A 110,087-nucleotide genomic window follows, 5' to 3' on the forward strand; every position below is an offset into this window, starting at 1 on the left:
CGCCGTCCTCGTCCTCCAGAAAGCAGGCACACGATGACCGAAGCCCGGTCCGTCTTCGTCACCGGGGCCAACCGCGGCATCGGTCTCGCCATCGCGCGCGCCTTCGCCGCACAGGGCGACCGGGTCGCCGTCGGGCACCGGTCGGGCGAGCCTCCCGAGGGCTTCTTCGGCGTGCGCTGCGACGTCACCGATGCCGAGTCGCTGGACACCGCGTACGAGAAGATCGAGGCCGAGCACGGTCCCGTGCAGGTCCTGGTGGCGAACGCCGGGATCATGCGGGACAAGCTCGCCCTGCAGACCAGCGACCAGGATTTCCTGGAACTCCTCGACACCAACCTGGTGGGCGCCTTCCGGTCGGCGCGGCGCGCCGTCCCCGGGATGCTGGAAGGCCGATGGGGCCGGCTCGTCTTCATCTCGTCCTTCTCCGGAATGCTCGGCTCTCCGGGGCAGGCGAACTACGCGGCTTCCAAGACGGGCCTCACCGGCCTGGCCCGCTCGCTCGCCCGGGAGCTGGGGCGGCGCGGCATCACGGCCAATGTGGTGGCGCCCGGGTTCATCGACACCGACATGGTGGCGGCCGTCAGCCCGAAGAGGCGGGCCGAGTACCTCTCCATGACGGCGCTCGGCCGGCCCGGCACTCCCGAGGAGGTGGCGAACGTGGTGCGCTTCCTCGCCGGTGCGGACGCGTCGTACATCACGGGAGCGTTCATCCCCGTCAGCGGCGGTCTCGGGATGGGCGTATGAGCACGGCGGCGCAGGACACCCGGGCCGAGGACAGCGCCGACCCGTCGGCCGGGGCCGCCCGGCCGGCGGGCGGGCTGCTCGCCGGGAAGCGGCTGCTGATCACCGGGGTGCTCTCCGACACCTCGATCGCCTTCCACGTGGCGCGGATCGCTCAGGAGGAGGGGGCCCAGGTGGTCCTGACCTCCTTCGGGCGGGCCCTGCCCATCACGGAGGCGATGGCGCAGCGGCTGCCGCTGCCCGCGCCCGTACTCCGTCTCGACGTCACCGAGCGCGGAGATCTCGACGCACTGCAGGACGCGGTCGCCGGTCACCTGGGCGGTCTCGACGGCGTCGTGCACTCGATCGCGTTCGCCCCCCGCTCCGCGCTCGGCGGCGCCTTCCTCGACACCTCCTGGCCGGACGCGGCGACGGCGCTGGAAGTGTCGGCGTACTCCCTCAAGGCCCTGGTCACGGCGTGCCTTCCGCTGATGGAAGAGGGCTCGTCGGTGGTGGGCCTCGACTTCGACGCGGCGCTGGCCTGGCCCGGCTACGACTGGATGGGCGTCTCCAAGGCCGCGCTCGAGTCCGTCACCCGCTACCTGGCCCTGTACCTCGGCGAACGCCGCATCCGCGTCAACCTCGTCGCCGCGGGCATGGTCCGCACCCTGGCCGCGCGCTCGATCCCCGGCGTGGATCGCATGGAGCAGATCTGGCGGACCCGCCCGCCGCTCGCCTGGGACGTCCATGACCCGGAGCCGACGGCGAAGGCCTGCGCGGTGCTCCTGTCGGACTGGCTGCCGGCCACCACCGGCGAGATCCTCCATGTCGACGGAGGGCTGCACGCGGTCATGGCATGAGACGCCGGCCCACGACGGAGGCGGTACGACATACCCGTGTCGTACCGCCTCCGCTGTGCATGACCACCATCCGTCATCACAACCAGCCCATACCGCCTCGTTCTTCACGAATCCCCGGGCCATTCGGCGACGCAGGGTGATGACGGATTTCGCTACAAGTTCCGAAATTATCGAGGCCGGTTCCGGCCATGCGACCGAAACACCCCCTTCCTACCGTCACTGCCAGCCGCACCGACCGCCTCCAGGTCGGGCGAGCCCCTCAGCACCTTCGTGAGGCAGGAGCCAAGAGTGTCCAACATGTCCAGACGCAGCGCCCTACAGCTGACCAGCGGCATGGCCGTCCTCGGCACCCTCGCCCTGGCCGGCTGCGGCCGCGGCGACGACACCGCTGCGACCGCCTCCGCCAAGCCCGTCGACAGCTCCCCCGCCACGGGCACCGTCAGGGTCTGGGCCCCCCAGGGCGACGCCGACGTGCTCGCGAAGGTCATCAAGCCGTTCCAGGCCGCGAACCCCGATCTCGACGTGAAGTTCACGCTGATCCCGAACGCCGAGTACTACACCAAGCTCCAGTCGGCGATCGCCGCGGGCAAGGGACCCGACCTGGCCCAGTTCTTCCCCGAGGCGCAGGCGCAGTTCCTCGATCCGTCGATCCTCCGGCCCGTTCCGGACGGCCTCGTCGCCCCGGACAGCTTCTTCAAGAGCCTCTGGGATGCCGGCGTCGTCAAGGACGTCGCCTACACCGTGCCCTGGTACGCGTACACCTACGCGCTCGTCTACCGCTCCGACCTCGCCCACAAGGCGGGCGTCAAGGCGCCGACCACCTGGGCTGCGACGGTGCCGTTCCTGAAGGCGCTCCAGGACGCGGGCGCGGCGCGCGGCCTCGGGGCCGACATCGGCTGGGACATCTTCAACGGCCAGGACGTCGCGATGTACGCCTGGCAGGCCGGCGGCTCCCTGCGTTCCGCCGGCGGCAAGTGGACGCTCGACACCCCGGCGACGGTCGACGCGCTCAAGTTCAACGCGTCGTTCTTCACCTCCGGCACCGCCGATCCGAGCGGGCCCACGTTCCTCGACGCACAGCCGTACTTCGTCTCCGGCAAGACCGCCTGCATGATCACGGGCCCGTGGGTCGTCGGCCAGCTCGACACCGCCGCGAAGAAGACCGGCTGGACGGCGTCCCATGTCGCCACGGCACCGCTGCCCGCCGGGTCGTCGGGCAGCACGTCCTTCGCCGGCGGAGGCACCTGGGGTGTCCTCGCGGGCAGCGGCAACGCGGACGCTTCGTGGAAGCTCGTCCGGCACCTCGCGAAGCCGAGCACCCAGGTCGCGCAGTACAAGGCGTACAGCTCGCTTCCGGCCGTCGTGTCCGCCTGGGACGACCCGGCCATCGCCGGCCAGCCGCTGCTGGACGCCTTCCTCACACAGATGAAGAGCACCCGGACCTTCCCGCAGGTGAGCACCTGGCAGCAGGTCGCGACCCGGCTGGGCAAGGAGATGGAAGGCGTGGCCAAGGGCACCCAGAGCGCCGAGAAGGCGGCCGCGAAGGTTCAGGCGTACGCCGAGAGCCTCGGCCCGGGTACGGAGTGACTCCCCGATGACCACCGTTGTTCCGGCGTCGCCCCGCAAGGACCGGCGCTCCCGGGGTGCCCGTCGTACGGCTGTGGCGTGGCTGTTCCTCGCCCCGTTCACCCTCGTGTTCCTGCTGTACACGGCGGTTCCCGCCGTCGCCGCGTTCGGGTTCAGCCTGACCGACCTGCGGGGCATGGATCTGCGGCATCCGTTCGCCGTCGACCTCGTCGGGTTCGACAACTACCTCCGTCTGTTCCGGGACGACAGCTTCCTGCGGGACCTCCTCAACACGGGCCTGTTCGTGGTCGTCGGAGTGCCGCTGACCATGGGGATCGGGCTGGCCCTGGCGCTCGCGGTGAACTCCGGTATCCGGCGGCTGCGCGGCGTGTTCCGTACGGTCTTCTTCGCGCCGGTCGTCACGAACATCGTGGCGGTCGCCCTGATCTGGCAGTACGCCTTCCACGCGAACGGCACCGTCAACGAGGTGTTCGGCGCCGTCGGCCTCGCCGGACCCAACTGGCTGGACGACCCCGACCTGGCCATGCCCGTGGTCATCCTGCTCGGCATCTGGCGCAACTTCGGCACCGCGATGGTGTTGTTCCTCGCCGGCCTGCAGGCGTTGCCACGGGAGGTGTACGAGGCGGCCGCCATCGACGGGGCCGGCCGCTGGCGGCAGTTGAGGCACATCACGCTGCCCCTGCTGCTGCCCACCACCCTGGTGGTGACGGTGCTGCTGACCGTCTTCTACCTCCAGGTGTTCGACGAGCCGTATCTGCTCACGAACGGCGGCCCGCTGGGCTCGACCGAATCGGTGGCGCTGTACACCTACCGCCAGTTCGGGGCCGGTGAGTTCGGGGTCTCCTCGGCCGCTTCCTTCGTGACGCTCCTGCTCATCGGCCTGGTGAGCGTCGTCCAGTTCCGACTGCTGAGGCCCCGCACATGACCGACACAGCGACGCTGAAGAAGTACGAGTCGAAGAGCGCCGGCACGACCGTCGCCGACCGGCTCGCCGTGCGCCCCCGGTCCGTCGCCCGACCTTTGCTGTACGGCGCCCTGGTGCTGTGCGCCCTGCTCACCCTGCTGCCGTTCCTGTGGGTGCTCAGCGGATCGCTGCGCAGCCTCGACGAGATCCGCTCCGATCCCGGGGCCTGGCTTCCGCACGACGTCACCCTCGACAACTTCACCCGGCTGTTCGCCACCGAGGGTTTCGGCCGGTTCCTGGTCAACAGCATCGTGGTCGCCGCGATCGTGGTGCTCGGGAACATCGTGGCGGCCTCGGCGGCCGGTTACGCGCTCGCGAAGCTCGACTTCGCGGGCAGGCGGATCGCGTTCGGCGCGGTCATGGCCGCGCTGATGGTGCCGTTCACCGCGGTGTTCGTCCCCCAGTTCGTGATCACCGTGGACCTGGGTCTTGCGGACACCCTCACCGGTATCGCCCTGCCCGCCATGGCGTTGCCGCTGTCGGTCTTCATCGTGCGGCAGTACGCGCTGTCGATCCCCGACGAACTGCTGGAGGCGGCCCGGATCGACGGCGCGGGCGAGTTCCGGATCTTCTTCCGGATCTTCCTTCCACTGGCCGGTCCCGCGGTCGCGACGGTCACGATCATGTCGTTCCTGTTCTCGTGGAACAACTTCATCTGGCCGCTCATCGTCGCCCAGAGCACTTCCAGTTACACGCTGCCGGTGGGTCTTGCCGCCACCAGTCAGGCCGCGGCGCACGTCACCGACTACGGGCTGATGCTCGCCGGCGCGATCGTGGTGATGCTGCCCGTCCTGGTGCTCTTCCTCTTCCTGCAACGCCACTTCGTGCGGGGCATCGCCGGAACGGGCATGCGGTGACGGCCGTGTCCGAGCGGCCGGAGGTCCGCTGATGTCCCGAACCAACGCCACCTCCCGCATGAACGGCATGAACCAGAGCGCCGTCCGACGCGTCAACACCTCGGTCATCCTGCGCGCCCTGGCCGTGTCGGCCGGGCCGACCACCCTGACGGCGCTCGCCGAGCACGTCGGCCTCTCCCGCCGCACCATCGAACTCGTCCTGGACTCGCTCGTCGCGGCAGGCTGGGTGACCGAGCTGGAGCGCGTGCCGACCAGCGGCTGCGCAGGGCGCCCCGCCCGCCGCTACGAACTACGGGCCGAAAACGCCCTGTTAGCCGCGGTGTTCATCACCACCTCGGACGTCTCCGCGGTCGTCGCCGACGTCCGCGGCCGCATCCTCGGCCGGGCGCACCGGCGGCTGCGCGCCTACCAGGATCCGCACGCCACCCTCGACGACGCCGCAGCACTGGTCCTCGACGCGCTCGACGACGCGGGCGGGTCGACGGACCGGCTGCGCGCCGGGGCGGTCGCGAGCGGCGGCGCGATCGACGACGACGGAGTCGTACGGCGCCTGGTCCACACGACGCGCTGGGAGGGTGTGCACCTGCCCGAACAGCTCGCGCGGCGGATCCGGATGCCCTGGTTCGCGGACAACGACGCCAACCTCGGCGCGCTCGCGGAGCATTGGCGGGGCGTCGGCGGTGACCACGACAACCTCGTGTGGGCGGTGCTCGGGAACCGGACGGGCCTCGGCATCCTCATCCGCGGAACCGTGCACCGCGGCCTCATGGGCGCCGCGGGTGAGATCGTCGAGGCCCGGTCGATAGCGACCGGCCCGATCGAGGACCGCCCCGTGGCGTGGCTGACGTCCCCGGAACCGGACCGGCGGCGCGTCGCGCTCGACCGCTTCGACGCGGCCCGGGCCGGCGACACGGCCGCGCTCGCGGAGGTCGACGAGTTCGTCGAGAACATCGCGTCGATCCTCACCACGTTGTCGTGGACCGTCGCCCCCTCGCTCATCGTCCTCGGCGGCGGCCTGGAGGACGCGGCCGACGTGCTGCTGCCCCGGGTGCGCGAGGCACTGCGCGACGCCCGCACGCCCGCGGTCGAGGTGCGTGCCACCGGCCTGGGACACGACGCCGCGCTCATCGGCGCCGTGAAGCTGGCCCTCGACCGCATGGACACCGAACTGTTCGGCCCGCTGGTCCCCCGCGCGTGACCCCCGCACACATCCGCCCCAGTGGCATCCCCCATGGAGTTTCCTCGTGACCGACACCCCCCGCACCGACGTCCTCATCGTGGGCAGCGGCATCATGGGAGCCCTCGTGGCCCGACTGCTGCGCGAGGCCGATCCCACGCTCGGCCTCACCATGGTCGACGGCGGATCGTCGATCGGCGAGACCCCCGGACTGCACCTGCACGACCTCGACGACCCGGTCCTGTGGTCCCGCTACAACGAACAGGTCGCCACCGGCGTCCAAGGCATGTACACGGGCGCCGAGGTGGTCCGTGACATACCCGAGAACCTGGCCGATCTGACACCCGGCATGTTCCACGCCCTCGCCTTCGGCCATAGCGCCGAGGCGATGCCCGCGACGGCGCTCGCGTGGAACGCGGGCGGCATGGGCGTGCACTGGACCGCCGCGACACCCTGGCCCGCCGGCGACGAGGTGTTCGACTTCGGCGACCCGGACCGCTGGGCGGCGGACCTGGACACCGCCCGTCGACTGCTCGCGGTCACACCCCGCGCGATCGGCCCCACCGAGGTCGGCCGGACGGTCCTCGACGTCCTGCGCCGCCGCTTCGCCGGGGTTGGGCCCGACGACCGGCGCCCGCAGCCGATGCCGATGGCGGTCACCACGACGGCGTCGGGGCCCATGCCTCGCACGGCCCCAGGGACGATCTTCACCGCCATCGCGAGCGGAGGGGACCCGGCGTTCACCCTCGTGACCGGCACACTCGCGACGTCGCTCATCGTGCGCGACGACGACCGGGTCGCCGGTGTCCGCCTGCGCCGCACAGCCGACGGGGCCGAGTCGGAACTCCTCGCGGACACCGTGGTGGTGTGCGCCGACGCGCTGCGCACCCCACAGCTGCTGTTCGCCTCCGGCATCCGGCCCGAGGCACTGGGCCGGTATCTCAACGAGCACGCCTTCGTCACCGCCCGCGTCCTGCTCGATCTCGACCGGTTCGGCATCGACCGCACGGCCCTGCCCCTGCCGCGCCCCGGCGAGTTCAGCACGGACTCGCTGTGGCTGCCCCGGAACGGCACGGCCCAGCCGTTCCACGGGCAGATCATGAACCGCACCTACGTCGACAGGGACGGCCACCCCCTGGCGCACTCGGTGGGCCTGTCGCTGTACGTCCCCGTCGCGTCGCGCCCGGAGAACCGGCTCGTGTTCTCGCCGACGGAGACAGACCTCACCGGGATGCCACGTATCAGCATCGAGTTCGACTACTCGGCCACCGACCGGGCACTCATCCGGCGGGCACTCGACGAAGTCGCGTCACTCGCCGAGGCGTTCGGCCCGTTCGATCCCGCCACCGAACGTGCCGTGCTGCCACCCGGCTCGTCCCTGCACCACACGGGCACCGTCCGGGCAGGCACCGCCGCCGACGGCACCAGCGTGTGCGGCCCGGACGGCCGGGTGTGGGGTTACGACAACCTGTACCTCGCCGGCAACGGTGTCATCCCCACCGCGATGGCGGCCAATGTCACCCTGACCGGTGCGGTGACGGCCGTACGCGCCGCCCGCGCCGTCATCGAACGATCCCGCGCACTCGCCGCTCATGGACCCACCGCTCGCTGAAAGGAACCCCACCCCGTGCTGGACATCCCCAAGGAATACCGCGTGGCCCTGCCCGCGTGGATCGACGACGAACTCGCCGACGTGCCCGCCGTCATACCCGGCCGCGACGACCGGATGAGCCTCGTCCACCGACTCGCCGACCGCAACTGGCGCGAGGGCAACGGCGGCCCGTTCGCGGCGCTCGTCGCCGAGCGGGACACCGGCCGGATCGTCTCGGCGGGAGTGAACGTCGTCCTCGCCTCCGGCGTCTCCAGCGCGCACGCCGAGGTCGTCGCGCTCTCACTGGCCCAGACGGCGGCCGGTGGCTGGGACCTCGGCGCCGAGGGAATGCCGGCCCACGAGCTGGTCGTGAACTGGCGTCCGTGCGTCCAGTGCTACGGCGCGACGTTGTGGTCCGGGGTGCGCGGCCTCGTGGTCGCCGGCGAGGGCCCGGAACTCGAGCAGATCACCACGTTCGACGAGGGACCGCTCGGCGCGGACTGGGCCGAGCAGTCCCAGGCGCGCGGCATCGAGGTCACCGGGGACGTGCTCCGCGACGAGGCACTCGCCGTGTTCCGCGCCTACCGGAAAGCCGTCGACGCCGATGGCACGGTCGTCTACAACGCCCGCGCAGGTGCCGCATGACACGACCGAGCCTGACGCCTCACGCCGCGGCACCACGCTTCGCAACCGACATCATCACCTTCTACCACCCCGAGTTCTGGGGTCTGGCCTCCGCCGACGCCTTCCGCGACTGGGCCTCCGAGCACCCCGAGCGTTTCTGGGAACGGGTGCTGGACGCGCTGACCGAGGCGGGGGTCACCGGCCTCGAACTGACCTTCGCGCCCGGTGACATCGACTCGGTCCTTCGGACCTTCGGTGACGCCCCGTCGTTCCGCCGCGACCTCGCGTCCCGCGGCCTGTCCGTCGTGAGCGCGTTCATCGCGGCGAGCGAAAGCCCCGACTGGCGCCAGGGCTCGAACCTGTCCGCGATCGTCGCCGACGCCGAGCGTCACGCGGCCTTCCTCGCCGAAGTCGGGGCGGACATCCTCGTCGCCGGACTGCCCATGCGGGCGACGTTCGGCACGCGTCCCCCCTTCTTCGTCGACGCCGCCTACATGACCCGCATGGCGGATATCGCACACGCGGTGGGCGAGGCCGTCGCCCAGCACGGAGTGCGCCTGGCCTTCCACACCGAGTCCAACAGCACCCTCTGGTACGAGCGGGACATCGACCTGTTCATGGCCCTGACCGACCCGCGGTACGTCTGGCTGTGCCCTGACTCCTGCCACATCGCGCTCGGTGGTGGCGACCCCGTCGCCGTCGCGCGCCGCCATTCCCAGCGCATCGCACTGGCGCATTGGAAGGACGCGGTCAAGCCGATCGACGTCGAACTCACCATCGACGAGACGGTCTTCGCTCAGCAACAGCCGTACATGACGGAACTGGGCACGGGCATCGTGGACTTCGGCGCATGGGCCGCCGAGATGTCACGAACTCCTGGCGCCGACACCGTACTCATCGAACTCGACGAGGCATCCGATCCGGTCGCCGCGCTCCGGGCGGGGATGGCCGTGGCGCGCAACGCACAAGTCTGACGCGGCAAAGCCGCCCGCCGGTATCCCCCGTGGCGGGCGGCTTGCGCCGTGGTGTTCAGAGATCGAGATCGGTGGCGGCGACGTAGCGTCCTGGGCCGCTGGACGACACCGGCCGGAAGCCGGCGACGGGATTCGAACCCGCGTTGCTCTCTTTGCAGGAGAAGTATCCGCAACCTGCGCACCTGAACGAGGTTCACCGTAATACGGCAGTCCTGGACGAGCACCTGAATTACGCGTTACGTCAGTGGCATGGCGCTGAAACAGTCCTGACGGAGGCTCATGGGACGCACCTCCGGTCCCGTCGGCAACTCCCCCCACGGAGGCATTGATGGCTGCAGAGCAATCCCCCGCGTCCCGCCGTGACTTCCTGAGATCCGTCGGCGCCGCGGGGGGCGCCGGAGTCCTGTACTCGGCGATGGGCGCACTCGGGCTGGCCCCGGTGCCCGACGTACGGGCGGACGAGTACCGGGCGCCCCTGCAAAGCGACTTCGCGCTCACCGGACGGAGCCGCAAGAAGGTGCTCGTGCTCGGCGGCGGCATAGCCGGCCTGGCGACGGCGTACGAGCTGGGCAAGGCCGGTTACGACTGCCGGATCCTGGAGGCGGGCGAACGTCCCGGGGGCCGCAACTGGACGGTCCGCGGCGGCACGCAACTGACCGACCTCGACGGGCGCACCCAGACGGCGTCGTTCACTCAGGGCCAGTACATGAACGCGGGCCCGGCCCGACTGCCGCAGTCCCACGTCACCCTGGAGTACTGCCGCGAACTCGGCGTCGAACTGCAGGTGTTCACCAACCAGAACGCCAACGCGTACATCTACCACGAGAACAGCGCCGCCCTCGCCAGCAAGCCCATGCGCTGGCGCACGGCGAAGGCCGACGTGTACGGCTACCTCTCCGAACTGCTCGCCAAGGCCACCGACCAGGGTGCCCTTGACGCACGTCTCACCGCGCAGGACAAGGAACGGCTGATCGCGTTCCTGCAGGGCTTCGGCGCCATCAAAGGCAAGGCCGACGGCTACGCCTACACCGGCTCCGACCGCCGAGGCTACTCCGTCGAACCCGGCGCGGCCTTCGAGGAGGGCACCGTCCTCGGTCCGGTGCCGACGTTGTCGGACGTCGTCGCCAGCGGCGTGGGGCAGCGCTTCGCCTTCGAATTCGGCTACGACCAGGCCATGTTGATGTTCCAGCCGGTGGGCGGCATGGACGCGATCCCCTACGCCCTGGCCAAGGCGATCGGCCGGCACCGCATCACCTACGGCGCCACGGTCCAGGAGGTCAAGGACCTGCCGGACGGTGCCGAGGTCACGTACCAGGACGCCGGCGGCCGCGACCGCACCCAGCGCGCCGACTTCGTCGTCGCGGCCATGCCGCCCATGGTCATGGCCCGCCTCAAGCACAACCTGGGGACGAACGTCACCGCCGCGCTGAAGTACGCCGTCCCGACCCCCGTCGGCAAGGTCGGGCTCGAGTACCGCAGCCGCTGGTGGGAGACGGACGAGCACATCTACGGTGGCATCACGCCGACCGACACCGACCTGGCGACCATCTGGTACCCCTCGTACGGCTACCAGGGCCGCCGCGGCACACTCATCGGCTACTACAACTTCGGTGCCAACGCCGTCGCGTACAGCGATCTGCCGCACGCCGAGCGCGTCGCCCGGGCGGTGAGCCGGGGTGTGAGGATCCACGGTGACAAGTACCGCACCGAACTCGAGCACTCCTTCAGCGTGGCCTGGCACCGCACGCCGCACATCGAGGCGGGCTGGGTGGGCTGGCCGTCGCAGACCGGTCCCGAGTACAAGCTGCTCAACCAGCCCGCCGGGCACGTCTACTTCGCCGGCGACTGGCTCAGCCATGTCATCGCCTGGCAGCACGGCGCGTTCACCTCGGCCCGCAAGGTCGTGACCGACATCCACACAAGGGTCATGGCCGCATGACGTGACGTCCGAAGACCGTGATCTCTCAGCCCTCCGGGTGCGGAGTCCGGATGCCGTCAATGATGCGGGTCCAGTTGTCACCGCCGTGCCCGTCGTTGATCGCGCGGGCGTAATGGCGCTGCACCGCGCGAGGCAGAGCGAGATCGATCCCCGCCTGCTCACTCGCCGCGACGATGTGGTCGGCGGTGGCCCCCATCATGGTCGCGGTACTCAGGTTGCCCGGGTGTTCGCCGGCGTCGATCTGGGCGGCCGGGTTCTCGCCCGCCTCCAGCATCGCCGGGATACCGGCCAGGGTCGGCATCAGCTCCGGGAAGACGTCGCTCGCCTTGAGCCCTTCCGACTGCAGCAGGGCGATGGCGTGCGTGAGCGACGACAGGGTGGTGAGGAAGACGTCGAGATGCGCCAGGTACATCAACTGGGCCAGCCCGGGGTCCTCGCCGAGATAGCGTGGTGTCCCGATCCGGGCGAGGGTTTCCCGATGCCGGTCCATCGCCTCGCGCGGTCCGCTGTAGTACGCGTACGCCGCCTCGGTGCCGACATTGCGCCCGCTCGGCGAATGGGGACGGGAGCGACTGCGCCAGAACAACCTCGCCGTCGCGGGTCCCCCGCCGTCGAAGGACCCGACGACGGCCTGACCCGCACCCCGCCCCAGCCCGGCATGAGGTGCGGGGCCGCTCGCCCGATGCTGCAATGGGCTGACAGGCGTCACCCTTGCGGTCGCCGACGTGCCGCCCCAGGTGCGCTTGTTCCGGACGCCGCGATGGACCGAATCCGCTTTTGGGGAGTGGTCGTGAACACAGAGCTGGAAGACATGGGACCTGTCGACTACCTGGTCCTCGAATTCCCCGGCAACCGCATGACGGGAGAGGGATTTCCGCTGCTCGTCGACCTCGTCGACCGCGGCATCATCCGCGTCCTCGACCTGGTGTTCGTCCGCAAGGAGGCGGACGGCACGGTGGCCGGGCTGGAACTTCAGGACATCGGCGAGGGGGTCGACCTGACCGTGTTCGAAGGAGCCTCCTCAGGGCTGCTCGACCACAGCGACCTGCAGGACGCAGCCACGGCACTGGAGGCGGACACCTCAGCCGCGATCCTCGTGTACGAGAACACCTGGGCCGCACCGCTGGCCCGCGAGCTGCGCCGCGGCGGCGCCCAGATGGTGGCCGGCGGCAGAATCCCGGTGCAGGCCCTGCTCGCGTCGCTGGACGCCCTCGAGCAGGAGCCCGGAGCCTCAGTTTCCTGACCCCGTACCACACTAAGGACACAGCCATGCCAGGACTACTTCGAGGCATCGCACGGACCGCCGTGATCTCAGGGACCGCCACAGCGGTGTCCAACCGTGTCTCCAGGCGTCAGGCCGGACGCTGGGCGCAGCAGCAGCCCGCTTACGAACAGCCGGCCGCCGCCCCACCTCCCGCTCCGCCCCGGACGGCGGCGCCGTCCTCCGCGGATGACGAGATGACCAACAAGATCGACCAGCTCAAGCAGCTCGCCGACCTCAAGGCCCAGGGAATCCTGACCGACGAGGAGATGCAGGCCCAGAAGCGAAAGATCCTCGGCTGACATCGGGCACCGGCCGGCGGGCCGCACCACCCCTTCGCGGATCGCCGCCGGCCCGGTCCGCTCAGCCCTCGTCCGCGGGGCGGGCCGCCTGTGGTCAGGCGTCGCCCGCCGCGCGGTCCGCCTCCGGTCAGTCGTCGTCCGCGGGGCGGGCCGCCTGCGGGGTCCGCCAGGACAGTTCGATCTCCAGGTCTATCTCGCCGTCCTCCAGCTCGACCTCGAGCTCGGTGTGCAGCTCGTCCGGGATCCGCACCGTCAGCCGGCCCGGGCCGATGTCCAGCTCCGCCTGGCCACCGCGTCTGAGCGCGGCTGCCACGGCCTCGAGCTGGTCGGCCGCCTCGACACGCGACAGCGTCCGCTTCTGTTCGAACTCGAGATCACTCACGGTGCCTCCCAGATCCTGAACAGCCGCCGTCTCTCATTGTCACGCCGCCACGCGGCATCGGCCCGGCGAGACAGCTGTCACCCGAGGTGGCGGCACGCTCACCCACTCTCATCGCTTCACGGCACGGCCGATGAGTTCGCGGCTCCCGGACAGTCCAAGCTCGTGACACCCAGGAAAGGACGCTGTCATGCCGGAGCTTCTCGTCGACTTCATCACCTCCCTCGACGGCTACGCCTCGGGCGAGGGCTGGCCCGGCTTCTGGGGCCTGGAGGGCCCGGAGTACCTCGCGTGGCTCGGTGAGCAGCCCGAGGTCACCTACCTGATGGGAGCGAAAACCTACCGCCTGATGTCGGGCTTCGCCGCAGGCGAGATCCCCGCCGGCCAGGACGAGTTCAGGCCCGAGGAAGAAGCCTCCGTCGACCAACTCACGCGAGCAGCCAAGGTGGTGTTCTCCTCCACCCTCGAAGAGCCACTGACGTGGGCCAACTCCACGCTCATCCGCGACGACGCCGTCGAGGCGGTCCGAGCCATGAAGTCGACCGGCTCCGGGCTCCTCAGCACGATCGGCAGCCTCAGCCTGTCCCGCTCCCTACTCCGAGCCGGACTCGTCGACCGCTTCCGCGTCGTCATGTTCCCCGTGATCACCGGCGCCACGGGCGACGAACGCATCTACGACGGCTATCCGGACGTGGCCCTCGAGATGACCGACCACCGCACCTTCGACGGCCGCACCCAGCTGGTCGAGTACAAACCCCGTGTACTCGACCACCCCCCGCTCGCAGCCCCGCATGACACCCCCGGTACGTGACGCACCGGCGCCTCCTGGGACACCCGCATGCCAGCGCCGACCAGCAGGAGGAAGTCGTGTCCCCGCCCCGTCACACGTATGAGGTTCTGCCCACCCGACGGACGCAGGGGACCGACGCGCCCTGGCCGCATGATGTGCACATCGCGCTGCCCCCGTCGTACGAGCACGATGAACGCGGCTACCCCGTCCTGTGGGTGACCGACGCCTCCCTCAGCTTCCCGCTGATCGTCGGCCTGTTGAACTGGCTCCACACCGTGCAGGAGGTCGCCGAGCTCATCGTGATCGGCATCGGCGCTCCTGACGAGAGTGATCCCGCCGAGTTCGGCGCCCGTCGGACACACGACTTCTATCCGAGGCCGAGATGGGTCAACGCGGGACCCGGCGGCGCGCACATGGAGGCACAGACCGGCGAGATACCGACGGGGGGCGGCGCCGAGGCATTTCTGTCGTTCCTGGTGGACGAGTTGCGCCCGCGGTTGGCGCGCGAGTTCCGGTTCGACGACGACCACGGTCTCGTGGGATTCTCCGGCGGCGGACACTTCGTCGGCTTCGCCCTGCTGTCCCGTCCAGCGGCCTTCGGCCGCTGTCTGGCCTGCAGCCCTGCCCTCAGCGGATGTGAGGATCTGCTGTTCACGCTGGAGGCCGAGTACGCCGCGACCCACGACGACCTGGCGGCGAAGCTGTTCCTGGGCGCGGGTGAGGCGGAGCTGACCGATCCCTATCTGGCCGCCGCCGACATCGTCGGGTCGACGACCCGCATGGCGCAGGTGCTGCGACTGCGCAACTACCCGTCCCTGGAGCTCACCTGCCGCCTGTACCCCCGGCAGACCCACGGCTCGGCGTTGCCGTACGCCTTGAACGAGGGCCTGCGCACGCTGTACCCCCGCACCACCCCTGGTACCGGTTGACGAAGAGCGCTGCCACCAAGGCGGCGGGAGCCGGTCTGGCGACCGGCAGGGGGTGAGAACTCAGGGCGCCGGGCTGAGCGGGGCGTCGGCACTGGCGATGAGGCGCTCCGCTTCGGGGAGGAAGTCCTTGAGGTCGGCCCGGTCCTGCCCTTCGATCCCGGCGGCGAGCAGATGATTCCTTCCTCCGTACGCGACGTCGGACAGATAGAGCCGCAGCACTGCGGGCTCCGCGATGCCATAGACGTTGTCGCCGGCATTCGGCCAGGTCAAGAAGTCCGCACAGGCCCGCGTCGGGCAGTCGGCGGCCTCGTTGACCGCCGTGCCGGAGATCGCGATGTCGACGACCTTCGCCGGCAGAGCGGCCGTGCCGATCCTGCCGCTCCGGGGTGTGGAGACCTGGAGGTTCGGCCGGGTTCCGAGCCAGGCCACCAGGTCCGATGCGGTACTGGCCACTCCTGCGGCACGTTTGCGATCCTTGTCCACCGGGATCAGGTCGGACCAGAACAGGACCCGGTGCAGATCCCAACTGCCCTCCGGCGCCACGGAGAACTCGACGGGCTGGTCCTCATGGCTCTCCCACCGACCTGTGAGGGCCACCGTCAGCTGCCCGTTGAGAAAGTGGGACGTCCGGTGCGAACCCGCAGGCAGAGTCCCGGGATCCGAACCGCCTGAGAGGCACTGCGGTACGCAGCCCGGGATCCCCGCCGATACGGTGCTCGTCGGAGTCCTGGACGAACCACCGGCGTCACCGGAGCCGTTGGAGCTGCCGCACCCGGCGAGGAGGACTGCGGACAGCGGGACCGCGAAGAGCCGGAGTGAGGCTTGCATGACGGACTCCCCGTTGCGACGGAACACCTGATTCGACCGAAATCCTCCCAGAACCTGTCGCACCGGCATAGCCGTCCCCGAACTCCCGGGGCTGAGGCACCGCGTGCGAGACTGACCAGATGTCAGAAGTGGCCTTCACCGGCGTCGCGCCGGTGATCGCCGTCCTGGACCTTGACGCCGCTGTGGACCGATACCGTCGCCGTGGCTTCACCACGCGCAAGCTGACGCGTTCGTGATCACCAGGGGACGACGCCGTCGTCCTCGAAGAACGAACCCGTCGGGCCGCCGTCGGGCAGTGTGGCGAGCCGGATCGCCGTGGCCGCGCCCTGTTCGGGGGTGCGGGGGCCGTGGAATCCGTTGAAGTCGGTGGCGACCAGGCCCGGACAGGCGGCGTTGATCAGGATGTTCGTCCCGGTGAACTGGCGGGCGTACTGGACGGTGAGGGCGTTGAGGAAGGACTTCGACGGCGCGTAGGCCGCCATGATCGGGCCGATCTCGGTGGCGGGGTCCGCCTGCCGGGTCAGGGAGCCGACGCTGCTGGAGATGTTGACGATGCGCGGCGAGGCCGAGCGCCGCAGCAGCGGCAGCATCGCGTTGGTCACCCGGACGACACCCATGACGTTGGTGTCCACGACCGTGCGGAGCACTTCCAGATCGAGCGTGGTCGGGTCCTGATCCCACCCCGGGCCCATCTCGCCCGCGACACCGGCATTGTTGACCAGGGCGTCCAGGCGCCCGGCCAGCCGTTCGACCAGTGCCGCGGCGTCGGTCACGCTCCGGTCGTCGGTCACGTCCAGCGGCACCCCGAACGCGTCCACTCCCTGGGCACGCAGCTTCCCGACAGCGGTTTCGCGCCGGCTCTCGTCGCGGGCTCCCACGCCCACGCGGTACCCGAGGCCGCCCAGCCCGGCCGCGATCTCGTACCCGATGCCCTTGTTCGCGCCGGTCACCAGCGCGGTCTTCGTTTCGCTCATGCTGATCAGGGTGGCCCTCGGGCGGCCGGAGCGGCCAACACCGATACGGTGACCTGTCATACCCACCAGGTATCACCGCGTATGCTGCGGCCGTGGACACCCTGGAAACCCGCGAGTTGAGATACTTCGTGGCCGTCGCCGAGGAACTGCACTTCGGGCGCGCCGCCGAGCGCCTCGGCATGGCCCAGCCGCCGCTGTCGCGGGCGATCCAGCAGCTCGAACGGCGCCTCGGGGTCTGCCTGCTGGAGCGCAACCGTCGCGGTGTCCGCCTGACCGATGCCGGAGAGGTGCTGCTGCAGGAGGGCCGTGCGGCCCTCGACGCGACCGCGGCCGCCGCCCGCCGCACCCGGCGCGCCGGCGGTGCCGACAGTCCCCGCAACCGACTGGTCCTCGCGGTGAAGGCCGCCGCGTCCCACGAACTGCTGCAGAAACTCCTCGACGCCTACGCGGCCGAGCCGGACAGCGCCGAGGTCGAAGTGGTGCCGTGCAGCATCAACGAGCAGGAAGAACTGCTGCGCGACGGACGCGCCGATGCCGCGCTCATGCACACGCCGTGGAACTCCCTCGCCGGGTTCGACAGCGAGCCCCTCGCGACCGAGGGGCAGGTCGCCGTCCTGCCTGCCGGGCACCCCCTCGCCGCCCACGCGACCTTGTCCCTGGCCGATGTCGGGGACATCCCCGGGCTGCCGCTCGCCCGCTGGCCCACCCGCGGCGCCTACGCACCCGGCCCTGGCCCCGAGATCCACAACCAGACACAGCTGGCCCAGCTCATCGCCCTCGGACGCACCGTGGCGATCGTCCCCGACTCCGCCCGCTCCTGGCTGTGGGCCGAGCACACGGCGGTGCCGCTGACCGACGCGCCACCCGTGGTGACCCACATCGCCTGGCCCGCCCACAGCCGCTCGCTCACCCTGGCCGGCCTGGTCCGCACGGCCGTACGACTCTGACCAGGCCCTGCAGGTCCGGGTCAGGGCACGGCGGGGCTGCGGCGCTCGACGAGGACGACGTCGCGCCAGCGACCGTGGTGCCGGCCGAGGCGTTCGCGGGTGCCGACGACGCGGAAGCCGGCCTTCCTGTGCAGGGCGAGGCTGGCGGCGTTCTCCGGGAAGATGCCGGACTGGACGGTCCAGATCCCGGCCGCGTCCGTGGACGCCAGCAGTGCCTGGAGCAGGGCGAGGCCGACGCCGCGCCCTCGGGCGCCGGGATCGACGTAGACGGAGTGCTCGACCACCCCGGCGTACGCGCAGCGGTCGGAGACCGGGACCGCGGCGGCCCAGCCGAGCACCCGGCCGTCGCCGTCGAGGGCGGCGAGACGGTGCTCGGCGAGCCGGGTGGCGTCGAAGACCTCCCAGGTGGGGGCGGTTTCCTCGAAGGTGGCGTCGCCGTCGTCGATCCCGGCCTGGTAGATCGCCAGGACCTGGTCGGCGTGCTCGGGGAGCATCGCGGTGACGGTCACCGCGGCGCCGGTCACGATGCGGCCTCGATGTCGAGCTCGGCGAGCAGGCCGCGGATCCGCTGCTCGATCTGGTCGCGGATGGGGCGGACGGCGCCCGTGCCCTGGCCGGCCGGGTCGTCCAGCTGCCAGTCCAGGTACCGCTTGCCGGGGAAGTAGGGGCAGGCGTCGCCGCAGCCCATGGTGATGACGACGTCGGAGGACCGGACCGCCTCGGTGGTGAGGACCTTGGGGACCTCGGCGGAGATGTCGATGCCGACCTCGGCCATGGCCTCGACGACGGCCGGGTTCACGGTGTCGGCCGGGGCGGAGCCCGCGGAGCGCACCTGCACGCGGTCGCCGGCTAGGTGGGTGAGGAAGGCGGCGGCCATCTGGGAGCGGCCGGCGTTGTGTACGCAGACGAACAGCACGGAGGGCTGCGCGGGAGTGGTCACGGGGATGGTGTCCTTCGGGGGCGGGCGGGATGGTTGGCGGTGAAGGCCCGCCCGACCGTCACGCCAGGACGGCGAAGGCCGTCCTTGAGGTGAACCGGTAGGCGGCACCCATGCGGGGCGGCGGCCGGGGCGGGCAGTGCGATGAGCGCGCCGAGGCCGGACTCCGTGGCCGCTGCCGGGGTCATCCCGTCGCTCCCGCACTCGCGTCGGCCGGGGCCTGCAGCAGGGCGGAGAGTCGGGCCAGGGCGGCGGGCAGGACCCAGTAGTAGACCCAGGTACCGCGCCGTTCGCAGCCGACCAGTCCGGCCTCGCGCAGCACCTTGAGGTGGTGGGAGATGGTCGGCTGGGAGACATCGAACGGGCCGGTCAGGTCGCAGACGCACGCCTCGCCGCCGTCATGGGAGGCGATCAGCGACAGCAGTCGCAGCCGCACCGGGTCCGCCAGCGCCTTGAACATCTTCGCCAGTTCGACGGCGGCTTCCCCGTCGAGCGCCTCACGGACCATCGGCGAGCAGCACGCGCCCGCCTCCGCGTCCTGGCCGAGCACCGTCAGCTCCATATTCGACATGCGTCTATGTTGACAGCTGTCTAATCAAGGAGCAAGCTCCCTGTATCGATGAACGTCAAAACAAGACCCGGAAGGGAGACCGCCATGTCCCGTGTCCAGCTGGCCCTGCGCGTCGCCGACCTCGAAGCCTCGATCGCCTTCTACGCCAAGCTGTTCGGCGCCGAGCCGGCCAAGCTCCGCCCCGGCTACGCGAACTTCGCCATCGCCGAGCCCCCGCTCAAGCTCGTCCTGATCGAGGGCGAGGCCGGCGAGGACACCCGCCTGGACCACCTCGGCGTCGAGGTCGACAGCACCGACCAGGTCACCGCCGCCACCACCCGACTCCAGCAGGCGGGCCTGGCCACCCTCGAGGAGAACGACACCTCCTGCTGCTACGCCGTCCAGGACAAGACGTGGGTGACCGGCCCGGGCCAGGAACCCTGGGAGGTCTACGTCGTCAAGGCCGACGCCGACACACTCGGCAAGAGCGCGGGGGCCGGAGCGGACACCTGCTGCGGCACCACCGCGGGCTGCGCCTGCAACGGCTGACCGTGGGCCCGCGCCTGTTCGACTCGGCGATTTCCGGCAGCCGGGCCTTACACGGCGTGCCCCTGTACGGGCCCCACGGACGGCGGCTTCCGCCGGGGACGGGGCGACTTGCCCGCTGATCCCGCGACCAGCTTCTGCAGCAGGCTGTAGGAGAGGATCGGGAGCAGCACCTCGGGGCGGTGGGAGAACCAGCCGGCGGCCAGCACGGCGGCGGCACTGCTGTTGTTCATGCCGGTGGCGAAGGTGAGGGACAGCCGGTCCGGCTGGTCGTCGCCCGTCCAACGGGACATCCATCGACCGCAGGCGAAGGCCAGGCAGCACACCGCACCGGACAGACCGAGCGCGAGCACCAGCAGGTCCGGGTCCGGGTGGGCGAGGGCCTGCCCGAGGGCGCCCGCGGCGTTCAGGTAACAGAGCAGCAGAACGTTCAGCACGTTGACCGCCTTGACCGTGGGCAGGAGTCGGCGCGTACGCGTCTCGCCGAACGCCGCCCGCACGGCGATTCCGGCGAGACACGGCGCCACCACCGACACCAGCGCGAACGCTCCGGCACCCGTCCGGGCGATGAGGTCGACCGTGCTCGTGTCGTCCAGGACACCCGCGCCGTCAGGGCCGACCAGGACTCCGGTCAGCTGCATCCCCAGCGGGATGGTGAGCGGGCTGAGCAGCGTGGAGCCCATCACCATGGCCACGACCAAAGGGACGTTGGCGCCCGCGTTCTGCCCCCAGGAGGCGGCACCGCCCGCGATCGGCATCGCCAGCACCAACATCAGCCCGACCACCAACCCCTCCGCCTCGGCCGTATCGGGCCACGCACGCAGACCGAGAGCGACGGCGGGCAGCACGAGCAGCGGAAGCACGGCGTTGGCGGCGATGCCGAGCACCAGCCGCACCGGCCGGGCGACGACACCACGCAGGTCCGCGACCCGCACCCCCAGACCGGCGCTGAACAGCATCACCGCCAACAGCACCATGGACACCGTCACGGCTCTGCCACCCGCTGAGATCGGCAGCGTCAGCCCCCGCAGCTTCTCGCCGGGAGCCGGGAACACGCCGGCCAGCACGTAGCAGACCAGCATCAGCCAGAGCAGCCACCGCTGCACGATCTTCACGCAGCGGAGTTTATTGGTCACTCACCGCTATGCGCGGTCGGCGCTTCGCGGTCGGTCCTCTGGCCGGGAGCGACCGCCGGCCAGCCCGGGGCGTTACCACGGTGGTTATGACCGCATCTCGTCACCAGTGGGTCACAGGCCCGACTGCGGCAGAACTGACCGGCTTCAGGGTTCTGTCTGGTTCGACGGAAGCGGCGAAGAGCCGGCTCCGGACAACTGGGATGCGGGGGGACAGCATGCGGTACGTGAACGCGGTGCGCGGTTCGGCGATGGCGGTCATCGTGACGTCGGCGGCGCTGGCGATGTCGGGATGCCAGCCTGACGGGGCCGTTGCGGACAACGGAGACGGCGGCGCCACCCCGTCCGCGACGGTCAGCTCGGCGGCCCCCTCCGCACCCGCCACCCCGAAGCCCGCCGGCTCCGTTTCCGGTTCCCCCGCGCCTTCCGGTTCGGCGGCGACCTGTTCCGCGGACAGTCTCGAGGCGACCGCGCGTCAGGCCGCCGTGCGGCCGGCCGGTACGGGGACCGGGGCAGCCGTCGTCGAGTTCACCAACGTGTCCGGACAGACGTGCGTGCTCACGGGACACCCCACGGTGGCCGGCGCCGGAAACGGCTCTCCCGAGATGAACGTGCCGCTCACCGTCAAGCCGACCGGGGCCGCGGCGTCGGTGAAGGTGGCCCCCGGCGGCAGGGCGTGGGTGAAGCTGACGTTCGTGCAGGTGCAGGGAGAGGCCGACGGATACTGCGTGTCCGGTTCGGCGCCCGTGGTGTACCCCACGATGGTCGTCGGTCTGCCGGGATCCGGGGCGCACCAGGTGGCCCTGGACGACGGGCAGTTCGCCGAGTGCGACGACACGGTGACCGTCACGGCCGTATCGGCGGTCGAGCCTGCTTGACCGCGTCGGCAGGGCCACGCGCACGCTCAACCCCCACGCCAACAGCCGTGCGATCGAAGTGACGTTCGGACCATTACGATGTCATCTTCGCCTGGGGGGATGATGCCGATGTCCGACGTGCGTGAACGCGCGATGCCCGCACCACTGCGAGCCGTCCAGATCCTGCTGCTGACGCTCGCCCTCGCCGGCCTCGTGTCGATGCTCGCGCTCTCCGACCGGCTCACCGCTTACGGTCAGGGCGAGATGATGGCGCCCTGGCTGCTGGTGTGGGTCAGCGCGGCGCTCTGCCTCACCTACGACGGAAGCGCACGCGGTGGGGTACGGACGACGACCCTCGCGCTGATGACGCTCATGGTGCTGCCGACCGTCACACGCCTGGGCGAGGCAGCGTCGCCCGGGTTGTTCCTCGACGCGGCGGTGCGGCTCCTGCTCGGGGTGCCCGTGGTCGTGCTGCTGTTCCTGCCCGAGTCGACGGCCTGGTTCGACCGCGAGCGGTGACCCGCCAGACGCGACCGTCAGCGCGAAACACACGGCTGCGGCATCGAAGTCGTCGATTCGCTGAACGCGCGCGCGGGCTGGGTTAGCCTCCTCTTCCACCACATACGAACTGGCGTACGCCGAAAGCAACTTCGGGGGATTGTGTGTCGGGACAACGGCCGGAGGCTACGGACGACGCGGGTGCCGCGCTGCGGCAGAGCGGTGCCTCGCCCCTGCGGCCCGGCGACCCGCGACGGGTCGGCCCCTGGGTGCCCGTGGCACTGCTCGGCAGCGGCGGTATGGGACGGGTCTATCTGGCGCGCCCCGCGGACGACGGCCCCGGCCTGGTCGCCGTCAAAGTGATCAGGCCGGAGTACGCGGAGGACCCCAGATTCCGGCGTCGCTTCGAACGGGAAGCTGCGGTGCACGCCCGGCTGCGCATGCCGTACGCGCCCCGGTTGTGCGGTACGGGCTTCGACGACGACCTGCTGTGGATGGCGACCGACTACATCCCCGGCTTCGACCTGGCCGAGACCGTGCGCGAGGACGCGCCCCTGACGACGGACTCCGTCTGGCGCCTGGTGGCCGACCTCGGGCAGGCCCTGGCAGGGCTCAGCGCCGAGGACATCGTCCACCGGGACCTCAAGCCGTCCAACGTCCTGCTGTCCGTCCACGGCGCCCATGTGATCGACTTCGGGGTCTCCAAGGCCGCCGACGCCAGTGCCATCACCGGTACGGGCAACCGCGTCGGCACTCCCGCGTACATGTCGCCCGAGCACCTCAAGGAGGGCCGCTCCGACATCCGCTCCGATGTGTTCTCGCTGGCCGGGACCCTGATCTACGCGGCCACCGGGCGCGCGCCGTTCGGCGACGGCACGGGCGTCGACGTCATGCACCGGGTGGTGTACGAGAACGCGAATCCCGAGGTGCTCGGCGAGATCACGGCGGCGGACCCGGACCTCGGCCGCCTGCTGACCGCCTGCCTGGCCAAGGAGCCCGCCGAGCGGCCCACCCCGCAGGAACTGATCGACGCCGCCGCGGCACGCACGGTGCCCGCCGCCTGGCCCGAGCCGCTGGGCGTCAACCTGCTGGCCCGGCAACAGGCGTACGAGACACTGCGCCGCCTGCCCGTGGCGACCCTGACCCGCCCGTCCTCGCCGGCCTCCCCCGCCTGGTCCCTTTCCGCGCGGGCCACCAGCCCCGTTCCGTCCCCCGTCGCGCGACCGGTGCCGGTCGAACCCGGTCCGCGGCCGGCACCGTCGGCGCCACCGGACCAGGACGGGGCTGCCTCCCCGCGCGGCAGAAGGGCGTTATGGATCGCCGCCGCCTCCCTCTCGGCCTGTGTCCTGGCTGCGGCGACCTACTGGAGCCTCCCCGGGGAACCGCCCGCGACCGCCGACGCTCCGGAAACCGGCACCCGCTCCGGCACCACCGTCTCCACCCTCCCCGGCGGCCGCACGCCCGCCCCCGCCCCCTCGGGCACCAGCCGCCTGACCCACCCGGACGTCGACGGCGCCGCGGAAAAGGACGTCGACGGCGGGGCGGCGACGGCCACTTCACAGACGGAGGCCCAGCCCTCCGCCGGCGCCGACACCGAACCGGGCGACGGCGCTCCCTCTTCCACGGCGTCCCCCACCCCGTCGCCCTCCCCCACCGCGTCCACCGGCACCGCCCCGTGGCTCTCCGACTGCACCTACTACGGCGGCAACGGACGCACCCGCCTCGGTGACAGCGGCAAACGCGTACAACAGGTGCAGTGCATGCTGACCAAGCGTGGGTACAGCGTCGGGAGCACAGGCGTCGACGGGGAGTTCGGAACCGGCACCGAGGCCGCGGTGGAGGCGTTCCAGAGCGACCAAGGCCTGGATGCCGACGGAGTGGTGGCCCACGACACCTGGGGCGCCCTGCGCGACACCGACTGACACCCGCGCAGGCCCACGGCCACAACTCGGCGCCCGGCACGGGCGCTAGGCTTCGCCCGCACGGACATGACGGGGGGATGGGTGCATGAAGTCCGAAGGGGTGCCGCGGTGGGCGTCGGCTCTGGACGCGGTGGTGGTCTACGCACAGGGGGCGCTGTGCAGCCGACTGGCGCGGGGAACGGTTCCGCCCGGCGGCCGGGTGCTGGTGACGGGGCTGCCCCGCACGGTGGACCCGGGTTCCGTGCGGGCCCGGGTCACGGGTGACTCCGGTGCACGGGTCACCTCGGTACGCGTCGAGGTGGAGGCCGAGCCCGCCGACGAGGACTCCGCCGACGAGCTGCGACAGGAGAGGGAACGGCTGGAGGACGCCTGCGCCGCGGCCCGCGAGCGACACGAGCGGCTCCTGCACCGGATCAGGGAGATCACCGAGCTCCGTCCGGTTCCGCCGCCGCGCAAGCGCGATGATCCCGATCACCACCGCCGTACTCCTGCCGAGGCATGGTTGACGCTCGCGGACTTCGTCGACGAGCGGCTCACCCGCCTGCACGAGCGCCTCGCCGAGTCCGAGGAGGAGCTGCGCCGCCTCGAGCACGACCTCGCAGTCGCCGTGGACCGCTGCCAACGCGCTTCCACCGCCGCACCGTCCGGGCCGGTTCGCACCACGGTCTGCGCGGCCGTGACCCTCGACGGCGGAGCCGGTGAGGTGGACCTGGAGATCGAGTACGGCGTCCCGGGCGCCGTGTGGGTGCCGGCCTACCGCCTGACCTGCCGTCAGGCCGACGACAGCGGCACCCTCGTCCTGCGGGCCGCCGTGGCCCAGCGCACCGGTGAGGACTGGTCCGGCGTACGGATCGCGCTGGCCACCGCCGACCTCGGGCGCGGTACGGAGCTGCCGCGCCTGCGCTCGCTGCGGATCGGCCGCCGCCAGCCCGCCCCCGAGCCGTCCGGCTGGCGGGAACCGCCCGCGGGGCTCGCCGATCTCTTCACTGCGTACGACGCCGCGGGGCCCCGTCCGGCTCCGCCCTCCGCCCCGGTCTCCGTCGCCGCCGACGCGTACGGCGCCGCCGTCCCGCCCGTACCCCCGTCCGCTGCTCCCGTCCCACCCGGCCGTCCGGCGTACGGCGGCAGGCCCCCGGCCCCGGCCCCGGCAGCGCCTGGCGGTCTGCCGGCACCGGTCGCGGCCGCACCCGCGGCGCAGCCGCGGAGGGTGGCCCTCCACAGCGCGCCCCAGGCAGCCCTCGCGACCGCACCGGCGGCCCCCCAGTCAGTGATGGCCCCGCCGCCGGCACCACCCGCCCCACCCGTCGGCCCGCCGCAGCCCAGCAGCGCCGAACTCGACTACACCGCGCTCGTCCTCAACGGCCCCGACGAGCCCGCGGCCCGCCGGGGAAGACTGTTCCCCGCCCCGTCCTTCGACCCGGTGGCCGTGGAGCACCGCCGGCGCGCCGAGGCGGTGGCCGCGCTGCCGCTGCCCGCACACGCCGTGCGGCCCCGCACGTCGGCAGGCTCCTTCGACCACCGCTACGACGCCGTCGCCCGCGTCGACGTTCCCTCGGACGGCACCTGGCACACCGTCACCGTCGGCCGGATCCCGGTCGGTCTGCGGACCGAGTACGTCTGTGTGCCGGCGGTGGAGCAGCGGGTGTACGCGGCGCTGGTGCTGTCGAACGCCACCGATCAGGCGCTCCTGGCCGGTCCCGTCGAAGTCAGGGTGGACGATGACTTCGTGGTGAGTGCCGCGCTGCCCACGCTCGCCCCGGGCGGCGCCCGCCGGATGGGCCTCGGGCCGGCCGAGAGCATCCGCGTCACCCGTCGTACGAGCCTCAAGGAGTCGACGGCCGGGCTGCGCAACAACGTCACCGTGCTCGCCCACGGCGTCCATGTGGAACTGGCCAACACTCTCGGCCAGCCCGTCACCGTCGAAGTCCGTGAACAGGTCCCGACCACGACGGAGGCGGACATCCGCATCGAGGAACAGGCCGACTGGACCGTCCCCGAGGACACCGCATCCGCTGACCACCCCGACCCCGGCACCCGCGTCTGGCGCGTCGACCTGCCCGCCGGAGGCACCGCCACCCGGAGCGGCGGCTACGAGATCCGCATCCCGGCCGCGAAGGCCCTGGTCGGCGGCAACCGCAGGAGCTGACACACCATGTCCACCGACCTCGACCCGATCCCGCTGCCCGTCACCGCCGTCACCTGCCTGGAGGACCGGGCCCAGATCGAACGGTCCGTCACCCTCGACCTCCAGGCCGGCGTGCAGCGGCTGCGCCTCGGGCCGATCAGCGCTCTCGCGGTCGACCCGACCCTCCACGCCGAAGTGACCGCCGCCGAAGGCGAGGCGACCGTCCTCGACGCCCGGATCGTCCGCGCCTGGACACCGCGCGGACCGCTGCCCGGCGCCGACGACTCCGCTCTGCGGCTGCGCGTCCACGCCCTCAAGGAAGAACGCTCAGCGCTCGAACGGCAGCGCGACCGGCTGCGCGCCCGCCTCGACCTGCTCTCCCGTCTCGCCGCCGACCTGCTGCGGGAGATCGGCGAAGGCGCCGGTCACGGTGAGACCGACACCGCACGGTGGACAGCTGAACTGGACCGGGTGGACGACGAGCGTGACGCGCACGGTGAGCACGTGCGGACCGTCGAGGCCCGTCTCACGGCCCTCGTCTCCGAGCTGCATCAGGCGGAGCACGCCATCGAGCTGGCGGAACAGCGGCAGGCCGAACTGGTCGGCCACGTCGAACTCACCGTGACGGCCACCGCCGCGGGACCCGCGCGGATGCGGCTGAGTCACCTCACCGCCTGCGCTCTGTGGCGCCCCGCCTATCGTGCCGTGCTGGACGGGGACCGCCTCACTCTGGAGACCGACGCCGTGGTCTGGCAGCGCACCGGCGAGGACTGGACCGACGTACGCCTGACGTTGTCCACGGCCCGCTCGGCGCTGGCCACCGAACCGCCGCGCCTCACCCCGGACCGGCTGACGCTCACCGACCGCTCCCCCGCGGAGCGCCGCACGGTCGCCGTCGAACTGCGCGAGGAGGAGATCGCCGAGCTGGGGCCCGCCCCCGTGCTCGGCCTGCCAGGGGTGGACGACGGCGGCCGCACCCAGGTCCTGCGCTCCCCCGCCCCCGTCTCCGTCCCCGCCGACGGCCGCGCCCACCGCGTCCCGCTCTCCGCGGCCGACGCGGTCGCACGCAGCGAATACGTCTGCTCCCCCGAACTGTCCCCACTCGTCACGCACGTCGTCCGCTGCGACAACCCCGCGGGGCACGCGCTGCTGGCAGGCCCGGTGGACCTGGTCGGGGCGGGCGGCTTCGGCGGCCGTGGGACGTTGGCCTTCACCGCCCCCGGCGCGCCCCTGGAACTGTCCTTCGGCAGCCACGACGACTACCGGGTGCTGCGCGAGACGGAGGAGTCCCGTGACTCGTCCGCGCTCTCCCAGCGCACCACCGTCACCCGCACGGTCCGGGTGCACCTCTCCCGCTTCTCCGCCCCGGGTGAGGTGGGCGAGCAGACGGTGACCGTACGGGAACGCATCCCGGTCTCCGAGGTGTCGGCGGTGGAGGTACGGATCCGCAAGGCCGCCTGCTCCCCGGCTCCGGACACGGTCGACGCCGAGGGCATCGCCCGCTGGGACATCACCCTCCCCCCGAACGGCCGCCGCACGCTCACCCTCGTCTACGACATCTCGGCGAGCGGGAAGGTGACCGGGCTCTGAGCTGTTGGCCCTACCGGTCGGCGGGGGCGGGCGGGGTACAGGGCGTCCCCGCCCTCGTAGGGCACGTCGGCAGCGGGGGCGGATGGGCACGCTCGGACTCGTGGCGCCAGACCGTCATCGTGAAGAGCAACGCTACGGCCGCGATGACCAGTTGGACGGCTGCCGCGTAGGGGTGTGCGAAGCGGAGGAAGGCGACGGCGACCGCGAGCACACCCACGGTGAACCCACCGAGCCAGAGCACCGGTACCCAGTCCATCTGGGGTGCACCGACCTGCTCGTCGTCGCCCCAGCCACGAAGGCTCAACATCAGCACCAGCAAAATGGCGACCGGAACCTCGGTGAGCAGCACGATCAAACTGATGCAGCCACCGGCGAACCCGTCGCCCCGCCGTGGTGAGCCCGGTAACCGCGGACTCGGTTCGAAGGCCATGGTCACACCCTGAGAGCTCACGCGGTGCGGTGCACCGTCGTTCACCAAGTCGCAACCGCGTCGTGTCTCAGCTCAACGCCTGCTGGCCTCTTCGCTCAGCCCCGGCCCGCGCACGTCGACGCGGCCCCCTCGTGCCCGTACCAGACGCTGTCCAGCTCGCGGCCGTCGGGCAGGGTGTGGCGGGCCGGGCCGGGGGCCGGGGCGAAGCCGGCGCGTTCCAGGGCGCGGCGGCAGGCGAGGTTCTCCGTCGCGGTTCCCGCGCGTACCGTCGGCAGACCGGCGTGGTGGTGGGCGAACTCCGCGCCCGCCAGGAACAGTTCAGCCCCGAGGCCCTGGCCTCGGTGGTCGGGGGCGAGATTGCCGCCGATCTCACCGCTGTCGTGGTGGAGTTCGAGGTATCCGGCGTAGCGCCCGCTGTCGCGGCGTACGCAGACCATGAACTCGGGCATGTCGGGGCTGGGTTCGAAGGGCTCGGCCAGTTCGGGATGGGACCGGACGAACCAACGGGGGGTGGCGCCGCCGGGGCCCATGCCCAGCAGGGTCCGTCTGGTGTCGGCGTCCGGTACGACCTGATCCATCTGGTTCCCCTGCCAGTGCTGGGCCTCGGGGTCCGCGCCCGCGGCGACGGCCGCCAACGCGTCGAGCTTGGTCACGGGTGTGTAGAACAGCAGGTGCCGGGTGGCCAGGGCATGCCGGTCGGGCGTGCACCTGTCCGGGACCGCAAGGCCCGAGGCGGCCCGGCGGTGTCGCAGGAGCGACCGAATCATGGCATTCCCTTCCACCGTCCAAGTGAGTTCGGCGTTCACGAGGCCACCGTCAGCACGATCTTGCCTTGGATGTGGCCCTGCGCGGCCCGCGTGTGGGCGCTGACCGCGTCGGACAGTGGGTAGGTGCTGTCCACCGCGACCTTGAGTGTGCCGTCGTCGAACAGGCGCCCGATCTCGCCGAGTTGGGGGCCGTTGGAACGGACCTGAATGTTCGACACGGTGATGTCCAGACGGGCCGTCTCCTCCGGAGCGTACTGGGCGAAGAACACCGGGAGCATGGTGCCTCCGCGCTTGAGTACGGTCAGGAAGCGTGAGCTGTCCGGGCCACCGACGGCGTCGATCACCAGGTCGACGCCGCTGACCACGTCCGCGGCCCGGGTCGTGGTGTAGTCGATGAACTCATCGGCGCCGAGCTTGCGCAGGAACTGCTCGTGGCGGCCTGAGGCCACCGCGATGACGTGCGCCCCCTTCCATTTCGCCAACTGCACCCCGAAGTGCCCCACTCCACCGGCGGCCCCGTTGACCAGCACGGTCGTCCCCGGCGTGATCGGCACCGGCCGGTGCACCTGGCCGGTGAAGGGAGACGGCACGTCGTGGCCGAGATCGACCAAGTACTGCCAGGCCGTCAGCAGGGCCATCGGCGCACCGGCCGCCTCGACGTGGTCGATACCGGCCGGCTTGTGAGCCAGGTCAGCGGCCGGAGCGGCCACGTACTCGGCGTACGTCCGGCCGTCGAAACCGGGGAACCGCAGCATGCCGAAGACCTCGTCACCGACGGCGAACCCGAGCACGTCCGGGGCGACCGCCTCGACCACGCCCGACATGTCCGTTCCGGGGATCAGGGGGAACTCCAGCGCCGGCCGCATCTCGGCCGGCATGACCTTCATCCCCTCACGCAGGTACCAGTCCGGGGGATTGACGCCCACCGCGTGCACCCGGACGAGCACCTCGCCCGGGCCGATCCCGGGGACCGGCACCTCTTCGTACCGCAGAACTTCCGGCCCGCCCGCCTCGTGGAACTGGATCGCCTTCATCGCGCCTGTCGCTTTCTCAGGGAAACGTTGCTCCTTCAGTCAAGGCGCTGCACGGTCCGGCCGTCCAAGACCCCTTCGGCAACCGGTCATTCCGAAACGGCATGACACGTACCCTGCAAGGGTGAACGATCTCGGACAGGACCTGGAACTGCGGCTGGTGCGCTACTTCACCGTGGTGGCGGCGCACCAGCACTTCGGCCGGGCCGCCGCCGACCTGCACGTGGCCCAGCCGGCGCTGAGCCGCCAGATCCAACGGCTCGAGAAACACCTCGGCACCCGCCTGCTGGACCGCACCCCCCAGGGCACCCGGCTCACGCCGGCCGGCCAGACCTTCCTCCCCCGGGCCCACGCCCTGCTGCAGGCCGCCCGCGAGGCCGAACTGGCCGTACGCGAACAAGCCCGGACCGAACGCATCACCATCGGTTACGTCGAAGACCTGCTGATCACTGCCGCCGTACGGGAACTGCGTCACCGTCACCCGGAAGCCGAGATCGCCACCCGGCATCTGAGCTGCAGCGACGTCGGCGCGCTGTCCGACAAGCGCGTCGACGCCCTGATCGCGCGGACCCCGTTGCCCCTCGCCGCGGACGCCGTCCTCACCACTCCGCTGTACGAGGAGCCCCGGATGCTCGTGGTCCCCCGCGACCATCCGCTGGCCGGCCGCGCGTCGGTGACCGCGGACGAACTGGCCGACGAGGAGGCGGCGCCGTGCCCGTTCGAGACCGCGGACTGGCCTTCGTACCGGATCCTCGGCTCCGGCGTACCGCCGGTCGAGAACTATGAGGACAAGCTCGAACTCGTCGCGGGCGGCGGGGCGATCGCCGTCCTGCCGGTCGGCGATCGGCGCAGCTCACTGCGTCCCGACCTCGTCACCGTCCCGGTCGAGGGTGCTCCTCCCAGCCAGGTCGTCCTGGTCAGCCGCAAGGGCGACCTGAATCCCATGATCAGGAGTCTCCGGCAGGCCGCCAAGGCCGTCCTGGCGGCCCCGTCGAAGTGACACGCACTACGCCTTGCGGGCCAGCCCGGCGGCAATGAGGTGTTCCCAGACCGTGAGTTCTCGCTTCTGCCCGATGTCCAGGGCGTCGTTCTCGTCGGGGCGCCACAGGGACGCGGGGACGATCCCCGGGTCGAGGATCTCCAGACCGTCCAGCAGGGAGGCGATCTCCTCGTCGGTCCGCCACCGGCCACGACCGAAGGTCTGCTGCAGCACCGTCTCGGCCTCCACGGTCTCCGGGTTGTTCCCGGAGCGGAAGTGACTCATGAAGAAGTAGCTGCCCGACACGACGTGGTCGCGCCAGTAGCGGACGATGCCGGCCGGATCCTCGTCATCGTTGACGTGATGGAGGATGGCACTGAAGATCACGGCGACCGGACGGTCGAAGTCGATCATCTCGACGGTGTCGGGGTGGGTACGGATGCCCTCGGGGTTGCGCACATCGACCGCGACGACACGGGTCCGGTCGTTGTCCTCCAGCAGCGCGCGGCCATGAACGAGCACCTGGGGGTCGATGTCGACGTAGACCACCCGGGACTCGGGAGCGTGCCGTTGCGCGACCTGGTGGACGTTGTCGGCGGTCGGCAGGCCGCTCCCGAGGTCCACGAACTGCCGAATGCCGGTGGTCTTCGCGATCTCCCTGACCGCCCGGGTCAGAGCCGCGCGGTTGGCGAAGGCGATCGCCACCGATCCGGGCAGGTCACGCTTGAACACGTCCCCGATCTCACGGTCCACGGCGTAGTTGTCCTTGCCGCCGAGCAGATAGTCGTAGACCCGGGCGATGCTGGGCTTGGACGGGTCGATGGAGGAGCCGCTGTACGTCATGGCGGTCATTCTGCCCAACAACATCGCCGGTGCGCCCGCGAGTTGAGCCCTCCAGCCGGCCGAAGAGGCCCCTACTCGTCCGAGCGGGCTGGCGGGACGCAGGCGGCGACGTGGGTGGTCAGCCAGGTGAGCAGTGGTCTGAGTTCCTCGTACGTGGCCAGCACCCGGTCGACGACCTCCGGTGTCTGCAGCCGTTCGTCACCGCCGAGGTGTCGCACGGCGAGCAGCGAGCGGTGTCGCAGCAACGCTGCCCGAGGATGGTCGGCGGGGTGCTCCCGGGGCACACGCTTCAGAAGGTCCCCGGTGATCTCGAACCCCCGGCCGCGTAGTTCGGCCACCACATCGTCCAGTACGCAACCGCTCGTCTCAGCGGCGACCGCCGCCCTGAACCTGCTGATCTGCTCGGAGTCGGCGTACCACCAGGCACCCTGCACGCGCAGGCCGTCCAGACTGAAGCGCAGCCCGATCTCGATGCTCCGGGCGATGCGTGCCACGGCCGACTGGTTCTGCCACCACCACGCGGTCTTCCCGTACCGCCACACAGAGTGGTCCTCGAACGCGGGCTCTTCCCACGCCAGGTCATGCAGGAGCGAGACCATCGGTTGCCGCACGAGGCGTTCGCGATCCTTGCGGGTCTCTCGCATCACCTCTTGTGACGGCTCGCCCTGGAGACGCAGCAACACGTCGAACGCCGACTCGTCCCACCCGGTGAACTGCCTGGGCACATCCATCAACTCCAGCCCTCCGAACCTTCACCGCCAGGCCGCTCGTCCTGCGACGGGGGCGGTCGCAGGGCGCCGGCGATGACGGTGGTCACCATCTTGCGGACGGCGGCCGGCTGCGGCGGCGGGCCGGACCGGTCGGCGAAGAGCAGATGCCCGGCCCCGACCAGGGTGGGGGCGAGGGTGTCGATGTCGGCGTCGGGGGCCAGGCGCCCCGACTCCCGCTCGGCCGCGAGATACGCGGCGATCATGGCGGCGCCCTGCACCGCCAGAGGAAGGCCGGTCAGCCCCGCCTCGCGCAGCCGGGCGCGCAGGCCGTCGCGGAAGGTGATGAGCGCGACGATGGCCACCGTGACCGGCCCGAACAGGTCCTGCAGCGCGTCGGCGACGTTTTCCACCACGTCCCCGGTCCCGGCGGCCGCGCACAGAGTCGTGGTCCGTTCCTCGATGGCGCGGATGCGGTCGAGGACCAGGTCCGCCAGGAAAGCGTCGAAGTCGGTGAAGTGCCGGTGCAGAACCCCCTTGGCGCAGTTCGCCTCCTCCGTGACCGCCCGGCTCGTCAACCCGTCGGGTCCGTCCCGGAGCAGGACGCGCTCGGCGGCTTCGAACAACTGGCCGCGCACGTTGTGGATGTGCACCCCTGACGGCATCGACTCCCTTTCCGCGGTGCCCCGCCTTAACAAGTGGGCATGCGCCCACTAGGGTGGGCGCATGCCCACTTTAGCGCAGGGACAGCCCGACGACTCCGTTCCCGAGCCCCACCGTCACCGGCAGACAGCCGAGTCGTTCGGCGTGGACCCCGAACGCTACGACCGTGCCCGACCGCCCTACCCGCAAGCTCTGGTGGACCGGATCATCGCGGCAAGCCCCGGCCGGCAGGTGCTCGACGTCGGAGCCGGGACCGGCATCGAGGCCCGCCAGTTCCAGGCGGCCGGCTGCACGGTGCTCGGCGTCGAGCCCGACGCGCGGATGGCCGCCTTCGCGCGACTCAGCCGCATCGAGGTCGAGGTCTCCAGGTTCGAGGACTGGCAGCCGGCCGGACGGCAGTTCGACGCGGTCATCGCCGGCACCGCCTGGCACTGGGTGGACCCCGTCGCCGGCGCGGCCAAGGCGGCCCAGGCGCTGCGTCCCGGTGGCCGCCTCGCCCCTTTCCACCACGTCCCCCAGATCCCGGCCGAGTTGACCGCCGCCCTCGCCGAAGCGCTCCAACGAGTGGCCCCCGACTCCCCGTTCAACCCCGGCCTGCTGCAGGGATCGGCCCTGGACGCCTACCAGCCACTGTTCGCGAAAATCGCCGACGGCATCCGTCGGACCGGCCGGTTCAGCGAGCCGGAGCAGTGGCGCTTCGCCTGGGAGCGCACGTACACCCGAGAGGAGTGGCTCGACCAACTCCCCACCTTCGGCGGCCTCACCCAGCTCCCCGCGGACAAAATGGCCGCGGTCCTGGACCGTGCCGGAACCGCGATCGACAAGCTCGGCGGCCGTGCCACCATGCCCTACACCTCCGTCGTGATCACCTCGACCCGCTCCCGCACCACCTGACGGCCGCAGCCGTCGGGCGCCACCACGCCGGAGCGGACCGGTGAGACCGCCGCGCGTCAGTGCCCCCACCCGTCCGGGCCGGCTCCCCGCCACTCGATCAGCGACGACTGGACCACGTCCATCTCATCCCACTCCTGGAGACCGGCCTCCTGCACGAAGGCCACGACGTCGAGCACGCCATAGGCGATCCCGACGAAATGCCCACTGATGCGAACGCGCCGCCCACCGTCTTCAGCAGGCGGGTAGATGACGACGGGCTGATCGGTAGCCATGATCTCAGCGTGCGGCCGGGGTCCGTCGCGCGCATCCGGGCCACGCCTGTTGCGGCAGGGAGGTACCCCATGCCCCGAACCCCCGAGGGCGACCCGAAATCGCATGCGATCCACCCCGAGCCGTGCTGGGATCGGTCCCCATGAATGATCATTTCCTCGATGAAGCCGACCTGATGGACAGGATGGAACGGAATCTGGCGGAACACGCCTGCCACCTGCATCGGGGCATGACCGGTGCGACCGTCGCAGAGGTGGGTGACCTGCTGATCGCGGACAGCGGTCTGCATGACGACACGTTCAACATCGTTGCCGCGGCCCGCTTCACCGCCGCCGAGGCCACGACACGTATCGCCGAAACCGCCGGGACGCTGGCCCGCTCCGGCCGCCCCTTCTCCTGGTGGGTGGGGCCCGCCTCGACACCGGCGGACCTCAGCACCCGCCTGACGGCGGCAGGTCTGCCGGCCTCCGAACGCGAGACGGCCATGTGGGCCGCGCTGGACGGCACCACCCCGGCCCCTCCTGCCGTCCCGAGCCTGGACATCCAGCGGGTGACCACGCCCGAGCAACTCGCCGACTACGCGACGGTCGTGGCCGCGAACTGGGATCCGCCTGCCGACACCGTCCGTCGCTTCTTCGCCCAGGCCGCCCCGCAGGCACTGGCCGCGCACTGCCCGGCCCGCTATCTGGTCGGCTACGTGGAAGGCAGTCCGGTCTGTTCCGCCGAAGTCTTCCACCATGCGGGAGTCGCCGGCATCTACAACATCTGCACCCTGGCCGACCACCGCCGCCGGGGCTACGGCGGCGCCATGACGCTCGCGGCGCTCCGGACGGCCCGCGACCGAGGCCACCGCATCGCGGTCCTGCAGGCGTCAGCCGACGGCGAGCCCGTCTACCGCCGCCTGGGATTCCGCTCCTGCGGCCGGTTCACCGAACACGCCGTCACCCCCTGAAGCACCCCGATTCCCGAGACCCGCGCCCGGTCGCCCACTCACATGCTGGGCACCCGTGCCGGACCATGCGCCTGATCGTGCAAGATCGATGCGAGCCCCTCGACCGCCCATGGGCGGCGGGGAGGCGACACGCTGATCAGGTGAGGAGATGGCCATGTCCATCGGGGAAGCTCTGGCCGTCCTCGCGGCCGGTACAGGGGCCGGCGCGATCAACACCATCGTCGGCTCCGGCACCCTGATCACCTTCCCGGTACTGCTCGCCACCGGGCTGCCGCCGATCACCGCCAACGTCTCCAACGCCCTGGGACTGGTGCCCGGGTCCATCAGCGGGGCCATCGGCTACCGCGCCGAGCTGCGCGGACAGCGCCGGCGCACACTCGTGCTCGGCCTCACCGCAGCCCTCGGCGGACTCGGTGGTGCCGTCCTGCTGCTCACCCTGCCCTCCGAGTCCTTCGACACGATCGTCCCCGTACTGATCACCGCCGCACTGGTCCTCGTACTGCTCCAGCCGCGCCTTGCCAAAGCCGTACAGCGGCGGCGTGAGAACAACGGCACCACCGGCCATCCGCACGGCGGCCCCGTCCTCCTGGTCGGTCTGCTCCTCGCCAGCGGGTACGGCGGCTACTTCGGCGCCGCTCAAGGAGTCCTGTACCTCTCCCTGATGGGCCTGCTCCTCGACGAGGACCTGCAACGCGTCAACGCCGTCAAGAACGTCCTCGGAGCCGTCGTCAACGGCATCGCCGCCTGCTTCTTCCTCTTCGTCGCGGAGTTCGACTGGTCGGCGGTTCTGCTGATCGCGGTGGGCTCCGCCCTCGGTGGCCAGATCGGCGCCAAGGTCGGGCGACGCCTCCCGCCCGCCGCCCTGCGTGCCGTGATCGTCGCCGTCGGCGTCATCGCGGTCGTGCAGCTCCTGCTGCGCTGACGCGCCGCTGAGGGCGCACACCCGGAGGGCGCACGCCACGGGTCACGTGTTGAGGTCCGTGGCGGTTCCGGTGGGCAGCCAGCGGAAGCGGCTGCGGATGTCCTCGGGCGCGCGGGCCAGTTCCCGCTCGATGGCGTCGCGGCCTTCGTGGAAGTGGTGCCAGCCCTCGTAGTGGACGGGGAGGGCGGTGCGGGGCCGCAGCAGGCGGCACAGGCGGACGGCCTGGGCGGCGGTCATGGTGTAGCGGACCGGTCCGGTGATCGGGAAGCGCACGCCGCCGACATGCAGCAGTGCCGTGCCCACGGTCAGCCGCCTGGCCACCTCGCGCACGCCGCCGTACAGGACGGTGTCCCCGGAGATCCACAGCGCGCCGTGCCGCTGGCCTTCCCAGGTGAGGGCGAAGCCGGTGACGTGTCCGGTCAGCGGCCGGGACAGGGGCGGGCCGTGGCGGGCCGGGGTGGCGGTGACGGTGAGGGTGGGGCGGCCGGGGGCGTGCAGGCGGGTGACGGTCCACGGGGGCAGGCCGCGGGCGTTGCCGCCGAGCCGCCGGGCGCCGGCCGGGGTGGTCAGCACGAGATCCGCGGTGTCCAGCAGCGCGCGTCCCGTGGTGTCGAGGTTGTCGCCGTGCTGGTCGTGGCTGAGCAGGACGGCGTCGATCGGCGGCAGGTCGGCGGCGGCGAGGGCGGGGCCCGCGGACTTGTGGGAGGCGGTGCCCCAGCCGAAGCCGTAGCGCTGTCCGGGCGGGTCGAAGGTGGGATCGGTCAGCAGTCGCCAGCCGCCGGTCTCGATCAGGGTCGTCGGGCCGCCGATGTGGGTGATGCGCAGGTCGCTCATGAGGGAGTCCTTCCGGGCCCGGCACGGGCGGCGCACGTCCCGAGCCGGGCGACGATGGCTCAGGCGTGGGCGAGGGCCCAGTCCAGGGCGTGGTCGGCGACCTCTTCCCAGCCGTCCTGGGCGGGCATCAGATGGGAGCGGCCGGGGAACACCGTGACCTCGGTGACGGTGCCCTCGGCCTTGTAGTGCTTGGCGTTGGACTGCTGCACCTTGGGCGGCATGAGGTGGTCGTTCTCGCCGGCGCAGAACAGCAGCGGGGCCCTGCCCGTGTTGTGGTAGTCGACGTAGGTGTCGGTGTGGCCATGGTGGATGTTCGCCAGGGCACTGCCCCAGACGATGCCGCCGGGTGCGGGGATGTGGTAGCGCTCGTACGTGGCGTGGGCCTGCTCCTCGGGGAAGGTGTTGGTGAAGGCGTAGCGCCAGTGGTCGTAGTCGAAGCCGACGGCGCGGTGGCGGTTGGCCGGGTTCTTCAGCACCGGGAAGGTCGAGCGGACCTGGGACAGCGGTACGACGGCCACGCCTTCGGTGGGTGCGGAGTTGATCGCCACTCCGGCCGCGCCGAAGCCGCGGTCGAGCAGGAGCTGGGTGAACGCGCCGCCGGCGGAGTGCCCCATGATGACGGGCGGCCGGTCCAGCTCGGTGATGACCTTCTCGAGGCCGGCGATGATGGCGGGGACGGTGACCGTCTCGATCGGGGTCGGGTCGGCGTTGAGGGCCTCGACCTCCACCTCGAAGCCGGGGTAGGGCGGGGCGATGACGCGGAAGCCCTTGCCCTGGTAGTGGGCGATCCAGTTCTCCCAGGCGCGCGGTGTCACCCAGAAGCCGTGGACGAGGACGATGGTGTCGGGTTGCATCGGTGTGCTCCTCAGCGAGTGGCCTGGTGGGCGGCCTGGATCTGGCGGACCACGATGTCGGGGTGGGACATCATCACGACGTGGGACGCGCCCTTGACCTCGACGGTGCGGCTGTGGGCGCGCTCGGCCATGAAGCGCTGCGCGGCGGCCGGGATGACGTTGTCCTTGGTGGGGATGACGTACCAGGACGGCAGGTCCTTCCAGGCCGGTGTGCCGCTGGGGCCGGCCAACCCGCCCACGCTGCCGGGGCGTTGGGCGGCGGCCATCAGCCGGGTCTGGGAGGAGGGCAGGTCGGCGGCGAACACGTCACGGAACCTGGCCGGGTCGATGTAACCGTCCTGGCCCGTACTGCCGTCCAGCAGTGGGTAGTTGCGGGCGATCAGCGCGTCCGGCAGCTTGCTGCCGGGGAACTTGCCGGCCAGTTGCAGCGCGCTCTCGCCCTGGTCGGGGGCGAACGCGGCGACGTAGACGAGGGCCTTGACGTTGGTGTGGCCGCGGGCGGCGTTGGTGATGACCTCGCCGCCGTAGGAGTGGCCGACCAGGATGACCGGGCCGTCGATGCTGTCGAGGACGCTGGAGACGTAGGCCGCGTCGCCGCCCAGGTCGCGCAGCGGGTTGGCCGGGGCGATGACCGGGTAGCCGGCCTTCTGCAGGGCGGCGATGGTCCGGTACCAGCCGGAGGCGTCGGCGAACACGCCGTGGACGAGGACGACGGTCGGCTTGGGGCCGCTCGGGTGCGCCGTGGTGGCGGAGACGGGGGCGACCGCGCCGCCCACGCCGGCCACGAGCGCGGCGGCGAGCAGGCATGCGCTGACGGTACGGCGGCGAGGCCGCTGACCGCTGAGGATCATGTGGTGGCTCCTGTGCTCGGGCGTACCCGGCGGGCGGCCGGGGACGCGGGCGTGACGGCGTCAGGAATTGAGGAACTCCAGCAGATCGGCGCCGAGTTGCTCTTTGTGGGTGTCGGTGATGCCGTGCGGGGCGCCCGGGTAGACCTTCAGCGTCGCGTTCTTGATGCGGGCGGCCGACGCCTTGCCCCCGACCTCGAAGGGGACGACCTGGTCGTCGTCGCCGTGGATGACCAGCGCGGGCACGTCGACGGCGTCCAGGTCGGTGCGGAAGTCGGTCGCGGAGAAGGCCGCGATGCACTCGTAGGCGCCCCGGTGTCCGGCCTGCATGCTCTGGAGCCAGAACGCCTCGCGGATGCCCGGGGAGACGTCGGCACCGGGCCGGTTGTTGCCGAAGAACGGCCCGTCGGCCAGGTCGTGGTACAGCTGTGAGCGGTCGGCGAGCGATCCGGCCCGGATCGCGTCGAACGTCTCGATCGGCACGCCGCCGGGATTGTCGTCGGTGCGCAGCATGAACGGGGGGACCGCGGAGACGAGCACGACCTGGGCGACCCGGGAGGTGCCGTGGCGGCCGACGTAGCGGGCGACCTCGCCGCCACCGGTGGAGAACCCGACCAGGGTGGCGTCCCGCAGGTCCAGGGTGTCGATGAGCGTGGCCAGGTCGTCGGCGTAGGTGTTCATCTCGTTGCCGTGCCACGTCTGGGTGGACCGGCCGTGGCCGCGCCGGTCGTGCGCGATGACGCGGTAGCCATGACCGGCCAGGAACAGTTGCTGGGCCTCCCAGCTGTCGGAGTTCAGCGGCCAGCCGTGGCTGAGGACGACCGGGCGACCCGTCCCCCAGTCCTTGTAGTAGATCTGGGCGCCGTCGGATGCGGTGACGAAAGGCATGGGCTTCTCCCAACCGGTGGCCGGGGCGCCGCATGAACCCGTCCTCCCTGCCGCACCCCGTAGTTGTGAAGGACTTGTGCGTGAGCGTGGCACGGGCGCCGTCGGCCGGCTTGACCCTGCCTGCCGGAGCCTGTCCCCTGCGTGCCATGGCTCCGGCCGCAGGGCACCCGCACACCTGCGGCATCGGGGGCCACAGCAGCAGACATGTACGCACACCGGTGGGCTGTACATGCATCTTTGCCCGGAACGCTCCGCACGGCGGACACTCGCACCCTGGGCGGCCACCGGACGCCGTCCGGAACGGGAGGCGCCGTGCTCGTCCTCGACACCAACGACCTTCGGCTCGGTGACCGGATCGCCGCCTACGAGGCGGTGGCCGCCGGTGAAGGCGGCGTCTCCTCCGTCCAGGAGGAGCGGGACGAGGCCACGACCTGGAAACGACTCGAACTCTGGCACCTGGGCCCGCTCACGCTCTTCCACACCCAGGGCACGGGGATGCGCATCACGCGCTCACTCCGGCAGGCGCGGCGCGATGTGCTGGACACCGTCGCGATCAACATCCACCGCCGGGGAGCCGGCGGGTTCGGCTGGGCCGACCATCGCCGGCGCATCGGCCCGAACAGCGCGACCCTGCACCACATGCCGGGCGGATACGAGTACTGGTGGTCCGGCCTCGGCAGCACGGTGGCCCTGATGTTCGACACCGAACGACTCGGCCTGCCGGAAGAGACGATCCGCGCATCCATCCCGACGCTCGAGCACAGTCCCATCGGACGGCTGCTGATCGACCACGTGCTCGGCATGCACCGCATCGCCGACGAGATCAACGTCGGCCCCGAGGCCGACGCCCTCGCCTCCGCCACCGTGGAACTCGTCCGAGCCTGGGTGGTGTCCGTCGCCGGCGACGACCTCACCCGCCGGACGGTCGGCAGGGAAACCCTCCTCACCCGTGTCCTGGCCTACACCCGCGCCCACCTCAGGGAACCCGACCTCACCCCCCAGCGGATCGCCTGGGCACACAACACCTCCGTACGGACGCTGTACCGGCTGTGCGAGGACGGCGGAGTCAGTCTCGAGAAGTGGATCATCCGCCGCCGGCTGGAGGGCGCCCGTGCCGACCTGGCAGCCCCCCGGCACGCGCACCGCACGATCGACACCATCGCCCGCAGCTGGGGCTTCACCAACCCCGCCTTCTTCTCCCGACGCTTCCGCCAGACCTACGGCACCACCCCCAGTCAGTGGCGAAGACTCTCCCGGCAGGGCCGCGTCCTGCTCCCACCGGACGACTGACGCCGCCCGGTGCCCGCGAGGGACCACTTCGCCGACGCCCCTCGCAGGCACCGTCGCGGCGTCATTACGATCACCGGTCATGGACTGGCTCGAACGGACCGCGCAGCTACGGCAGTGGAGCAGGGGCGGTGCGCGGGCACCGCACAAGCCGCTGCTTCTTCTCTACGCGTTGGGCCGGTTCCAGGCGGACGCCGACGGCGAGCTGCGCTACAGCGCGGTGGAGGAGGACCTGGCGCGGCTGCTGGCCGAGTACGGGCCGCCGCACAGGACGTCCCCCGCCTACCCGTTCCACCACCTCGTCAGCGACGGGGTGTGGGAGGTGCGGACCGACCGGGGGCCGGGCAGTCCGGGCAGCGGCGTGCGGGATCTGCGGGAGACCGGCGCGGCGGGCCGGCTCGCGCCCGGGCTGCGGGCGGCCCTGCGGCGCGAACCGTCGCTGCTCGCCCGTATCGCGCGGGTCCTGCTCGATCTGCACTTCCCGCCCTCCCTCCACGGCGATGTGTGCGAGGCCGTCGGGCTCGAACTGGAACCGGCGGAGACCGGACGGCCCTCGGACGTACGCCGGCAGCGCAGTCGGCGGATGCGCGAACTGGTGCTGACCGCGTACGAGTTCCGGTGCGCGTTCTGCGGGTACGACGGCCGGATCGGCGCCGCACCGGTCGGGCTGGAGGCGGCGCACGTGCGCTGGTGGGCGTTCGACGGTCCGGACGAGGTCGACAACGGGCTGTGCCTGTGCTCGTTGCACCACAAGCTCTTCGACAAGGGTGTGCTCGGGGTCGGCGACGGCCATCGCATCCTGGTCTCGCAGCGCTTCGTCGGTCACAGTCCCGCGGCCCGGGACCACGTCATCGCGCTCGCGGGCCGCCCGCTCCTCGGCCCGCAGCCGGGCACCCGTCCGGTCGCCGCCGCCCACCGCGACTGGCACACCAGCCAGGTCTTCCACGGCGCACCTCGCCCCGCGGTCACCGCTTCACCTGGTGAAGCGTGACCCTCATGCCTCCGTGGGCCGCTGATCGTCGTGTTCCTGCTCCTGCGCCCACGTGCTCGCCCATGCGTCGAGCGGCCGGAGGGCATCACGCAGTGCTGCCCCCAGCGGGGTCAGCTCGTAGCCATCGGCCGAGGGCGCGATGATCCCGCTCGACACGAGTTCGCGGAGCCGCTGGTAGAGGACGCTGGACGACAGCCCTTCGCATCGTGCCAGCAGCGCGCGGGCGCCGAGCGGCCCCTCACGCAGTTCCCAGAGAATGCGCAGCGCCCACCGGCGGCCGAACAGGTCCAGGGCGGCCATGAGGGGATGGCCGGTCGTCGATCCACGAACCGGTGTTCCTGGGCGCGGTGTCGACATGACTCTCCTTGCGTTTCGTTATTCGAAACACTAGCATCCAGCCTGGCGTTTCGGATTTCGAAACGAACGCGACAGTCCTGCGACGGAGGTCGTCATGCACAAGTTGGTGGTCCTGTATTCCGAACCCGACGACCCTGACCACTTCCGCGACTACTACGTGACCCACCACATTCCCCTGGTCAAGGATTGGCCCGGCCCGCTGGCGTGGCGCTACAGCTTCGACGTGGCGGCCGTCTCCCCAGGGTCCGCGACCAAGGGGGAAACGCCGTACTTCGCGATCTTCGAAGCCGACTTCGCCGACGCCGCCGCCATGGCCGCCGCGCGGGCGTCGGCGCACGGCCAGCGCCTGGCCGCCGATTTCGCCCACTACGCCACCGGCGGCGCGGTCGTCGTCCACTACCCGATACAGGACGGCACCGGTTGAGAAAGCCCGGCAAAGGCGGGCCGATGCCCTGGCCGGATGTGACGGTGGTCGATGCGTGCGTACGAGGTGACGGCCGCGGCGGCAGCCCCACGGCCGTCACCGACGACGACCCGGCGGCGACGGACGCGGATCGGCGTGCCGTCGCTCCCGCGGCCGGCGCTTCGCACGCGGCGTTCCTCGGCCCGCGGCGAACGCCGCACGGTGGCCTGCCGGTCCGGTTCTTCACCGCCACCGCCGAACTGTCCGGCTGCGGCCACGGCACCGTGGCCGCGCAGGCCGTCCGGTTGACCCGCACCACGCTGGACGAGCTGCACGACCGCCAACTCACCGGCGGGCGCACGTTCGACACCACCGCGATCCGCCGCCCCGCCGGCATCGAGGTGTGGTTCGACCAGGGCCTCGTCGCGCTGCGTCACCCGGCGCCGGACGAGCGCGCGGCGATCGTCGCCGCGCTCGGGCTCACCGCGGACGATCCGCATCCGACCGACGCGCCACGGATCGCCGCGCCCGGCGCACCCCGCATGCTGGTGCCGGTCCACGACCGGTCGGCGCTGTTCCGGCTCCGTCCCGACCTGGGCACGCTGACAGCGGCGTGCCGGCGGTACGGACTCCTCGGCTGTTTCGTGTACGTCCCGCCGACGGGCGGCCGGCCGGGAGCCGCGCGGATGTTCGCGCCGGCGATCGGCGTCGACGAGGACGTCGCCAACGCCAACAGCACCGGCTGCCTGGCCGCCCACCTGCTGGACACGTCAGGAGCGCAGACGCTCGAGATCGAGGTGGAACAGGGCGACGTCCTCGGCCGACCGGCGAGCGTGCTCGCCTCGGCCCGACGCGGACCGACGGGCATCACCACCCGGGTGGGCGGGCTGGCGGTGGTCCGCGCCGGACACTGAGGCGACGCCCAGACCTTTTCTTCAGCGGAGCGTGCGCTCCAGCCGTTCCGCCACCAGCTTGACGAACCGGGCAGGCTCCTTGGGCTGGCCGCCTTCGGCGAGGACGGCGAGTCCGTGCAGCAGTTGGGCCGTCTCGGCGAGCTCCGAGCGGTCCTCCTGCTCCGCGTAGGCCTGCCGCAGGCCACGGACGAGCGCGTGATCAGGGTTGAGCTCGAGAATCCGCTTGGTGACCGGCACCTCCTGGCCCATCGCCCGGTACATGTTCTCCAGCGCCGGGGTGAGGTCATGGGCATCGGAGACGACACACGCCGGCGAGACGGTCAGCCGGGTCGACAGCCGGACGTCCTTGACCTCCTCCCCCAGCTGCTCCTTCATCCACTCCAGCAGGCCGGCATAGCTCTCGTCCTGCTCCTCCCGCGCGCCGTCCTGCTGTTCGCCGCCCTGCACATCGAGGTCGATCTCGCCCTTCGCGACGGACCGCAGCTGCTTGCCCTCGAACTCGCCCACGGCGTCGACCCACACCTCGTCGACGGGGTCGGTCAGCAGCAGGACCTCGACGCCCCGGGCCTTGAACACCTCCATGTGCGGGGAGTTCTCGATGCTCTGCCGGGACTCGCCGGTCAGGTAGTAGATGTGCTCCTGGCCGTCCTTCATCCGCTCCACGTACTGCTGGAGCGTCGTCGGCTCGTCGCCCTCATGGGTGCTGGCGAAGGACGCGACCGCGAGAAGGGCGTCGCGGTTGTCCGGGTCGCCGAGCAGCCCCTCCTTCAGCACGGCACCGAACTCACGCCAGAACGTGGCGTACTTCTCGGGGTCGTTGGCCTTCATCTCCTTGACCGACGACAGGACCTTCTTCGTCAGCCGTCGCTGGATCATCCTGATGTGGCGGTCCTGCTGGAGGATCTCCCGGGACACGTTGAGCGACAGGTCCTGCGCGTCGACGACACCCTTGACGAAGCGGAGGTACGGCGGCAGCAGCGCCTCGCAGTCGTCCATGATCAGCACACGTCGGACGTAGAGCTGCAGACCGCGCCGGAAGTCCCGGGTGAACAGATCGTGCGGGGCGTGAGCCGGCAGGAACAGCAGCGCCTGGTACTCGAAGGTGCCCTCGGCCTGGAGCCGGATCGTCTCCAGAGGGTCGCGCCAGTCGTGGCTGACGTGCTTGTACAGCTCGTGGTACTCGTCCGCCGAGACCTCCTCGCGCGAGCGCGCCCACAGGGCCTTGCGCGAGTTCAGCGTCTCCGGCTCGGCCGACTCCTCGCCGTCGCCGGCCTGCGGGAGGAGACGGATCGGCCAGGTGATGAAGTCCGAGTACCGCTTGACGATCTCCCTGATCTTCCAGGGGGAGGTGTAGTCGTGCAGCTGGTTCTCGGGGTCGGCGGGCTTGAGGTGGAGCGTCACGGACGTGCCCTGCGGCGCCTCCTCGACCTTCTCCAGCGAGTACGTGCCCTCACCACGGGACGACCAGCGGGTGCCGCCGCTCTCGCCGAGGCGCCGGGTCACCAGGGTCATCTCGTCGGCCACCATGAATCCGGCGTAGAACCCGATGCCGAACCGGCCGATCAGCCCCTCCGCGCCGGCCTCGTCCTGGGCCTCCTCCAGCTCCTTGAGGAGGGCGGCCGTGCCGGAGTTGGCGATGGTGCCGATCAACGTGCCGACCTCGTCGTACGACATCCCGATACCGTTGTCCCGCACGGTGAGCGTACGGGCCTCCGGGTCCACGTCGATCTCGATGTGCAGGTCGGAGAGGTCCGCGCCGAGGCTGTCGTCGCGCAGCGCGGCCAGGCGCAGCTTGTCGAGCGCGTCCGAGGCGTTGGAGACGAGCTCCCGCAAGAAGACGTCCTTGTTCGAGTAGACCGAATGGATCATCAGCTGCAACAGCTGACGGGCCTCTACCTGAAACTCAAACGTTTCGGTGGACATGGTTCGCGTGCCCCTCACAGGTCCCTGAGTCGCGGAAAACTGGCGACAGTCACTTTAAAACACCACGTCAGGGTGTTTCACGTGAAACTGACGCCCAGTCACGCCTCAGTCCCGGCGAGCCGTGACATCACCGTTGGTCGTACTCAGCGTCATCAGGCGGTTTCGGTCAGCGTCCGGAGCGTCGACATCGGTCGCGGTACGCCCGTTGTCGGTGCTCATCGTGACGCGGTAAGCCGGGGCATCGCGGGGAACGGTGACATCGACCGAGCCGTTGACGGTCCTCGCGGTCACACCGGAGGGCGCGGCAGCGCACTGCATCACCACGTCGCCGTTGACGGTGCTCGCGTGCAGTCGGCCTGCCTGAAGGGCCGTGGCGCGCACCGAGCCGTTGCGGGTGACCAGACGCAACGGGGCGTGCTCCCGACCGGAGTGGGTCACCGTCACGTCGCCGTTGACGGTCGTGACGTCCAACGCGGCGGCGACGTCCACCACGTCGATGCCGGCGTTGCGGGCAGTGACGGTGATCTTCGCGCCGTCGGGAATCTTGACGTACGGCATCCGCGGACAGCTCTGGTCGTCGCGGTCGGCACAGTCCAGGTCCAGGGTCCAGCGGTCTCCGTGGTGGGACCAGTGCCCGTCGATGCGGTCGTCCACGGTGATGTGATCGCCGTCGGCCGGGCGCAGCCGCAGTCCGTTGTCCGTGCTGATCAGCACTTCGTCCCCGGACGCGGCCGCACGCAGTGCGCTGTCGGCCCGGGGGGCGCCGGAGCCGCCGCCGTCGCAGGCCCCCGCGAACGGCAGCGCCAGCAGCAGTAACGTCGTAGGCATGAGGTGCCGTTGTGACATCAGCTTCATGCCTCAACGGTTTCCCCGCATCGACGCGGCCATGGCGGTGGGTGCGGCGGCCGTCGGGACAACCGGTCAGGATCGGAGAAGCCCCGGGACCCATGCCGGTTCTAGCGTGATGGTCATGGCAACCAAGACTTCCACCGCAGCCGGCATCTCTCTCACGTCCGTCACCCTGGAGGTGACCGACCTGGCCGCCGCCCGCACCTTCTACCGCGCGTTCGGCGTGGACGAATACGTACGCCTCCAAGCCTCCCAGGCCCCGTCCACCGGGTTCCGCGGCTTCACGGTCGCGCTCACCGTCTCCCAGCCGGCCACCGTCGACGGCTTCGTCGAGGCCGCCGTGGAGGCGGGCGCCGTCGTGCTGAAGCCCGCCTCGAAGTCGTTCTGGGGCTATGGCGGTGTCGTCCAGGCGCCGGACGGCACGATCTGGAAGATCGCGACCTCGGCGAAGAAGAACACCGGCCCCGACACCCGCACGGTCGACGAGGTGGTCCTCCTCCTCGGTGTCGAGGACGTGAAGGCCACCAAGCAGTGCTACGTCGGTCAGGGCCTGAGCGTGGCCAAGAGCTTCGGCGGCAAGTACGTCGAGTTCGCCTCCACCGGAAACAGCCCCGTGAAGCTGGCGCTGTACAAGCGCGCGGCCCTCGCCAAGGACCTCGGTGTCCCGGCCGACGGCACCGGCTCCCATCGCGTCGTCCTCGGTGGCACCGCCGACGGCTTCACCGACGCGGACGGCTTCGTGTGGGAGGCCGCACCGGCGGGCGCCAAGCCGTAAGCGGGTCCGTCAGCGCAACCTCCCGTCGGTTCGTCTGTCTGACTTCCCGGGGTGTTCATGACGACGGACCATCAAGTCGCCTTCTTCCTGAGGGAATTGGAGAGGGGCGACACCTGGCGACGGGCGGCAGCGGCGAAGGGGCTCGGGAAACTCGGTGGCAGCGAGCACGCCGCGGTGCTGATGCGGGCGGCCGCCGACCCCGCGCCCGAGGTGCGGGAAGGCGCGGCGGTGGGCCTGGGCAGGCTGGGGGTCCGCGCAGCTGGGGCCAAGGTCTTGCCCGGCCTGATGGCCGACGACGATCCGTGGGTGCGCAGGCAGGCCTCGCTGGCGTCTCTTCGGCTCGGGCTGCGCGGTCGTGAGGTCGTGGACGCCTATGCGCGGCTGCTCGGCGATCCGGACCATCACCTGCGGATCAACGCCCTGGAGGGGTTGCTGGAGTTGGGTGTGCCCGGTGATGTTCCCGCGCTGCTGCGGCTGATGGGTGATCCTCACTACGGCATCTGGGGTCGGGCCCGGGCCATGGTCTCCTTGTTCAAGGACGACCCGGAGGTCGAGGCGGAGTTGGTGCGTACGGCCCGGTGGGGCGCGGACGCCGCCCGTGTGCCCGCCCTGTGGATGCTGCCGGACCGGCACGTCGACCGGCTGCTGCCCTCGTTGGTGAAGGATCTGGCAGGCGGCCCCTCGTCCGAGGTGCGCTGTGCTGTGGCTTTCCGGCTGGCGAGCAGGGACCGCCCGCAGGCGCAGGACGCGGTTTTCAATGCCCTGGCAGCGGAACGGGACCCGCAGGTGGCGACACAGCTGCTGTTTCGGCTCGGCCGATCCGGCGACGAACGGCTGCTGGAGCCGGCCTCACGCTGGCTGGGCGACGAGCGGGCGGGGCCGGCGGCCGCCGCTGCTCTGGGATCCGTCCGTGGCAAAGCCGCCACGAGGCTCTTGCGCGCTGTTCTCACGGACCCGGCAACGCCCGCCCCCATCCTCGCGGCGGCAGCGACGGCATACGGCGAGCTGGGCAGTTGGGATGCCGTGTGGCTGCTGCTCCCCTTGCTGGACCATGCCGCGCCCGAGGTGTACGCAGGCGCGCTGCGCGGCCTCGACGCCCTGGCGGACACCGGATTCCGGCCGTGGGAGCGCGCGGCGGTCGCCCGGGCGCTGGTGCCCCGTCTCGACACCCGTCCCATCCTGGTCGGGGTGGCGGAGAGAGTCCTGACGGGCCTGGCGGAAGCCCTGCCCGGCCTGCGGCAGCTGGTGGACCGAACCGCCTCCCCATTGGTCCGAGCCGCCGCACTCTCCCTCCTGGACCCGCACCTCGCGACGGATGCCCACACCGTGGACGATCTTCCGCTCTTCGTACGGCACTTGGACGACGCGGATGGGTGGGTGCGCCGGACCGCCGCCCGAGGCATCGCCCACTGGGTGAAGGAGACGCACACGATCCCTCCGGGAGCGGAGCGGCTGCGCGACCTGCTCACGGCCCTGGAACCGGACCCCGCCGGTTTCGTGCGCGAGGCGGCGGCCGAGGCGCTGCGGGCCCTGGACGACTGCCAGAACGAGGCCGGCTCAACGCCGAGTTAGCGCGTACCTGCGTCCCCAGGCCTGGCTCGGCGCTTCGATGCAGCGGTGGGTCAGCGCGCACAACGGGAGCAGTACGAGGAAGAACGCCGCCAGCAGTGCTGGACTGTCCCGGTGTTGGCGGCCGAGGGTGTGGTCGATCACCGCCAGCAGCACCGGATGCACCAGATAGACGGAGTAGCTGATGGTTCCCAGCGCGGTGAGCGGGCGGGGGATGTGCCGGTGGCGCAGTGCCAGTGCGGCGCCGAAGGTGAGGACGGCCAATACGAAGGCCGCGATCCAGCCGCGTCGCGTGAAGTGGTCCCCGTCGCCGAACCGGTACGCGCAGCCCACGGCACAGGCGATGACGACCACCGCGGCGCCGGCCGCGAGCCGTCGGCTGATCTGTTGCCTCTCGGCGCGGTAGACCACCGTACCGAGGAACATCACGGCGAGGATCACCAGCCCTTCCCACGTCGGGACCGTGCCGTTGAGCACGACCAGGACGAGCGCCAGCAGGCCGCCCAGCACTCCCCCGAACCTTCGCAGCACGGGTGAGCCGGCGCTCGCGCAGCAGACGGCGACCGTCATGGCGATCGCGGCGGCAGCGGCCGACGGGCCGGTGCCGAAGGTGCCGGACAGCGCGGAGGGCCGCAGCACCGTCTGCGCCGCCACGCTCACGGCGGCCAGCACGGCCGACGTGACGGCCAAGGCGGCGGATTGCCGGTGCCGGTTGACCGTGAAGAGCGCGACGACCAGGAGATAGAACGCCATCTCGTACGAGAGGGTCCACAGGGTCAGCAGGAGGCTCGGTGTGCCCAGCAGCTCCTGGAGCATGGTGACGTGCGCGACGGCCACCGTGGCGGCGCTGTGCCCGCCGAGGTCGGGCAGCCGGGCCAGTCCCAGGAGGTTGACGGCGAGGAGGGCCGTGACGGCTGCCGCCCACATCGGGTACATGCGGAAGAACCGTCCGGTCCAGAACGTGCGCACACAGCCCCGGCGTTCCAGCGACGCGGGGATGATGTAGCCGCTGACCAGGAAGAACACCATGATCCCGTAGCGGCTGGTGTTGAACTGCGGCATCAGCTCCCGCCGGAAGTCCGCCATGAACGTGTAGGACGCGTGGTCGAAGACCACGACGAGTGCGGCGAGGCCGCGCAACGCGTCCAGCCAGCCCAGCCGCGACGGCCCCGCCGATGCGACGGCGGATCTCGGCGTTGTCTCCGGGGCGGACGGTGGGGGTGCTGGTGAAGCGGGGGCGGGGGGCGGTGATTCCATGCCGGGGCAGCGTCCTCTTCGGTGACGTGTGGGTCGGAGTGCGGATGCGGTGCGGGCGGGTGCCGTCCGTTCCGGGCGCAGGGGCGCCACGCACGTCAACGAGTCCAGTCACCGGGGCGTTGTTCGGCAGCACCGTTTTGGCGATCGAACAATGACGGGCCGTATATGTCCTCGTGGAGAGTGCGGTGCGAGGGGGTGGACGGGGTGGCGGGGCGTCGTGAGGTGCCGGTGGACCCGGCGGCGGGTCCGGTGCAGCGGTTCGCGTTCGAGTTACGTCGGCTGCGGGCGGAGGCGGGCGAGATGACCTACCGGGCGCTGGCCTCCCGCGCGGGCTACTCCGTGACGACGCTGTCGCAGGCGGCAGCGGGCGAGGTGTTGCCGACGCTGCCGGTGGTGCTGGCCTATGTGCGGGCCTGTGGCGGTGATGCCGCCCGATGGGAAGCGCGATGGCAGCAGGCCGTGCGGGAGTGCGCCGACAGCACGCCTGAGGAGGACGGGGCCCTTGTCCCGTACCGCGGCCTGGCTCGGTTCGAGCCCGGTGACAGCCATCTCTTCTTCGGCCGGGAACAGCTCACGGCCGACCTGGTCGACCTGATGCGCCGCCGCCGTGTCGCCGCGCTGTTCGGCCCGTCCGGCAGCGGCAAGTCCTCCCTGCTGCGGGCTGGCCTGACCCCCGCCCTGCGACGTCCCGGCCTGCCGGACCCACCGCCTGCCGCGATCCGGATCCTGACGCCGGGCGAGCGCCCCGCCCGCACCCACGCATCTCTGCTCACCCCGGCTCAAGGCCGGGATGCCGCTGCGGACACGGTCGTCATCGTCGACCAGTTCGAGGAGGTCTTCACCCTCTGCCACGATCCGGCGGAGCGGGCCCGCTTCATCGACCTGCTGCTCAGCGCCCGGCAGCCCGAGCGCCGCATGCGGGTGCTGCTGGCGGTCCGGGGCGACTTCTACGGCCGCTGCGCCGAGCACCGCGGCCTGGCCGACGCTCTGCGCGACGCCAACCTGCTGGTCGGCGCGATGACCTCAACCGAGCTGCGGCACGCCGTCGTCAAGCCGGCCACGCACGCCGGACTGAAGGTGGAACGTGCCCTGACCGCCCGGCTGGTCAAGGACGTCGCCGACGCGCCCGCCGGGCTGCCGCTGCTGTCCCACGCACTCCTGGAGACCTGGCGCCGTCGGCGCGGCAAGACCCTCACGCTGGCGGGCTACGAGGCGGCCGGTTGCCTGGACGGCGCGATCGCCCAGAGCGCCGAGCAGTTGTACGACGGTTTCACCGCCGACCAGGCGGTGGCCTGCCGCCGGATACTGCTGCGGCTGATCGCCCCGGGGGACGGCACGCCCGACACCCGCCGTCCGGTCGACCGCGCCGAACTGCCCGGCACCGAAGCGGGCGACGGCACCGAGGTGCTCGAGGCGCTGGCCGCGGCCCGGCTGATCACACTGGACGGTGACAGGGTCGAGCTGGCCCACGAGGCCCTGATCACGGCGTGGCCCCGGCTGCGCGGATGGATCGAGGACGACCGCGAACGGCTGCGCGTGCACCGGGGCCTCACCGAGGCGGCCCACGCCTGGCTGGAACTGGACCGCGACCCGGGCGCCTTGTACCGGGGCAGTCGGCTCGCCCTCGCCCAGGACGCCCTCGGCGCCGCGCCGCACGGGGAGTTGACCGACGTGGAGCGTGCCTTCCTCGACGCCGGCCGCGCCCATGCACACAGGGGCCGACGCCGCCATCGGCTGGTGCTCGGCGCCGTCACCACCGCCCTGTGCCTCGCCCTCCTCGCCGCCGGCCTCGCGGTCAGGCAGTGGCACAACGCGGTCAGCGCCCAACAGCTCGCCCAGTCCCGGCAGTTGGCCGCGCAGTCCCGAGCCCTGCTGGACACCGAACCCGACCTTGCCGCACTGCTCGCCGTCCACGCCTACCGCACCAGCCCGAGCCGCGAAGCCACCGCCGCGCTGTATGCCGCCGCCGCGCTACCGCTGCCCCAGCGGCTGACCGCCGGCACCGCACCCGTGCAGTCCCTCGCCCTCAGCCCGGACGGACGCACCCTCGCCACGCAGAGCGCGGACGGCACCGTACGGATATGGAAGCTGCCCGAGGGCAGGCTCCTGCGCACGCTCGCCGACCAGCGCATCACGTCCGTCGCGGCGTTCAGCCCCGATGGACACACCCTTGCCACGACCACGGAGGGCACGACAGGCCGACTCGCGCTGTGGGATGCGGAAACGGGCCGGAAGCTCGCCGCCTTCGCCGTACCCGACCATCCGGTGCGTGCGGCCGTCTTCAGTCCCGACGGCCGCAGCCTGGCAGCCGCCTCTCGTACGGGCGTACGGATCTGGGACGTCACCACCGGCCGTGCCCGCCACCACTTCACCGGCCTGCCCGACCTGGAGACGGTCGCCTTCGGCCCGGGCGGACGCACCCTCGTGGCGGTCACCGTCGACGGACGCACAAGGGTGTGGGACCCCACCACCGGCCGGACCCGGCCCACCGGCCACCACCGCACGCACCCCTACGCGTACACGGCGGTCCTCAGCCCTGACGGCCGGACCTACGCGTACGTCGGCAGCGAAGGAACCCTGCAGTTACGGGACGTGGCCACCGACAAGGTCCGGCACACCCTCGACGCCCGCCCCCACACGTCGAGCCGAGTGGCCTTCTCCCCCGACGGACGCACCCTCGCCGTCCCGGGCATCAACGACACCGTGAGCCTGTGGGACACCGCCACCGGCGCCCTGCGGTCCACCGTCACCGCGGGCCATCACGCCCGCGGGGTCATGGCGGTGGCCCTCGGTACGGACGGGCGGACCCTGATCACCAGCAGCAACCTCGATCCCACCGTCCGAGTCCACCGTCTGCCCGCCGACCGTCCGCGGACCCTCCACACCGGCACTTCTCTCAGCGACCTGGCCTTCAGCCGGGACGGGCGCACGCTGGCCACCGTGCGCCCGGGTCCGCCGGGCCGCGGGGTCATCCAGCTCTGGAACGCCCGTACCGGCCACCCCCGATCCGCCCTGAAGCTCGACACCGAACCGGCGCCGCACGGGTCGCAGCCGCCGACCGTGATGCCCCGCCCCGCCGCCGTGACGCTCGGCCCGACCGGCCAGGGCCTGGCCGCCCGGACGCTTCGCGCCTCCCTCCGCGACCAACGGATCGAGGTCAGGGACGTCACCACCGGCCGCCTGCGCCACAGCCGGGTCCAGGGCGCCCTCGACGGGGCCGTCTTCAGTCCCGACGGCACACGTCTCGCGCTCGTCGGCCGGGACGGATCGGTGCGTATCTGGCACCTTGGGACCGGGGACCTCCACGTCGCCCGCACCGCCGACGACCAGCCCGTCAGAACGGTCGCCTTCACCCCCGACGGCCGCACCCTCGCCGTCGTACGCATCACACCGACCGGCGAACGGATCACTCTGCACGACGCCGTGACCGGGCACCCCCGGCGCAGCATCGACCCGGGCACCACAGCCCCGCTGACCCTGGCGTTCGGCCCGGACGGACACACCCTGGCCACCGCGAGCACCGGCAACGGGACCGTCAGGACCTGGGACACCCGCACCGGACGGCTCCAGGGCACCTTCCGTGTCAGCGCCGAGGTGTCTTCACTCGCCTTCAGCCCGGGCGGACGCACCCTGGCCGCCGGCAGCCTCCGCGGAGTCCAGCTGTGGGACCTCGCCACCCTCCAACCCCGCGCCACGCTGCCCGCCCGCACGCCGACCACACTGGAATTCAGCCCCGACGGACGCACGCTCGCCGTCGCCGACGGCGGCACCGCCGAGCTGTGGAGCATCGACCTGCCCGACCCGGACCAGGCGATCCGCACCATCTGCCAGGCCGACACCGACCCCCTCACCCCACACGAACGCTCCGCCTACCTGCACAACCAGTTCACCGACACCGGTTGCCCCACCACTGCGCGGTAACTGGTCGGCATCACCGAGTCCCGGTCCGTTCATCTTTTCCATCCTCATCGAATTCATTGCCGGTCGCCGCCCGGTCACGCGACTATCTGCTGGCGTTACCAGGGCGACGTTTTCCTGCCGGAACGGGCGACCTACCGGTATGCGATAAAAGGGGGCAACCAGTGGCGGCATCTCGGCGAACTCCCGGCGCGCGTCGGCCCTTTGTCGTGGCCGGTGTCGTGTCCGTGGCCTTGGCCGCCCTGGCAGGCGGCATGCACACATTCACCGATTCCTCGCCGTCCTCCTCGACTGCCGTGGCCGGAAAGGCACCGCGTGAGCCGTCGCGGCAGGAGGTGAGTCTTCTGCATGACGCCGGTGAGATCCTGCTGCGTGACTGCATGGAGCGGAAGGGCTTCGCATACCAGCCGGTCAAGGAGAACCCGGTGCCGGACGCCCGGGAGTTTCCTTACGTACTCGACGACGTGGCGTGGGCCCGGAAACACGGATACGGCTCGGACATACAACACGAACTGTCCGAGATGAAGAGAACAGACGCCAACCAGCGTTATTTCCGCGGTCTTCCGTCCGAACGACGGGCGGCGGCCCTGACGGCGGCCAACGGTTCCCGCCCCCTGACGGTGACGGCCAGGACCCCCGACGGCATGGTGTACCAACGCAGTCCCGAGGGCTGCCAGTCGGAGGCCGACACGACGCTCTACGGCAATCTGCACGAGTGGTTCCAGGCGAAAGTGACCGTCGACGCACTCACGGCGATCCGCCAGGGAAAGGTCATCGCGGATCGGCGGTTCACCGAGGCGGTCGAACCCTGGGCCGCGTGCATGCGGGCAGCCGGCCACCCCTATCCGAGCCCCATTGACCTGCGCAAGCAGACCAGTTCGCGCAGGCCTCCGCTGTCCCGGAGCGAGGAGATCTCACTCGCCGTCACCGAGGCGCAATGCGCCCACACCTCGGGCTTGGCGAAGACCGCACGGGAGTTGGACCTGCGGTACGGCCGCCGCCTCGAGCGGCAATACCAGTCGGCCGTGCGCACCTACCAGGAACTGCGACTGAACGCACTCGCGCGTGCCCGCGAACTCACCCGGAACGCCGGCACATCCTCATGAACCCGAAAGAATCCGCAACGAGAGGAAAGAACATGAGAACCGTACGCACCATTCTGATCGGCGCGGCTCTCGCCGCCGTGACGGTGACAGCCACACCGCTCACCGCACAGGCATCCGAACCCGCTCCCGTCCCCTCGGCGCGCCCGGCGGCCGACGGCCTTCTCCACGTCTACTACAACAGGGGCTACTCGGGGTGGTGCGACGACTGGTCGGGAGAAGCCCCGGACTGGGGCAGCTGCCGCAACCAGGTCAGTTCACTCTGGAACAACGGCTATCCGGGCAACCTGGACGACGTCTGGGTGTACTGGGGCCTGAATTACACCGGTGCACGTCGGGGTGTCTACAACGGCGTAGGCCTGAGCGACCTTCGCGAGTGGACCTTCGACGCGAACACCGGCCCCGGGTCAGGGGAATGGCTCAACGACAACATCTCCTCGCATCGGTGGACGAATCTGCCCTGAGGGGGAACCCGCCATTCTCCAGCCGGAATCGGCCACTCCCACAACCCTCGCCCCAGCATGAGGCTCCTACTTCCGCGGAACCGTTTCCAGGCCCCTGACCAAGGCCTGCCTCGCATTTCGGGGGATGACATGCTGACGTTCCATTTCACGAGCGCGGACATCGCACGCGTACGGGTGGCGAGCAGACCGGATCCGATGTGGGAGCTGCTGCTCAGCCTGCATCTGGCCAGGGGCGACGACGGTGCGGTCGTCTTCGGACCGTGGAAGAGGCAGGTGCGGTCGCGGCTCTCCGCCGCGGTCCACCTGCTCTTCGACCTCGCCCCGCCCCGGGGCTACTCGGCCGACTTCCTCACCCCGGCCCCCGGCGGGGACGGGCTGGAGGCGGGGCTCGAAGCCGTTCTGTCCACCCCTCGGCGAGTGCTGCGCCGGGACATCGGCAGGCTGGCCGCCGCCCGGCGTCCCGGCACCTGGATCCGTTCCCTGGCCGACGGGGATCTGAGCGCCCTGCGCCGCCTCGACCGGACCCTGCGCGACTACTTCGCCCTCGCCCTGCGACCGCACTGGGCCCGGGTGCGCACGGCTTTCGACCGAGACCGGGCGCTGCGGATGCGGGCCATGACGGACGGGGGCGTCGAGGGCATGCTGGCCACCCTGCACCCGGACCTGCGCTGGCGGTCCGGCCGGCTCACCGTGGCCAGCGCCTGCGACCGCGACATCCATCTCGACGGGCGGGGTCTGCTCCTGCTGCCGTCGTTCTTCTGCTGGCGCGCTCCGATCACCCTGCGCGATCCCGGTCTGCCTCCGGTGATCGTCCATCCGATCGCCCACGACCTGGGCTGGGCGCAGCCGGAGGCCGAGCCGGCCGGCGACCCACGGGAGGCCCTGCGCACCCTCCTGGGCCGTACCCGCGCCGATCTGCTCGCCGCGCTCATCACGGACGGCGGGTCGACCGGGGAACTCGCCCGGCGGCTCATCGTCTCCCCCGCCTCGGTGTCGCAGCACACCGCCGCTCTGCGTGAATCCGGGCTGATCGTCACCCGGCGCCGCGGACCGGCCGTCCACCACAGCGCGACCCCGCTGGGGGAGGCGCTGGTGGACGGCCGCCGCGGCATCCCACCGGTCACGTCCGGATGAACGCGACCCCGGTCAGGCGCCCAGGGTGAGCACTCCCGCGCCCTGCCCCGGAGCCTGGGTCCAGCCCTTGATCCGCTGGGCGAGGCCGCGGAGCCGGGGATCACCGGGGCGTACGGCGATCTGGAAGTGCGCCGCGTGCGGTCGGCGCAGGTGGCCGCCCCAGGCCACCACTCCCCCGCACTCCTTGAGGATGTCGCGCACCACGGCCAGCTGTGGGGGGAACAACACGCCGGTCGCGCCCAGGGGGTAGGCGGCCGGGCGTATCTCGACGGCCGTGCCGGAGGCGTAGTTGGTGGTGTGTCCCGTCAGCCCCGCCGCGGGGCGGTGCCCGGCGAGCTCGTGGCGGGCCACCTCCTCGACCTCGTAGTGGAAGCGGCGGACGACGTGCAGGAGCACCGTGGAGACGTCGCCCTCCAGCAGCGCGACGGAGGCCGGGGTGCCCGGGACCGGCAGGGTGCTGATGCCGGTACTGGTGAACGGCCATCCGTTGGTGCCGGCGGTTCGGGTCGCGGCCGAGGCGGGAGCGGCCGACGGCAAGGAGATGCCGGCCGCCACCGCCCCCGCGAGCCCGGTGAGCAGCAGGGTCCGCCGGGGCAGGCCTCCGCCGCCGGGTCTGTCCGTGTCTCTCATCCGCATGCCGGTTCCCCCCGTCAGCGGCGCAGGGCCGCGTTGTAGGTCTCGAAGATGCTGTAGAGGTCGCGGGCTCGACGACCGTATTCGTCAGCGCCGTTGTACTGGGCGAGCACCGTGACGATCTCGGCGTCGGAGTAGCTCAGCCGGTCGGTCGTGATGCCGTTGATGGCGGCGGACCAGATGTGGATCAGGGGGACGGTGCTCACGTTGTAGTCGTCGTCGTTGCGCAGCTGGTCCCAGACCGCCCGGCGCGCCCGCCAGTCCTCCGTGTCCTGGATCGGGCCCGAGATCACGTCCGCGCGGATGCAGTGGTTGCGGGCCTTGATCCCGGTCCTGCCGAAGATCTGGGCGACGCCCGTGCTGGAGTCGTCCTTGATCACGGTCGGCGGGGAGGGCGGTGACCCGACGGGGTCCTGCTCCCAGGCGGCCTGCGCCTCCTTCCAGTTGAAGTAGGAGTCGACCAGCACATCCACGGCCTCGTCGGTGAAGTCGGCCTGGTACTCCCAGAAGACCACGGCCTGGATCAGCGATTTGCGCATCCGGAAGGACCGGGCGAGACCTGTGATCAGCGCGTCCATGTCGAGGACCTTGCCGATGCACTCCGCGGGGGTGCGGTCCCGGTACCAGTCGTCGTGGCCGTTGGCGACGATGTAGGTGCCGAGATCCGTGGTCAGGGCACCCCGGCGGTTCATGTCGAAGGGCACGTCCAGCGCGGTGTCCGGCCCCCGGGGCGTGAACTGGGTCTGCCCGGTGTCGCGTCCGGACGCGACATCCTTGTCGATCTCGATGAAGCCGGTGCCCGACCCCACGGTGATCGTCGCGATCTGGTCGAAGGCCCAGTCCTTCGGCAGCGGGAAGCCCAGGTTGCCGCTGTAGCCGGTCGACATGTCCGACACGAAACTGGACACCGTCAGACCGGCCTTGGCGAGCCGGCTGCAGATGTTGCGGGGCGCGTAGACGCCGACGCGGTATTCGCTGCCGTAGGCGGCCATACGGCCCGTCAGCCCGCGGAAGTGCGGAATGACCCGGCTGGTGATCTCCTCGTCGACGGCGTCGTAGTCGACGGAGAAGTAGATGGTGGTCCCGGCACGGAAGCCGTGTCCGCGGGCCGCCTCCAGGGCCGCCAGGGCGTCCGTGGCGCCCTGGTGCGCGTTGAAGTACTCCGGATCGCCGCCGTTGGTCTGGTAGATCGGGAAGACCGACAGGCCGCCCGCGACGATGTTGGCGAGCTCTCCGGGCTGGATCTTCTTGTTCTTCGGGTTCGTGACGTTCGCGTTGGTCAAGTACCGCCCCACCGTGGTGTATCCGGCGGCGCGCAGCGACTGGGCGCGGGCCGGGGTGATCTCGGTGATGCAGTCGGCCGCGGTGCCGGGCCGGCTCGGGTCGCCGGTACTGACCAGCAGCGAGGCCCAGGTGCGGAAGTCCGCGGTGCCGGTGGTGGGCAGCAGTTGGGCGAAGCGCTGGAAGTCCACGACGGTACTGAGCAGCGATCCCGAGTAGAAACCGTCGAACGCGACGTCCCAGCCGTTGAACCGCATCGCCGCCTGGAACAGGTGCACGAACTGCTTGGTGCCGTCGGCCGAACCGAGGCCGAGCATCGCCTGCGCCCTGATGCCGTCCTGAGTGCCGGGACCGAAACGCCCGTTGGCGACGTCGTCGCTCATCCCGATCTCGTACTGGAGGGCGAAGACCAGCGCCTTCTGCACGTCCCGGGAGAAGTTCCCGTCGGCCGGGCAGATGAAGAACTCCCGCCGCTGGACGTACCGTCCGTTGAGCCACTGCTGGATCTGGCGCACCTGATCGGTACCGTTGCCGACCCGCACGTACGGGTCCATGGTGAGGAGCGCCTTGAACACCTTCGGCTGCAGCCCGTTGCCCGGATAGGTCCCGCCGACGCCCATGTCGGCCTTGAGCCGGGCGACCGAGTCCGCGGTCCTGCCGTTGTAGGTGCCGTCGATGCCGCCGCCGTCATAGCCCTTGCAGTACAGGCCCGACTGGATGACGCGGTAGATGTTCTCGTGCCGGGTCCGGTCGTCGATCTGCGCCCCGTACCGGGACTGGAGCTGGCTCAGCGTCGTCGGACCGAAGGAGTCCGACAGTGTGGTGATGCCCAGCTCGTACTGGAGCGCCCGGGTCAGGCCGTACATCACCGTCCAGCTGGTGCGCCCGTTCACCTCCACCTTCGGGATGCCGGGCACGTTGTAGGAGTTGATGAACTGCTGCGCGCGTTCCACCATCTCGTCGGCCATGTGCGCCTCTTCTCGGTGTGGTGGGGCGTCAGACCCAGTCCTGGTAGATGCCGCCGTTGCAGCCGGTGGTGCGGAAGCCGCTGTCGTCGCTGTCGTCGATGCAGTCGTCCGTGTACTGGTTGCGGAAGGTGAGGCGCACCGAGTGGTGGCGGATGACGTACCAGCTCACGTTCTCGGAGCTGTCGCAGTGCTGGGTGCTGAACCCGGCCGGGCCGTCGTAGAGGCAGCGGCCGGTGATCTTGTTCTGGAAGCGGCGCGTGCCGTCGTTGAAGACGTGGACGTCCCACTGCTGGTACTGGCCGCTGTTGCAGGGAAACGTACGGAACCCGTACTCGAAGCTGTCGTCCATGCAACGCAGCGTGCCGAGGCTCTGGAAGGTGTTCACGACGAGGACGGAGGTCCCGCCGTCCTGGGACTCCTGTACGGCCTCGGCGCTGCCGGTCGTGGTGACCAGCGCGCCCGCGCAGAGCAGGGCCGCGGCCGCGGTCTTGAGTGACTTCATGTCATCCCCCGGATGCTGAGTGGTCGGACTCGCACGCCCAGACTGGAACCAGGGCCTCATGGTCACCAGACGTTTCAGCTATAACCGAAAGGAGGTTCGCGACGATGGCGGGGTCAGGAGGTGCGGGCCACCTCGGAACGGCCGGAAGTCCCGAGTTGACGACCTGACTTAACGTCGATAACTTAACGGCCTTCACTCAGATGGGAGCAGGCCGTGCCCACACTCGGAGCCGAGGACGTCTACGCCCTCGCGCCGTACGCCAAGACCCTCGGGGTCGTGTTCGACGAGATGACGCCGGCCGGCGTTCGGGCCACGCTGGCACACGATCATTCGCTCTCCACCGTGGGCGGCGGCCTCCATGGAGGCGCGTTGATGGGACTCGCCGATGTGAGCGCCGCCGTGTGCGCCGCCCTCAACGGCCCCGTCGGCGCCGCGCCGGCCACCGTGGAGTCGACCACGCACTTCCTGCGGCCGGCGCACACCAGCGTCGTCGCGACGGCTCGCCCCCTGCGCGTGGGTCGCAACACCGTCATCGAGGTCGACGTGCACGACGCCGAGGGCGAACTGTGCGCCCGGGTGACCCAGGTGGTCACCGCCGTCAAACCGAAGACAGTCTGATGCCGCCCTCTTCCCGAAGCGCCTCGCTGTGACCGGCTCCCGCGTTCGCGCCGCCAAGGGTCAGGGCGGCCTGCTCCGTGAGCAGCTTCTCGACATCGCCGGTCAACTGCTCGAAGACGGTGGTGCCGACGCTCTGACGATCCGCGCGGTGGCGACCAGCGCGGGAGTCACCCCGCCGGCGGTCTATCTCCACTTCGCCTCGAAGAGGGAACTCGTCCACGCCACGTGCCTGCGGGTGTGGAGTTCGCTGTTCAGCGAACTGGAAGCCGTGTCGCAGGGGGTCCAGGATCCGGTGACGGCCCTCTACGAAACCTGCGTCGCCTACATCGCGTTCGGGCTGCGCCATCCCGCTCAGTACCGGCTGGTGATGGACGGCGAGGCGACCGAGGCCAGTCGCCAGAACGAGGACGCGTGTTTCCGCTACTTCCGGGAGAAGGTCGCGGCCTGCGCGGACGCCGGAGTACCGGTGGAGAGCACCACCGAGACCGCCAGACTGCTGTGTTCCGGCGTACACGGCGCGGTCAGCCTCCTCATCCACCAGGAACGCGACGTATGGCCACCGGACACCGCGGCCTTCGCCGACAGAGCGGCATCCTCAACAGTGCACGGCGTGCTGCTCACCGCATCGCACACCTTCCGCCCCTCGATGTCCACCGTGATCCGCTCGGGCTGAACCCGTGCGCGTGCCTGACGCGCCCGTGTGACAGGATCCGCTGGCATGTCGTCGTTTCGTGCACCCGCGTGGTGGTCAACAGCCGTTCGCCGTCTGCTCGTTGTCCCCGTCACCGTTCTGGTGGCGGCAGGCGCCACCGGTGCCGCGCCGGCATCGGCACCGGCGCCCGAAGCCGGCACCGCGACACCCGACCGGCTTCGCTACGACGTGTCCCTGCGCGGCGACGCCGACGGCAGCCACTGGGCGGGCCACCAGCGGGTGTCGTTCAGGAACGCCTCCGACCAGCCCCTGCGTGAGGTGTACCTGCGTCTGTGGGGCAACGGCGACGACAAGTGCGGCACGCCTGGTGAGCCGAGCCCGGTCAAGCTGTCCCACATCCACGGCGGCACCGCGGGCCGGCTGAGCGTGAACTGCACCGCGCTGCGCATCACCCTCCCCCGCCCCCTCGCGCACGGCGAGCGGACGGCGCTCTCCTTCGACGTGTCCATCACGGTGCCCCACCGCAACGCCCGCTTCGGACGCGAGGACGCGTTCCGCTTCCTCGGCAACGCGCTGCCGGTGCTCGCCGTGCACGACGCGAAGGGATGGCACCTCGATCCGTACGTGTCGACCGGCGAGAGCTTCTACGCCCTGGCGAGCGACTTCCGTGTGCGGATCGACCACCCGTCAGCCCTCAAGGTCCCGGCCACGGGCCGCACGTGGACCAGCCACGGCGGTCCCGGACGCACGGTCACGCACAGCGTCGCCCGCCAGGTGCGGGACTTCGCGTGGGCAGCGGGCCCGTTCCGTACGGCGACGGACATCTCGCCCGGTGGTGTGCGCGTGAAGTCGTACTGGGCACCGAACACACCCCCGGCGGGTGTACGCCTCAACCGCAAGGACGGCGTCGCCGCCGTCGACCGGTTCGGCAGGGAGTTCGGCCGCTACCCCTACGGCGAGATCGACTTGGTGATGACCAAGGACTTCGGCGGCGGCATGGAGTACCCGGGCCTGGTCATCCTCGGCACCACCGAGGAAGGCGGCGCCGTCGTCCACGAGGTGGCCCACCAGTGGTGGTACGGCATCGTCGGCAACGACGAGTACGGCGCACCCTGGCTGGACGAGAGCTTCGCCCAGTACGCCAACTACCGCTTCTACGGCGTGGACACCCGCGACTGCTGGTCGGACGTCGACTGGCCGAGCCGGTCCACCGCGCTCACCGACTCGATGGCGTACTGGAGCACGCACCCGGGCACGTACCACCTCATCTACACGGCCGGCCCCTGTGCCCTGGCCGACCTGGAGCGCACCGTCGGAACCGACACGATGGCACGCCTCCTCAAGCGGTACGCCCACGACCACTGGTACGGCGTCTCCACGACCGCCGACTTCAAGAAGGCAGCGCAGTCCGTGACGGACAAGGACCTGACCGCCTTCTGGAGGAAGCACCGCATCCGGTGAGTCAGAGGGGCGCCGCACGCCGATGGCGAAGCCCCGACCCGCGTGCGCTCAGTGCAGGTCGAGGAGGGACTTGGCGGAGAACGGGCGCAGTTCGCCCTGGCGGCCGTCGCGGATCTTCGCCACCCACTCCGGGTCCGAGAGCAGCAGCCGCCCGACGGCCACGAGGTCGAACTCGTCCCGCTCCATGCACGCCACCAGACGGTCCAGGGAGCCGTTCGCCGCGCCCTTGCCCTCGATGAGCGCGCTCAGGAACTCGCTGTCGTCGAGCCCGACGGAGCCGACGGCGACCGTCGGCAGACCGGTCAGCTTCTTCATCCAGCCCGCCAGCGAGAGGTCCGAACCGGGGAACTCCGGCAGCCAGAACCGCCTGGTCGAGCAGTCGATCACGTCGACGCCCGCCTCGATCAGCGGGCCGAGCATCAGTTCCAGTTCATCGGGGGTGGCCGCCAGCCGGGCGCCGAAGTCGCCGACGGTCCACTGGGAGATCCGCAGGAAGAGGGGGAAGTCGTAGCCGACCGCGGCCCGGCACGCCGCCACCAGCTCGGCCGGGAAGCGGGTGCGGCCGCCGAGGTCACCGCCGTATCCGTCGGTGCGTGTGTTGATCTCGGGGCGGAGGAACTGGTCGATCAAGTAGCCGTGTCCGCCGTGCAGTTCGAGCCCGTCGAAGCCCAGTCGCTGTGCGTCCGCGGCGGCCTGGGCGAACGCGGCGATCACCTCGGCGATGTCGGCCTCGGAGAGCGTGCCGGGCCCGGCGGCGGGCACCTGCGGGTCGGGCACGGCGTCGCCCTTGCGTTCCAGGCCGGCGTGCCACAACTGCGGGATGATGCGCCCGCCTTCGGCGTGGACCGCTTCCACGACCCGGGCCCAGCCCGCGAGGGCGTCCTCGCCGTGGAAGCGCGGCACGGTGGTGGTGGGGGCGGCCGCGGGGTGGCCGACGACCGTGCCCTCGGTGACGATGAGCCCGACGCCGCCCCGGGCCCGGCGCGCGTAGTACTCGGCGACCTCGGGGCCGGGAACGCCGTCGGGCGAGAAGTTGCGCGTCATCGGCGCCATGACGACACGGTTGGGCAGGCGCAGCCCACCGAGCGCGAACGGGCGGAACAGGGGCGCCACCGCGGGGACGGAGGCGGGCGCGGGGGCAGTCGTTCGGGGGGCGGAGGCGGTGGTACCGGGCATGAGGGCTCCCTCGGTTGCGGAGGTCGGACGTCAGGGGGTCGGGTGGGGCGCGGGGCGGACGGACCGGGGTGATGGGCTGCAGTGCGGGGGCTCGCCGGGGAACTGCGCCAAGCGGCGCGCAGGGGACACAGGCCGGGCTGCTCCCCCGGCGCGCAGGAGGCACAGGTCGGGCTGTTCCCCCGGCACGCAGGAGGCACAGGCCGGGCAACTCCCCCGGCGCGCCCTCAAGCTGAGCGGCGCTCCGCGGCCCGCGCGGTCCGGAGGTAGGCGTCGGCGGTGTCCCGGCGGGCCAGTTCCCCCGCGCGTTCCAGGCTCATCCGCGCGGGCAGGCCGAAGATGTCGACGATGGTGGCGAGGCGGTTCTCGAGGGTGCCGCCGACGACGTGGTACGGAATGCCCAGCTCGTCGAGCGTGTCGCGCAGCAGCTCGTCGGACATGCTCCGGAAGCGCTCGGACACCGGGCGGTGCCCGTCGGCGACCAGGTCGAACTCCACCGGCAGATGGATGAAGACGTCGTAGGCCCGGCGCGCGTGGTCCTTCAGCACCGCGCCCAGGGCGTCGATCACCTCCTCGTAGAAGTCCGGCGCCGCTCCCCCGGTCTCGTGGCCGTCGGTGGGATGGATCCCGGCGCGGACGCGCACCTTGCCGTACACCCACTCGTGCAGGGAGGAACCGTCGGAGACGAAGCCGTCGGGGAGGTGGGACTCGTGCACGGCCCGCTCGGTGAACCGGTGGACGCCGAGCTGGACCAGTTCGGCGGCCGTGCACTCCTCCAGGCGTCTGCCCGGCAGCACGTCGGCCAGGATCTCGCGCATGGTCCGGGCGTGGGTGCGCGGTACTCCCGTGAGGTGGGCGAGGGCGATGGTCGTCGTGGTCTTGCCCGTGCTGTACGTACCGGAGATGGCCAGACGCCGCATGGACGTGCGATTGCGTTCCGGGCGCGCCGGTGTGGGGGCTGTGGTCGTCATCGTGGTCCTCGGTCGGGTAGTCGGTGTGCCACGGAGAACCCTCCGGTGATGCCGTGGAAGGCGTAGCCGAGTTCGCAGACCCGCCAGGTGTCGTCGCCGATGATCAGCAGGCGGGTGTCCTCGATGCGCGCGTGCACGGGGAAGGCGTGATCCAGTGCCCGCAGCGGCATACGGGTGGACAGGGCTGCCTTGCGCAGCCAGAGGGTGTCGCTGTCACCGCGGTCGATGCCGTCGAGTTCGTACAGCAGGACCTGGGCGAGCTGGCCCGTCACGGTGATGGCGTCGATCATGGACGCGCTGGGCAGGTAGGCGGACTCCATTCCGGTGGGCGGGAGTCGGCACTCGCCGGGCGCGGGTGTGATGCGGACGGTGGCGTCCACGCGTCCCGCGTCCCGGTCGACGGTCAGATGGGTGACCTGCTGGTGGCGGTGGCGGAAGAGCTCGGCGAAGTACCGCCGCCACGGCTCGCCGAGGGCTTCCTCGGCGCTCAGGTGACGGGCTTCGGCCTGGTCGGGCCGGTACCCGCCCGCCACTTCGTGCCGGACCTCGCACCGGACCTCCATCGAGCCGATCCGGACGTCCAGGAAGGAGGTCAGCAGGCCGTCGGCGACGCGCTCCGACTCGGCGGGGCGGAGGACGCCGTGCACGGGGATGTCGGCTAGGTCCTCCTGCGGATGGACGCCGGCCCGCAGGCGTACCGCGCGCAGCCACATGCGGGAGCGGGCACCCGCGTCGAGGCCGTAGGCGTGGCCGAGCAGGATCTCGGCGAGCTGCGCGCCCAGGGCCAGGCTGTCGATGCTGCTGAGGTGCGGGAGGAGCTCGCCGGTGCCCTTCGCGGACCAGTGGGCGGGGTACGTCACGGACGCGTGGGCGGTCGCCTCGGTGGCGTCGGTCCGGCGGGAGACCCGGATGGTCTCCAGCCGGTGCCGCACACGACGGAAGCCGGCACCGAAGTAACGGTGCTCGCCGGGCCCGAGATAGTCGTCGATGGCGGCGACCATCAGCCGGGCCCCGGCCGGGCGCGTCACGGGCGCCTCGTGGGAACGGCACGGACGGGTGGGCGGTTCACCCAGGGGGCGACCATCAGCCGCTGGAACATCTCGTGCGAGGAGAGCAGGAGCGTGGCGGCGGGCGGCGGCAGGGGGGTCGTGCGACTGGGGCCCGCGGGCGGCAGCAGGGCTGTCGTGCGACTGGGGTCCGCCGGCGGCAGCAGGACTGTCGGGCGATCGGTGTCCGCCAGCGGGAGCAGGACACTCGCGCGGTCGGGGCCCGCGGGCGGGGGCGGCGGGGTGGAGTACCGGGTGGTGGTGGGGCGTGGCGTGGCGGCGTGCATCACGAGCCTCCTGTCGGGTCCGTGGGCGGGGGTCACAGGCCGAGCAGGTCGTCGACGTGCCGGTCCCGGGAGAGCACCGCGCGGGCGATGCCGACGTGGTCCGGCTGGTCCGGCGCGTCGAGCTGGTCCCACAGGTCGCGCAGCCGGAACCGCGCGGCCGTGCAGTGGACGTCGGTGAGCCGCTGGTGACCGTCCTGTTCGGCCGTGGCGAGGGCGGCCGTGATGCCCAGCAGTTCGCGGGCGATACGGCCGAGCAGCAGCAGCGGGTACTGCTGAGAACCTGACTGCCGTCCCTTCGCCGCGCGGGTGCCGATCTCATGGCAGGCGGCGGCGAATCGGGCCAGGTCCTCCCGCAGGTCGTGCAGGTGACGGGCGTTGCGCGGGAAGAAGTTCTCGGTGGCCGGGAGCACGCCCGGCACGGCACCGTCCAGGAAGCCGCCGACCGGTTCGGTGTCCGCGTGATGCGCGAGGAGGGCCTGGGCCGCCTGGACGTCGAGCAGGTCGTCCACCCCACCGGCGGTGCGCAGCATCCTGATGTCCCTGTACGCCCGCTCCAGCGGCAGGGTCGGTGCCCCGCGCCGGCGTTTGGAGCGGTCCGTCTCCAGCCCTTCGCCGCCCAGGAGGGAGACCGTACGGTCCACGACCCTGGCGGCCGTCTCGGTGCAGAAGTTGCGGGCGGCCATGCGCTCGAACCAGCGGTCGCCGGGGGCCGGGGCGCCGAGACTCCAGCGCACCACGGCGTCCATGGCGCGTACGTCCGCCGCGTTGGCGGCGAGGGTGCGCTGGACGAGGTCGTACTCCCCCAGTCCGAGGCCGTCGACGCGCCGGCGCGCGGTGAACTCCCGCGACCAGCGCAGGCAGTTGCGGGCCAGGGCGAGGGCGGGGGCCGCCTGGATGAGCAGCCGCGCGGTCAGGAAGGCCGAGGTCCGTTCCGGGGTGCGGCGGGGGTCGCCGTGGGCGACGGTGATCACGTGGTCCCTGGGGACCGTGACCCCGTTCAGGCGCAGCCAGCCGTTGGGCAGGCCCCGTACGCCCAGGTACTCCAGGCCGGCGCGGACCTCGAAGCCGGGGCTGCGGGTGTCCACGACGGCGAGGCCGACGCGGGGGCCGTCCTCGTCGCGGACGGTCACGGTGACGCCCAGGAGGTCGGCGACGGGCCCGTTGCTGATGAACAGCTTGTCGCCGTTGAGGACGTACGCCGAGCCGTCGGGGGTGGGGGCGGCGGTCGTCCGCGGCCACTGGTTGGCCTGTCCGGCGGGCTCGGTGTCGGCGAAGCCGGAGATCATGCCCTCGCGGCTGCGGCGCCGGATCAGATCACGCAGTGAGCCGTGCGGCAGCGTCGGCAGCAGCGAGGTGGTGACCCCGATGCCGTTGTGGACGGCGAGCATGAAGCCGATCGCGACGGAGCGGGAGGCGACCGCCTCCACGGCCCGGAACAGCGCGTACGGTGTCAGCCCGAGCCCGCCGAGGTCCTCGCCGGCCGCCAGCCGGAAGGCGCCGAGGTCGCGCAGCCGCGCGATCACGTACGGCGGGATCTCGCCCTCCCGGTCGACGGCGTCCGGGTCGACCTCGGTGTCGAGGAAGGCCAGGAGCCGCTCCACCTCGGGCGGCTGCTCGACGCTCTCGGGCGCCAACGCGTCGCGCCAGGTGTTCCAGGACGGCGCGCCGCCGGTGAGGGCGGTCAGGAAGGTCGCCGTGGGCTGCGTCGCGGGGCGCGGTGCGAAGAGTTGGACGGTCATCTCATACCTCCCGGACCTGGCTCGTCGCGGCCTGGTCGGCGGAGCGGACGGTGTCGAGGAGCCGGTGCAGGCGCAGGCCGGTCTCGAAGTCGGGCACGGTGTGCGAGCCGCTGCGGATGTCGCGGGCCAGCGCGGCGTACAGCTCCGTCACATTGCGTACGGCGGTGTCCGGCACGTCCACGGCGGTCCGGCAGTCCGGCGGCACCGCCACCTCCCGGCGGCCGTCGGTGGCGGCGCTCTTGTCCTCGTACAGGCGGATGTCGCTGATCTGGATGCCGTGTCCCGCGGCGGGCCCTTCGGAGACGAGGGTCAGGGTGCCGCGGGTGCCGGAGAACTCCAGGCGGGTGCGGGCGGCGCCGGCCTTGCCGTCGTGGACGTGCACCGACACGGGGACGCCGGTGACCAGGAAGCCGCCGATGACGATGTGGTCGGCGGTGGTGACGCCGACGCTCTCCGCGGTGTCGGACACGGTCAGCCGGGGCTGCTGGACGGAGAGGGACGCCCAGAGCCGGCCGACGGATCCGCCCAGGAACTCCAGCAGGTCCAGGGTGTGCCCGCCGGCGACCTCCAGGGTTCCGGCGCCGGCCCGCCGGTCGAGGGTGTAGACGGCGTCGGAGGTGACGGTGCCGCCGGCTCCCTTGGCGCGGGTGGCGAAGACGTTGACCGCGGTGACCCGGCCGATGGCGCCGGAGGTGAGCAGGCGGCGGGCGTGGCGGGCGGCGGGCGCGTGCCGCGCCTGGAGGCCGACGGCCGCGTGAACGCCGGCCTGGCGGGCGGCCTCGGCCATCACCTCGGCTTCCTTGGTGGTGCGGCCCAGCGGCCATTCGCAGTAGACGTGCTTGCCGGCCTCCAGGGCGGGCAGCACCAGGTCGGCGTGGTCCGGTGTCTTCACCGCGACGACCACCAGGTCCACCTCGGGATGGCCGCTGAGACGGGCCGGGTCGGTGAAGGCGTGGGCGGCTCCGTACTGTTCGGCGGCGCGGCGGGCGCTGCCGACCCGTGTCGTGGCGACCGCCGTCACCTCGTACTCCGGCAGGGCCGCGAGGGCCGGCAGGTGGGCCGTCTTGGCCCAGCCCCGTTCGGTACCGGCGCCGATGACACCTACACGAATCGGTTCGGTCATGTTTCTTCCTCGTCTGGGGAGGGACGGGGGTGCGGGGGCGGGAGCGGGGCGCACCGGGGCGGAGCCGTCGGCGGGGGAACCTGGGGAGTCCGCCCCGGTGCCGTTCAGGAGGCGTCAGGAGGACAGCGCGGCCAGTTCCTCGCCGAGGATGCGGACCGCGGTGGTGATCTGCTCCTCGGTGTGCTCGGAGGTGATGAAGAACCGCAGCCGGGCGAGGCGTTCCTCGACCGCCGGGTGCAGGATCGGGTTGGCGCTGACGCCGCGGGCGTAGAGGCGGTCGGCCAGGAGCAGCGCCTTCGCGGAGTCGCCGGTGATCGCGGGCACGACCGGGGTGCCCTCGCTGGTGCCCACGTCGACGCCGGCCTCGGCGGCGAGCCGCAGGAACAGGGCCGCGTTGTCGTGCAGCCGGGTGACGCGCTCGGGCTCCTCGCGGATCAGCCGGAGGGCGGTGAGAGCGGCGGCCGCGGACGCCGGCGGCAGCCCCGCGCTGAACACGAAGCCCGGCAGGGTGTACCGGAAGTGCTCGATGAGCTCGTGCCGGCCGGCCACGTAACCCCCGCAGCTGGCCAGCGACTTGGACAGGGTGCCCATCCACACGTCCACGTCGTCGGGGTTGACACCGCTGAACTGGGCCATGCCGCCACCGGTCTTGCCCATCACGCCGATGCTGTGGGCCTCGTCCACCATGAGCAGGGCGTCGTGCCGCTGCTTGACGGCGATGAGCGCGGGCAGGTCCGCGGTGTCGCCGTCCATGCTGTAGACGCCCTCCACCACGATCAGCACCCTGCGGTAGCCGTCGCGCACATGGGTGAGGATGCGGTCGAGGGCCACCAGGTCGTTGTGCGGGAAGGGCTGGCGGGCGGCGCCGGACTGACGGCAGCCCTGGATGATGCTGTCGTGCGCGAGGGCGTCGTGCAGGATCAGGTCCTCGGGGCCCATCAGGTGCCCGATGACGGTGACGTTGGTGGCGTGCCCGCTGACCAGGCTCACGGCGTCCTCGGCGCCGACGAGTTCGGCGAGTCCCCGGTCGAGTTCGACGTGCAGCGGACGGTTGCCGGACAGGATGCGGGCGGCGGACACCGAGGAGCCGTAGCGTTCGACGGCCTCCTGGACGGCCGCGGCGACCGCCGGGTGGCCGGACAGCCCCAGGTAGTTGTAGCTGGAGAAGGAGATCAGCTCGCGGTCGGCCACCCGGGTGGTGTCGCGGATGGTGCCCTCGTGCGGCAGGAAGTACGGGTTGACGACGCCGGAGGACTCGATGCTCCGCTTGCGCTCCAGTGAGGCGAGGACCTCGGGGAACACCCGGACGTCGGCGGTCGCACCGCGCTCCTCCGTGCTGCGGGGCTGTTCGACCGGGGCCGGGGCGGCCGGTGCCGGAGCGACCGGGGCCGGGGCGGCGAACGCCGGCACCGGCTGCGTGACCGGCGGCGGGGCGGCGACGGGGTGCGCCGATGCTGTCGCGCCGAGGCGGTCCCCGAGGGTGGCGACCAGGTCGCCGATCGTGGCGATCTCCATCATCTCGGCGGCCTTGACCTGAATCTGCGGCCACCTGCCGCGCAGCCGGGTGGCCAGCTCCGCCAGCATGATCGAGTCGAATCCGAGGTCGGTGGCGAAGGCGTGCTCGGGCCGCAGGAAGTCCTCGGGGTAGGCGCTGACCTGGGATATCCCGGCGTATACGGCCGCCCGCACCTCGTCGGTGCCGACCTGGGCCGGTGCGGCGGCCGGTTCGAGCGCGGGGACCTGCGCCGCGTGTGCCGCGGGGGCTGCTTCGGGCAGCTTCTCCTGCGGGGGCTCCTGAACCGCGGTGGCCGTGGGGGCGGCCGCGTACGGCAGTGGTGTGCGAGCCGGGTCGAAGGACTGCAGCAGGGACACCTGGGCGTGCAGGAACTCGATGAGACCGCTCATCCTCGGCTCTCCGATCGGGTTGGTGGCGAGGGGGGAGGGAATGACCGTGCGCAAGCTCGGCTCGGGGGCGGAGACGGTGGACGGCGCGGGGGTGGCCGTGGCGGCAGGGCTGGAGATCACCGTGCGGTGCCGGGGGCGGCCGGTGCCGGTGTGGACGGTGTACACCGCCGTCTGCAACGGCGACGGCGGCAGGGACAGCAGCCGGCCCGTGTCGGCGGGGAACAGCGCGGCCGGGTCCAGCGGGGCCCCGGCCAGGGCGAGCCGGCCGAGCGCGGTGAGGAAGGCGCGGCCGTCGTCGGACCGGTTCGTCGTCAGGGGTACGAGTTCCAGGTCCGCTCCCGCGGCGCTGCGCCGGGCCATGCGCAGCAGGGTGTCGCCGCCGTAGATCTGCACGAGGAAGCGGGCGCCGGTCGCGGCGACCGACCGGACCGCGTCGGTGAACCGTACGGGGGCGGTGTTGTGACGGGCCCACAGATCCTTGATCTCCTGGGGTTCCCGGCACTCCTGGCCGCTGACGCCGGAGATGAAGGTGCAGGCGGGCTCGGTCAGCGGCAGGCCCGCGATCGTCTCCGCCATCACCTCGTCGGCGGCCGCGACCAGGGGTGAGTGGAAGGCGTGGGACACCCGCAGCCGGACCGCGGCGACGCCCTGCTCGGCGCAGTGGGCGCGCAGCGCCTCCACGTTCTCGACGCCGCCGCTGAAGACGAGTTGGCCCTCGTGGTTGTAGCAGGCGGGCCAGACACCCTCGACGGCCAGGGCGAGCCGCTCGGCCTCGGCGGCGGGGGCCTGCACGGCCAGCATGGCGCCGGTGCCGGACGGTACGGCGGCGGCCAGCGCCGCCCCCCTTCTGGTCATGAACCTGACAGCATCAGGGGCGGTGAACGCCCCGGCCGCGACCGCTGCGGGGAACTCGCCGACGCTGTGGCCGACCGCGACATCGGGCCGGATGCCGCAGGCGGCGAGCAGTTCGACGGTGGTGGCACCCGTGGTGCCCAGGCCCGGCTGGCACATGTCGGTCACCATCAGGGCGGCCTGGGCGTCGCTGTCGTCGGCGTCGCGCGCCTCCCACAGCAGTCCGGGCAGCGCGGCGGGCACCGTCTCGGACTCCTCGGCGGTCAGGGCGGCCAGTTCGGCCGCGCGGTGGGCGGCCGAGGGGAACCGCCGGACCAGGTCCGCCAGCATGCCGGGCCGCTGCGAGCCCTGCCCCGGAAAGGCGAAGGCGATCCGCCGCTCCTCCGCGGGCAGCGGCTTCGCCGCCGCGTGGACGCCGGGGGCCAGTTCCCCGACGGCTCCGTCCGCCAGGCGCCCCGCGGCGAGCTGGAGCCGGTCGAGGAGTTCCTCCCGGGTCGCGGCGACGAACGCGAGGCGAGCGGTGAGCAGATCGCGCCGGGCCAGGGTGTGGGCCACCTCGGCGGGCGTGGCGTCCGGGTCCGCGGCGACCGAGGCGCGGATGTCCTCCGCGTGCCGGGCGAGGTCCGCCACCGACCCGGCGGACAGCAGGAACAGCCAGGGCTCGTCGGGGAGTTGGCCGTCGGCCGGCTCCGGCTCGGCGGCCGGAGCGCCTTCCAGGACCGCGTGCACGTTGGTGCCGCCGAAGCCGAAGGAGCTGACGCCCGCCCGGCGCACGCCGTCGTGCGGCCACTCCTGCGCCGCAGTGGTCACGCGCAGCCCCGCGGCCGCCAGGTCCAGAGCACTGTTGACCTGCATCTCCGCGGGCTGCGGCGGTACGACACCGTGGTGCACGGCGAGCGCGGCCTTCACCAGCCCGGCCGCCCCGGCCGCGGACAGCGTGTGCCCGATCAGCGCCTTGGAGGAGGAGACGTAGCACGGCTGGTCGGAGCCGGACTCCGAGCGCAGCAGCCCGATGGCCTCGACCTCGGTCCGGTCGCCGACGGGCGTGCCCGTGCCGTGCGCCTCCAGCAGGTCGATCTGCCCGGGGGTGATCCCGGCGTCACGGTAGGCGGCGCGCAGCGCGGCGAGCTGGCCCTGCGCCTGCGGGGTCATCGGGCCGCCGCCCCGGCCGTCGTTGGCGGAGCCGACCCCGGTGACGACGGCGTAGATGCGGTCTCCGGCCGCGACGGCGTCCTCCACCGGGCGCAGCACCAGGATGGCGCCGCCCTCGCCGAGCACGAAGCCGTCGGCGCGCTCGTCGAACGGCCGGCACACCCCGTGCCGGGACAGCGCGCCGGACCGGGCGAAGCCGACCAGCGGCGTCGGGGACAGACCGATGTACACGCCGCCCACGAGGGCGATGGAACAGGCGCCCGAGCGCAGGCTGCGCACCGCCGCGTCCAGGGCCACGAGCGCCGAGGAGCAGGCCGCGTCCAGCGAGATGGAGGGACCGCCGAGGTCGAGGACTTCGCTGACGGTGCAGGGGACCATGTTCGCCAGAGCCCCGGGGATGGTGAAGGAGTTCATGGGCATCAGCGAGGAATCGGTCGCCTCGTGCAGCCGGTCCAGCAGCTCCGGGTCGCTCTGTCCGTCGTGGAAGGAGCCGTCCGCCAGCAGGTTGGCGGTGATGCGGGAGACGCTGATGTCCCGGTGGTCGAGCGAGGTCACCCCGGCGAAGACGCCCGTGCGGGACCGGTCGAAGCCGGTGCGCTCCCAGCCGGCGTCCTGAAGCGCCTCGCGCGCCAGGTCCACGAACAGCTTGGCCTGCGGGTCCATCGTGCGGGCCCGGCGGGGCGGGATGCCGTAGTGGGCGGGAGCGAACCGATCGACCTCGGGCAGGAACGCGACCTGGTCGGTGTAGACGCCGTGCGGCTCCCTGAAGTCGCCCGGCCGATAGTAGGCGGAGTGGTCCCAGCGACTCGCGGGGACCGCCGAGAACTGCGACTCGGCATTTACCAGCATTCTCCAGAACTCGCCGATATCGGCGGCCCCGGGAAATCGGCACGACATGCCGACGATAGCCATATCAGCCACGAACGCTACCTCGATCCACCTCGATTGCGAAAATGGCTCGACGTCACCAGAAGAAGGCGGCGGTAAAAGTAGGTGTGTCCGCCAACCGACGTCGACAACAGAGAGCTTGGCGGCGGTTGCGGAGCGTACGCAAGCGGTCTTCTCAACCAGTGGAAGAAAACCTGTGGGCGACTTGTGAACGGAATGAACATAACTCGAGGTGCCGATTGACCTGATGTTTTCCGTTCAGTGAGAAAGCGGCCCCGAAAGCGTGAACAGAGGGAGAAAATCACCGCACTTCACACCGGCGCCCGGCACCCTCGCGGCAACACGCGGGGGAACCGGGCGCGTACGAGCGCCGCGAACCGGGCGGCGTCCGCGTCAGGCCTCCGCGCCACCCCCCGCGGGACGCAGGCCCACCTGCTGGGCGAGCGCGACGACCGCCTTGCCGAAGAGGGCGTCGCGGTCGTCGATGACCCGGTTGAACTGCCCGAAGACCTCGAAGCTGATCAGACCGAACAGCTGCGCCCAGGCGGCGGCCAGACGGGGCGCGACCGGCCCCGGCAGGGTGCGGTCCGGCTCGTCCAGCAGCTCGCGGATCTCGTCGGCGACGACCGCGTCGCAGTCCGCCGCCGGGAGGTCCGGCTCGGCGAGGACGCCGGCGTCGTGGGCGGCCTCCGCCACCCCGAGCAGGACCAGCGCGACCCGGGAGGCCGGGGCCACGGTGTCCTCCGGGGCGGCATAGCCGGGTACGGGCGAACCGTAGATCAGCGCGTACTCGTGGGGATGCTTGAGCGCCCAGGCACGCACGGCACGGCAGACGTCGACCCAGGCCCGCAGCGGATCGGTCACCCCCGCGGCCGCGCAGGCGCGCTCGGCGGCCTGCCCGATGGCGTCGTAGGCATCGACGATGAGGGCCGTGAGCAGATCGTCCCGGCTGGGGAAGTAGCGGTACAGCGCCGACGAGACCATGCCCAGTTCGCGGGCGACCGCACGCAGCGACAGCCGCGCCGCACCCTCGGCGGCGAGCTGCCTGCGGGCCTCGCCCTTGATGGCGGCGGCCACCTCGGCGCGGACCCTCTCTTTGGCTCCTTGGATGACATCCATGAGGGCAGTCTGCCACCTGCGAGAGCACTGCCCAAGCATTAGAGCACTGCTCTCTTTATGAGAGCAGTGCTCTTGCACTGAAGCGGTGCTCGCTGTAAAACTACCGTCGACAGAGAGCAGTGCTCTCTGGTCAGAGCACTTGTCACACCTTCGTTCGCCCAGGTCAGCGGCGAGTCGAGCACAACCCTCCGCGGATCCGCAGCACGTCGCCGTGCTGCCGAGAGAGGCGCGCCACCGCTCCGCCCCGCACCACCGCTCTCCCCGTTCCACCCATCCAGCCCCGGCCGACCGCTGGCAGGCCCGCGGGCACAGCTGAAGAAAGGACCTCGCGTGATGGTCACTTCGGTGCCGTCCGGGAGCGACCGAAAGAAGCGTCGCGGCCCCTGGTTCACCCTTCTCGCCGGACTCCTGCTCTTACTGGTCGCCGGCGCAGCGAGCTCCGGGGTGCTGGACCACCTCAAGTCGGGCGGGTTCGACGATCCCGGCTCCGACTCCGTGGCCGCCGCCGAGGCGCTGGAACGCTCCTTCCCCGGCAGCCAGCCCAACCTCGTCATCCTGGTCAAGGACCCCAAGGGCGGACCCGGCAGCGCCGCGGCCCGCGCCAAGGCCGAGACCATCGACAAAACGGTCTCCGGGACCTCCGGCACCCGGGTCGTCGCCTCCTACTTCGACAGCGGCGACAAGAGCCTGCGCTCCGGGAACGCGGCCCTGATCCTCGTCCGGGTCGACGGCGACGAGAACAAGAGCATGCGAACCGCCGACACGCTGCACGAGAAGCTGTCGGACCCGGACGCTGCCGTCTCGGTCTCCTTCGGCGGCATCACCGCCATCAACAACGACATGAACAAGCAGGTCGAGAAGGACATCGTCGCCGCGGAGAGCATCGCCATCCCGATCACCCTGCTGCTGCTCGTGATCGTCTTCCGCGGTCTGATCGCCGCCCTGCTGCCGATGCTCCTGGCCGTGCTGACCATCGTCGGGGCACTGGCGGCCGTCAACGTCGCCGCCCAGGTCACCGACGTCTCCGTGTTCGCCGTCAACCTGATCACCGCACTGGGGCTGGGGCTCTCCGTCGACTACAGCCTGCTGATCGTCACGCGCTACCGGGAGGAACGCGAGGCCGGGCGCAGCAACGCCGACGCCCTGCGCGTCACCCGCGCGACCGCCGGCCGCACCGTGGCCGTCAGCGGTGCCGTCGTCGGCGCCGCCCTCGCCACGCTCCTCGTCTTCGACCAGTACTTCCTGCGCTCCTTCGCGCTGGCGGGCATCGCCGTGGTGCTGTGGGCCGCCCTCGGATCGCTGTACCTGCTGCCGGCGTCCCTGGTCCTGCTGGGCGACCGGATCGACGCCCTCGGCCGCCGCCGGCGCACCCGGCGCGCTCCGGCCGCCGACACCTTCTGGGGCCGGATGGCCGGCCTCGCCTTCCGCCGTCCCGTCCTGCTCGCCACCCCCGTGATCGCCCTGCTGCTGCTCATGGCGGTGCCCTTCACCGGCGCCCAGTTCGGCGTGCCGGACGAGCGGGTGCTGCCCACGGACACCGAGAGCCGCATGGTGACGGAGGCCGTGCGCGACGACTTCGGCGCCGACGACGACCGCGCGCTGAACGTGGTCTCCGAACAGTGGAAGGGCACCGACGCCGATCTCGCGCGCTACTCCGCGGACCTGTCCGAGACCCATGCGGTCACCCGGGTCGTCAGTGCCGCCGGGGTGTTCCGCGACGGCTCCCGGCTGGCCCCGCTCGACCCGCGCACGGCCGCTTCCTTCCAGGACGGTGACGCGGTCCGCCTCCAGGTGCAGACGGACGTGGTCCCCTACTCCGAACAGGGCGGTGACCTGGCCCGCGCCGTCCGCGCGGTCGATCCGCCCGGCGGCAACGAGGTCCTGGTCGGCGGTCAGGCGGCCCAGCTGGTCGACATCACCCACTCCATCGCCGGCAAGCTGCCCCTGGCCATGGTCCTGATCAGCGTCCTGAGCCTGCTGTTCCTGTTCCTGCTGACGGGCAGTGTGCTGATGCCCGTCAAGGCGCTGCTGTTCAACGGCCTGAGCCTCGTCGGCATCCTCGGCGTCGCGGTCTGGGTCTTCGTCGACGGCCACCTCTCCGGCCTGCTCGGCTTCACCCCGTCACCGCTCGCCGTGTCGATGCCGGTCCTGGTGTTCTGCATCGCCTTCGGCCTGTCCATGGACTACGAGGTCTTCCTCGTCGCCCGCATCAAGGAACGCTACGACCGCACGGGGCAGCTGGAGAGTTCCGTACGGGAGGGACTGGGCGCCAGCGGCCCCGTCATCACGGCCGCCGCGGCCATCCTCGCGGTGTCCTTCTTCGCCATGCTCACCTCGGGCGTCTCCCTGATCAAGATGTACGGCATGGCCACCGGCCTCGCCATCGTGCTGGACGCGGTCCTGGTGCGCGGGGTGCTGGTGCCGGCCTTCATGCGGGCCGTCGGCCCCTACAACTGGTGGGCCCCGGCCCCCCTCAAGGCACTCCACCGCCGGTTCGGCATCAAGGAATCCGCCGAGGTGGAGCCCGCACCGGCAGCGCTGCAGCACCTCACTTCCGCCATCGAGCCCCAGACGACGGGATCACGGCCGTGACCGAGACCGACAGCACCCCCACCTACCCCCTCGACCGCCTGCGCAGGGTCGCGGCCACAGCCGCCCGGGCGGCCAACGCCCACAACACCCAGCCCTGGGACCTGCGTTACCGCACCGATCATGTCGAGCTGGGCTGGCGAGCGGAGTACGCGCTGGGCCCCAGCGACCCCTCGCACCGCGACCTCAGGCTGTCGCTGGGCACCTACATCGAGTCCCTGCTGATCTGCGCCGCCGAGGCCGGGATGGCTCTCCGCTTCGAGCCCGACTACGACGCCGGCGCCGCCCGCGTGGGGCGGATCGTCCCCGGTGAATGGCTCGAGCAGAGCCCCCGGTCGACGGCCGACATCGAGGCCCGCCGCGTGTGGCGGGGCTCCTGGACCTCGCAGCAGGTGCCCCAGGCCGTGGTCGACCGCTGCCTCAAGACCGCCGAGGAGGCCGGATTCCGGGTGGCCGTCGTCCCCACGGACGCCGCCCGGCCGCTCCTGATCCGCGCCTACCACTGGTTCTTCGGCCACGCCGGCATCGCCCGGGAACTGCTGGCCTGGGCCAGGCTCTCCCCCCGCCACCCCGACTACCGGCGGGACGGCCTCAACGACGTGATGCTGGTCCTGAACAAGGCCGAGGCCGCCGCCATGCGGACGTTCTTCGCCCCCGCCGTGTACCGGGCGCTGCGGCCTCTGGGGCTGGTCCGGCTGCTGACCACCCTGTCCTCCAGCGCGACCAGCGGTGACGGCGTCGTCATGGTCATCCTCGGCCAGGACGACGATCCGGCCGACGAGGTCGAGGCCGGGCGGCTGGTGACCCGGCTGTGGCTGGACCTGTTCCAGGACGGGATCTACGTCCATCCGCAGAGCCACGTCATCGACTGCCCCGACACGGTCGGCGACCTGACCCGGCTGTGCGGGGGCCGGGGCGGCGAGCGTCCCCTGGTCTTCTTCCGGGTCGGCTATCCCACCACCGATCCCGCGGCCCGGCCCCGCCACCCGCGCCGCGGGCCGGCGGCGACAGCGGCCTCCTGAATTCCTTCCGTCCGCCCGGTCCGGCCGGCACCGGGCGGACGGAAGGTGAATTCCCCTCGACGCCGATCGGTGCGTCAGAGAGCAATTCGGCAGCAGAGAAACCATGGGAGATCCCCGACCGCAGCACCGCATCCACCCGCGAACGACCAACACCGTTTCGCGATGAACGAGAAAGGGGATCCTGTCGAATGTCCACGCCACACGCCCCGGCGGACCGTTCCGTCGTCGAACGCACACTGGGTGTCCTGGGCGCCTTCGACACCGCCCATGTGAGTCTGACCGTGAGCGAGATCAGCGGACGGTCGCAAATACCCGTGGCCACGACCTACCGCATTGTCTCGAAACTCGTTTCCTGGGGGGCGCTGGAACGCACGGAGGACAACAGGTACACGATCGGCCTTCGCCTGTGGGAACTCTCCCAGCTGGCTCCCCGGCACTCCGAGCTCCGCGCAGCGGCCGTCCCCGCCATGTTCGCCCTGCGCTCCACCACGCGAGGCGCCGTCCTGCTCTCCGCACGGGAGGGCACCGAGGGCATCTGCCTGGAGAGCGTCTCCGGCAGCGCCCGGCCCCTGCACCGCTCGTGGTCCCGCGGGCACCGCTTCCCCCTGCACGCCACGGCATGCGGCCGGGTCCTCCTCGCCGCCGCCGGCACCGCCGTCCAGGACGAGCTCTACGGCGGCGACCTGCGGACGTACACGGAGCGCACCGTCCACGCCCCCTCCGTCCTGCGCGACCTCGTCGAAGACACCCGGCGGCAGGGATACGCCGTGTCCGACGGCGAGTTGCTGGACGGCGTGGTGGAGGTCGCCGCGCCGATCCACGGCGGGAACGGAGCCCTACTGGGCGCCATCGGTCTGATCACCGTAGGCAGGGCGTCCACCGCCGTCCCGGATGCGGTCGGTCCCCTGCTGGCGGCCGCCCGGCGTGTCTCGCGGTCCCTCGCCGGCCTCACGTCACCCCATGGCAACGCGGTGCCGTCACCGCGTAGGGCCCGGTCCCGCATGCAACGGCCCCAGGGCGCCTGCGCCTAGAACCCGGCGGCCGCCGTCCGTCCCACCCACGCCGCACCCGTCCCCTTCCCCTCCCCCCTCTTTCCCGGACACCGGCTTGCCGACAGCAACGCCGTCACGCGCACGAGGAGACGCACATGAACGCCGTACAGGAAGAAGTCCGCAGCGGTCTGGCCGACATCGTCAACGAGATCGCCGGAGTCCCGCACGAGGAGGTGCTCCCCGACAAGAACTTCGCCGACGACCTCGACGTCGACTCCCTGTCCATGGTCGAGGTCGTGGTCGCGGCGGAGGAGCGGTTCGGGGTGACCATCCCGGACGAGGCGGCCGGCCGCATGAAGACCGTGAGCGACGCCATCGACTACATCCTCGCCCAGCACTGACGACTTGGGAGTCATCCTCATGCAACCGACTGATCGCAAGGTGGTCGTGACCGGCGTCGGTACCACCACACCGCTGGGCGGCGACAGCACCACCACGTGGCAGGGACTCACGGCGGGCCGTTCCGCCGTACGGCTGCTGACGCACGCCTGGGCTGCCGACACCCCCGTGAAGATCGGCGCGGAGATCGCGGTGGACCCCGCCGAGTGCCTGTCCAGGACCGAGGCCCGCAAGCTCGACCGCTCCGCACAGTTCGCCCTGATCGCGGCGCGCGAGGCCTGGGCCGACGCCGGCTTCACCGCACCGGCGGGCATCGACACCTCCGTCAACCCCGACCGGCTCGGCGTGGTCGTCGCCTCCGCCATCGGCGGCGTGACCTCCATGCTCCAGCAGTACGACATCCTCCGGGACCAGGGCTTCCGCAAGGTGTCGCCGCACACCATCCCGATGATGCTGCCCAACACGCAGGGCGCCAACGTCGGACTGGCCCTCAACGCCCGGGCCGGAGTGCACTCGCCCGTCAGCGCGTGCGCCTCAGGCGCCGAGTCGGTCGGATACGCCATCGACATGATCCGCACCGGCCGGGCCGACATCGTCGTGGCCGGTGGCACGGAGGCGGCGATCCACCCGCTGAACATGGCCGGCTTCGGCAACATGATGGCGATGTCCAAGCGCAACGACGATCCGGCCGCCGCCTCACGGCCGTACGACGCGAACCGCGACGGCTTCGTCATCGGTGAGGGCGCCGGTGTGGTCGTCCTGGAGTCGGCGGAGCATGCCAGGCGGCGCGGTGCCCGCGTCTACGCCGAGGCCGTCGGCCAGGGGCTCTCCGCCGACAGCCACCACATCACCCAGCCCGAACCGACGGGCCGCGGCATCGCCGCCGCGCTCACCGCGCTGCTGGACTCCAGTGACCTGAGGACGGCCGAGGTCGTGCACGTCAACGCGCACGCGACATCGACGCCCCGGGGCGATGTGGCCGAGGTGAAGGCCCTGCGCAAGGTCCTCGGCGACGACATGGACCATGTGGCGGTGTCGGCCACGAAGTCCATGACGGGGCATCTCCTCGGCGGAGCCGGGGGTGTGGAGACCGTGGCGACGGTGCTGGCCCTGCATCACCGGCTCGCTCCGCCGACCATCAACCTCGACGACCTCGACCCGGAGGTCGATGCCGATGTGGTGCGCGGCGAACCACGGCCGCTGCCCGACGGGCCGATCGCAGCCCTCAACAATTCGTTCGGCTTCGGTGGTCACAACGTGGTGCTCGCCTTCCGCACGGTGTGATCCGCGGAAGCCGCCCGACGGTCCGCTGTCGGGAGTGGCCGCCCGACGCACGCGAACGCCAGTCTCCTCAGAAGACGGAACTAGATCAACTACCCTTCCGGAGAGTGGAAAGCGGATCGGAATTGACTTCCGGTACAACTTCCCCCGAATTGGTTACCGCCCGGTTTAGAACCGGTCGGTAACACCGCCTCAGGGCCATCGGCGACGTTTGCCGGTGGCCCAATGAGCGTTCCGCTGCTCCGCCGAAAAGCCCCCGGCGTCATATTCACCCGACGTATGAAGAACTTGGTGAAGTTCGTAACCTCGGTGAACCCCAACTGGCGGGCCACGGCGCCGATGGGCAGACGCGTATGCACCAGCAGGCGACGCGCTTCGAGTGCCACCCGGGCGTCGATGATGTTCTTGGCGGTGGCGCCGGCGACGGCCCGGCACGCACGGGACAGGGCGCGGGTCGTGCAATTCAGCGCGGCGGCGTAGTCCTCCACCTGTCGGGTGGTGCGGTAGGAGCGCTCCAACTCCTTCCGGAACCGTACGAACAGCTCCCCCCAGGCGCTGTCGGCAACCGGCACGAGCAGTGTTCCGCCCTCGTGCTTCGACCTGCATATCTCATGGCATCTCAGCAGGAAGACCGCCAGCAGGTGTTTGAGGATGTCCTCGCCCAACGCCCCTTCGGGCCGCTGGAATTCTTCCCGCATGAGGGACAGGACCCGCCCGAGGACGCCCAGTTCACGCTCGCCCAGCCGCCAGTGCGAAGGCCGCAGCACATCGTCGAGCATCCCCAGGCGCTCGCTCATGCGCGGGGGAAACGCCTCGGTGAACATGATGAGATCGCCCGTCAGATCATGCTGCGGCATGGCCTGGACCACCTGGTTCGGCCGGATCCACAGCAGGCTTCCCGGACGGCACTCGAAGCGCGTGGAGTCGAGCGAGAAAGTTCCGGTCCCCTGGGTGACCAGCAGGAGCTGATGGAATTCCAGCCGGTGCGGGGAGGCGAGGAACTCCCGCGGAACCGAGCTCAGCAGTTCCTGGAAAGAGGTCACCGTGATACCGGATCCCGACCGGCACACCGGGGTGTAGGGCACAACAGGGATCGGCAAGGAGTCGAAATCGACCATAGGACTTCCGGAATCAACCTTTCTCGTGTCACTTGAAGGTTTAATCATAGAGGTGGCCGCCCGTCGCCAGATCCCATCTGGCGTTCGCATGAGTCGAGTTCACTCGGCTTGTGCGCACACGAAAGGAACAAGACGGGATGACCATGCCTCATTCCGGCACGCCGGAGCGCTCGGTCGTCGACCGCGCCCTGAGCGTTCTCGGAGCGTTCGACCGGCAGAACCGCACTTTGACTTTGAGTGACATCAGTCGGCGGTCGGGCCTCCCACTTGCCACGGCACATCGCATCGTGAACAAGCTGCACGGCTGGGGAGCGCTGGAGAGGAACGGGGACGGCAGTTACAGCATCGGCTTAAGGCTCTGGGAGACGGGAACGCTGGCGCCCCGTTGCTCACCGCTCGCCGAGGCGGCGCAGCCGTACCTGATGGAGCTTCACACCCGCACCGCGGCCGGGGCCTACCTCGTGATCCGCGATCGCGTCGAAGGGGTCTGTCTCTCGTTCGTGGTCAACGGCAGCGACTCCCTGATGAGTTGGATCGAGTCCGGGGACCGCATGCCCCTGCACGCCTGCGCCGCGGGACTGGTGCTACTCGCCCATGCCGAGGAATCCGTACAGAACGAGGTCTGCGCCGGGTCGCTGCGCGCGTACACCTCGGCGACCCCGAGCCAGGGCGCCGCGCTGCGGCAGACCCTCGCCAAGGTCAGACGCGAGGGCTATGCGGTCACCCAGCGCACCTGGGAACCCGACATCAGCAGCGTCGCGTCCCCCGTGCGCTCCGCCGACGGGACGGTGCTGGCGGCGGTGGCGGTGGTGGCCCCGGCGGCCACGTTCCATCTGGCGAAGCTGCTTCCCCCGGTGTCCGCCACGGCCGACGCCGTCTCCCAGCACCTCCGCGCCGCCGGGTGACGGGCCAGGCACCAGGGCACGCCGGAGCACTTCCCGACTCCGGGGCCACGGCACCCGGGCATCGAACGAGACGGCTCTTCACGCCGAAGGACTCTTCACCCCGAAGGACCCGAGCCGACGCGCCCGGCCGGCCGCGGACTCCTCGGCGCACGGGCCAGGTGTACGAACGCAGGGGGCAGATTGGGCCACACCACCGGACTGCGATCCACCGTGCCGAAGCGCTCGCGGAGTCCGGCCGCGAGGTGCCGCCCGGGCGGGACGGGGTCCCTGCCGGCGGACGCCAACCCGCGGGCCGGCCGCCCACGCGCTGGTCCCGGACAGCGAACTCGACCCGCTCTTCGCCGAGTTGCTCGACATCGCAGCCCCGGCGGCCGCCTGCCGCCCCGACCGCCTCCCCGCCTCCGTCCCCGGCTTCTGCGCCCATCAGCTCACCACCGACGATCAGCTGCAGGTCCCCGCCCCTCGCCCCGCCCTGCGACGCGTCCCCCCGACCCGGTCCCGGTCCCGGTGCTGCGCGGCTGCGACGACGAGAACCCCGAAGCCGTCAGCCGGCCTGAAGACCGACCGCCAGCGTCAGTTCAAGCACCCGCTGGGGCGACGCGAGATCCGGGAACAGTTCGCGCAGTTGCGACATGCGGTAGCGGACGGTCTGGGGGTGGACGAACAGCGCCGCCGCCACCTCCTCGCGCCTGCCCTGGTGCAGGAGCCAGGCACGCAGCGTCTCCTCCAGCCGTCGTGCGGTCGCGACGGGCAGGGTCCGCAAGGGGGCGAGAGCGCGGGCGCGCAGGTCCGCGAACGCGTCCGCGTCGGCGCTCAGCACCAGCTCGGGCAGGTGGTCCTCGGTGTCATGGATGCCGGCGGAGAGGGAGCGTGCGCGGACGGCTCGTGCGTACGAGGCGCAGGCACGGGTCCACGGCCGGGCCGGGCCGACCACGGCGGCGCGGTCCGTCAGCTGCCGCAGGAGATGCGGTCGGTCGGCATCGGGAACGAGCAGCACGCCGGTGGCGTCCGGCAGATCGTCCAGGACGAGAGTGCTCGGGTCGAGCGTGCGATGGGCGGGCCGGGCCTGGGCGGCGGGCAGCAGGACCGCGGTCAGCGAAACAGGAGGCTGCCACCCGGCCCGCTGAGCGGAGGCCAGCAGAACGTCCGGGCTCGCGCCGGCGACGAGGTCGCGGGCCAGCTGCTCCAGATTGCGCTCGTGGGCCCGGCCCCGGGCGGCCAGCTCGTCGGCGTGGCCCGCGGCGCTCGCGGCGGAGAGCTCGTCGATGTAGGCGAAGGTCAGCTCGGCGAACTTGGCGACCTCGGCGGCGGGCAGACCCGCGGGGACGGCACCCGCCGCCAGACAGCGCCAGGCCACGCGGGCGCCGACGCGATAGGCGCTGAGCAGGGCGTCCATGGAACGGCCGTCGCGCACCTCGCCCCGGCCCAGCTCGTAGGCCGCGTCACCGGCGTCGCCGCTCGTGGCGTTCCCGCCCGCGAGGTCCAGGTAGTGCCCGAGGGCGGTGCGGACGGCACGGCGGATGGTCGCGCCCATGTGGCCCGACAGGGCGTTGGTGTACGGAGGGACCTCGTCGATGATCGCCTGAACGACCTCGTCGGCCGTGGTCTTCAGCTCGGCCCGCAGGGCGGTGACGATCGTCTCATCCAGAGCCAGCTCGCTGGCCCGCTGGACTGCTTGGCTCATGTTTTTATTCCCTACGAACAATTCCAACCACCAGATTCACGTCCTACGGTCAGGACTTTACGCCCTGGGACGCAGCAAGCTGGGGTCATGACGAGTACAGCCCTGCGCAGCAGGGCGTGGAAACTGCTGGAAATGGTCACGACGCCACTGCTGCCGTCGGACTACCTCGACCTGGTCAGCCCGCTCCGCGCGGGCGCCGACCTGCGAGGGCGGATCGAGGCCGTGCACCCCGAGACGGGTGACGCCGCGACCATCGTGATCCGACCGGGGCGCGGCTGGCGCGGTCACACGCCCGGTCAGTACGTGCGGATCGGGGTCGACGTCGACGGAGTCCGCCTGTGGCGCGCCTACTCCCTCACCTCACCGACCGACCGCCCCGACGGCCGCGTCACGATCACCGTGAAGGCGATCCCGGACGGCAAGGTCAGCAACCACCTGGTCCGCAGAGCGAAGCCGGGCACGCTGATCCAGCTCGACCAGGCGACCGGTGACTTCGTGCTGCCGCATGCCAAGCCCGCCAAGGTGCTCTACCTGACGGCCGGCAGCGGCATCACGCCCGTCATGGGCATGCTGCGCAACACCGACTTCGACGACGCCGTCATGATCCACTCCGCGCCGCAGCCGCAGGACGTGATCTTCCGCGACGAACTGCACCGGCTGGGCGCGGCCGGGAAGCTGCGCCTCACCGAGGTGCACACCGACACCCACGGCATGCTCGACATCACCCGTCTCGACGAACTCGTGCCCGACTGGGCCGAGCGCGAGACCTGGGCCTGCGGGCCCGCGGGCCTGCTCGACGCCGCCGAGAAGCACTGGAGCGAGCACGGCGTACCGGAGCGCCTGCACACCGAACGCTTCCGCCCCAGCATCGTCGCCGCGGGCGACGGCGGCCAGGTCACGTTCAGCACCACCGGCACGACCGTCGACGCGGACGGCACCACGCCGTTGCTGGACGTCGGCGAGGAGGCCGGCGTGCTCATGCCCTCCGGGTGCCGCATGGGCATCTGCTTCGGCTGCGTCAGCCCGCTCAAGGCGGGCGCCGTCCGCGACCTGCGCACCGGCGAGATCACCGAGGCCGAGCCGGGCGTCCTCATCCAGACCTGCGTGTCCGCCGCGGCGGGCCCCTGCGACATCGAGCGTTAGGAACACCTTGACCGCCATCGACCCCACCGCCCACCTGACCGCAGAGCAGATCGAGGAACTCGGCCGCGAACTGGACGCGATCCGCGACGAGGTGATCGCCAGCCGCGGAGAGAAGGACGCCGCCTACATCCGCAAGGTCATCGGTGCACAGCGCAAGCTGGAGCTGGCCAGCCGGGCCGTCCTGCTGTTCTCGCTCTTCCCGCCCGCATGGGTGATCGGCACCGCCGGGCTGTCCGTGGCGAAGATCATGGACAACATGGAGATCGGCCACAACATCCTCCACGGCCAGTGGGACTGGATGCGCGACCCGAAGATCCACTCCACCACCTGGGAGTGGGACCACGTCTCCCCGGCCGACCAGTGGAAGCACTCCCACAACGAGCTGCACCACACGTACACCAACGTGATCGGCAAGGACAACGACCTCGGCTACGGCATCATGCGCGTCGACGAGGACCAGAAGTGGCACCCCTTCCACCTCGGCCAGCCGCTGTGGAACTTCATCAACGCCTGCTTCTTCGAGTACGGCATCGCCGCGTACGACCTCGAGCTCGGCAAGAACCTGCACAAGCGCCGCCGCAAGAACCCGGAGTTCCGCGCGCGGGCCAAGGCCGTCGGCCGCAAGATCCGCAAGCAGGTGCTCAAGGACTACGTGATCCACCCGCTGCTGTCTGGCCCGTCGTTCCTGCCCACGCTCGCCGCCACGTTCACCGCGAACCTGGTCCGCAACATCTGGTCCCACTCGGTGATCATGTGCGGGCACTTCCCCGAGGGCGTCCAGGTCTTCGAGCGCCGGTCGATCAACGGCGAGACGCGCGGCCAGTGGTACCTGCGCCAGATGATGGGCTCGGCCAACATCAGCGGCAGCAAGGCCATGCACTTCATGACCGGCAACCTCTCGCACCAGATCGAGCACCACCTGTTCCCCGACCTGCCGAGCAACCGGTACGCCGAGGTCGCGGTGAAGGTGCGCGCGCTGTTCGAGAAGTACGAGCTGGAGTACGTCACCGGCCCGCTGCCCCAGCAGGTGTTCTCCGCCTGGCGCAAGGTCGTCCGCCTCTCCCTGCCGAACAAGAAGCCCAAGGCCCCGGTCGCCCTGCCGGAACGCGAGAAGGAACTCGTCGCGGCCTGACCGGCCTCAGGTCAGCAGAGAAGCAAGCTTGCTCCAGGCCTCCCGCGGGAGGGACTGACCCCCTGGCCTGCTGCCGTCCACGATCTGAAGAGCCACATGATCCGCGCCCGCGGCGAGGTACTCGTCGATGCGGGCGCGGATCCGCGTTTCGTCACCCCAGGCGTAGACCGCGTCGACGAGACGGTCACTGCCGCCGTGCGCCAGGTCGTCCTCCGTGAAGCCGTTGCGCAGGAAGTTGTTGGTGTAGTTCGGGAGGGTCAGATAGACGGCGAGGTAGTCGCGGGCCAGGGCGCGGGCCCGGGCCGGGTCGGACTCCAGGACGACCTTCAGCTCCGGGGCCAGCAGCGGGGCTTCGCCCAGACGCCGGCGGGACGTGGCCGTGTGGTCGGTGGTGACCAGGTACGGGACGGACCCGGCGGCACGCTCTCGGGCCAGGTCGACGGTCTTCGGGCCGAGGGCCGCGAGGAGGCGGCGGTCGGCGGGATGGCCCGCCTCGTCCAGCGCGTCCAGGTAGGACACCAGCGCCGAGTAGGGGCGACGGTACTGCTCCGCGAACTTGGCGTGGCTGACGCCGAGGCCCAGGACGAAGCGGCCCGGGTGGGCGGCGTCCAGTTCGGCGAAGCTCGCGGCGGAGGCGGCGGGCTCGTGCTCCCAGATGCTCTGGATGCTGGTGCCGACCACGATCCGGGAGGTCGCCTCGATCAGCGGAGCGGCGTCGCGGGCGGAGCTGCTGCCGCCGAGCCAGAGCGCGCCGTAGCCCAGCTCCTCCAACTCCGCCGCCGCCTCTGCCAGTTCACCGCGCCGGGACGGGTCCGTGGAGCGCAGGCCGCTGCTCCAGATGCCGTATCGTCCGACGGTTTCCTTCAGGCTGTCGGTCATGAGTGGCCTTTCCCTCGGGTCGGTGTGCGCCACGGCCGTACTCCGACGACAACCGGAGGGTGCCGCCGGATCTTCCCCTCGGCCCGCCCGCACCGGCGGCCACGCGGACAACACCGTCCCCTCCGACGGCACGGCCCTGCCTGGTCGACGGCGACCGCCTGCCCCTGCACGCCACGTCGGCCGGCAAGATCCTCCTCGCCACCGGCCACGGCCCACGACGAGAACGCACTGGGGCACTCGACGATCCGGCGCGACAGCCGGTTCAGCGGCGGTCAGCCCTGATGGGACTGGAGCCACCGGTCGAGGGCGACGAAGTCGTGATCGGTGAGCCCGTAGCGCGGATCGACGTGGTGCAGGAGAGCGTGTCCCCGGTGGTTGGCGGAGATCCACTCCCGGTCTCGGTCGGTCATCTCGTCGTCGACCCAGACGAAGGAGCGACCCGCGGCCCAGTCCAGGAGCGGGCGGGTCTTCCAGTGCAGTCCGTCCCTCAGGTGGTCGTCTGTGGCGTCCGGCCAGTTCACGACGGGCAGACGGGGCAGGCCGAGCCAGGGGGCGATGCAGTCGTTCGCGTCGTCCATCCAGGTCGTCGCCCACACCAGCTCGCAGGGAAGGGCCTGCAGCCGAGGCCCATACCCGGGGTTGATCCTGGTGATGAGCGGGCTGATTTCGACCTCGGAGGGTGAGCGCCCGCTGTCATAGCTCGGGTAGCCGTCGGGGAGCTCCTCCCGCGTCGCGCCGAAGGGGATGAGAGGACCGTCGACATCGAGGAAGAGCAGGGGCAGCGGGGAGTCGATCACGACGGCACCGTAGCGGTCTCGAGGTCAAGCCGGTGGCCGGTGCGACCCCCGATCAAGGACCCCCGCCTTCCCGCGACCCGGCGGTAGCGTGATCGGCATGACAGCTGAGGGTGAAGTCCTGGTCGGTGGCATGGTGAACGTGGGTGCGGTCATCCGTCACAGCGCCCTGGTGGAACGTCCGGCGCCGTCCACCGCGCGCGCCCTCCACGCCCATCTCCTCGCGCTGGAAGAGCAGGGATTCGCCGCGGCCCCGCGACCCGTCCGACTCACCGACGACGGCCGCGAGCACCTCACCTTCATCCCGGGCGACGTCCCTCTTCCGCCGTTTCCGGACTGGGCGATGACCGAGGGCGCGTTGAGTTCGGTGGGCGGCCTGCTGCGGCGTCTACACGACGCGAGCGCGGCCATCCCGGTCGACGGGTCCGCCGAGTGGCCGCGGGCCCTGGCCGACCCGGAGGGAGGGACGATGCTGTGCCACAACGACGTGTGCCCGGAGAACGTCGTCTTCCGCGACGGCCGGGCCACGGCCCTGATCGATTTCGACCTGGCGGCCCCCGGCCGGCCCGTGTGGGACGTTGCCATGACCGCCCGCTACTGGGTTCCGATGCTGGATCCCGAATCCGCGGCAGGGTTCTATCCAGCGGGACTGGATGCGCCAACACGGCTGCGCATCCTCGCCGACGGCTACCGCCTCTCCCCGCAGGAGCGCGCCGAACTCCCCGGCGCCATCGAACAGGCCACCGCATCCTGCCGCGCCTTCGTCGCCGACCGCGTGGCCGACGGTGACCCCGGCTACGTCCGGGCGCTGTCCGAGCGCGGTGGCTGGCGGCGCTGGGACCGCATCCAGGAGTGGCTGGTGGCGCAACGCGAGGTGTTCACGGCGGCCCTGTTGACGTGAGGGGCGCGGTCTCGTTGCGAGCGTCCGTCAGCCGTGCTTGGCTCGCCCGATGAACCTTCTGCTGACGGCGAGCGGCCTGAGCAACCAGACACTGCGCGATGCGCTGCGGGACATGCTGGGCAAGCCGTTCGGATCGGCGAACGTCGTGTACGTCCCCACCGCATCGCTCGCCGAGCCGGGCGACCACAGCTGGTTCATCGCGGACATGAACCGGCTGCACGGCCTGGGCTGGCGGGAGTTCGACGTCCTGGAACTCAACGGCCTGCCCCGGCAGATGGTCCTCGACCGGCTGCTCCGCGCCGACGTCGTCTACGTCAGCGGCGGCAACCACTACCACCTCGCCCGCAGCATCACCGGCAACGGCCTGGCCGACGCCTTCCTCAAGGCGCTGGAGAGCCGTGTCTACGTCGGATTCAGCGCCGGATCGATGATCTTCAGCCGTCATCTCACCGGCCACTCCGCCGACGTCATCGGGGACACCGCCGACCTGCACGTGCTCGGCGCGACGACCGTGGAGCCGCCGTTCGGGCTCTTCGACTGGTATCTCAAACCTCACCTGTACTCACCGGACTTCCCCGACCGGGACGACGCCTGGGCCGACCGCGTCGCCGCGCGCGCCGATTTCCCGATCTACTTCATCGACGACGCGACGGCCCTGCGCGTCAGGGACGGCGAGTTGGACGTCGTCTCTGAAGGCCGCTGGCGGTTCCATCCTTGACGACCACCGGACGGGGCGAAGCTGGGAGCCCCGTCCGACAGCTCCGGCAGGAGGAACCAGTGACATCCGCGCAACCGCTCAGCCCCGAGGAACAACTCGCCGCCGTGAAGCGGCAGTTGAGCCTCCCTCGTATCGTCGCGATCTGCGGCTCCACGCGTTTCATGGCCGAGATGGCGGAGGCCGATCTGCAAGAGACCAAAGCCGGAAGGATCGTCGTCAAGCCGGGCTGCGACCTCAAGTCACCGCACGCACTGTGGTCCGATCCTGTCGAGGCCGAGGCCCTGAAGGTTCGGCTCGACGATCTGCACCGGGCGAAGATCCGGCTCGCTGACGAGGTGCTCGTAGTCGGCGACTACATCGGAGACAGCACCCGAGCCGAAATCGCCTACGCCCGGTCGCTGGGCAAGCCCGTCCGCTTCACGCACCCCGAAGTGGACCCCGCCACCTGACGATCGTCGAGGATTCAGGGGCGCCGGTAGCGAGGGCTGCAGAGCAGGTCCTTGAGATTGCCGTCATCGAGGCAGACCCGCACGAACGCGGCCCCGCCGGGGACGTCAGCCGGAACGTCGAAGCTGCTGAAGTTCACGGTCGTGCCACACGCCGTGTCGGAGGAAACGGAACCGGCAGAGCCCAACTTCGTATCGTGGGCGTCATAGGTGTACGCCCAGGTGCGTCGGCAGTACGCCGGTCCGGCCGCGCTCACCGACTTGTGCGTCCCCACCACCGCGACCGAGCGGTTGTACCAGGTGATCGTGCCCTGCGTCCACGTGTTCCCGACCGTGACAGGTCCGTAAGCGGTCGTGGGGTAGTCGGAGGTCTGAGCGCCGGCGGCGGGAGCGCCCAGCAAGGTGCCCGCGGTCAGCACGACGGTACCGAGCGCGGCGGCGAGATGAGTCCGCATGTGTTCTCCAGGATGGTGGGAGCTGGTTTCGGCTCCACATCCTGGAGGGGCCCGCCACCTGCGGCCCACCCCTTAAGTCACGGCTTAAAGGGGGCCGCGCGACCGGGGGTTGATGCGGCGACATCTGCGGGGCTCACTCCTGTACCAGGGTGCCGGTCCGCAACAGGGCCAGGCCGAGCGGTGTGATGAAGTGCAGCACGGACCCGCCGCGACGGCTGGTGGTGATGAGGTCCGTGTTGCGCAGCACGGTCGCGTGCTGACTGGCGGCTGCAGCCGTGACGTTGAGGCGGCGTGCCAGCTCGGTCGTCGTGCAGCCTTCCGCTGTCACCTGCAGGGCAGCAGCGCGCGTGCGGCCGAGCAGAGATTCCAGGTTCCGGACGGTGGAGTCGTCGGCTTCGCCCGGCTCGGGGCCCGTCAGTGGCCGGCGCAGGGCCGGCACCGTCAGCCGGGGTGGCTGGGTGGTGTCGAGCGGGTCCCACAGCAAGCTCACCGGGAGCTTCGAGAAGACGGTGGGCGTGATGATCAACCCCCTGCCCTTCAGGCGCACTTCGATCCTTCGCGGGTAGGGGGCTTCGAGCACCGGCGGACGCCAGCGGACCAGTGGTGCGCAGACCGAGCGCAGCAGAAGATCGATGCCTCCCTCCAACACCAGGTTCGCGCAACGGGTTGCCAGCGCGACCAACTCGGACCGCCCTCGGTGCCAGTACGGCTCCACGGTCAGTCGATGGCAGGCGCGCACGGCCTCGGCGAGCTCCCGCAGCGCGTCGCGGTCTCCCTCCGCCACCCGCCTGGCCCACGGCAGGTGTCCGGGACGGAAGTCGAGGCCTTCGAACTCGCGCCGCAGCCGGGCCACCGGCGCGTGCAGCAGGTTGTCCACGGCGTGGTCCAGAGACGACACATCACCCATCAGCGCCAGCAGATCCAGTCCGGGACCGCGCACCGGCACCAACGACGTCAGGGGACGCGTGTCCGCTCCCATCCGGCCCGCGACGGCCGCCCGCCACGAACGCAGGTGCGGAAGGTCCCGCTTCTCCCTCAGCAGCTCCAAGCTGTAGTAGAGCTCCGCCGCGACACCGATCGTCGCGGCCACCCGTGTACGTGCAAGGTCTTCCGCCGTGAAGTGAATACGTAACACCAACTGGCCCCCCTGCCGCCGCTCGTGATCGCACCCTCAGCATGCAGCACGGTAAGGCCGGAGCGATATTTCCTGGCAGCCCGGTGTGAGGTCGGGCAGGGTGCGGGGGGATGAACGACGAGAACGAGATGTTCTACGCCCGCCACGACGGCGTCGAGGGCCTGCTGCAACGTGGCCGCGGCCTCGGCGCGATACGAGCGCTCCAAGACCCCACGAAATCAGCCAGGTTCGTCCATGACGCCATCCGCCGGGACTGGCGCTGGCACGCGACCGACGACCGTGCCCTCTATCTGGCGTGGCTCGTCCAGGAGTTGGGACTGTCTCTTTCACCGATCCTGGGTTGGTTGGCGGCGGACGAAGAGGCCTGTCTGCGGGCCTGCGAGGTGCTGCAACTCCTGGCTCTCATCGGCGTGGAGGAGGCCCGGGAGGGGCTGCGGGCGTACGTCCGGCAGGGGCGGCACTGGCGCCGTGTGCTGGAGTCGGTGGCATCCTGTTGGCCGACCGAGTGGTGGGAGGATCTCGGTCCCCTCGCACGTGCCCGGATCAGTGAGGGAGGAGAACCGCCGTGGTGCGTCGAGCCGTGGATACGGTTCGGGATCAAGGTGCCCGGCCGTACGCGTGTTCCGCGGGCCTCCCTGGACCAGCTCGGCACCGCGGAGCTGCTCGGCCTGCTGGCCGACGTCCGCGGACAAGAGGAAACGAAGTGCGAAGCGCTGCGTGCGCTCCTCGGCCGGCAGCCGACGGAGGAACTGATCCCGCTGGTCCCCTTGTCGGGCCCGCCGGACGGGCACCGGGTGCCGGCCCTGATCGCGCGGGCTGTGGACCGCCTCGGAGCGGCGGCCGTACCCGCGGCCAAGGGCTGGGTCCAGGACGGGCGACCCTGGCTGGTCCAGTTGGGGGCGCAGGTCCTGGCCGAACACCCCGGCCCCGAGGCGCTGCCGGGACTCGTGCAGGAACTTGCCGGGCAGTGGGCGTCGCACACCTGGTGCGGCCCTGACCGCACGGCCCGGCGTCTGGCCCGGTTCGGCCCCGACGCCGCCGCAGCGGCCCCCTACCTGCGGCGGTTCTGGCTGCACACCCCGCACTCGTACGAACGAGCTGCCTACCTCCGGGCGCTCACCGCCATCGATCCGCACGGCCTCGACTACGCCCTCACCGAATCCCTGTGGGACTGCGAAGAGCACGCCCGGCTTCTCGCGGTCGCCTCAGCACCCGCCGGCCCGGAAGCCCTGGCACGCATCGCGATACTGAGCGACGACCCGGCAGAGACCGCCGAGGTACGCGCCGCAGCACGCACACGCCTGAGGCAGCAGCCCGGCAACGCATGAACCGTGGGGAGCGCGACGACGTCCCCACAATCCGCCTTACACCTCAGCGTGCGAGGCCGACCGCTCGGCTGATGACCGAGTCGAAGGCGCGGTCGGGCAGGATCCGGCGCAGCGTGATGAGCGGTCGGGCGCCGAAGCCTTTGACGTAGCGGGTCTTGGGGCGTCGGGCGGTGACGGCCTTGCCGATGGCGTCGGCGATGACGGAGGGCGGGGAGTTGCGTTTGGCGTTGGCCTCCGAGCGCAGGGTGGAAGCCACGGCGGCGGCCTGGGCGGCGTAGGCGCCGCCGGCGGAGGACTTCTCCAGCTTGTCGGCGGCGATGCCGCCCCATTCGGTGGCGATACCGCCGGGCTCGACGACGACCACGTCGATGCCGAAGGGCTTGGCCTCCACCCGCAGGCAGTCGCTGAGGGCTTCGAGGGCGAACTTGGTGCCGTGGTACCAGCCGCCGAGCGGGGTGTGGATCTTGCCGCCCATCGAGGTGATGTTCACGACGGTGCCGGAGCGCTGGGCGCGCATGTGGGGCAGGGCGAGCTGGGCCAGGCGGATCGCGCCGAAGACGTTGACCTCGAACTGGTAGCGGGCCTCGTCCAGCGGGACGTCCTCGATGGCGCCGTAGGAGCCGTAACCGGCGTTGTTGACGAGCACGTCGATGCGGCCGGTCTCGGTGATGACCTTCTCGATGCCGGCCTGCATGGAGGCGTCGTCCGTGACGTCCATGGCCAGGGGGCGTACGCCGCGGTCGGCGAGTTCGTGCAGGCGGTCCGTGCGGCGGGCGGCTCCGTACACGGTGTAGCCGAGTTCCTGGAGCTTGAGGGCCGTGGCTTCGCCGATGCCGGAGGAGGCACCGGTGACGAGGGCGGTCTTGAGTGGCATGACGGGTTCCTTCACGAGTAAACTGAACTGCGGTTCACTATCTATCGTGAACCACGGTTCATGTTTACGCAAGTGGAGAGGTGGACGATCTCGTGGCCCAGGCCAGGGCGCCGCGCGCCGACGCGGTCCGTAACCGAAAGAAGATCCTTGCCGCGGCCGGTGAGCAGATCGCCGTGCACGGGCCCGAGGTCGGGATGGATGAGATCGCCGCCGCGGCGGGCGTCGCGGTCGGCACGCTCTACCGGCACTTCCCCACCAAGACCGACCTGGTGGCGGCCGTCGTCGCGGAGTGCGTCACGCGGGTGGCCGACGACGCGGAGGCCACGTACGCGCGTGTCTCCGCCGGAGCCCGCGCGCTGGACGAACTGACCGCGCTCCTCGGTCGCGTCGTCGAGACGTCGGTGACCGACCGTGCCGTCAAGGCGGCCGCGCAGACCCTGGGAGCGGAGCCCGGTGACCGTAGCGCCGAGGACCGGGCCGGAACCGCCGTAGCGGCCATCATTCAAGCGGGACAGGCCGCCGGCGACGTCCATCCCGACGTCACGGTCGACGACATCTATCTGTTGTTCGCCACCGCCCCCATCGACCAACCCGCACCGGCCCGCACCCGATGGCTCACCCTCGTCACCCCGGGGCTCACCACTGCCCGCCCCAGCGAGGGGGCCGGGTGAGAGCGGAAGAGCACGGCTTGGAAGGTCCCGCACACCTGCACCGGTTACCCGCAGCGGCGTGAAGAGCGGCCAGGCCTTCGGCCATCATGCGGTGCTCGCACTCCAAGAGATCGGCGGCAGGTGTTCGACGGGATCTGACTCCGATCGGCGGTGGGCGCCTCCGCAGCCGGCCGGAACACGTACGTGCCGACCGGGCTCACTGCTCCCGTCGCTCCCGATCACGCCACGGACCGTCCGGCACCAAGGTGCCGAGCACGGCCGGCAACTGTGGCGGCTCAACCGGGTCCGGCAGCGAACTCAGATCCGACCATGCGATCCAGGCGTGCGTGTCCAGGTTGGCCTGCTCATCGGGGAGCAGACCGGTCCGCACGAGCGATGGTTGCTCGTCGGGGAACTGCGCAACGAAGAAGTGCTCCGTCCCGACGTATCGCTTGCCGTTCCACTGAACATCACGGTCCACCGGCACGGACCGACCAAGGACCGCCCCCGGGTCGAGTCCGGTTTCCTCGGCCAGTTCTCGTCGTGCCGCCACCAGCGGCGACTCGCCCGGTTCAAGACCTGGGCTGCGTTGACCGGCATCTCCCACACGACCTAGCGCACCAGCAGATCGATCACGCCGGTCAGGTCCTCCTCCCCGCTGCCCTCGGCGAGACGTCGGCGCATCAGCTCGAAGTAGGGGCTGAGCAGTTCCGGACTGACGCCCTGCTCTTCCGCGGTGCTCAGGAAGGTCGGTGTGCCGGCCACCTGCATGGCAAGGTTGGACACCACGCCCTTGGTGTAGTCGCCGCCGCGCAACTGGTCGGCGGTCCGGTGGACCGCCGGGGCCATCGCGACCAGCCAGTCCGCGAGCAGGGGCGCGAGCGAGGCGGGGTCGATGTCCTCCTTGCGGATCAGCGCGAAGGCGTGCGCGGCCCCGGCGAACATCCCGTACATCGCGCTGAGCAGTGCCACGTCATGCAGGGCGGCGAAGCCCGCGTCCTGGCCGACGTAGGTGGTCCCGGCCGGGACGCCCAAGGTGCTCTGGTACTGCTCGAACACCTCCTGCGCGCCGCTGTAGAACACGTAGCCGCCGGACTCCGGGACGCCGATCATCGGAGGGACGGCCATGATTCCGCCGTCCAGACAGCGGGCGCCCTGCGCGCGAGCCCACTCGGCGCGAGCGCGGGCCTGGGCCGGGGTGCTGGTGGTCAGGTTGACCAGGTCCCTGCCGGTCAGGTCGATGCCGGTCAGCGCTTCGCCGACCGAGGCATCGTCCAGCAGACATACGACGACGAGGGGGTTCGCCGCGACCGCCGCTGCCGCACTGGCCGCGACGTTCGCGCCCTCGGCGACGAGCGCCGCAGCGCGGGACGGGGTGCGGTTCCAGACGGTGAGCGGGTGGCCGACGGCCAGCCACGCGCGGGCCAGGGCGGTGCCCATCGCGCCGAGGCCCAGCAGGGTGACGGGGGTCTTCTCCACAGGGGTCTTGTCCACAGTGTTCTGCTCAACGGTGTTCTGCGTCATGCGGATTAGGCTGGTCGCAGGCCCCTGAGGTGATCAAGTACGCACTTCGCAGTGGGTGGTTACCGCGGGGTGAGTGAGCAGCTCAGAAGGGTGGGGGTATGACGACGCTGAACCGGCCGGGCACGTCACAGGGGCACGTCTGCGGGATCGACAGCGCGATGGAAGTGATCGGCGGCAAGTGGAAGGTCCTGATCCTCTGGGCGCTGCACGAGCACCCCTGCCGGCGCTTCGGCGAGCTGCGCCGGCTGGTCCCCGGGGTCACCGAGAAGGTGCTGGCCTCTCATCTGCGCGAGATGGAGGCGGACGGTGTCGTACGCCGGGTCGCCTACGACGAGGTGCCGCCCCGGGTCGAGTACGCGCTGACCGAGGAGGGCACCCGCCTCAACGAGGCGCTCCAGCCGCTGGCCGCCTGGGGACGTGAGCGGTCGACCGCCTGTGGGGAATGAACGACGACCTTGATTGTTGAAAGTGGCATGAAAAAGATCGGGTTCCTGTCCTTCGGACACTGGACACCGTCGCCGCACTCCCAGACGCGCTCCGCCTCCGACGCCCTGCTCCAGGCGATCGACCTCGCGGTGGCCGCGGAGGAGCTGGGCGCCGACGGCGCGTACTTCCGTGTCCATCACTTCGCGCGGCAGTACGCCTCGCCGTTCCCGCTGCTCGCGGCCATCGGCGCGCGGACCAGCCGCATCGAGATCGGCACCGGCGTGATCGACATGCGCTACGAGAACCCGCTGTACATGGCCGAGGACGCGGGCGCCGCCGACCTGATCTCCGGTGGCCGGCTGCAGCTCGGCATCAGCCGGGGATCCCCGGAGCAGGTCATCGACGGCTGGCGGCACTTCGGGCATGTGCCGGCCGAGGGGGCCACCGACGCCGACATGGCACGTGCTCACACCGAGCGGCTCCTCGAGGTGCTGAGGGGCGAGGGGTTCGCGGAGCCCGACCCCAACCCGATGTTCTCCAACCCGCCGGGGCTGCTGCGCATCGAACCGCACTCCGAAGGCCTCCGGGACCGGATCTGGTGGGGCTCCGGCTCCAACGCCACCGCGGCCTGGGCGGCCGGCCTCGGGATGAACCTGCAGAGCTCGACCCTCAAGTACGACGAGAGCGGCGAGCCGCTGCACGTCCAGCAGCGCAAGCAGATCGAGGTCTACCGCGAGGCCTGGCGGGAAGCGGGGCACACCCGTGAGCCGCGGGTGTCGGTCAGCCGCAGCATCTTCGCGCTGGTCGACGACCGCGACCGCGCCTACTTCGGCCGTGAGGGCAACTCCAAGGACCAGATCGGTTACCTCGACGCCGACACCCGCGCGATCTTCGGCCGTTCCTACGCCGCCGAACCCGACGTCCTGGTCAAGCAGCTCGCCCAGGACGAAGCGGTCGCCGCCGCCGACACGCTGCTCCTCACCGTGCCGAACCAGCTCGGGGTCGCGTACAACGCCCATGTGATCGAGAGCATCCTGACGCACGTCGCTCCGGCACTGGGCTGGCGCTGAGCACGACACCCACCCCGCGGCCCCCGCGCACGCAGGGGCCGCCTCGGGGAGCTCAGTGCTCGCAGAGCGAGAACTCCCGTTCGTAGAGCTGCTCGTTGTGCTCGTCGACGAAGAACTTGCGTTCCTGCATGAGCTGGTCGCGGTACTCCTCGGCCTGCTCCAGCGTCATGGTCGAGGAGTGGGACCACGGCTGCTGCGGGGGCACGTCGGAGGTCGAGACGATCCTGTGCGACGGGTCCACCAGGAAGAACGCGAGGATCTTGCGATGTCCGGGGCGGGTCGGGTCCGCCAGCCGGAAGGACCCGACCCGGTGCTGCAGGACGTTCGGGAAGGCCAGGCAGCGCCCCTCGGGCGTCGACGCCGAGCCCAGCGGCTGGTTCAGCGCGTCTTCGTCCTCCAGGCCGTAGACCTCCCGCAGACCGTTGTCGTCGTTCTGCTGGTAGTCGGGGTCGTCGAGTGCCGCCCGGAAGCTCAGCCGGCTGTCGGTGATGTTCTCGCTGTCCCAGTAGTAGATGCCGGTCGAGACGATCCGCTCGTTCAGCATCCCCTCGACATGCCAGGAGCCACCGGCGTACTCGGGCCGGTCGGGGGTGAGGTGGATGGCGGCGAGCTTGACGATGACCTGGAGTGAGCGGCCGCGCAGGTCGACGCGGTCCGACGCGTCGGGCGTCGGGGGCGGGGTGAAGGCGGGCGCGTCCGGGACGACCGGACGGCGGTCCTCCCACCAGGCGTCGTGGGCTTCTGCCCAGGCGTTGCGCGCTTCGGCGTAGGCCTGGTCGTCACTGTAGGAGGACCGGTTCGGGTACTCCGGCTCCGAGTCGTACCACCCGTACGGATCGGCCTCGATCCGCGGCGGTCGCGGATGGCGCAGGTCGGTGAGCACGTTCTCCCAGAGCGGGCGGAAGCGAGCGAACAAGTCCGGTAGCACGGCGAGCAGTTCGCGATGCGTATCGGGGTGGACGTTGTTGACGTACGACCGGAAGGCGACGGCGCCGTCCTCGCTGATGTCCACGTCCGTCGGCAGCCACTGGAACTTCTCCGAGAACTCGTACTTCGAGTAGCGGTCCGTCGGATTGTGCCAAGCCTGCTCGGGTTCGCCGCTCACGCCTCTCACCAGGCAGAACAGCGAGGGGTGGACCAGATCCAGGACGAGGCCGTCGGAGCCGGGATGCCAGTCCCGCTCCGCTTCGGGGACCTCTTCCAGAGGCCGCACCGCCTCACGCAGCCGCGCTCCGAGCTCGTCGTCGACGAGGGTGTCCGACTGCCACACTCCGTCGACGGCGGACACCTCGATGCCGGTGCGTACGTCGCGCAGCGCGGCGTAGTGCCGCAGCTCGGCCAGCACGTAGTCGACCTGTGCTTCGGTGAGGCCCTGGGCTGTCGCTTCCCGCGTCCACCTGGCGACGATGTCGGCGTCGTTCATCTTGTCGAACCATCGCTGCTTCGCCCTGATCTGTGCACTGCACTCCATCATCTGGAGCTCCCGCAGTGTCCGGGGGGTCGCGAACCCTGTGGAACGGGAGGCTTGGAAGGGCAGCGGAAAAGCGGACAGGTCAGTCAACTCTCTGAATCTTCCTGGTAGGTGAGTGGTGCCCGGAACGATACGGGAGGGGACTGACACCACAGGATGCGTACAGCTGGGGGACAGACAGGAATGTGATCGTGCTTTGCGGACAGGTGAACCGGGTTACCCGGAAACAGTCGGCAGGTGAGAAGCGATCTCGTTCATGGCCAGTACACCGGAATCGACAGCCGTGGCAGCAGCCGAGGGAAGTACGGCGGTCACGGGTCGGAGACGCACGGCCCCGGCGGCACCAGGTGCACGCCGGGGGTTCCCTTCCGCGACCCTGCACAACGGCCGGGTCGACGCACTGGACGGCCTGCGCACCCTCGCGGTCGCCCTGGTCCTCGTCTACCACGTCGACCGCACACTGGTCCCGGGCGGTTCGATCGCCGTCGACGTCTTCTTCACCCTCAGCGGCTTCGTCATCACCCGCCAGCTGCTCGCCGAGTACTCCCGCACCGGCACCCTCGCCCTGCTCCCGTTCTACCGGCGCCGCTGGCTGCGCCTGGTTCCCGCCCTGCTGGCGCTCTGCGCTGCCTGTCTGGTGCTGGCGACGACGACCTCTCTGTGGGGCTTCGACGGCTCCTGGCAGGCGGTGGGCCTCGCGGCGACCTTCCTGACGAACGTCTTCAGGGCCGCGGACCCGGGGTCGTACACGGGCGGACCGCTCGCCCACACCTGGTCGCTGGGCGTGGAGGAGCAGTTCTACCTGCTGTGGCCGCTCCTGCTGCTGGGCCTGCTGCACCGCCTGCGGGCGCGTACGGTCCTGCTGTGCGCCGCCGCCCTGTGCGTGCTGCCCTTCCTGTGGCGCTGCGTCCTGTGGCACCCGGACGCCGTCCACCGCATCTACAACGGCACCGACACCCGCGCCGACGAACTGCTGGCCGGAGCCCTGGTCGCCGTGGTCCTGGCACGGTTGCGCCAGGACGACCCGCGCCTGGGCCTGCTGCGTGTCTGGGCCGGCCGGCTCGCCCTCCCCGCGCTCGCGCTGCTGGCGCTCGTGGCCTGGAAGGTGCCGGTGACCGGGAACGCCGGCCTCTGGACCGCCCTTTGGTACACGGGCGGGATCCTCGCCGTGGCCGCGCTGTCCGCCACCCTCGTCGCGGGGCTGGAACTGCGGCCCGACGGACTGCTGTCCCGCCTGCTGGCCTTCACGCCGCTCGCCTGGGCCGGCCGGAATCTCAGCTACGGCGTCTATCTGTGGCACTACCCCGTCGTACGGCTGCTGGCCTCCCTCGACGTCGAGGTCGGCCTGCTGACGGGCACGGTGGTGCTGACCGTGGCGATGGCCCTGCTGTCGTACTACCTCGTCGAGCGCCCCTTCCTGCGCCGCGCGCGGCGGCACCGGACCTGACGGCGGCCACCGCTTCCGGCGCGGTCACAGGAGGACTTCGCGCATCCGGTGGCTGGGCCAAGTGCCTTGTCTCTAGGATGGATTGCCTCGCGCACCGGTCGGTTCGGTGCGGTAGGTGACGGGGGAGACTATGGAGTCCGGGAAGCGGTTGTCCACCAAGATCGACGCCACGGTTCCGACGGCCGCGCGCATGTACGACCACTATCTGGGCGGCAAGGACAACTACGCGGTCGACCGTGCCGCCTGCGAGGAGCTGGACAAGGTGGTGCCCAGCACCCGGGCGCTGGCGCTGAACAACCGGAGTTTCCTGCAGCGGGTGGTGGGGACCCTGGCGCAGGAGTACGGCATCCGGCAGTTCCTGGACCACGGCTCCGGTCTGCCCACGCAGAACAACGTGCACCAGGTGGCGCAGCGCATCGACCCGACCTCGCGCGTGGTGTACGTGGACAACGACCCGATGGTGCTGGTGCACGGCCGCGCCCTGCTGGACCAGAACGACCGTACGGCCGTGATCCAGGCCGACCTGCGCGACACCGACGTGATCTTCTCCCACCCCGACACCCAGCGGCTCATCGACTTCTCGCAGCCGGTGGGCGTGCTGTTCAACTCGGTGTTCCACTGCATCCCGGACAGTGAGACGGACGGCCCGCTCGCCGTGGTGAAGCGGGTGACCGAGCAGCTCGCGCCCGGCAGTTGTCTCGTGATGTGCCAACTGGTCAGCGACGACCCGAAGGTGCGGGACTTCGTCACCGACTTCATGGACAAGGCCACGCAGGGGCACTGGGGCCGGGTGCGTGAGGAGAAGGACGTCGCGCAGTGGTTCGAGGGACTGGAGATCCTCGAGCCCGGCCTGGTGGAGGTGTCCACCTGGCGGCCCGACACCGACGTGGCGCCGCGTCAACTCACCCAGGAATGGATCGAGTTCGGCGGAGCCGGCCGCATCCGGTGACGGAGCGGCCACCGGCTCAGCCGCCCCCGTACCGCTGCTTGACGGTGTCGCGCAGCAGGCCGAGGGAGTCGCGCGGGCTGAGCGCGTCGTCGGCCAGTTGGTCCAGCGCCACGCGGTACTGCTCGGTCTCGTCGCGGTCCTCCAGGAACGTGGCGCTCTTGAGGTGTTCCAGGTAGACGATGTCGGGAAGGTCGAGACCGCCGAAGCGCAGGTAGGTGACCGGGATGGCCGGTGCGGAGGCGTTGGTCACGTCCAGGGGGACGACCTGGATGACGACGTGCGACTGCTCGGCCATCGTGACGAGGTGTTCCAGCTGTTCGCGCATGATGTCGCGGCTGCCCATGACCCGCAGCAGCACCGACTCGTCGACGACCGCCCACAACTGCGGTGCGTCCGGCCGCCCGAGCAGCTCCGCGCGCTTCGTGCGCAGCTCGACCCGGCGGTTCACCTCGCGGTCCGGGGCCGAGGGCAGGCCGCGCTGCACCACAGCACGGGTGTAGGCGGGCGTCTGCAGCAGTCCGGGGACGTACTGGATCTCGAACGTACGGATGGAATCGGCCGCTTCCTGCAAGCCGACGAGCCGGTCGAACCACTCCGGCATCAACCGCTTGTCGAAGCGCTGCCACCATCCGGGCTCACCGGCTCGCCGCAGCAGCTGCAGGAGGACGGACGCCTCGTACTCCTCGGTCTTGTACAGGTCCAGCAGCGCGCGGACGTCGGCCTCCGTGGGCGGCCGGCGGCCCTTGCCCGCCTCGATGCGGGACAGCTTCGCGGGGCTGAACCCCACGGCCCGCGCCGCCTGTTCCTGCGCCATGCCCGCATCCTCACGCAGGCCCGCCAGCTGCACGCCGACCAGCATCTTCAGCAGGGTCGGCGCGGGCTCGCTGCGATGCAGGTACGGCTCGAGCCGGGAGACGCGCGGTGATTCCGAGAGCATCCTGACTCCCCGTGGGCGGAGGGCAACAGCCCGCATTATCGCACCGGTTGGGCCCTGCGCGCATGTTCCGGGCCCGAGCTCCGTGCGTGCCGCGGCGATCGCCCTTCACATCAGGTCGTCGAATTCGCCGTCCTTCACACCGGCCAGGAAGGCCGCGACCTCGGCGGACGTGTACACCAGGGCGGGACCGTGCGGGTCCCGGGAGTTGCGGATCGCCACACCTCCCTCGGCCAATGGCGCCACCTCGACGCAGTTGCCCTCGGCGTTGCTGTGCCGGCTCTTGGTCCAGCGGACGCCCAGTGAACTCGCTTGCACCCCGTTAGGCACTGACGGCACGGCAGTCTCCTCGCGCACGATTGGCTCGATCCACGCGCGCAATTTCTCGTGAAATTGCACGGACGGGCTTTCGAGGTGGATAATAACCCCGTCGCCAACACCCGTACCGGCGCCTGGTCCTGACGCCCTGACGCCACCTCAGGAGATGCCGTGTCGCAGCCCGCGCGCCCAGCACTCTGGTCTGGCCCGATCGGGGTCCCGGCACACCAGGCCGCGCCCCCCTCCCCCGCACCGCGCCCCACGCGCCACACCGCCACCCTGCGCCTGCCCGGCAGCAACGAGGGATGTGCGCTGGCCCGCGAGTTCACCGACCGCGTCCTGGGCGAATGGGAGTTGGACGAGTGCCGGGACGACGCGCTGACCGTCGTCTCCGAACTCGCCGCCAACGCCGTGCTGCACGGCCGTAGGAGCGACACACCCGACGACACCGCGTGCGACGTATGGCTGCGGCTCACGCGCCGCGCGGCCCACCTGGTGTGTGCCGTGACCGACCAGGGCGCCGGACTCCCGCGCCCGGGGCGCGCGCCGGACGCGTTCAGCGAACACGGCCGTGGCCTGATGATCGTGGAAGCCCTGTCGCAGCACTGGGGCTGGACCCGCCACACCCCCTCACGCAAGACCGTCTGGGCCATGCTGGCCACAGGGGGCGCCTGACATGCCACCGCTCACCGAGCACGCGGGCGGTGAGAAGACAGCGCGGTGCCCCCGACAAGCCACCACGCTCCGTGACGTCGGCCTCGTGCCGTGGGGCGACATCGAGGACTCGACGGGGTCCGCCGCCGCGATCCCCTACCTGCTCGCCGCCATCGCCTCCGGCGACGAGGGCGCCGCGCAGGACGCACTGGCCCGGCTGCGGCACCGCATCTGCCGGCACGGCTTCGTCGTCGCACAGGCCACCGCCGTCACGGTCCCCTTCCTGTGGGACCTGGTACGGCGTCCGCAGACGACCTGCCGCGCCCAGATCCTGCGCCTGCTGCGGAACATCGCCGACGCCCGGCAATGGGAGACCACGGCCGCGGCCTACCCCAAGCTCCGCCGCCACGGACACCACGTCGAGTGGGAATCGGCCGCCCGCCGCGCCGTGCGAGGAGGCCGCGGCGCCATCCCGGGCCTCCTGGCCGAGCGGGACCTCGAACTCGTGGACGCGACCAAGGCACTGGCCTCCACGCTGGCCGACTGAAGCCCAGGCGGCTCGGGCGATACGGGGCCCGCCCGATGTCGAGAACTCCGCCACCGCTCCGTCCCTGGGGGGAAGACGACGACAAACCTCCCGGAGGACAGTCATGCGAGCCGACGAGATCGCCGAGATTCTGCAGTTGCCGATCAGCCGAGAACTGCTGGAGCGCGACGTGGTCCGGCTGGCGTACGTGGCCAAGGACGGCACGCCCAGGAACATCCCGATCGCCTTCACGTGGAACGGCGCCGAGATCGTCATGTGCACCACCAAGAACGCCCCGAAGCTGCCCGCCCTGCGCGCGAACCCGATGGTCGCCCTGACAATCGACACCGAGGTGCACCCACCCAAGATCCTGCTCATCCGCGGTCGCGCCGAACTGGACGTCGTCGACGGCATCCCGGACGAGTACCTCCAGATCAACGGGTCGTACGCGATGACGCCCGAGCAGCGCGTCGCATGGGAGGCCGAGGTCCGCTCGCTCTACGACGGCATGGTCCGCATCGTGGTGACCCCGACCTGGGCGAAGCTGATCGACTTCGAGACGACGCTGCCTAGCGCGGTCGAGGAACTGGTCCGGCAACGCGCCGAGCGCGAGCAGGCCTGAACGCCCTGTCCATTGCGGGTCGGCCGACGACCGCCCGGGGCGCCCGTGGGGACGCCGGAGTAGGGTGGGAGAACCGGCGCGTCTCCCACCGGGACATCGAACTCCGAGGTCGCCATGCAGTCCACGCAAGCATCCTCGGACGGACAGGCCGAGGTCCGTATCGTCGCCGCCTCGCCCGAGGCCGCCCGCCGGGTCGCGGAGGCTCTGCGCAGTTGTTTCGCCGCCACCGAGCAGCGCAGCTATCCCGCGGGGGCCGACGGGGGAACCCGCCTCGACCTCACCGTGGACACCACGCGCGCGGCGGGACCCGAACGGTCGTGGCTGGAGAGCAGCCGGTCCCCGCAGGACAGTCGGCCGCGTCCCTGAGCCCGGTGCCCGAGAGACAGTCCGGTGGGTGTGCAGTTCGGTGTGCTGCCTTGCGTCGGCGCCCTGGGACGGTCCGTCCAGCCCTTGCGGGGAGTAGCGTGACCTCATCGGGAGCTCCTCGCACACCGGCCCCGGCGCCGGTGCCGTTCCCGGTGAGCGACGACACCGGGCGGCTGCCCTCCCGCAGGGTCCGGAGACAGGTCCGACCGCCATGCTCACTTCCCTGGCCGTCAGCGCCGTGCTGATCCTGGTCGTCACCGCGTCACGTCTGGCCGTCCGCCGCGGCCGCCATGAGGTGTCCCGCGGCCTCCTCGGTCGTGTCCGGGGGCACCACCAGCAGGTCCCAGCGGCCCCGGCCGGGAGTGAGCAGGACGATCGTGTGCGGGGCTGACGGGGTGAGTGACCTGCGCAGCTGCACGACTTGGTTGAAGACGAGCACGCGGCCGGGTACGGCGGTCCACGCGGCCCCGTGGACCGTGACGCTGGTGATGTGACCCCAGGCTCGTGGCAACCCGGCGAGGAGCTGGGGCAGTTCGGCGAGGAGGTCGTACGAACGCGGCCACCACGCCCCGTCGATGGGCCGGGGCATGCTCCGGGCGGGTGCCAGGCGCAGACGCAGGAGGGGAAGGGAGGGAAGCGGGGGTTGCACTGCGGTGGTCATGAGGGCTCCTGCCAACTGCCTTACGGGGATGATCGCGGTCAGGTGTGTCATGCACCCGGTCGAGCCGTTCGAGGCTTCGGGCGCGGGTGGGGTCGGCTTAGCGGAGGTGGTCTGAGCGGCAAACGCGACTCCTCGGCCTGGATGCGGATGGCGCGGCCGGGGTCACGGGCCGCCCTTGAGGACGGGTGACGTGCTCCGGAAGGAACGTGGTCCGATGGACCCACTGGAACACGAGGCGACCGTCCGAGCCGGTTCGGGTTCCGGCATACGGAAAGTCCTCGTCCTCTCCACCGTACCCCTGCGCATGCGACAAGCGCGTCCCTCCGGCTCCGGCGCCGCGTTGACAGGGATCGGCAGGGGACGTTGACTGGCCGCACGGCTCACGGCCACGCCGCTACGGACATCCGGCACCACGCACAGGAAAGCGGCACTTGATGATGTACGACCAGACACGCGCCCAGCAGCCCGCGGACCAGCCCCGGAACGTCTCGGGGCGCCGTACCTCGGGACCGGAGGCACTCTTCCCGGCGGACGAGCGGGAGAAGATACGGCACCGTCTCGGGCGGGCGCTCAACACGTTCCCCGACACCCCGCTCGAGTCGCTGGAGGAATCCGAGAACGCCCTCGACGACGCCATTGCCCAGCTCATGGCAGTCCTCGCCGAACAGCGCCGGCTCCTGCGGGCAGGTTGGGAGGGCCAGGGCCACCACCAGGATGAGGCTCAGGGTCAGGGCCCGGACATTCAGGTCGCCGAACTTCATCTCGCTCTGCGGCGGTACCGGGAGATCACCCAGCGGCTGATGAGCCTGTGACCGCAGGCACGCTCGTCCGTTTGCGGCTCACAGACCGTAGGCCGCCACGGCCGCCATGAGGTACTCGGCGTCCGGCGCGGCCAGTTCAGGGGGTACGACCAGCAAGTCCCTCCGGTAGTGGTCGGGTTCGAACAGGCCCACGGTGTGCCGCCGCTGCCAGACGGACTCCCTGAGCAGTCGGACAACGTGGTGGCCGACGAGAATCCGGCCCGGCGCCTCGGCCCACATCTGGGTGTTCACCGTGACGGTGGCGATCTTTCCCCACTCCTCGGGCAAGGCGCTGATCAGCGAAGGGAGTTCGGTGATCAGATAGTGGGACCGTGGCCACCACGCGCCGAGGACGCGCAGAGACACCGCGCCTCGCGGCGCCAGCCGCAGACGGGCCGCGGGAAGGGCGGACGGGGGCTGAAGGACGGCGGCCATCAAGGCACTCCTGTCTGGGACCCGGCCCGTGGCCGTGCCCGGGTGTCCGCGGTTCGCCGCGGGACGAGAGGGAACGGACGGGCGTACGACGTCCCCTCGCCTGCCCACGGTAACCCCGTCGGCCGGGAAGTGAGCCGTGGCCGACGAGCCCGATGTCCCGGGGGCCTCAGGGGCTGAGGACCAAGGCCCGGTGCAGGGCCGGCGGGTGTGCTCCGATGCCGGCCGGGACGCAGCGCCAGCCCCACGAACGCAGGACCTCTAGCATCCTTGTGTCCCCACGGCACACGAGCGTGACGCCGAGGGCCGCGCCGTGATCGTGCAGCAGTCTCATCTGCAGGCGTCGGGCGAGGTTCCAGTCCCGGCTCTGGTACTGCCGGCATGCCTCGGGCGGAACGACGGTCTCGGGGATGGCGAACAGCAGCCCCGCCGCCGCTAGTTGGCACAGGCCCGTCGGCAGATACGCCCCAAGTCCCTCCCCCGGCGGCCCCTCGACCCGTACGGGGAATCCATAGGCCAGTCCGGTGGGATCGGTGTTCCCGGCGAGCAGCAGGGCGAAGCCGGGCCGTTGCACGGCGGACGCCAGGCGCCGCAGGAAGCGGGTGCGGGCGACGTCGCCGCCGGCCACGCTGTGTGCGTACACATCGCCGAGTTCCTGCAGACGGTCGTCGACCTGGCGGCGGGTCAGCGGGCGCAGCACCGCCCCTGCCCTGGGCGACGCGCCCCGTTCCCTGCTCGGCGGATCCAGCGCGTGCGCGGCCATGACGCGATCCCTGCTCCGGACCGGACGCGACCGCCCCGGCGTCGTCGCTCACCGGGGACGGCACCGGCTACGGGGCCGGCGCGCGCGATATCCTCGGTCCTTCCACCGTACTCCGGGGTGCGCGACCCCCGGAGCACGCGCCGAGCCACACCGGCTGTCAGCCACCCGCCAGTGCGTCACCTTGCGGTCCTTGACAGACCCGGCGGGACGAAAGGCTCGTCGTGGGCCGCCTCGTCACCGCCCCCGGCGAACCGGACCGGGCGTCTTCGGCCTCGGCCCCTTCGCGGACACCCGAGCCCGCCGCACGACGCAACCCAGGGCGGGGGCGGGTCGGCAGCGCGCCCGCCCCCGCCTGGCTCCGCGGCCCCGGATCAGGCCGCGACAGGCCGAGGTCGGGAAGCCGGAGCGGCAAGACGCCCGGTGCGGTGCAGCCCGTAGAGGCCGGCCGCGCAGGCGAGGCCGAGTGCCGTCAACGCGATCCACGGCAGCGCGGACATGCCCGCCTCACGGGCGGCATCGAGCGCGACGCCGGTGAGCAGGTTGCCCAAGGTGATGCCGATGCCGCAGATCGTGTTGTACAGGCCGTAGTGCGTGGCCACGAGGCGGTCACCGGAGAGCCGGACGATGGTGTCCATCTCGAAGGGGTACGCGATCATCGTGCCGACGGCCAGCAGCAGCGCGGTGAGGGTCGGGGGCAGGGCTGCCAGCAGCCACAGTCCGACACCGGACGCCGGCACAGGAACGGCGGTGGCCGCCAGCAGCGGTACGAACGCGACGCCCATCACGGCCAGCCCTCGGGTGAGGGCCTGTCCCGGTTCGTACCGGGTCCTGCACCAGGCGGTCACCCGTGTCTGCCCGAGGATCGTGCCGAGTCCTGAGACCGCGAAGAGCAGCGCCACCGCCGCCGTAGCGAACTCGCCCTCGCCACCGATTCGGCGCACCTCCAGCGGCAGCGCGAGATACACCTGGAAGGACAGCACGTAGGAGCCGACCATGGCACCCGAGAAGAGCAGGAACGGCCGGTTGGCCAGGATGCCGCACCACTGGGCCAGCACGCCGTCGCCGCTCTCGCCCTGCCGGCCCGCGGTGTCCGCGGCGCGGCGGGCGGGCAGTGCGTGGAGCTGTACGACGCTCAGCAGCGCGAAGATCCCGGCGGCGACCAGGCAGGTGACACGGAAGTCCACCCCGGTCAGGACCATCCCGGCCAGCGGGCCCAACAGGATTCCGGCCTGGTAGAAGACGTTGAACAGGGCGAACGCCTCGACCCTGCGCTCCCCCGCGTCGGCGGCCAGGTACGCCCGGACCGCCGGGTTGAACAGTGCCCCGGCGAGCCCGGTGGCCGCCGACGCGGCGATCAGCGCGGCGAGTGAGTCGACCAGGCCGAGCATCGCGAAGCCGACGGTGCGCAGCACGCAGCCCGCCACGATCATCGGCTTGTACCCGAGGCGGTCCGCGAGGGTCCCGCCGACGAGGAACATCCCCTGCTGGCTGAAGTTGCGCACGCCCAGCACCAGTCCGACGACCCAGCCGGCCAGGCCGAGGGTGCCGGACAGATGGGCGGCGAGATAAGGCATCAGCATGTAGAAACCGAGGTTGATGGTGAACTGATTGACCATCAGCAG

The 110,087-nt window shown here is 71.1% G+C and carries 110 protein-coding genes and 1 pseudogene (2 of these 111 cut by a window edge); 61 read left to right on the forward strand and 50 right to left on the reverse strand.

Translation table 11 applies throughout. The annotated features are described in order from the left end of the window. The 11 genes from ACFUO4_RS02115 to ACFUO4_RS02165 form a co-directional block, all read left to right on the forward strand. Positions 1 to 37, forward strand: partial view of a beta-ketoacyl-[acyl-carrier-protein] synthase family protein gene (locus ACFUO4_RS02115; protein ID WP_383478897.1) — the 3' portion only. It extends 1,211 nt beyond the left edge of the window; only the last 37 of its 1,248 coding nucleotides appear in the window; the start codon falls outside the window, past its left edge; the stop codon is at positions 35 to 37. Further along, complete coding sequence (locus tag ACFUO4_RS02120) at positions 34 to 744, forward strand: SDR family oxidoreductase (protein WP_079311591.1); 711 nt, start codon at positions 34 to 36, stop codon at positions 742 to 744. The genes ACFUO4_RS02115 and ACFUO4_RS02120 overlap by 4 nt, the downstream gene beginning before the upstream one ends. Then, positions 741 to 1,580 (forward strand): enoyl-ACP reductase FabI, encoded by an 840-nt coding sequence (gene fabI, locus ACFUO4_RS02125; RefSeq protein WP_383478900.1) that lies wholly within the window; start codon positions 741 to 743, stop codon positions 1,578 to 1,580. Before ACFUO4_RS02120 ends, fabI begins: the two co-directional genes overlap by 4 nt. A 288-nt stretch (positions 1,581 to 1,868) precedes the next feature. After that, on the forward strand, positions 1,869 to 3,167 hold the full coding sequence (locus tag ACFUO4_RS02130; RefSeq protein ID WP_383478903.1) for an extracellular solute-binding protein: 1,299 nt from the start codon (positions 1,869 to 1,871) through the stop codon (positions 3,165 to 3,167). Between the two features lie 7 nt (positions 3,168 to 3,174). Continuing rightward, positions 3,175 to 4,092, forward strand: a complete 918-nt coding sequence (locus ACFUO4_RS02135; RefSeq protein ID WP_383478906.1) for a carbohydrate ABC transporter permease — start codon at positions 3,175 to 3,177, stop codon at positions 4,090 to 4,092. Then, entirely contained in the window at positions 4,089 to 4,988 is a 900-nt protein-coding gene (locus tag ACFUO4_RS02140) for a carbohydrate ABC transporter permease (RefSeq protein WP_383478909.1), read from the forward strand. Before ACFUO4_RS02135 ends, ACFUO4_RS02140 begins: the two co-directional genes overlap by 4 nt. A 31-nt stretch (positions 4,989 to 5,019) precedes the next feature. Continuing rightward, on the forward strand, positions 5,020 to 6,186 hold the full coding sequence (locus ACFUO4_RS02145; protein WP_383478912.1) for an ROK family protein: 1,167 nt from the start codon (positions 5,020 to 5,022) through the stop codon (positions 6,184 to 6,186). Positions 6,187 to 6,232: 46 nt separating this feature from the next. Further along, positions 6,233 to 7,777: a GMC oxidoreductase gene (locus ACFUO4_RS02150; protein WP_383478915.1), complete on the forward strand. Its 1,545-nt coding sequence runs from the start codon at positions 6,233 to 6,235 to the stop codon at positions 7,775 to 7,777. A 15-nt stretch (positions 7,778 to 7,792) separates the two neighbouring features. Next, positions 7,793 to 8,401 carry a nucleoside deaminase gene (locus ACFUO4_RS02155; RefSeq protein WP_383478918.1) on the forward strand — a complete coding sequence of 203 codons (609 nt, stop codon included), beginning with the start codon at positions 7,793 to 7,795 and terminating at the stop codon, positions 8,399 to 8,401. Further along, positions 8,398 to 9,354, forward strand: coding sequence for a sugar phosphate isomerase/epimerase family protein (locus ACFUO4_RS02160; RefSeq protein WP_383478921.1), 957 nt, complete (start codon positions 8,398 to 8,400; stop codon positions 9,352 to 9,354). Before ACFUO4_RS02155 ends, ACFUO4_RS02160 begins: the two co-directional genes overlap by 4 nt. A gap of 328 nt (positions 9,355 to 9,682) precedes the next feature. Further along, positions 9,683 to 11,293 (forward strand): flavin monoamine oxidase family protein, encoded by a 1,611-nt coding sequence (locus ACFUO4_RS02165; protein ID WP_383478924.1) that lies wholly within the window; start codon positions 9,683 to 9,685, stop codon positions 11,291 to 11,293. Positions 11,294 to 11,318: 25 nt separating this feature from the next. Here ACFUO4_RS02165 and ACFUO4_RS02170 read toward each other — a convergent pair. Next, a pseudogene (locus ACFUO4_RS02170) lies at positions 11,319 to 11,831 on the reverse strand (NAD(P)-dependent oxidoreductase); the annotation flags it as partial. 273 nt (positions 11,832 to 12,104) lie between these two features. On the opposite strand from ACFUO4_RS02170, the gene ACFUO4_RS02175 reads away from it, so the two are divergent. Both ACFUO4_RS02175 and ACFUO4_RS02180 read left to right on the forward strand, forming a co-directional pair. After that, complete coding sequence (locus tag ACFUO4_RS02175; RefSeq protein ID WP_079311597.1) at positions 12,105 to 12,536, forward strand: DUF6325 family protein; 432 nt, start codon at positions 12,105 to 12,107, stop codon at positions 12,534 to 12,536. 26 nt (positions 12,537 to 12,562) lie between these two features. Continuing rightward, positions 12,563 to 12,856 (forward strand): SHOCT domain-containing protein, encoded by a 294-nt coding sequence (locus tag ACFUO4_RS02180; protein WP_383478927.1) that lies wholly within the window; start codon positions 12,563 to 12,565, stop codon positions 12,854 to 12,856. A 127-nt stretch (positions 12,857 to 12,983) separates the two neighbouring features. Here ACFUO4_RS02180 and ACFUO4_RS02185 read toward each other — a convergent pair whose 3' ends face one another. Next, positions 12,984 to 13,238 (reverse strand): amphi-Trp domain-containing protein, encoded by a 255-nt coding sequence (locus ACFUO4_RS02185; RefSeq protein WP_128112330.1) that lies wholly within the window; start codon positions 13,236 to 13,238, stop codon positions 12,984 to 12,986. Positions 13,239 to 13,425: 187 nt separating this feature from the next. On the opposite strand from ACFUO4_RS02185, the gene ACFUO4_RS02190 reads away from it, so the two are divergent. Next, on the forward strand, positions 13,426 to 14,046 hold the full coding sequence (locus ACFUO4_RS02190) for a dihydrofolate reductase family protein (RefSeq protein WP_383478930.1): 621 nt from the start codon (positions 13,426 to 13,428) through the stop codon (positions 14,044 to 14,046). A gap of 56 nt (positions 14,047 to 14,102) precedes the next feature. Then, on the forward strand, positions 14,103 to 14,954 hold the full coding sequence (locus ACFUO4_RS02195) for an alpha/beta hydrolase (protein WP_383478933.1): 852 nt from the start codon (positions 14,103 to 14,105) through the stop codon (positions 14,952 to 14,954). A 60-nt stretch (positions 14,955 to 15,014) separates the two neighbouring features. Here the strand turns inward: ACFUO4_RS02195 and ACFUO4_RS02200 are convergent, their stop codons facing one another. Further along, on the reverse strand, positions 15,015 to 15,551 hold the full coding sequence (locus ACFUO4_RS02200; protein ID WP_383478936.1) for a hypothetical protein: 537 nt from the start codon (positions 15,549 to 15,551) through the stop codon (positions 15,015 to 15,017). A gap of 467 nt (positions 15,552 to 16,018) precedes the next feature. Continuing rightward, on the reverse strand, positions 16,019 to 16,756 hold the full coding sequence (locus ACFUO4_RS02205) for an SDR family oxidoreductase (RefSeq protein WP_383478939.1): 738 nt from the start codon (positions 16,754 to 16,756) through the stop codon (positions 16,019 to 16,021). Between the two features lie 92 nt (positions 16,757 to 16,848). Between ACFUO4_RS02205 and ACFUO4_RS02210 the strand changes: the two genes are divergently transcribed. After that, positions 16,849 to 17,703 carry a LysR family transcriptional regulator gene (locus ACFUO4_RS02210; protein WP_079311579.1) on the forward strand — a complete coding sequence of 285 codons (855 nt, stop codon included), beginning with the start codon at positions 16,849 to 16,851 and terminating at the stop codon, positions 17,701 to 17,703. 20 nt (positions 17,704 to 17,723) lie between these two features. Here the strand turns inward: ACFUO4_RS02210 and ACFUO4_RS02215 are convergent, their stop codons facing one another. The 3 genes from ACFUO4_RS02215 to ACFUO4_RS02225 all read right to left on the reverse strand — a co-directional run bounded on the left by ACFUO4_RS02215 (position 17,724) and on the right by ACFUO4_RS02225 (position 19,211). Continuing rightward, a complete protein-coding gene (locus ACFUO4_RS02215) occupies positions 17,724 to 18,197 on the reverse strand; it encodes a GNAT family N-acetyltransferase (protein WP_383482225.1) in 474 nt (157 codons plus the stop codon). A 26-nt stretch (positions 18,198 to 18,223) separates the two neighbouring features. Continuing rightward, a complete protein-coding gene (locus ACFUO4_RS02220; protein WP_383478942.1) occupies positions 18,224 to 18,643 on the reverse strand; it encodes an arsenate reductase ArsC in 420 nt (139 codons plus the stop codon). Positions 18,644 to 18,824: 181 nt separating this feature from the next. Further along, positions 18,825 to 19,211: an ArsR/SmtB family transcription factor gene (locus ACFUO4_RS02225; protein ID WP_383478945.1), complete on the reverse strand. Its 387-nt coding sequence runs from the start codon at positions 19,209 to 19,211 to the stop codon at positions 18,825 to 18,827. An 84-nt stretch (positions 19,212 to 19,295) separates the two neighbouring features. Between ACFUO4_RS02225 and ACFUO4_RS02230 the strand changes: the two genes are divergently transcribed. Then, complete coding sequence (locus ACFUO4_RS02230; RefSeq protein ID WP_383478948.1) at positions 19,296 to 19,739, forward strand: ArsI/CadI family heavy metal resistance metalloenzyme; 444 nt, start codon at positions 19,296 to 19,298, stop codon at positions 19,737 to 19,739. 47 nt (positions 19,740 to 19,786) lie between these two features. On the opposite strand, the gene ACFUO4_RS02235 is transcribed toward ACFUO4_RS02230, so the two are convergent. Next, on the reverse strand, positions 19,787 to 20,851 hold the full coding sequence (locus tag ACFUO4_RS02235; protein ID WP_383478951.1) for a bile acid:sodium symporter family protein: 1,065 nt from the start codon (positions 20,849 to 20,851) through the stop codon (positions 19,787 to 19,789). Between the two features lie 236 nt (positions 20,852 to 21,087). On the opposite strand from ACFUO4_RS02235, the gene ACFUO4_RS02240 reads away from it, so the two are divergent. From ACFUO4_RS02240 to ACFUO4_RS02260, 5 genes are all read left to right on the forward strand, one after another. Continuing rightward, positions 21,088 to 21,747 carry a DUF4232 domain-containing protein gene (locus ACFUO4_RS02240; RefSeq protein WP_383478954.1) on the forward strand — a complete coding sequence of 220 codons (660 nt, stop codon included), beginning with the start codon at positions 21,088 to 21,090 and terminating at the stop codon, positions 21,745 to 21,747. A gap of 108 nt (positions 21,748 to 21,855) precedes the next feature. Next, positions 21,856 to 22,245, forward strand: a complete 390-nt coding sequence (locus ACFUO4_RS02245; protein ID WP_383478957.1) for a hypothetical protein — start codon at positions 21,856 to 21,858, stop codon at positions 22,243 to 22,245. 143 nt (positions 22,246 to 22,388) lie between these two features. After that, positions 22,389 to 24,146 (forward strand): protein kinase, encoded by a 1,758-nt coding sequence (locus tag ACFUO4_RS02250; protein WP_383478960.1) that lies wholly within the window; start codon positions 22,389 to 22,391, stop codon positions 24,144 to 24,146. A gap of 85 nt (positions 24,147 to 24,231) precedes the next feature. Continuing rightward, the gene (locus ACFUO4_RS02255; protein WP_383478963.1) at positions 24,232 to 26,292 is read left to right on the forward strand and encodes a DUF4139 domain-containing protein; all 2,061 of its coding nucleotides are present in this window, start codon (positions 24,232 to 24,234) and stop codon (positions 26,290 to 26,292) included. Between the two features lie 6 nt (positions 26,293 to 26,298). Next, a complete protein-coding gene (locus tag ACFUO4_RS02260; protein ID WP_383478966.1) occupies positions 26,299 to 27,861 on the forward strand; it encodes a mucoidy inhibitor MuiA family protein in 1,563 nt (520 codons plus the stop codon). Positions 27,862 to 27,871: 10 nt separating this feature from the next. On the opposite strand, the gene ACFUO4_RS02265 is transcribed toward ACFUO4_RS02260, so the two are convergent. The 3 genes from ACFUO4_RS02265 to ACFUO4_RS02275 all read right to left on the reverse strand — a co-directional run bounded on the left by ACFUO4_RS02265 (position 27,872) and on the right by ACFUO4_RS02275 (position 30,092). After that, positions 27,872 to 28,291: a DUF6234 family protein gene (locus ACFUO4_RS02265; protein WP_383478969.1), complete on the reverse strand. Its 420-nt coding sequence runs from the start codon at positions 28,289 to 28,291 to the stop codon at positions 27,872 to 27,874. Positions 28,292 to 28,386: 95 nt separating this feature from the next. Beyond that, complete coding sequence (locus ACFUO4_RS02270) at positions 28,387 to 29,058, reverse strand: GNAT family N-acetyltransferase (RefSeq protein ID WP_383478972.1); 672 nt, start codon at positions 29,056 to 29,058, stop codon at positions 28,387 to 28,389. A 35-nt stretch (positions 29,059 to 29,093) separates the two neighbouring features. Then, positions 29,094 to 30,092 carry an NADP-dependent oxidoreductase gene (locus tag ACFUO4_RS02275; RefSeq protein WP_383478975.1) on the reverse strand — a complete coding sequence of 333 codons (999 nt, stop codon included), beginning with the start codon at positions 30,090 to 30,092 and terminating at the stop codon, positions 29,094 to 29,096. Between the two features lie 121 nt (positions 30,093 to 30,213). Here ACFUO4_RS02275 and ACFUO4_RS02280 point away from each other — a divergent pair, with 121 nt between their 5' ends. Further along, the gene (locus ACFUO4_RS02280; protein WP_383478978.1) at positions 30,214 to 31,089 is read left to right on the forward strand and encodes a LysR family transcriptional regulator; all 876 of its coding nucleotides are present in this window, start codon (positions 30,214 to 30,216) and stop codon (positions 31,087 to 31,089) included. Between the two features lie 6 nt (positions 31,090 to 31,095). Here the strand turns inward: ACFUO4_RS02280 and ACFUO4_RS02285 are convergent, their stop codons facing one another. The 3 genes from ACFUO4_RS02285 to ACFUO4_RS02295 all read right to left on the reverse strand — a co-directional run bounded on the left by ACFUO4_RS02285 (position 31,096) and on the right by ACFUO4_RS02295 (position 33,283). Then, positions 31,096 to 31,911, reverse strand: coding sequence for an SAM-dependent methyltransferase (locus ACFUO4_RS02285; protein ID WP_383478981.1), 816 nt, complete (start codon positions 31,909 to 31,911; stop codon positions 31,096 to 31,098). Between the two features lie 71 nt (positions 31,912 to 31,982). Continuing rightward, positions 31,983 to 32,642: a DUF2461 family protein gene (locus ACFUO4_RS02290; RefSeq protein WP_383478984.1), complete on the reverse strand. Its 660-nt coding sequence runs from the start codon at positions 32,640 to 32,642 to the stop codon at positions 31,983 to 31,985. After that, on the reverse strand, positions 32,642 to 33,283 hold the full coding sequence (locus tag ACFUO4_RS02295; protein WP_383478987.1) for a TetR/AcrR family transcriptional regulator: 642 nt from the start codon (positions 33,281 to 33,283) through the stop codon (positions 32,642 to 32,644). The genes ACFUO4_RS02290 and ACFUO4_RS02295 overlap by 1 nt, the downstream gene beginning before the upstream one ends. A gap of 61 nt (positions 33,284 to 33,344) precedes the next feature. Between ACFUO4_RS02295 and ACFUO4_RS02300 the strand changes: the two genes are divergently transcribed. Next, positions 33,345 to 34,175, forward strand: a complete 831-nt coding sequence (locus ACFUO4_RS02300; RefSeq protein WP_383478990.1) for a class I SAM-dependent methyltransferase — start codon at positions 33,345 to 33,347, stop codon at positions 34,173 to 34,175. Between the two features lie 56 nt (positions 34,176 to 34,231). Here ACFUO4_RS02300 and ACFUO4_RS02305 read toward each other — a convergent pair whose 3' ends face one another. Then, on the reverse strand, positions 34,232 to 34,447 hold the full coding sequence (locus ACFUO4_RS02305; RefSeq protein ID WP_079311007.1) for a hypothetical protein: 216 nt from the start codon (positions 34,445 to 34,447) through the stop codon (positions 34,232 to 34,234). 182 nt (positions 34,448 to 34,629) lie between these two features. Here ACFUO4_RS02305 and ACFUO4_RS02310 point away from each other — a divergent pair, with 182 nt between their 5' ends. Next, entirely contained in the window at positions 34,630 to 35,397 is a 768-nt protein-coding gene (locus ACFUO4_RS02310; RefSeq protein WP_383482228.1) for a GNAT family N-acetyltransferase, read from the forward strand. A gap of 148 nt (positions 35,398 to 35,545) precedes the next feature. Then, positions 35,546 to 36,319 (forward strand): TSUP family transporter, encoded by a 774-nt coding sequence (locus ACFUO4_RS02315; RefSeq protein WP_179143503.1) that lies wholly within the window; start codon positions 35,546 to 35,548, stop codon positions 36,317 to 36,319. A gap of 42 nt (positions 36,320 to 36,361) precedes the next feature. Here ACFUO4_RS02315 and ACFUO4_RS02320 read toward each other — a convergent pair whose 3' ends face one another. Genes ACFUO4_RS02320 through ACFUO4_RS02335 form a run of 4 tightly spaced genes read right to left on the reverse strand, consistent with a single transcriptional unit; the run spans position 36,362 to position 39,743 of the window. Further along, positions 36,362 to 37,153, reverse strand: a complete 792-nt coding sequence (locus ACFUO4_RS02320; RefSeq protein ID WP_383478995.1) for an MBL fold metallo-hydrolase — start codon at positions 37,151 to 37,153, stop codon at positions 36,362 to 36,364. A 59-nt stretch (positions 37,154 to 37,212) separates the two neighbouring features. Continuing rightward, positions 37,213 to 38,007, reverse strand: a complete 795-nt coding sequence (locus tag ACFUO4_RS02325) for an alpha/beta hydrolase (RefSeq protein WP_383478998.1) — start codon at positions 38,005 to 38,007, stop codon at positions 37,213 to 37,215. 11 nt (positions 38,008 to 38,018) lie between these two features. Next, positions 38,019 to 38,858, reverse strand: a complete 840-nt coding sequence (locus ACFUO4_RS02330; RefSeq protein WP_383479001.1) for an alpha/beta fold hydrolase — start codon at positions 38,856 to 38,858, stop codon at positions 38,019 to 38,021. A 60-nt stretch (positions 38,859 to 38,918) separates the two neighbouring features. After that, positions 38,919 to 39,743, reverse strand: a complete 825-nt coding sequence (locus tag ACFUO4_RS02335; protein ID WP_383479004.1) for an alpha/beta fold hydrolase — start codon at positions 39,741 to 39,743, stop codon at positions 38,919 to 38,921. A 312-nt stretch (positions 39,744 to 40,055) separates the two neighbouring features. Here ACFUO4_RS02335 and ACFUO4_RS02340 point away from each other — a divergent pair, with 312 nt between their 5' ends. Together ACFUO4_RS02340 and ACFUO4_RS02345 are read left to right on the forward strand one after the other, a co-directional pair. Next, positions 40,056 to 41,033: a helix-turn-helix domain-containing protein gene (locus tag ACFUO4_RS02340; RefSeq protein ID WP_383479007.1), complete on the forward strand. Its 978-nt coding sequence runs from the start codon at positions 40,056 to 40,058 to the stop codon at positions 41,031 to 41,033. Positions 41,034 to 41,112: 79 nt separating this feature from the next. Further along, on the forward strand, positions 41,113 to 42,021 hold the full coding sequence (locus ACFUO4_RS02345) for a phosphorothioated DNA-binding restriction endonuclease (protein ID WP_383479010.1): 909 nt from the start codon (positions 41,113 to 41,115) through the stop codon (positions 42,019 to 42,021). 3 nt (positions 42,022 to 42,024) lie between these two features. Here the strand turns inward: ACFUO4_RS02345 and ACFUO4_RS02350 are convergent, their stop codons facing one another. After that, entirely contained in the window at positions 42,025 to 42,321 is a 297-nt protein-coding gene (locus tag ACFUO4_RS02350) for a winged helix-turn-helix transcriptional regulator (RefSeq protein WP_383479013.1), read from the reverse strand. A gap of 151 nt (positions 42,322 to 42,472) precedes the next feature. On the opposite strand from ACFUO4_RS02350, the gene ACFUO4_RS02355 reads away from it, so the two are divergent. Then, complete coding sequence (locus ACFUO4_RS02355; protein WP_383479016.1) at positions 42,473 to 42,802, forward strand: EthD family reductase; 330 nt, start codon at positions 42,473 to 42,475, stop codon at positions 42,800 to 42,802. A 23-nt stretch (positions 42,803 to 42,825) separates the two neighbouring features. Next, positions 42,826 to 43,695, forward strand: coding sequence for a PhzF family phenazine biosynthesis protein (locus tag ACFUO4_RS02360; RefSeq protein WP_383479019.1), 870 nt, complete (start codon positions 42,826 to 42,828; stop codon positions 43,693 to 43,695). Between the two features lie 21 nt (positions 43,696 to 43,716). Here ACFUO4_RS02360 and htpG read toward each other — a convergent pair whose 3' ends face one another. Together htpG and ACFUO4_RS02370 are read right to left on the reverse strand one after the other, a co-directional pair. Beyond that, positions 43,717 to 45,618: a molecular chaperone HtpG gene (gene htpG / locus ACFUO4_RS02365; protein WP_383479022.1), complete on the reverse strand. Its 1,902-nt coding sequence runs from the start codon at positions 45,616 to 45,618 to the stop codon at positions 43,717 to 43,719. Positions 45,619 to 45,723: 105 nt separating this feature from the next. Next, a complete protein-coding gene (locus ACFUO4_RS02370) occupies positions 45,724 to 46,446 on the reverse strand; it encodes a DUF4097 family beta strand repeat-containing protein (RefSeq protein ID WP_383479025.1) in 723 nt (240 codons plus the stop codon). Between the two features lie 136 nt (positions 46,447 to 46,582). Here ACFUO4_RS02370 and ACFUO4_RS02375 point away from each other — a divergent pair, with 136 nt between their 5' ends. Next, entirely contained in the window at positions 46,583 to 47,242 is a 660-nt protein-coding gene (locus ACFUO4_RS02375; protein WP_383482231.1) for a glyoxalase, read from the forward strand. A gap of 57 nt (positions 47,243 to 47,299) precedes the next feature. Further along, positions 47,300 to 48,814, forward strand: a complete 1,515-nt coding sequence (locus ACFUO4_RS02380; RefSeq protein ID WP_383479028.1) for a HEAT repeat domain-containing protein — start codon at positions 47,300 to 47,302, stop codon at positions 48,812 to 48,814. Here the strand turns inward: ACFUO4_RS02380 and ACFUO4_RS02385 are convergent. Further along, positions 48,800 to 50,068: an acyltransferase family protein gene (locus ACFUO4_RS02385; RefSeq protein WP_383479030.1), complete on the reverse strand. Its 1,269-nt coding sequence runs from the start codon at positions 50,066 to 50,068 to the stop codon at positions 48,800 to 48,802. The two genes, ACFUO4_RS02380 and ACFUO4_RS02385, sit on opposite strands and share 15 nt — an antisense overlap. A 165-nt stretch (positions 50,069 to 50,233) precedes the next feature. Between ACFUO4_RS02385 and ACFUO4_RS02390 the strand changes: the two genes are divergently transcribed. From ACFUO4_RS02390 to ACFUO4_RS02405, 4 genes are all read left to right on the forward strand, one after another. Then, the gene (locus ACFUO4_RS02390) at positions 50,234 to 53,989 is read left to right on the forward strand and encodes a PQQ-binding-like beta-propeller repeat protein (protein WP_383479033.1); all 3,756 of its coding nucleotides are present in this window, start codon (positions 50,234 to 50,236) and stop codon (positions 53,987 to 53,989) included. Between the two features lie 332 nt (positions 53,990 to 54,321). Further along, a complete protein-coding gene (locus ACFUO4_RS02395) occupies positions 54,322 to 55,092 on the forward strand; it encodes a hypothetical protein (RefSeq protein WP_383479036.1) in 771 nt (256 codons plus the stop codon). 32 nt (positions 55,093 to 55,124) lie between these two features. Then, positions 55,125 to 55,553: a hypothetical protein gene (locus ACFUO4_RS02400; protein ID WP_383479039.1), complete on the forward strand. Its 429-nt coding sequence runs from the start codon at positions 55,125 to 55,127 to the stop codon at positions 55,551 to 55,553. Between the two features lie 129 nt (positions 55,554 to 55,682). After that, entirely contained in the window at positions 55,683 to 56,687 is a 1,005-nt protein-coding gene (locus ACFUO4_RS02405) for an ArsR/SmtB family transcription factor (protein WP_383479042.1), read from the forward strand. Positions 56,688 to 56,699: 12 nt separating this feature from the next. On the opposite strand, the gene ACFUO4_RS02410 is transcribed toward ACFUO4_RS02405, so the two are convergent. Genes ACFUO4_RS02410 through ACFUO4_RS02420 form a run of 3 tightly spaced genes read right to left on the reverse strand, consistent with a single transcriptional unit; the run spans position 56,700 to position 60,071 of the window. After that, positions 56,700 to 57,317 (reverse strand): hypothetical protein, encoded by a 618-nt coding sequence (locus ACFUO4_RS02410; RefSeq protein ID WP_079311036.1) that lies wholly within the window; start codon positions 57,315 to 57,317, stop codon positions 56,700 to 56,702. 20 nt (positions 57,318 to 57,337) lie between these two features. Further along, the gene (locus ACFUO4_RS02415) at positions 57,338 to 59,569 is read right to left on the reverse strand and encodes a glycoside hydrolase domain-containing protein (RefSeq protein ID WP_079311028.1); all 2,232 of its coding nucleotides are present in this window, start codon (positions 59,567 to 59,569) and stop codon (positions 57,338 to 57,340) included. A 28-nt stretch (positions 59,570 to 59,597) separates the two neighbouring features. Further along, positions 59,598 to 60,071, reverse strand: a complete 474-nt coding sequence (locus tag ACFUO4_RS02420) for a hypothetical protein (protein WP_079311029.1) — start codon at positions 60,069 to 60,071, stop codon at positions 59,598 to 59,600. A gap of 213 nt (positions 60,072 to 60,284) precedes the next feature. On the opposite strand from ACFUO4_RS02420, the gene ACFUO4_RS02425 reads away from it, so the two are divergent. Genes ACFUO4_RS02425 through ACFUO4_RS02435 form a run of 3 tightly spaced genes read left to right on the forward strand, consistent with a single transcriptional unit; the run spans position 60,285 to position 62,802 of the window. Beyond that, a complete protein-coding gene (locus ACFUO4_RS02425) occupies positions 60,285 to 60,689 on the forward strand; it encodes a PaaI family thioesterase (RefSeq protein WP_383479046.1) in 405 nt (134 codons plus the stop codon). 28 nt (positions 60,690 to 60,717) lie between these two features. After that, positions 60,718 to 61,362, forward strand: a complete 645-nt coding sequence (locus tag ACFUO4_RS02430; RefSeq protein WP_383479049.1) for a TetR/AcrR family transcriptional regulator — start codon at positions 60,718 to 60,720, stop codon at positions 61,360 to 61,362. Positions 61,363 to 61,407: 45 nt separating this feature from the next. Beyond that, the gene (locus tag ACFUO4_RS02435) at positions 61,408 to 62,802 is read left to right on the forward strand and encodes a M1 family metallopeptidase (protein ID WP_383479052.1); all 1,395 of its coding nucleotides are present in this window, start codon (positions 61,408 to 61,410) and stop codon (positions 62,800 to 62,802) included. A gap of 48 nt (positions 62,803 to 62,850) precedes the next feature. Here ACFUO4_RS02435 and ACFUO4_RS02440 read toward each other — a convergent pair whose 3' ends face one another. From ACFUO4_RS02440 to ACFUO4_RS02475, 8 genes are all read right to left on the reverse strand, one after another. Beyond that, positions 62,851 to 63,978, reverse strand: a complete 1,128-nt coding sequence (locus ACFUO4_RS02440) for an NADH:flavin oxidoreductase (RefSeq protein ID WP_383479055.1) — start codon at positions 63,976 to 63,978, stop codon at positions 62,851 to 62,853. A 224-nt stretch (positions 63,979 to 64,202) separates the two neighbouring features. Continuing rightward, positions 64,203 to 64,946 carry an AAA family ATPase gene (locus ACFUO4_RS02445; protein WP_383479058.1) on the reverse strand — a complete coding sequence of 248 codons (744 nt, stop codon included), beginning with the start codon at positions 64,944 to 64,946 and terminating at the stop codon, positions 64,203 to 64,205. Beyond that, a complete protein-coding gene (locus tag ACFUO4_RS02450) occupies positions 64,943 to 65,974 on the reverse strand; it encodes an AvrD family protein (protein WP_383479062.1) in 1,032 nt (343 codons plus the stop codon). Before ACFUO4_RS02450 ends, ACFUO4_RS02445 begins: the two co-directional genes overlap by 4 nt. Then, positions 65,971 to 66,279, reverse strand: coding sequence for a hypothetical protein (locus ACFUO4_RS02455; RefSeq protein ID WP_383479065.1), 309 nt, complete (start codon positions 66,277 to 66,279; stop codon positions 65,971 to 65,973). Before ACFUO4_RS02455 ends, ACFUO4_RS02450 begins: the two co-directional genes overlap by 4 nt. 32 nt (positions 66,280 to 66,311) lie before the next feature. Next, positions 66,312 to 68,018, reverse strand: a complete 1,707-nt coding sequence (locus tag ACFUO4_RS02460; RefSeq protein ID WP_383479068.1) for an acyl-CoA dehydrogenase family protein — start codon at positions 68,016 to 68,018, stop codon at positions 66,312 to 66,314. Between the two features lies 1 nt (position 68,019). Continuing rightward, positions 68,020 to 69,141: a Gfo/Idh/MocA family protein gene (locus ACFUO4_RS02465; RefSeq protein ID WP_383479071.1), complete on the reverse strand. Its 1,122-nt coding sequence runs from the start codon at positions 69,139 to 69,141 to the stop codon at positions 68,020 to 68,022. Between the two features lie 114 nt (positions 69,142 to 69,255). Beyond that, positions 69,256 to 73,962: an aminotransferase class I/II-fold pyridoxal phosphate-dependent enzyme gene (locus ACFUO4_RS02470; protein ID WP_383482235.1), complete on the reverse strand. Its 4,707-nt coding sequence runs from the start codon at positions 73,960 to 73,962 to the stop codon at positions 69,256 to 69,258. Positions 73,963 to 74,331: 369 nt separating this feature from the next. Then, entirely contained in the window at positions 74,332 to 75,057 is a 726-nt protein-coding gene (locus ACFUO4_RS02475) for a TetR/AcrR family transcriptional regulator (RefSeq protein ID WP_383479073.1), read from the reverse strand. 333 nt (positions 75,058 to 75,390) lie between these two features. Between ACFUO4_RS02475 and ACFUO4_RS02480 the strand changes: the two genes are divergently transcribed. The 5 genes from ACFUO4_RS02480 (at position 75,391) to fabF (ending at position 81,343) form a co-directional block, all read left to right on the forward strand. Beyond that, positions 75,391 to 77,649, forward strand: a complete 2,259-nt coding sequence (locus tag ACFUO4_RS02480; RefSeq protein WP_383482238.1) for an MMPL family transporter — start codon at positions 75,391 to 75,393, stop codon at positions 77,647 to 77,649. Further along, the gene (locus ACFUO4_RS02485) at positions 77,646 to 78,668 is read left to right on the forward strand and encodes a hypothetical protein (protein WP_383479076.1); all 1,023 of its coding nucleotides are present in this window, start codon (positions 77,646 to 77,648) and stop codon (positions 78,666 to 78,668) included. The genes ACFUO4_RS02480 and ACFUO4_RS02485 overlap by 4 nt, the downstream gene beginning before the upstream one ends. Positions 78,669 to 78,856: 188 nt before the next feature. Continuing rightward, positions 78,857 to 79,699: an IclR family transcriptional regulator gene (locus ACFUO4_RS02490; protein WP_383479079.1), complete on the forward strand. Its 843-nt coding sequence runs from the start codon at positions 78,857 to 78,859 to the stop codon at positions 79,697 to 79,699. Between the two features lie 116 nt (positions 79,700 to 79,815). Further along, positions 79,816 to 80,061, forward strand: coding sequence for an acyl carrier protein (locus ACFUO4_RS02495; RefSeq protein ID WP_383479082.1), 246 nt, complete (start codon positions 79,816 to 79,818; stop codon positions 80,059 to 80,061). 19 nt (positions 80,062 to 80,080) lie between these two features. Continuing rightward, the gene (gene fabF, locus ACFUO4_RS02500) at positions 80,081 to 81,343 is read left to right on the forward strand and encodes a beta-ketoacyl-ACP synthase II (protein ID WP_383479085.1); all 1,263 of its coding nucleotides are present in this window, start codon (positions 80,081 to 80,083) and stop codon (positions 81,341 to 81,343) included. A gap of 89 nt (positions 81,344 to 81,432) precedes the next feature. Here the strand turns inward: fabF and ACFUO4_RS02505 are convergent, their stop codons facing one another. Further along, entirely contained in the window at positions 81,433 to 82,458 is a 1,026-nt protein-coding gene (locus ACFUO4_RS02505) for an AraC family transcriptional regulator (protein WP_383479088.1), read from the reverse strand. 143 nt (positions 82,459 to 82,601) lie between these two features. Here ACFUO4_RS02505 and ACFUO4_RS02510 point away from each other — a divergent pair, with 143 nt between their 5' ends. After that, positions 82,602 to 83,363, forward strand: a complete 762-nt coding sequence (locus ACFUO4_RS02510) for an IclR family transcriptional regulator (RefSeq protein ID WP_383482241.1) — start codon at positions 82,602 to 82,604, stop codon at positions 83,361 to 83,363. Between the two features lie 544 nt (positions 83,364 to 83,907). Here the strand turns inward: ACFUO4_RS02510 and ACFUO4_RS02515 are convergent. Continuing rightward, the gene (locus tag ACFUO4_RS02515; RefSeq protein ID WP_383479091.1) at positions 83,908 to 85,047 is read right to left on the reverse strand and encodes a PucR family transcriptional regulator; all 1,140 of its coding nucleotides are present in this window, start codon (positions 85,045 to 85,047) and stop codon (positions 83,908 to 83,910) included. Between the two features lie 87 nt (positions 85,048 to 85,134). Here ACFUO4_RS02515 and ACFUO4_RS02520 point away from each other — a divergent pair, with 87 nt between their 5' ends. Then, positions 85,135 to 86,190 carry a ferredoxin reductase gene (locus ACFUO4_RS02520; protein WP_383479093.1) on the forward strand — a complete coding sequence of 352 codons (1,056 nt, stop codon included), beginning with the start codon at positions 85,135 to 85,137 and terminating at the stop codon, positions 86,188 to 86,190. A 7-nt stretch (positions 86,191 to 86,197) separates the two neighbouring features. Further along, positions 86,198 to 87,322 carry an acyl-CoA desaturase gene (locus tag ACFUO4_RS02525; protein ID WP_079309472.1) on the forward strand — a complete coding sequence of 375 codons (1,125 nt, stop codon included), beginning with the start codon at positions 86,198 to 86,200 and terminating at the stop codon, positions 87,320 to 87,322. Between the two features lie 6 nt (positions 87,323 to 87,328). Here ACFUO4_RS02525 and ACFUO4_RS02530 read toward each other — a convergent pair whose 3' ends face one another. Together ACFUO4_RS02530 and ACFUO4_RS02535 are read right to left on the reverse strand one after the other, a co-directional pair. Continuing rightward, on the reverse strand, positions 87,329 to 88,201 hold the full coding sequence (locus tag ACFUO4_RS02530) for an LLM class F420-dependent oxidoreductase (RefSeq protein ID WP_383479096.1): 873 nt from the start codon (positions 88,199 to 88,201) through the stop codon (positions 87,329 to 87,331). A gap of 272 nt (positions 88,202 to 88,473) precedes the next feature. Beyond that, positions 88,474 to 88,995, reverse strand: a complete 522-nt coding sequence (locus ACFUO4_RS02535) for an HAD domain-containing protein (RefSeq protein ID WP_383482244.1) — start codon at positions 88,993 to 88,995, stop codon at positions 88,474 to 88,476. 100 nt (positions 88,996 to 89,095) lie between these two features. On the opposite strand from ACFUO4_RS02535, the gene ACFUO4_RS02540 reads away from it, so the two are divergent. From ACFUO4_RS02540 to ACFUO4_RS02550, 3 genes are read left to right on the forward strand one after another with little or no spacing between them, the layout of a single operon-like run. After that, positions 89,096 to 89,896: a phosphotransferase gene (locus ACFUO4_RS02540; RefSeq protein WP_383479099.1), complete on the forward strand. Its 801-nt coding sequence runs from the start codon at positions 89,096 to 89,098 to the stop codon at positions 89,894 to 89,896. A gap of 49 nt (positions 89,897 to 89,945) precedes the next feature. Then, on the forward strand, positions 89,946 to 90,614 hold the full coding sequence (locus ACFUO4_RS02545) for a Type 1 glutamine amidotransferase-like domain-containing protein (RefSeq protein WP_383479102.1): 669 nt from the start codon (positions 89,946 to 89,948) through the stop codon (positions 90,612 to 90,614). Between the two features lie 59 nt (positions 90,615 to 90,673). After that, positions 90,674 to 91,063, forward strand: coding sequence for a hypothetical protein (locus tag ACFUO4_RS02550; protein WP_383479105.1), 390 nt, complete (start codon positions 90,674 to 90,676; stop codon positions 91,061 to 91,063). Positions 91,064 to 91,077: 14 nt separating this feature from the next. Here the strand turns inward: ACFUO4_RS02550 and ACFUO4_RS02555 are convergent, their stop codons facing one another. Together ACFUO4_RS02555 and ACFUO4_RS02560 are read right to left on the reverse strand one after the other, a co-directional pair. Beyond that, positions 91,078 to 91,515 (reverse strand): hypothetical protein, encoded by a 438-nt coding sequence (locus tag ACFUO4_RS02555; protein ID WP_383479108.1) that lies wholly within the window; start codon positions 91,513 to 91,515, stop codon positions 91,078 to 91,080. A gap of 133 nt (positions 91,516 to 91,648) precedes the next feature. Then, entirely contained in the window at positions 91,649 to 92,605 is a 957-nt protein-coding gene (locus tag ACFUO4_RS02560; RefSeq protein WP_383479111.1) for an ArsR/SmtB family transcription factor, read from the reverse strand. Positions 92,606 to 92,760: 155 nt separating this feature from the next. Here ACFUO4_RS02560 and ACFUO4_RS02565 point away from each other — a divergent pair, with 155 nt between their 5' ends. Further along, positions 92,761 to 93,978 (forward strand): hypothetical protein, encoded by a 1,218-nt coding sequence (locus tag ACFUO4_RS02565; RefSeq protein WP_383479113.1) that lies wholly within the window; start codon positions 92,761 to 92,763, stop codon positions 93,976 to 93,978. A gap of 43 nt (positions 93,979 to 94,021) precedes the next feature. On the opposite strand, the gene ACFUO4_RS02570 is transcribed toward ACFUO4_RS02565, so the two are convergent. Beyond that, positions 94,022 to 94,852, reverse strand: a complete 831-nt coding sequence (locus tag ACFUO4_RS02570) for an oxidoreductase (protein ID WP_383479116.1) — start codon at positions 94,850 to 94,852, stop codon at positions 94,022 to 94,024. A gap of 80 nt (positions 94,853 to 94,932) precedes the next feature. On the opposite strand from ACFUO4_RS02570, the gene ACFUO4_RS02575 reads away from it, so the two are divergent. Then, complete coding sequence (locus tag ACFUO4_RS02575) at positions 94,933 to 95,523, forward strand: TetR/AcrR family transcriptional regulator (protein WP_383479119.1); 591 nt, start codon at positions 94,933 to 94,935, stop codon at positions 95,521 to 95,523. Between the two features lie 196 nt (positions 95,524 to 95,719). On the opposite strand, the gene ACFUO4_RS02580 is transcribed toward ACFUO4_RS02575, so the two are convergent. Both ACFUO4_RS02580 and ACFUO4_RS02585 read right to left on the reverse strand, forming a co-directional pair. Next, on the reverse strand, positions 95,720 to 96,109 hold the full coding sequence (locus tag ACFUO4_RS02580) for an NUDIX domain-containing protein (RefSeq protein WP_383479122.1): 390 nt from the start codon (positions 96,107 to 96,109) through the stop codon (positions 95,720 to 95,722). Positions 96,110 to 96,114: 5 nt separating this feature from the next. Further along, on the reverse strand, positions 96,115 to 97,026 hold the full coding sequence (locus ACFUO4_RS02585; RefSeq protein WP_383479125.1) for an NAD(P)-dependent oxidoreductase: 912 nt from the start codon (positions 97,024 to 97,026) through the stop codon (positions 96,115 to 96,117). 98 nt (positions 97,027 to 97,124) lie between these two features. Between ACFUO4_RS02585 and ACFUO4_RS02590 the strand changes: the two genes are divergently transcribed. Continuing rightward, positions 97,125 to 97,472 carry a winged helix-turn-helix transcriptional regulator gene (locus ACFUO4_RS02590; protein ID WP_383479128.1) on the forward strand — a complete coding sequence of 116 codons (348 nt, stop codon included), beginning with the start codon at positions 97,125 to 97,127 and terminating at the stop codon, positions 97,470 to 97,472. Between the two features lie 27 nt (positions 97,473 to 97,499). After that, positions 97,500 to 98,522 (forward strand): LLM class flavin-dependent oxidoreductase, encoded by a 1,023-nt coding sequence (locus ACFUO4_RS02595; RefSeq protein ID WP_383479131.1) that lies wholly within the window; start codon positions 97,500 to 97,502, stop codon positions 98,520 to 98,522. A 52-nt stretch (positions 98,523 to 98,574) separates the two neighbouring features. Here the strand turns inward: ACFUO4_RS02595 and ACFUO4_RS02600 are convergent, their stop codons facing one another. Next, positions 98,575 to 100,083: a DUF4246 domain-containing protein gene (locus tag ACFUO4_RS02600; RefSeq protein ID WP_383479133.1), complete on the reverse strand. Its 1,509-nt coding sequence runs from the start codon at positions 100,081 to 100,083 to the stop codon at positions 98,575 to 98,577. A gap of 166 nt (positions 100,084 to 100,249) precedes the next feature. Between ACFUO4_RS02600 and ACFUO4_RS02605 the strand changes: the two genes are divergently transcribed. Next, complete coding sequence (locus ACFUO4_RS02605) at positions 100,250 to 101,440, forward strand: acyltransferase family protein (RefSeq protein WP_383479136.1); 1,191 nt, start codon at positions 100,250 to 100,252, stop codon at positions 101,438 to 101,440. Positions 101,441 to 101,570: 130 nt separating this feature from the next. Next, positions 101,571 to 102,389 carry an SAM-dependent methyltransferase gene (locus tag ACFUO4_RS02610; protein WP_079309459.1) on the forward strand — a complete coding sequence of 273 codons (819 nt, stop codon included), beginning with the start codon at positions 101,571 to 101,573 and terminating at the stop codon, positions 102,387 to 102,389. Positions 102,390 to 102,405: 16 nt separating this feature from the next. Here ACFUO4_RS02610 and ACFUO4_RS02615 read toward each other — a convergent pair whose 3' ends face one another. Both ACFUO4_RS02615 and ACFUO4_RS02620 read right to left on the reverse strand, forming a co-directional pair. Then, a complete protein-coding gene (locus tag ACFUO4_RS02615; protein WP_383479139.1) occupies positions 102,406 to 103,326 on the reverse strand; it encodes a helix-turn-helix domain-containing protein in 921 nt (306 codons plus the stop codon). Between the two features lie 105 nt (positions 103,327 to 103,431). Further along, the gene (locus ACFUO4_RS02620; protein WP_079309457.1) at positions 103,432 to 103,662 is read right to left on the reverse strand and encodes a DUF397 domain-containing protein; all 231 of its coding nucleotides are present in this window, start codon (positions 103,660 to 103,662) and stop codon (positions 103,432 to 103,434) included. A gap of 150 nt (positions 103,663 to 103,812) precedes the next feature. On the opposite strand from ACFUO4_RS02620, the gene ACFUO4_RS02625 reads away from it, so the two are divergent. The 4 genes from ACFUO4_RS02625 to ACFUO4_RS02640 all read left to right on the forward strand — a co-directional run bounded on the left by ACFUO4_RS02625 (position 103,813) and on the right by ACFUO4_RS02640 (position 105,809). Further along, positions 103,813 to 104,316, forward strand: coding sequence for an ATP-binding protein (locus ACFUO4_RS02625; RefSeq protein WP_383479142.1), 504 nt, complete (start codon positions 103,813 to 103,815; stop codon positions 104,314 to 104,316). Between the two features lies 1 nt (position 104,317). Further along, positions 104,318 to 104,842 carry a hypothetical protein gene (locus ACFUO4_RS02630; protein WP_383479145.1) on the forward strand — a complete coding sequence of 175 codons (525 nt, stop codon included), beginning with the start codon at positions 104,318 to 104,320 and terminating at the stop codon, positions 104,840 to 104,842. Between the two features lie 103 nt (positions 104,843 to 104,945). After that, the gene (locus ACFUO4_RS02635; protein ID WP_079309456.1) at positions 104,946 to 105,443 is read left to right on the forward strand and encodes a pyridoxamine 5'-phosphate oxidase family protein; all 498 of its coding nucleotides are present in this window, start codon (positions 104,946 to 104,948) and stop codon (positions 105,441 to 105,443) included. Positions 105,444 to 105,557: 114 nt separating this feature from the next. After that, positions 105,558 to 105,809: a hypothetical protein gene (locus ACFUO4_RS02640; protein ID WP_079309455.1), complete on the forward strand. Its 252-nt coding sequence runs from the start codon at positions 105,558 to 105,560 to the stop codon at positions 105,807 to 105,809. A 262-nt stretch (positions 105,810 to 106,071) separates the two neighbouring features. Here ACFUO4_RS02640 and ACFUO4_RS02645 read toward each other — a convergent pair whose 3' ends face one another. Then, complete coding sequence (locus ACFUO4_RS02645) at positions 106,072 to 106,470, reverse strand: DUF5994 family protein (RefSeq protein ID WP_383479149.1); 399 nt, start codon at positions 106,468 to 106,470, stop codon at positions 106,072 to 106,074. A gap of 434 nt (positions 106,471 to 106,904) precedes the next feature. Here ACFUO4_RS02645 and ACFUO4_RS02650 point away from each other — a divergent pair, with 434 nt between their 5' ends. After that, positions 106,905 to 107,282, forward strand: coding sequence for a hypothetical protein (locus ACFUO4_RS02650; RefSeq protein ID WP_079309454.1), 378 nt, complete (start codon positions 106,905 to 106,907; stop codon positions 107,280 to 107,282). Positions 107,283 to 107,309: 27 nt separating this feature from the next. Here the strand turns inward: ACFUO4_RS02650 and ACFUO4_RS02655 are convergent, their stop codons facing one another. The 3 genes from ACFUO4_RS02655 to ACFUO4_RS02665 form a co-directional block, all read right to left on the reverse strand. Continuing rightward, entirely contained in the window at positions 107,310 to 107,705 is a 396-nt protein-coding gene (locus ACFUO4_RS02655; protein ID WP_383479152.1) for a DUF5994 family protein, read from the reverse strand. A gap of 166 nt (positions 107,706 to 107,871) precedes the next feature. After that, positions 107,872 to 108,465 carry a hypothetical protein gene (locus ACFUO4_RS02660; RefSeq protein WP_383479155.1) on the reverse strand — a complete coding sequence of 198 codons (594 nt, stop codon included), beginning with the start codon at positions 108,463 to 108,465 and terminating at the stop codon, positions 107,872 to 107,874. 371 nt (positions 108,466 to 108,836) lie between these two features. After that, positions 108,837 to 110,087, reverse strand: the 3' portion of a protein-coding gene (locus tag ACFUO4_RS02665; RefSeq protein WP_383479158.1) for an MFS transporter. Its footprint extends 48 nt past the window's final position; only the last 1,251 of its 1,299 coding nucleotides appear in the window; its start codon lies beyond the right edge, outside the window; its stop codon occupies positions 108,837 to 108,839.

The sequence above is a fragment of the Streptomyces sp. NPDC057280 genome, from assembly GCF_042668605.1.
GTDB lineage: Bacteria > Actinomycetota > Actinomycetes > Streptomycetales > Streptomycetaceae > Streptomyces.

What these genes read in the sequence shown, in the direction of transcription:
- ACFUO4_RS02120 (WP_079311591.1), top strand. Translation starts at nt 34, where the DNA reads ATGACCGAAGCCCGGTCCGTCTTCGTCACCGGGGCCAACCGCGGCATC.
- fabI (WP_383478900.1), top strand. Translation starts at nt 741, where the DNA reads ATGAGCACGGCGGCGCAGGACACCCGGGCCGAGGACAGCGCCGACCCG.
- ACFUO4_RS02135 (WP_383478906.1), top strand. Translation starts at nt 3,175, where the DNA reads ATGACCACCGTTGTTCCGGCGTCGCCCCGCAAGGACCGGCGCTCCCGG.
- ACFUO4_RS02140 (WP_383478909.1), top strand. Translation starts at nt 4,089, where the DNA reads ATGACCGACACAGCGACGCTGAAGAAGTACGAGTCGAAGAGCGCCGGC.
- ACFUO4_RS02145 (WP_383478912.1), top strand. Translation starts at nt 5,020, where the DNA reads ATGTCCCGAACCAACGCCACCTCCCGCATGAACGGCATGAACCAGAGC.
- ACFUO4_RS02160 (WP_383478921.1), top strand. Translation starts at nt 8,398, where the DNA reads ATGACACGACCGAGCCTGACGCCTCACGCCGCGGCACCACGCTTCGCA.
- ACFUO4_RS02165 (WP_383478924.1), top strand. Translation starts at nt 9,683, where the DNA reads ATGGCTGCAGAGCAATCCCCCGCGTCCCGCCGTGACTTCCTGAGATCC.
- ACFUO4_RS02175 (WP_079311597.1), top strand. Translation starts at nt 12,105, where the DNA reads ATGGGACCTGTCGACTACCTGGTCCTCGAATTCCCCGGCAACCGCATG.
- ACFUO4_RS02180 (WP_383478927.1), top strand. Translation starts at nt 12,563, where the DNA reads ATGCCAGGACTACTTCGAGGCATCGCACGGACCGCCGTGATCTCAGGG.
- ACFUO4_RS02190 (WP_383478930.1), top strand. Translation starts at nt 13,426, where the DNA reads ATGCCGGAGCTTCTCGTCGACTTCATCACCTCCCTCGACGGCTACGCC.
- ACFUO4_RS02205 (WP_383478939.1), bottom strand. Translation starts at nt 16,756, where the DNA reads ATGAGCGAAACGAAGACCGCGCTGGTGACCGGCGCGAACAAGGGCATC.
- ACFUO4_RS02215 (WP_383482225.1), bottom strand. Translation starts at nt 18,197, where the DNA reads ATGCTCCCCGAGCACGCCGACCAGGTCCTGGCGATCTACCAGGCCGGG.
- ACFUO4_RS02225 (WP_383478945.1), bottom strand. Translation starts at nt 19,211, where the DNA reads ATGTCGAATATGGAGCTGACGGTGCTCGGCCAGGACGCGGAGGCGGGC.
- ACFUO4_RS02230 (WP_383478948.1), top strand. Translation starts at nt 19,296, where the DNA reads ATGTCCCGTGTCCAGCTGGCCCTGCGCGTCGCCGACCTCGAAGCCTCG.
- ACFUO4_RS02240 (WP_383478954.1), top strand. Translation starts at nt 21,088, where the DNA reads ATGCGGTACGTGAACGCGGTGCGCGGTTCGGCGATGGCGGTCATCGTG.
- ACFUO4_RS02245 (WP_383478957.1), top strand. Translation starts at nt 21,856, where the DNA reads ATGTCCGACGTGCGTGAACGCGCGATGCCCGCACCACTGCGAGCCGTC.
- ACFUO4_RS02255 (WP_383478963.1), top strand. Translation starts at nt 24,232, where the DNA reads ATGAAGTCCGAAGGGGTGCCGCGGTGGGCGTCGGCTCTGGACGCGGTG.
- ACFUO4_RS02260 (WP_383478966.1), top strand. Translation starts at nt 26,299, where the DNA reads ATGTCCACCGACCTCGACCCGATCCCGCTGCCCGTCACCGCCGTCACC.
- ACFUO4_RS02265 (WP_383478969.1), bottom strand. Translation starts at nt 28,291, where the DNA reads ATGGCCTTCGAACCGAGTCCGCGGTTACCGGGCTCACCACGGCGGGGC.
- ACFUO4_RS02270 (WP_383478972.1), bottom strand. Translation starts at nt 29,058, where the DNA reads ATGATTCGGTCGCTCCTGCGACACCGCCGGGCCGCCTCGGGCCTTGCG.
- ACFUO4_RS02275 (WP_383478975.1), bottom strand. Translation starts at nt 30,092, where the DNA reads ATGAAGGCGATCCAGTTCCACGAGGCGGGCGGGCCGGAAGTTCTGCGG.
- ACFUO4_RS02285 (WP_383478981.1), bottom strand. Translation starts at nt 31,911, where the DNA reads ATGACGTACAGCGGCTCCTCCATCGACCCGTCCAAGCCCAGCATCGCC.
- ACFUO4_RS02290 (WP_383478984.1), bottom strand. Translation starts at nt 32,642, where the DNA reads ATGGATGTGCCCAGGCAGTTCACCGGGTGGGACGAGTCGGCGTTCGAC.
- ACFUO4_RS02295 (WP_383478987.1), bottom strand. Translation starts at nt 33,283, where the DNA reads ATGCCGTCAGGGGTGCACATCCACAACGTGCGCGGCCAGTTGTTCGAA.
- ACFUO4_RS02300 (WP_383478990.1), top strand. Translation starts at nt 33,345, where the DNA reads ATGCCCACTTTAGCGCAGGGACAGCCCGACGACTCCGTTCCCGAGCCC.
- ACFUO4_RS02305 (WP_079311007.1), bottom strand. Translation starts at nt 34,447, where the DNA reads ATGGCTACCGATCAGCCCGTCGTCATCTACCCGCCTGCTGAAGACGGT.
- ACFUO4_RS02310 (WP_383482228.1), top strand. Translation starts at nt 34,630, where the DNA reads ATGGAACGGAATCTGGCGGAACACGCCTGCCACCTGCATCGGGGCATG.
- ACFUO4_RS02315 (WP_179143503.1), top strand. Translation starts at nt 35,546, where the DNA reads ATGGCCATGTCCATCGGGGAAGCTCTGGCCGTCCTCGCGGCCGGTACA.
- ACFUO4_RS02320 (WP_383478995.1), bottom strand. Translation starts at nt 37,153, where the DNA reads ATGAGCGACCTGCGCATCACCCACATCGGCGGCCCGACGACCCTGATC.
- ACFUO4_RS02325 (WP_383478998.1), bottom strand. Translation starts at nt 38,007, where the DNA reads ATGCAACCCGACACCATCGTCCTCGTCCACGGCTTCTGGGTGACACCG.
- ACFUO4_RS02330 (WP_383479001.1), bottom strand. Translation starts at nt 38,858, where the DNA reads ATGATCCTCAGCGGTCAGCGGCCTCGCCGCCGTACCGTCAGCGCATGC.
- ACFUO4_RS02335 (WP_383479004.1), bottom strand. Translation starts at nt 39,743, where the DNA reads ATGCCTTTCGTCACCGCATCCGACGGCGCCCAGATCTACTACAAGGAC.
- ACFUO4_RS02345 (WP_383479010.1), top strand. Translation starts at nt 41,113, where the DNA reads ATGGACTGGCTCGAACGGACCGCGCAGCTACGGCAGTGGAGCAGGGGC.
- ACFUO4_RS02350 (WP_383479013.1), bottom strand. Translation starts at nt 42,321, where the DNA reads ATGGCCGCCCTGGACCTGTTCGGCCGCCGGTGGGCGCTGCGCATTCTC.
- ACFUO4_RS02355 (WP_383479016.1), top strand. Translation starts at nt 42,473, where the DNA reads ATGCACAAGTTGGTGGTCCTGTATTCCGAACCCGACGACCCTGACCAC.
- ACFUO4_RS02360 (WP_383479019.1), top strand. Translation starts at nt 42,826, where the DNA reads ATGCCCTGGCCGGATGTGACGGTGGTCGATGCGTGCGTACGAGGTGAC.
- htpG (WP_383479022.1), bottom strand. Translation starts at nt 45,618, where the DNA reads ATGTCCACCGAAACGTTTGAGTTTCAGGTAGAGGCCCGTCAGCTGTTG.
- ACFUO4_RS02370 (WP_383479025.1), bottom strand. Translation starts at nt 46,446, where the DNA reads ATGCCTACGACGTTACTGCTGCTGGCGCTGCCGTTCGCGGGGGCCTGC.
- ACFUO4_RS02375 (WP_383482231.1), top strand. Translation starts at nt 46,583, where the DNA reads ATGGTCATGGCAACCAAGACTTCCACCGCAGCCGGCATCTCTCTCACG.
- ACFUO4_RS02380 (WP_383479028.1), top strand. Translation starts at nt 47,300, where the DNA reads ATGACGACGGACCATCAAGTCGCCTTCTTCCTGAGGGAATTGGAGAGG.
- ACFUO4_RS02385 (WP_383479030.1), bottom strand. Translation starts at nt 50,068, where the DNA reads ATGGAATCACCGCCCCCCGCCCCCGCTTCACCAGCACCCCCACCGTCC.
- ACFUO4_RS02390 (WP_383479033.1), top strand. Translation starts at nt 50,234, where the DNA reads ATGTCCTCGTGGAGAGTGCGGTGCGAGGGGGTGGACGGGGTGGCGGGG.
- ACFUO4_RS02400 (WP_383479039.1), top strand. Translation starts at nt 55,125, where the DNA reads ATGAGAACCGTACGCACCATTCTGATCGGCGCGGCTCTCGCCGCCGTG.
- ACFUO4_RS02405 (WP_383479042.1), top strand. Translation starts at nt 55,683, where the DNA reads ATGCTGACGTTCCATTTCACGAGCGCGGACATCGCACGCGTACGGGTG.
- ACFUO4_RS02410 (WP_079311036.1), bottom strand. Translation starts at nt 57,317, where the DNA reads ATGAGAGACACGGACAGACCCGGCGGCGGAGGCCTGCCCCGGCGGACC.
- ACFUO4_RS02415 (WP_079311028.1), bottom strand. Translation starts at nt 59,569, where the DNA reads ATGGCCGACGAGATGGTGGAACGCGCGCAGCAGTTCATCAACTCCTAC.
- ACFUO4_RS02420 (WP_079311029.1), bottom strand. Translation starts at nt 60,071, where the DNA reads ATGAAGTCACTCAAGACCGCGGCCGCGGCCCTGCTCTGCGCGGGCGCG.
- ACFUO4_RS02435 (WP_383479052.1), top strand. Translation starts at nt 61,408, where the DNA reads ATGTCGTCGTTTCGTGCACCCGCGTGGTGGTCAACAGCCGTTCGCCGT.
- ACFUO4_RS02440 (WP_383479055.1), bottom strand. Translation starts at nt 63,978, where the DNA reads ATGCCCGGTACCACCGCCTCCGCCCCCCGAACGACTGCCCCCGCGCCC.
- ACFUO4_RS02445 (WP_383479058.1), bottom strand. Translation starts at nt 64,946, where the DNA reads ATGACGACCACAGCCCCCACACCGGCGCGCCCGGAACGCAATCGCACG.
- ACFUO4_RS02455 (WP_383479065.1), bottom strand. Translation starts at nt 66,279, where the DNA reads ATGCACGCCGCCACGCCACGCCCCACCACCACCCGGTACTCCACCCCG.
- ACFUO4_RS02460 (WP_383479068.1), bottom strand. Translation starts at nt 68,018, where the DNA reads ATGACCGTCCAACTCTTCGCACCGCGCCCCGCGACGCAGCCCACGGCG.
- ACFUO4_RS02465 (WP_383479071.1), bottom strand. Translation starts at nt 69,141, where the DNA reads ATGACCGAACCGATTCGTGTAGGTGTCATCGGCGCCGGTACCGAACGG.
- ACFUO4_RS02470 (WP_383482235.1), bottom strand. Translation starts at nt 73,962, where the DNA reads ATGGCTATCGTCGGCATGTCGTGCCGATTTCCCGGGGCCGCCGATATC.
- ACFUO4_RS02475 (WP_383479073.1), bottom strand. Translation starts at nt 75,057, where the DNA reads ATGGATGTCATCCAAGGAGCCAAAGAGAGGGTCCGCGCCGAGGTGGCC.
- ACFUO4_RS02480 (WP_383482238.1), top strand. Translation starts at nt 75,391, where the DNA reads ATGGTCACTTCGGTGCCGTCCGGGAGCGACCGAAAGAAGCGTCGCGGC.
- ACFUO4_RS02490 (WP_383479079.1), top strand. Translation starts at nt 78,857, where the DNA reads ATGTCCACGCCACACGCCCCGGCGGACCGTTCCGTCGTCGAACGCACA.
- ACFUO4_RS02495 (WP_383479082.1), top strand. Translation starts at nt 79,816, where the DNA reads ATGAACGCCGTACAGGAAGAAGTCCGCAGCGGTCTGGCCGACATCGTC.
- fabF (WP_383479085.1), top strand. Translation starts at nt 80,081, where the DNA reads ATGCAACCGACTGATCGCAAGGTGGTCGTGACCGGCGTCGGTACCACC.
- ACFUO4_RS02505 (WP_383479088.1), bottom strand. Translation starts at nt 82,458, where the DNA reads ATGGTCGATTTCGACTCCTTGCCGATCCCTGTTGTGCCCTACACCCCG.
- ACFUO4_RS02510 (WP_383482241.1), top strand. Translation starts at nt 82,602, where the DNA reads ATGCCTCATTCCGGCACGCCGGAGCGCTCGGTCGTCGACCGCGCCCTG.
- ACFUO4_RS02515 (WP_383479091.1), bottom strand. Translation starts at nt 85,047, where the DNA reads ATGAGCCAAGCAGTCCAGCGGGCCAGCGAGCTGGCTCTGGATGAGACG.
- ACFUO4_RS02520 (WP_383479093.1), top strand. Translation starts at nt 85,135, where the DNA reads ATGACGAGTACAGCCCTGCGCAGCAGGGCGTGGAAACTGCTGGAAATG.
- ACFUO4_RS02530 (WP_383479096.1), bottom strand. Translation starts at nt 88,201, where the DNA reads ATGACCGACAGCCTGAAGGAAACCGTCGGACGATACGGCATCTGGAGC.
- ACFUO4_RS02540 (WP_383479099.1), top strand. Translation starts at nt 89,096, where the DNA reads ATGACAGCTGAGGGTGAAGTCCTGGTCGGTGGCATGGTGAACGTGGGT.
- ACFUO4_RS02545 (WP_383479102.1), top strand. Translation starts at nt 89,946, where the DNA reads ATGAACCTTCTGCTGACGGCGAGCGGCCTGAGCAACCAGACACTGCGC.
- ACFUO4_RS02555 (WP_383479108.1), bottom strand. Translation starts at nt 91,515, where the DNA reads ATGCGGACTCATCTCGCCGCCGCGCTCGGTACCGTCGTGCTGACCGCG.
- ACFUO4_RS02565 (WP_383479113.1), top strand. Translation starts at nt 92,761, where the DNA reads ATGAACGACGAGAACGAGATGTTCTACGCCCGCCACGACGGCGTCGAG.
- ACFUO4_RS02570 (WP_383479116.1), bottom strand. Translation starts at nt 94,852, where the DNA reads ATGCCACTCAAGACCGCCCTCGTCACCGGTGCCTCCTCCGGCATCGGC.
- ACFUO4_RS02585 (WP_383479125.1), bottom strand. Translation starts at nt 97,026, where the DNA reads ATGACGCAGAACACCGTTGAGCAGAACACTGTGGACAAGACCCCTGTG.
- ACFUO4_RS02590 (WP_383479128.1), top strand. Translation starts at nt 97,125, where the DNA reads ATGACGACGCTGAACCGGCCGGGCACGTCACAGGGGCACGTCTGCGGG.
- ACFUO4_RS02595 (WP_383479131.1), top strand. Translation starts at nt 97,500, where the DNA reads ATGAAAAAGATCGGGTTCCTGTCCTTCGGACACTGGACACCGTCGCCG.
- ACFUO4_RS02605 (WP_383479136.1), top strand. Translation starts at nt 100,250, where the DNA reads ATGGCCAGTACACCGGAATCGACAGCCGTGGCAGCAGCCGAGGGAAGT.
- ACFUO4_RS02610 (WP_079309459.1), top strand. Translation starts at nt 101,571, where the DNA reads ATGGAGTCCGGGAAGCGGTTGTCCACCAAGATCGACGCCACGGTTCCG.
- ACFUO4_RS02615 (WP_383479139.1), bottom strand. Translation starts at nt 103,326, where the DNA reads ATGCTCTCGGAATCACCGCGCGTCTCCCGGCTCGAGCCGTACCTGCAT.
- ACFUO4_RS02630 (WP_383479145.1), top strand. Translation starts at nt 104,318, where the DNA reads ATGCCACCGCTCACCGAGCACGCGGGCGGTGAGAAGACAGCGCGGTGC.
- ACFUO4_RS02635 (WP_079309456.1), top strand. Translation starts at nt 104,946, where the DNA reads ATGCGAGCCGACGAGATCGCCGAGATTCTGCAGTTGCCGATCAGCCGA.
- ACFUO4_RS02640 (WP_079309455.1), top strand. Translation starts at nt 105,558, where the DNA reads ATGCAGTCCACGCAAGCATCCTCGGACGGACAGGCCGAGGTCCGTATC.
- ACFUO4_RS02645 (WP_383479149.1), bottom strand. Translation starts at nt 106,470, where the DNA reads ATGACCACCGCAGTGCAACCCCCGCTTCCCTCCCTTCCCCTCCTGCGT.
- ACFUO4_RS02650 (WP_079309454.1), top strand. Translation starts at nt 106,905, where the DNA reads ATGATGTACGACCAGACACGCGCCCAGCAGCCCGCGGACCAGCCCCGG.
- ACFUO4_RS02655 (WP_383479152.1), bottom strand. Translation starts at nt 107,705, where the DNA reads ATGGCCGCCGTCCTTCAGCCCCCGTCCGCCCTTCCCGCGGCCCGTCTG.
- ACFUO4_RS02660 (WP_383479155.1), bottom strand. Translation starts at nt 108,465, where the DNA reads ATGGCCGCGCACGCGCTGGATCCGCCGAGCAGGGAACGGGGCGCGTCG.